The organism is Chryseobacterium sp. HNCC26DJ240 (assembly GCF_057180485.1).
On the sequence record NZ_JBXUGK010000007.1, the window covers coordinates 57,672 to 173,014 of the forward strand.

Below are 115,343 nucleotides of genomic sequence, written 5' to 3' on the forward strand. Positions count from 1 at the left end.
AAAGCGAACGTGCGATTTTGCTTTTCCAATGTTTTTCAGCCTCAGCCTGAACCTCAACCTAATTTACCTTTTGATATCTGATGTAATTGTTTTTATTAAACTCTACTGCAACATCATTTTTCAACTTCACCGTCTGCCATTCTTCAGTAGGTTTTATCCATTCGCCACTCACTTTTAAAGGAAGTTTAAAGTTTTTCACGACTTTGCTGTACTTAAATTTCAGTTCATTTCCTTTTTGAGAATATTCCAAAACCGGAACGTCTGTAGTTCTTAGATACTGATTAAAAACTGACGAAAAATCAATTCCCGATTTATCAGAAATGTATTTTTCTATTTGCTCTGTGGTGACTGTCTGGTGGTAAAAATCCTTATTTAAACCTCGTAAAATCTGTCTGAATTTCTCATCATTATCAATCACCTGACGGATCGTGTGGAGCATGCTCGCACCTTTAGGATACATATCGCCACTGCCTTCATTTCTCACTCCATATTTCCCGATAATTGGCACATCATTGCTGATCGAGCGCTGAACTCCCTGAGCATAAATCTCGGCGGATTTTTTATCCATATATTTTTCAGTAAAAAGCACTTCAGAATACATCGTAAAACCTTCATGAACCCACATGTCTGCCTGATCTTTTGCGGTGATATTGTTGGCAAACCACTCGTGACCACTTTCGTGAACAATAATGTAATCCCAGTTTAAACCGACTCCGGTTCCGGATAAATCACTTCCCAGATAGCCGTTCATATATTGGTTTCCGTACGCAATATTGCTTTGATGTTCCATTCCTAAATATGGAGAATCAACCAGTTTGTAAGAATCTTCATAGAAAGGATAGGGGCCAAACCAATATTCAAAAGCTTCAAGCATAGGTTTTACCTGCTGAAACTGTTCTTTTGCTTTATCTAAATTATAATCAATCACCCAATAATCCAAATCAAGCTTTCCTTTTTCGCCAGTAAAAGTGTCTTTAAAATTGACGTACTTCCCGATGTTTGGAATGATAGAGTAGGCGTTGATCGGGTTTTTCACCTCCCAGGTGTACGCTGTTTTGTCACCTTCTTCTTTTTTGCTGATCAGTCTTCCGTTTCCAATCCCCACAAGATCTTTTGGAGTAATAATTTTCATAGAAATTCCCTGATCAGGCTCATCGCTCCAGACATCTTTAGTCGGAAGCCATACGGAGGCGCCAATTCCTTCATCGGCAACGCTCATCCACGGATTTCCTTTCTCGTCTTTTGTGAAAACCCAGCCTCCGTCCCACGGAGCACGTTTTGCAATCGTCGGTTTTCCTGAATAGGTTACATCAATAGTAAATTTTTCACCTTTTTTAAAATTCTTTTTGGCAGAAATAAAAATGAAATCACCGTCCTGCTTAAAACCGTCTACAGTTGGGAAGCTGCATTCAACCTTATCGGCTTTCATCGGCTTTTGCAAATCGATCTGAAAAACAGGGTTTGAAATATCTTTTGTGATTTCAAAACTGATTTTATTGTTGCCTTTAATGCTTTTTGAAGCAAAATCGGGTTCCACAGAAAGATCATATCTTTTTACGTCCCAAAAATTCCTGAATTTAGTGTCTGAACCTTTTAAAGTGTCTTCTTTGGTAAAAGTTTTACCATGCTCAAAAAACTGCCCGAAAGCCAGTGATGAAGCGAAAAGCAGCGAGAAAGTGATTTTTTTCATAGGTTATGTATATTTCAAAAATAGAGAATTAATTTTTCTTTTAGTCGTAAAAGTTTTGTGAATGTAACAGGATTTTTAAAAATAAAAAAAGCACTTCCTAAAAGAAAGTGCTTGTCATCTGTTATTTTAAATTTTTTAATTCTTTGCTAAATCTGCATTTGCTTTCTGTACCTTTTTATAAGTATAGCCCGAAGCCAAGATACTGAATTCATACAATGCCAGCAACGGTAAAGCTGCCATCATCATACTCAAAACATCTGCCGGAGTAATAATCGCTGCAACCACCATAATTAAAACAATGGCGTGACGGCGATACGTTCTCATAAACATCGGCGTTAAAATTCCGATGGATGTAAGGAAGTAAATCAAAATAGGGAATAAAAATACAACACCCATTCCCAATACAACCTGTAAAAACAATGTCGTGTAATCGCTCAGGTCATAAAGTGGAATAATAATGTTTGAAATCTTAAAAATTACCCCAAAATTCACCGCAAATGGTAAAATTAAATAGTAACCGCAAAGAACGCCCGCTAAAAACAGTATCCAAACCGAATTGATAATAAAAATAGAATTTTTTCTCTCTCTCGGATGCAAGGCCGGACTGATAAACCTCCACAATTCCCAGACAATGTACGGAAATGCCAGAACAATACCACCAAAAATGGAGACCGCCATCATTACATTAAACTGCTGATACAGCCTTTGTACACGCACAGGGAAATCCTTTGGAAGCGTGATGCTGTCTTCACCCAAAATCATTCTTGAGAAGTGATTGGCAATTCTGAAAGTCGGAAAATCATTACGGGTAGGACCAAAAAACACATGATCCATAATCCATTCTATATTATATCCGATAATAAATGCTGCGATGATAATCGCTATAATTGCGCGGATGAGATGTCCTCTCAGCTCGCCAATATGTCCCCAGAAAGACATGTCTTTACCTTCGCTCACAAAATATTTTTTAAGTTTTTCAAATTTAGGAAAAAAAGCGGGTGTTAAGCGCAGGATTAATTGAAATTCGGGATTTAAAATTTAAAATTTAAGATTCAAAATTTAAGATTAAAAACCTGTGTTACTTATTTAGGTTTAGCTTAACCTTAGCCTAAATCTCAACCTCACCTAATTAATCCCCTCATCCAAGAGTTTATGTAAATCTATGATACCGAAATATTTTCCGTTTTCGGTTACGACAAGCTGACCGATGTTGTTGTCTTTCAGGATTTTCATAGCGTCTTTTGCCAGGGAATTTCTTTCGACCGTCTTGGGATTCAGAGACATAATGTCTTTTGCTGATACTTCAGAAATATTAATTTCATTCATCAGCATTCTTCGAAGATCGCCGTCGGTAATCACACCAATAATATTTTCATTATCTGTAACGACCGTAATTCCGTGTCTGGAACTGCTTATTGAAATGATGACATCTTTCACACTGTCATTTTCAGAAACCTGAGGCTTCTGTGAAGAAAGAAAATCATCAACTTTTGAAATCAGGTTTTTACCCAGACTTCCGCCTGGATGAAATTTAGCAAAATCATTAGCCTTAAAATCATTCAGTTCCATTAAACTCACTGCCAAAGCATCTCCCAAAGCCATCTGAACGGTTGTTGAGCTTGTCGGAGCAAGTTTGATTGGGCATGCTTCCACGTCAACGTGTGTATCAAGAATAATATCTGAAAACTCAGCTAGTTTACTGCTTTTATTTCCAGTCATACCTATTAAAGAAGAAGAATAATCTTTTAAATAAGGAACAAGGCTCACAATCTCAGGAGAATTTCCCGAATTTGAGATGCATAAAACCACATCCTGCTTCTGAATTACACCCAAATCTCCGTGAATGGCTTCCGATGCGTGCAGAAACTGAGAAGGCGTTCCTGTAGAATTCAGCGTTGCAACCATTTTATTGGCTACGTGGGCAGATTTTCCGATGCCTACAACAATGAGTTTTCCCGTGGCAGCATGAATGGTTTCCACCGCTTTTTCAAAATCGCCGTCAATTCTGTTTTTCAGTTTTTCGAGTTCGGCAATTTCTATTTCAAGTGTTTTTTTTGCGTTGGAAATAATGTCGTTTGTATACATTTTTGTCGTATATTACAATTGAAAAAATAGACACAGAATCTATTTATATTTACTATAAATTTTATTTTTATAAATTCGTTCGCTTTTATTTTAAGCAAAATTTTTATAACTTTGGAATAGATGCAAATTTAGCAATACAAAATTAGATGAGCGCAAAAAAAGCCAATATATCAGGCGAATTAAAAAAATACTTTGGATTTTCTACCTTCAAAGGTCAGCAGGAGCAAATCATAGATGATTTACTGAACGGAAAGGATGTTTTTGTCCTTATGCCTACAGGTGGAGGTAAGTCTCTCTGTTACCAGCTTCCTGCACTGATTTCTGAAGGGACTGCCATCGTGGTTTCACCGCTTATTGCTCTGATGAAAAATCAGGTGGACGCAGTAAACGGACTCTCATCAGATGAAGGTGTAGCCCATGTTTTGAATTCATCACTTAACAAAACTCAGACCAAAAAGGTTTTTGACGATATTAAAGCAGGAAAAACCAAACTGCTTTACGTTGCTCCGGAATCGCTGATAAAAGAAGATTATCTCGAATTTTTCAAAGAGGTAAAAATATCATTTGTAGCCATTGATGAGGCGCACTGTATCTCAGAATGGGGTCACGATTTCAGACCTGAATACCGAAATTTAAAATCAATTATAGATAAAATTGCCGATGTTCCGGTGATTGCTTTAACGGCTACTGCTACTCCAAAAGTGCAGGATGATATCCAGAAAACTTTGGGGATGACTTCAGCAGTGGTCTACAAGGAAAGTTTCAACAGGCCTAACCTTTATTACGAAGTAAGACCGAAAGTAAACGTTGACAAGGAAATCGTAAAATTTATCAATCAGCACAAAGGAAAGTCGGGAATTGTTTACTGTTTAAGCCGTAGAAAAGTAGAGGAATTTGCGCAGCTTCTTCAGGTGAACGGGATCAACGCCCTCCCTTATCATGCTGGTCTTGACCAAAAAATTAGAGTCGCAAATCAGGATAAATTTTTGATGGAGGAAGCCGATGTAATCGTTGCCACAATCGCTTTTGGGATGGGAATCGATAAACCGGATGTGCGTTTCGTCATTCATTACGACTTTCCAAAATCTCTTGAAAGCTATTATCAGGAAACCGGAAGAGCAGGAAGAGACGGCGGCGAAGGTCATTGTCTCGCATTCTACGATCCTAAAGATATTGAGAAATTAGAAAAGTTTTTAGCTCAAAAAGCCGTTTCCGAAAGAGAAATTGGTTTGCAGCTATTGAATGAAGTTGTAGGCTACGCTGAAACCTGCATGAGCAGACGGCAGTATATTCTGTACTACTTTGGAGAAAGTTTCGATCCTGAAAACGGAGACGGAGCGAAGATGTGTGATAATGCATCAAATCCTCCCAAACTGAAAGATGCTACGGAAGATTTTAAAAAAGTAATGCATCTCATCAATGATACAGGAGAAAAATTTAAATCTAAGGATTTGATATCAACGATCGTCGGAAAAGAAAATGCGGTTACGAAATCCTATAAATTAGAGCAAACGCCGCACTTTGGGTTTGGTAAAGACGAAAAAGAAAATTACTGGAAAACCATTTTAAGACAGGCGACTGTACAGAATTTTCTTCAAAAAGATATTGAAACCTATGGTGTTTTAAAAATTTCAGAAAAAGGAAGGCAGGCACTCAAGGGCGAATTGGAAAGTTCATTTATGATTGCAGAGGATCGTGAGTTTGACCTTTCACAGACCAAGGCAGAAAGTGATCAGGTGCAGCAACAGTCGGGTGGAGGTTTAGACCAAAACTTGTTTGCACTTTTAAAGGAGCTTAGAAAAAAAGTTGCCAAAAAACACAGTATCCCGCCTTATACGGTTTTTATGGATCCGAGTCTGGAAGATATGACCGTTCAGTATCCGATCACGGTTGAAGAAATTGCCAAAATCTACGGAGTAGGAGAAGGAAAAGCCAAGAAATACGGTAAAGAATTTGCGGATTTTATTTCAAAATACGTTGAAGACAACAATATAGAGCGTACTCAGGACATGGTGTTGAAAAATGTGGCGAATAAATCCAGTCACAAAGTTTTCATCATCCAAAATACAGATAAAAAAATTGACCTTGAAGATATCGCAAGAGCCAAAAATCTTTCGATGAATGATCTTTTGAAAGAGATGGAACGTATTGTTTATCAGGGTACTAAATTGAATATTGATTATTACATCGAAGAAAATTTTGATGAAGATACTGTAGACGAGTTCATGGAATTTATGAATGAATCTGAAAGTGACAGCATGAAAGTTTTGCTGGATGAGTTTGGTGACGAATTGTCTGACGAAGAAGTGAGAATGTTGAGAATTAAATTTATAAGCGACGTTGCCAATTGATTTTTAAATAAAATTAAAATGGAAAATCCCATTCTACAATCAAAAAGAGAGTTAATTCATTGGATAAACACGCTGGATGATCTCGAGGTAATTGCAGAATTACTTGAATTAAAAGAAAAAAGGGCAACCGCAGAAACTTTTTCGGAACCTCAAACTGAATATTTGGTAAAAGATGATTTCGATGAGCGTTTTGCAAAAGGTCTGAATTCAGCAGAATCGAGGAAAAGAACGAGAGAATTTATTTCAAAATTGCCTTGGGGGAAATGATTGTCTATTCGGATGAATTTCATGAGTCTATAGAAAATCTGATTAGGATTTTATATGTAAAAGAATATTTTGGCTTTGAAATAGACTGCCAATTATATGCTGAGAAAATTTATGATTTTGTAGATTATAATATTCATAAACCAATCGGCAGAAATACACCGGAAGCACTTCAGAAATTTGGTAAAAAATTCATTAAATACAAAGCCAATCACCGGACTTTCTGGTTTATCTTTTATGACCAAAAAGACAATCAGTTTTTGATTAATCATATTATCAACAATCATTCTTAGGAATTTCCCGAGCTGATGTAATTTAAAAAAAGCTAATATCGTTAGCTTTTTGAAGAGAAAAAATACTTTAAACAGAAGATTTTTTTCAAACAAAATTTACAATGAACAAGAAAATTTCTGTCATATTTATTCTGCCGGATCTTGAGACCGGAGGTGCAGAAAGAATCGTTACCACCATTGCAAATCATCTCTCCAGAGATCGTTTTGAACCGAAGATTTTGCTTTTACGCAAAGAAGGCGGCTACCTGAATTTTCTGAAAAAAGATGTCGAAATTATCGATATCAATACCGAAAGGATTCGTCACTCTTTAAAGCCAATCCTAAAGGAAATCTACCGCCGAAAACCAGATATTGTTTTTTCCGGATATGGAGAAGTGAATGCGTATCTGTCGATGTTTATCAAACTTTTCCCCAAAACGAAATTCATTGCGAGAGAAACCAATGTTGTCTCGCAACATGTAACCAAGAAGGAAATTAAATTTTTCTACCACTTTTACAATAATTACCAGCAGATTATCGCGCAGAGTGACGATATGATGCACGATCTTGTAAGAAATTTTAAAGTCAACCGGTCGAAAATTGTCAAGATCAATAATCCTGTCGATTTTGAGTTTATTGACGAAAAGTTAGCAATCTCCCGCAAACCTGAGAGTTTTAAATACAATTATAAAAATGTTGTTGCCATCGGCAATCTGTCTGCCAGAAAAGGTTTTGATAATTTGCTGAAAGTTTTTTCAAGATTAAAAAATGAAAAAATTTTGTTACACATTTTAGGTGATGGAAAAGACCGTGAAATCCTTCATCAGATGAAAGACTTTTTAGGACTGAAAAATGTTTCTTTTCACGGTAAGCAGGAGAATCCTTATGAGTTTTTGAAGTATGCTGATCTGTTTATTCTGTCGTCACGGTACGAAGGTTTTCCCAATGTTTTACTCGAAGCAGGAGCCTGCGGAACGTATTCTTTAGCCAACAACTGTCCTGGCGGAATCAATGAAATCATTCAGCACGAAACGAACGGCGAAATTTCTGATATTGAAAATCACGAAGATTTTTCACAAAAAATTATGCAGATTCTGCATCGGTCTTACGATCATGATGCCATAAAAAATTCTATAAAATCGAGGTTTTCAAAGGAAATTATTTTGGATAATTATGAAAAGGTTTTGCTGGATTTGATGAAAAAATAAGCAGTTAAAATGACAAAAATTCTTTATTGCTTTTTAATACTTATTTTATTCTCCTGTGATCAGAAGTCAAAAACGACTGTAATAAAAAAGCAAGATTCTGTTATAACTGAAGTCGTACATTGGCAGGATGGCTTTAAATTAACTCATAATATTAATATTGATTCAATTTGGGGAAAACCTGTGCGATATTACGTTACAAATAAAAACTGTGATTCAAAAGCTTTAGCCTTTTATTTAGGAACTTACAGACCTAATGATGAGCCAGAAACTGCAAGGTTATTATCATTGGTTACAACTGATAGTGATTCTTTAAGACCGTTTTACCGGTGGATTTTAAACAAAACTATACTTATTCAAGATGGTGCCTTAGCTGAATATACTGGATTTCCTGCAAGAAAATATGCGGAGAAATTTCCAAAAGAATTTTTTGAATATATGGATTTTGATAAATCTGGTGAAAAATATTCAGATTGGACGAATGCAATTGCATATAGTGGATTCGAGGACTCTGATATTCACAAAAAACAAGATGAAATTGCTGATAATCTGGCAAGTAAAATGATTTCAAATTGTTTGGAATGTGAAACAAAAACGAGAGAGAAAATTGAAAAATTTGCAAAAGATTGTTTTTCAGAAATGAATAAGGTGGAGAAATAATTCTAACATTTGATTAATTTTGAACTTCTAAAGTTTAAATCAAAAAAAATCATTTATGAAAAAACTTCCAAAATTAGGTTGTGCCTGCGAAAAGCACAACCTGATTGAATCCGAATACAGAACTTCAATCGTAGGAAAAGATTTGACAGAAGACAGGAATGCCGAAGTTAGCATTATTCAATGCAGACTTTGCCAAAGAATCTGGCTGAAGTATACTGTTGAATCTGAAAATTCTTCCAATTTGAACAGATGGTTTAAGGGAATTATCGCCAAAAGAGAAGTGGCAGAAATGAAACCTGAAAATGCTGTAGAATATTTAGAAAATCTTCCCTGGTACATTTGCGGAGATGAGTTTTTTGGAAATAAAGAAGAATTTGGAGAAGGGAAATTAAATTTGGAATTAGAAAAATAGCTGGAAGACAAAAATTGAATGTGTGAAGATCTAAAACAAAAATATTCTCAATCATTTAAACATCCCGCACCCAGCATCCCGCATCCCGCACAAAAAAACTTGACAAAACTCACTTTGTTCCTTCTAAATTAATCAGTAAATTTGTAAGAATTAATCATCAGATAATAAATAAATTAAAATATAAAATGAGTCAATTCGATGTTACCGTAATAGGTTCCGGTCCCGGAGGTTATGTAGCTGCAATCCGCGCTGCACAATTAGGTTTCAAAGTAGCAATTATTGAAAAGTATTCAACTTTAGGCGGAACCTGTCTTAACGTTGGATGTATTCCTTCAAAAGCGCTTTTGGACAGCTCTGAGCATTTCGAAAATGCAAAACACAATTTCGAAAACCACGGAATTATCATTAATGAGCCAAAAGCCGATATCGCAAGAATGATTGCGAGAAAAAATGAAGTGGTAGAGCAGACTACAAAAGGAATCAATTTCCTGATGGACAAAAATAAAATCACTGTTTTTGAAGGTCTTGGAAGCTTTGAATCTGCAACTCAGGTTAAAGTGACGAAAAACGACGGTTCATCTGAAACTATCGAATCAAAATATACCATCATCGCAACGGGTTCTAAACCTTCATCGCTGCCTTTCATCACGTTAGATAAAGAAAGAGTGATCACTTCTACTGAAGCTTTAAATTTAAAAGAAATTCCTAAGCATTTGGTTGTAATCGGTGGTGGAGTTATCGGTCTTGAATTAGGTTCAGTTTACTTAAGACTTGGCGCTCAGGTTACTGTAGTTGAATTTATGGATAAAATTATTCCTACAATGGATGGAGCTTTAAGCAAGGAATTGACTAAAGTTCTGAAAAAACAGGGAATGAAATTTATGCTTTCTACAGCAGTTTCTGCAGTTGAAAGAAACGGAGATTCTGTAAAGATCACGGCAAAAGATAAAAAAGGAGAGGAAGTTTCTGTTGAAGGAGATTACTGTCTGGTTTCTGTAGGAAGAAGACCTTTCACAGACGGACTTGGTTTGGAAAAAGCAGGTGTTGAGCTTGACGAAAGAGGAAGAATTAAAACCAACGATCATTTACAGACAAACGTGGCAAATATTTACGCCATTGGAGATGTAATTAAAGGAGCAATGTTGGCTCATAAAGCTGAAGAAGAAGGTGTTTTTGTTGCTGAAACTTTGGCTGGACAAAAACCTCACATCAATTATAACTTAATTCCTGGAGTTGTTTACACATGGCCGGAAGTTGCCGGAGTTGGTAAAACTGAAGAGCAGTTGAAGGAAGAAGGTGTTGCTTACAAAATCGGAACTTTCCCAATGAGAGCTTTAGGAAGAAGCCGTGCAAGTGGTGACATCGATGGTTTGGTGAAAATCATCGCTGATGAAAAAACAGATGAGGTTCTTGGTTTTCACATGATTGGAGCGAGAGCTGCCGATTTGGTTGCTGAAGGTGTTATCGCAATGGAATTCCGTGCAAGTGCTGAAGATATCGCAAGAAGTTCTCACGCACACCCAACGTATGCTGAAGCTGTAAAAGAAGCTGCTCTGGATGCTACAGGGAAGAGAGCTCTTCACATGTAAGAGACAAGTAAAAAGTTTAAAGAGCCAAGTTTGGCGAAAATATAAAGAGAAGTTTCGGCTTCTCTTTTTTTGTTCGAATTTCGCTTTGATTTAATATTTTTAATAAGGTTAAACTGATAAAAATTATATTTTATTTTAAGTAAAATTATGTTTTTGTGGCATGAAAGTAGAGGTCGGATTCAATATAAAAATGAGATCATTATGAAATCGCTATGATGACTAAAAACAAACAATGATGAAGATAGCGATCCCATAACTCGTCCCGACTGTTCGGGATGACCAATAAAAAACAATAAAAAACTGCATATGAAAAGAATATTTACAATTTGTGCAATTTTATCCGGTCTTTTAGTTTTTGCACAGGAGGCAGGAAAAGCTGGAGAACTTTTGAAAAACGAAGCTTCAAAAAGAGAAATGGAAATACCGAGTACTAATAGACAAGGCTCGAGAAATAACAGTTCGGGAAATTCTACAGGATTTAGAAATTCAAATAATTCAGGCAGAAGACCGAATACTCCAAGCTATCAATGGAATCAAAATTATGGTTATGCGGAAGTTTTTCTGAGAATTCCTGAGCCGGGATATTTCAGTGTGGAGCTCGCAGATCAAATGATTTCAAACAGTTCCGGAAAATATAGATTTTTTGATTTGCCGTCTGGAAGAATTCCTATTTCAATCTATGATAATGGATATTTAATTTACAAATCTTATTTAAATACCAGAAATAATACAAGATTGGTTCTTGATTTTTTCACCAATGAAGGTTTGTATTTGCTTGAAAATTATCCGCTTCAAAATGGATATTATGGTTTTAATGATTGGAATGACCTTTGGAATAATCCGTATGGAAATTCGGGAAATAATGGCAATGTAAATTATCCGAACGTGATGGATAATCAGACTTTTCAGCAATTTATGTCAGCCATGAAAAAAGATGCCTGGTTTGATGACAAGAAAATTGCATTTATCAATCAGCGAGGCCGTCATGCGATGTTTACTTCACAGCAGATCGGTGTTTTGGTCAAGGATTTAACATTTGATAAGAACAGAGTTATATTAGCTAAAAATTTATTTTCAAAATGTGTAGACAAACAAAAATATTTTGTGGTTGGAGATGCATTTGATTTTGACAGCAGCAGAAGAGATTTGATGGATTTTATTTCTAAAAATTAATTAAGAGTCTGTTTAAACTTCATCAAAATTAATTTCCCCGATCCTATAGGGTGTAATTTTGCTGAAATTTTAGACGCTTTTTTCCTCCCTTCAGGGTTGGGAAAAGAAAAAGCTTCGAAAATTTGTTTTTTAATAATTTTAGACAGGCTGTTAGAATCTGAATATTTATCCAACTCATTAACTCTAAAAAACCCTCCAAATCTCTAACCCAAAAAATCTCCGACTTATTTTCATTACCTTTGCCAACTAAATTATCATCAATGCAACTCGGAAAAACCCAGACTTTAAAAATTTCAGAAAAAAATCATTCAGGATGGATGCTTGAATCAGAATCCGGCAAAACGGCTTTTATGTCTAAAGTTTTTATCCGTGAAGAAAAAGAAATTGGTGATGAGGTTGAAGTTTTTGTTTTTCAGGATGATCATAAGCTAAAGGCAACAACAGAAATTCCGTTGGCTGAAGTTGGGGAATTTGCCGTGATGAGTTGCGTTGAAAGCCTTCCAACAGGCGCGTTTATGGATTGGGGAATCATCAAAGATCTTTTTATCCCTTACAAACAACAGAAGACAAAAATTCTTGAAGCAAAAAGGTACTTGGTCTATCTCTACGTTGATGAAGATCTGGATTTAATTACCGGAACTACAAAATTTAAAAGAAATCCTCAGTACGAAAATCTTCCTTTCCAAAAAGGAGACAGAGTAGATTTAATTATGATGAATGAAAGCGAACTGGGCTGGAACGTGGTTATCAATAAAAAATACATCGGGCTGATTTACGCTTCTGATGTTTTCAAAAAATTATATCCTTTATCCGAAGAAAGCGGTTTCATCAAAGACATACGTGAAGATGGTAAGATTGATGTTTCATTACAACCTCAGGGCTTTGAAAATATCGACGAGTTTAAACAGAAAATTTTGGATAAGCTGGAAGAAAATTACGGTCTGCTTCATCTTTCAGACAAGTCTACGCCGGAAGAGATTAAAGAAGAGCTTCAAATGAGCAAAAAGAACTTTAAAAAAGCTTTAGGTGGTTTGTACAAAGATAAAATCGTCGAAATAATGGATGATAAAATAAAGTTGGTTTAAAAAATTTATATAAAATAAAAACGGGCGGTTTCAATTAAGAAACCGCCCGCTTTGTTTAGAATGTAAATTTAATTTCTGTTTTTAATTAAAAGCCAACCACTATAATTTCTGCCGTCCGAAACTTTGATTGTGTACCAGTAATTTCCTGTAAGAACTGGTGCTCCGTTAATCTTTCCATTCCAATCCAAAGGTGTTTTGTTGATAATCTGTCTGAAAACCAAGGCTCCTTTTCTGTCATAAACGCTCACTTCTGAGCCTTTGTAATTTTGAAGTCCTGCGATTTTCCAACTATCATTTACATTATCGCCATTTGGACTGATCGCATTTGGAATATTAAAAATGGAAAAAGGTTTCTGGCCAATAAAACAGCCATCTTTCGTTCTCACATAGACAATGTATTCGCCCATTTCCAGCTGAGTGAAAATATTGGAATCCTGCCATGAAATATTATCTAAAGAGTACTCATAATTTCCTGACGTAGAAACTACTACTGTTGCAGTATTACCTGTAATATTTACAGCTGTAATCTGTGCAAGAGTAGAATAACTCAACACAATGCTGTCGGTATTTTCACATCCAAAACTGTTGGTCACTTTCACAGAGTAAGTTCCCGCCGCAGAAACGGTAATGGTTTGAGTAGTTGCTCCAGTATTCCAAAGGTAGCTTGTAAAACCGCTGCCGGCATCCAGAATAGCAGATTTTCCTTCGCAGAAATCAAAATCTTCGGGAAGTGTGACGGAAGGTTTCGGATTTAAAACCAATTCAAGAATTACATTTTTAAAACAGCCATCAGCTGTCGCTACTTTTACGTTGATAATATTTGAGCCAGCATTTAAAATATAATTTGCAGGATTTGAAATTAGGTTTCCTGTCTGATTGGTGTAAGTGAAAATATAGTTCGCAGGATTCGCAATCAGATTAGATTGGTATGAATTGAGGTTGACTATCATTGTATTGGCAGTCGTAACATTACAAAAGGTTTCTCTGTAATTGTTTGCAGGAACGTTATTCTGAGAAAGTGTAACCGTAATTGCAAGCTTATCTGATTTACATGCATTAAGTGTCTGACTTACATAATAAATCTGACCGTTAACAAGTGGAGTAGTAAGAGGTAACACATTCCCGGCAGCATCATAAAAAATTAAAGATGTTCCGTTGACGATAAGATTTGCCAAAGTCGGATTTGCAGAAGAGCAGAAATCCTGCGTTGAATTTGCGGTTGGAGGAGGTGTATTGTTTACGGTAACCTGAATCGAAATTGTATTACTTTGACATCCATTAATAGTAGAATAGGCATAGTATGTTTCTCCGTTTACAAGAGGAGGATTATTTGCAATGATCAAAGTTCCGGCAGCATTTGTCCAGACTACATTTTGTCCGCTAATCTGAACATCAGATAACATGGGTTGATCGCTTGCACAGAAAACCTGCTGTGTATTGATTGTAGTAGGAGCTGCAGGCAAACTAACAGTTACATTTTGATTTTGAGTTGAGATATTTCCGTTTCCGTCGTTGTATGACCAATGTATAGTATATGTTCCCGGCGTATAATAAGACAAAGGATCTGTTGTGGTTGCTGAAATTGTTCCTGCGCAGTTGTCTGTAGCAGTAGGGAAAATGGAAATTGTAGTGTTGCAATCTCCTGTGATCGCAGGTAATGTGGCCTGGTTTGGAACTGGGGCAATGTTGTCTCCAACAACGACGTTTACTGTAAAACTTCCGTCACAAGATCCCGAACCCGAAATTGCACAAGTATAAACTCCAGCGTTTGCAGAGGTAGCATTTGGGATTGAAGGGTTTTGTAAGTTTGAGATAAATCCGTTTGGACCTGTCCAAATGTAGGATGTTCCGCCGGAAGCTGTGAGGTTTAGGATTGAGTTTGTACAGATGGGTGAGTTTGATGACACCATTCCTGACGATGTGCAGTCTTGGAATTTTGCAATGAATGCATCGTGATTTCCTGTTCCGCCATATTGCTGATGAAATGTTCCAGGTGTAGCAATTCCCGTTGTATTAAGACCTGAAAAGCCTGTTAAATAAATTGATCCTTCATTGTCTTTTGTTACTTCGCCGCTTTGAGTTGCTCCATTCCCAGAGTAATAGGTTCCCCATTCTTTTACATCATTTTGATTGTATTTAACTAAAAAAGTTGCGTTGTATAACGGAGGTAGTCCCATATATGCTCCTGGTGTAGAAACGTCTTGCTGACCACTGGATTGGGAACCCGTAAAAAAAGCATTACCAGAGGAATCTGCATAACCCAGCAGTTGACTGTTTCCGCTAAAATTAAAATAACTTCTAGTAATGGTGTGATTCAAGAGATTAATTCTCCATATTCCTGGTTGCCCTGTAGGAGCAGAAGGCGTTGAATAAAGACCTGGAAGTATAAGTGTATTATTTACAATTGCACCTCTATAAATAAACTCTTGCCCAACATTGCCGTAATAACTGGATTTTAAAATGTTATTTCCTGATTTTGAAAGTCTGATATATATTCCATCTGAACTACCTCCCTTTACAGGTTGAAAAGCATTGACCATCGGAATTGTAGAAGATTGTGATGCTCCTATAATTTCCAAAGCATCATTAGAGGATATAATTTGATAAAAGCCACTTGAGCCATCTGGTTGTCCGAAATAAGTTGCCCAATCTACGGTACCGCTGTTAGCATTAATAGAACCAATTATACCATCTGTAAATCCTAATGGGGTTGCTTTCGCAGGTTGCATAGCATTTACGGTAGGGAAATTTAGACTTGTTACATTCCCAACAAAATAGATGTGATTTTGGTTATAGGATAAACTCTGTAGAACATCGATCCTGCTTGCAACAAATTCTCTCTCGAATAAAAGACTACCATTACTGCTGAATTTGGTAACGACAATATTTTCATTATTGAAGCCGCGAGTAATTTTGCCACCTCCGTAGACATTAAAGTTTTCGTCAAAGTCTACATCAGCAAAATAGTCTTCCTGATTATAGCCATAGTATGTTCCCCATATTTTCTGTCCATTTTTTGTGATTTTCATGATAAAAGCATCGAGATTTCCAACAACAGTTTGCTGATATGTACCTGCGGTAGCAAAATTGGTAGTACTTGATGTAGCTCCAAAAACATACAATGTACTCTGTGAATCTGTTTTAGCTAATCCATAGTCATTTCCAAAGCCTGCGATGTAACTTCCCCAAATTCTTGTAGGTACAGGATCGATAACAATTGTTTTGTCAGAGGTATTCACAGGCGAATTAAAACCAAATGTCTGATTACCTAAATCTTTAAATGAAACTTGAATATTTTCTCTGCTCTTTCCTTCGATCCAGCTCTGTGGGATATTTTCCTGCATCTTTCCAAAACGGAGAACCATATCTAATTTGTTGTCTTGGATCTTCGTTTCAGCACCATTAAATTTCATCCTGATATCAGATACTTTTCCTCCGGGATGAATCATAAAGTTGTATTCAATTGGTTTCAGCGTATCTTTAGGCTTAAAGAATACGAGATCTACATTTTTGTAAATATTTTTATAGATTACCTTTTGATATTTGTGAACATTGGTCACACCTTTCGGATTGTGGCTGAGATTAAAATAATTATCGTAGTCTTTCGATTTGTTTTCTGCTACAATTTTTGCGTCGGGATTTGAATTGATTAGTTCGATATCAATCCTATGGTAAATATTTTCATACCTAAATTCATCAAAATTGAAATCAGGCTTCTGCGGGAGATCATTCTTTGCTGCTTTGCGATAATGATGGTTCGGCGTCTTTTTTACCTCATAAACATCATACGAAAAACCTCCTTTTCGCAGCTGAACATTTAATCCATTCGAATGAAATAAATATTTTACAGCATTGTTCGGTTTTCCATCCTGATCAACAATCTGGCCTTTATTTTCATAAAAATGATATTCAGAGTTCTGCTGGAAATTTTTCTGTCCAAAAATTAAAATACCAGATATAATTGAGAGAAGTAATAATATTTTCTTCATCGTTAAATAGTTTTCGCAAATATAATTAAACAAAGGCTATAAAGAAATTAATAAATCATTAATACGTGATTCTGATACATTAAATGATTATTATCATATTAATTATTTTGTTTAACAATTTTGTCAAAACAAATGATTGATATATATTTGCACAAAATTGTTTAACAAAAATGTCAAAACAAGAAAAAAAAGACCAAACCCAAGAGCTAATTAAAGAAACCACCAAAAATTTATTTTTTGTGCAAGGTAAATTTGATGCTACAACTCAGGAAATTGCGGATGAAGCCGGAGTTAACAGAACGTTGATTAATTATTATTTCCGATCAAGAGATAATCTGGTACAGATTGTATTTGATGAAGCGCATAAAGTTGAAAAAGAAAAGTCTGAAATCATTATGAGGTCCGATCTTGCTTTCAAGGAAAAAATATCACAATTTATTGATGGTAGTTTATCAACAAGCCTTCAGTATCCTTATCTGGAAACCTACATTGTTTCACAAATTAATAAAGGAAGTTGCCACAAAAGAGATGTTGAAGAAGATGATCTTAAAACATTTTTAATGGACATAGAAAAAGAGATGGAATTAGGAACTATCGAAAAAATGGAGCCTATTCAGTTTATTTTTAATATGATTTCACTCTTAATATTTCCAAGTGCAATCAGACCATTATTTATGGAAAATATGATGATTGATGACAAGGAATTTGATAGGTTGATTGCAGATAGAAAAGAGATTATCCTTAATATACTTTTCAAGAATTAATTAAAATAATTTAAAACTGTTAAAGTATTTTAAAATTTGAATCGTCCTTTAGGAATAAAGATTTTAACAAAGAAAACAAAAAAAATAAACGAAGTATAAATTATGAACAGAAAACGTATAATTGCTAAAAAGCTCAACATTGGTGTGGCTGCAGCATTTATGTTGTTTGCCTCTTCATCAGCTTTTGCACAACAGCAGATTTCTCTGCAGGAAGCCATCAAACAGGCTTTGCAAAATAAAGCTGAGGCAAAAAAAGCAGCTTTGCAGATCAAAAAAGCTGAATACAAAATTTCTGAAGCCAGAGCAGGTGCTTTACCTCAAATCAGCATTACCTCTGGGCTTACCTACAATCCGGTAATTCAGGAATCTTTATTGGAATTTGGTGGAGAAAGAATTATTGCAAAACTGGGACAGCCATGGCAAACCACTTCAACCGCACAGGTGCAGCAGGCTATTTTTGACCAGAGAGTTTTTACAGGTCTTAAAGCTGCGAAATCTACAAGAGAATTTTATATTCTTAATGCTCAGCTGACGAACGAGCAATTGATTGAAAACGTTGCAACAGCTTACTATCAGGTTTTTGTACAGGAAGAAAATCTTGAAACAGTGAACCAAAGCTATGCTAACACCGAAAAAGTAAGAAACGTAATCAAGAGTTTAGTAGATAATGGTTTGGCTAAAAAAATCGATTTAGACAGAACGAATGTTCAGTTAACCAACATCGGTTCAAACAAACAGACGTTGATCAACAGTGTGGAGCTTTCAAAAAATTCATTGAAATTCTACATGGGAATTCCTATTGAAACTGAAATTTCGCTTGAAGAGGAAACGATTGAGCCAAGACCTGAATTGTTAGCTTCAAATGTAGATTTGACAAGCCGTTCAGAAGTGAAAGTTCTTCAGAAAAACAGAGAACTTTTGGTTTTCAATAAAAAAGCGACTGAAGCATATCTTTATCCAACAGTGAATTTGGTTGCCAACTACGGTTGGGGTGCGACGGGTGCGAAGTTCCCTTTAACAAACGGTTTGCAGAACGGTGTACTTTGGAGTGATTTCTCAGCAATTGGTTTAAATATCAACATCCCAATCTTCACGGGAGGAGCTACGAAGTCTAAAATTGCTCAGGCTCAGATTGATATTGATGATTTAGATTTAGATATTGAAAATACAGAGCTTCAGTTAAGTCTTGATCATAAAAATGCGATTACCAATATGGAAAATTCATTGATCAACATCGAAAGCATGAAGAATAACGTTGGTCTTGCCGAGAAAGTTCAAAAAGATACGCAGGCAAACTATCAGTACGGTTTAGCAACTCTGACGGAAGTTCTGGATACTGAAAATGCATTAACGCAGGCAAAACAGAACTATGCAAACGCTTTATTAGATTACAAACAGGCTGAAATTAAATTAATCAAAGCGAAAGGCGAACTTAATACTTTACAAAACCCATAATAAACTAAAGTGAAGTCTTTAATTAAAAAAGAAGATTCTTTACATTAAAAAATAATCATTATTCAAATGAAAAAAACTTTAATATATATCGTCGTTGCAGCCGTACTGATAGGTTTGGCAGCTTGGAAAATTACCGACAACAAAAAGAAGGTGGAAACTGAAGTAAAAGAAGTGGCAAAACAGGTTGAAAAAATCAACGTGAACGTCATCACAGCTTCAAGATCCAATATCAATACAGACTATTCTGCCAACGGAACTTTTATTCCGAAGCAGGAGTCTAACCAATCTTCTGAAATCTCAGGTCGTATTGTAAATGTTTTGGTAAAAGAAGGTTCCAGAGTAGGAGCAGGGCAGGTTTTGGCAACGATTAAAAGAGATGCGATTGAAGTTGATGTTACACAGGCTCAGAACAATTTGCAGAACGCAATTGCAGATAACCAACGTTATGAAAATGCTTTCAAAACGGGAGGCGTTACCAAACAACAGTTAGATAATTCAAGATTGCAGTTGAAAAATATGCAGGCTGCCGTAAGAGCTCAAGGCGTAAAAGTAAATGACACGAGTATCCGCGCAGGAATTAGTGGAATTATCAACAAAAAAATGGTAGAGCCGGGAATGGTGGTTGCACCCGGAACAGCTTTATTTGAAATCGTAAATATCAACAGCTTAAAACTATCAGTTTTGGTAGACGAAAGCCAGATTGGAAGAATTCAGTTGGGTCAGGAAGTTTCAATTAATGTCAATGTTTTGCCTGAAGAATCTTTCAGCGGAAGAATTACATTTATCGCTCCAAAAAGTGACGCTTCTTTAAATTTCCCTGTAGAAATTGAAGTTCAAAACAGAGGAAACCTAAAAGCAGGTATGTACGCCACAGCTTTGTTTAAAACAAACAACGGTGCTGAAACTCAAAATATGTTAACGATTCCTGCACAGGCTTTTGCGAATGGTGTAAGCTCAGGTCAGATCTTTATTGTGAGCAATGGTACTGCTAAAATGATTACCGTGAAAACCGGAAAAGTATACGGTGACAAAGTACAGATCATCAGTGGATTAAACGGTGGCGAACAAGTGATTACCAGTGGACAGATCAACCTTGATAACGGTTCGAAAATCAATATTATTAAGTAGTAGAAGATGAAGTTAGCAGAAATATCCATTAAAAGACCGTCGCTGGTTATCGTATTATTTACGATACTTACGCTGGGTGGTTTATTGAGTTACTCCATGATGGGGTACGAGTTGATTCCGAAGTTTGAAACCAATATGGTAACCATTTCTACGGTGTATCCGGGAGCTTCGCCATCTGAGGTGGAAACTTCGGTGACCAGAAAAATTGAAGATGCTGTAGGTTCTTTGGAAAATGTGAAGAAAGTAGAATCTTCATCTTACGAAAGTTTATCGGTAATTATGGTTCAGCTGAATACTGGTGCCGATGTAAACTATGCTTTGAATGATGCTCAGAGAAAAGTAAACGCTATTTTGGCAGACCTTCCGGAAGATGCAGATCCGCCGTCACTGCAAAAATTCTCACTGGATGATTTACCAATCATGACTTTGAGTATTACCAGTGATAAAATGAACAACAAAGATCTTTATGATCTTTTAGATAAAAAAGTTGAGCCTATTTTTTCCCGTGTAAACGGTGTGGCTCAGGTTGACCTTGTTGGTGGACAGGAAAGAGAGATTCAGGTAAATTTAGATGAGAAGAAAATGCAGGGTTACGGCATTGCAATCGCTGATGTACAGCAGGCAATTCTTTCATCTAACTTAGATTTCCCTACAGGAGCTTTGAAGACAAGGACTTCAAGATCTACCATCAGACTTTCCGGGAAATATAAGAGTGTAGCAGAAATGAACAGCCTTGTAGTTTCAAACAAAAATGGAGTACAGGTACGTCTTTCAGATATAGCAACAGTTTTTGATACACAGAAAGATGTTGAAAAAGTAGCAAGATATAATCAGAACCCTACGATTTTGCTACAGGTGAAAAAGCAGTCTGATGCCAATGCAGTATCTGTTTCAGAATTGGTTCAGAAAACAATTGCTCAGGTTCAGGAAAACTATAAAGTTCAGGGTCTGAAAGTAACGATTGTAGATGACAGTACAGACTTTACCCTTGAAGCGGCAGACCACGTAATCTTCGATTTGTTCTTAGCGATTATATTGGTAGCTATAGTAATGTTGTTATTCCTTCACAACATCAGAAATGCATTTATCGTAATGGTTTCTATTCCGGTATCGTTGATAGCAACGGTGATTGGAATGTATTTGATGGGATATACCTTAAACCTGATGAGTTTATTAGGACTTTCATTGGTTGTAGGTATCCTTGTGGATGATGCGATTGTAGTTTTGGAGAACGTTTACCGTCACATGGAGATGGGAAAAAGCAGAATCCGTGCAGCGTACGACGGAGCTTCAGAGATTGGATTTACCGTTACAGCAATTACCTTGGTAATCGTTGTGGTATTCTTACCAATTGCGATGAGTTCTGGTTTGGTATCTGATATTTTGGCGCAGTTTTGTGTCACTGTAGTCATCGCAACATTGCTTTCATTATTGGCTTCATTTACTATTATTCCTTGGTTATCTTCAAGATATGGTAAATTGGTTCACCTTTCAGGAAAAAATCCTTTTGAGAAATTTATCCTTTGGTTTGAAAAACAGTTAGAGAAATTCACAGCTTGGATTACAGGAATTTTAGAGTGGGTTTTAAAAACCGGTTTAAGAAGAGTAGTAACTGTTGTCTTAACTTTCGTAGTTCTTATTGTAACAACAATGGGATTAATGGGAGGTGGATTTATCGGTGGAGAATTCTTCCCGAAAATGGACAGAGGCCAGTTCCTTGTACAAATGGAATTACCTAAAGATGCTTCCGTTGAAAAAACAAACCAATTGACTTTACAGGTTGAAAAATACCTGAGAGATGATAAAGATGTAGTTGATATGATCACAACTGTTGGTCAGCAGTCATCTGGTTTTGGTGGAGCTCAGGCTACTTTGTATCAATCAGAAATTCAGGTAATCTTAGTTGATAAAGCTGAACGTAACGAAAGCACCGACATTAAAGCTGCTAAAATCAAAAGAGCTTTAGAAGAAAAATTCACTGGAGTTGAGTTCAAAACAGCGCCAATCGGTTTAATGGGAGCAGATGCTGCACCAATCGAAATGGTAGTTACGGCTCAGGACAACGCAACAGCGAACAAAGAAGCAAACAGAATTTTAGAATTGCTTAAAAAAGTTCCCGGAGCTGTAGATGCAGAGTTATCTTCCGACTCAGGGAATCCTGAAGTTCAGGTGAATATCGACAGAGATAAAATGTCATCTTTAGGTTTAAATCTTTCTGGTGTAGGTCAAACGATGCAGACTGCATTCAGTGGAAATACAGACGGAAAATTCAGAGCAGGAGAATATGAATATGACATCAACATCCGTTTTGGTGATGCCAACAGACAGTCGATTGAAGATGTAAGAAACTTAATGTTTACCAATTCATCAGGTGAACAAATCAGACTGAGCCAGTTTGCAGATGTGAAAATGGGTTCAGGGCCAAGTTTGCTTGAGCGTAGAGATAAAACGGCTTCTGTAAAAGTGAAATCTAAGGTAGTTGGTAAAACTGTTGGTGATGTTGCAGATGCATGGTCTAAACAGTTCATGGATAACGAAAAAACCAAACCGGCCGGAGTAAACTACATCTGGAGTGGTGATATGGAAAACCAGACTGAAGGTATGGGTACTTTAGGTATTGCTTTAATGGCTGCTATCGTATTGGTTTACTTAGTAATGGTTTCGCTGTATGATTCATTTGTATATCCGTTTGTGGTATTGTTCTCAATTCCGTTGGCACTGATTGGGGTAATGGTAATTCTTGCCCTTACAGGAAACTCTATCAACATCTTTACTATGCTTGGTATGATTATGCTAATTGGATTGGTGGCGAAAAACGCAATTATGATTGTCGATTTTGCCAACATGAGAAAAGCAGCCGGTGCAAATACTCACGACGCTTTGATTCAGGCAAACCACGCACGTCTCCGTCCAATCTTGATGACGACGATTGCGATGATCTTCGGTATGATTCCTATTGCGATTGCAAAAGGAGCAGGAGCTGAGATGAACAACGGTTTGGCTTGGGTAATCATCGGTGGTTTGACATCATCATTGTTTCTTACTTTGATTATTGTACCAGTGGTTTATTCATTATTCGATTCATTATTAAGAAGAATGGGTAAACACGAAACAGTAGATTATGACGCTGAAATGAAAGCAGACTATGAGCACAGAGAACTAAGTGAAGACGGGTTTACCCCGAAACACGTAGACTAATTATAATAAACCTTTTTTTTAATCTTGTAAACCGTATCAATTCGTTGATGCGGTTTTTTTGTTTTAAGAGGGAAGATGGGAGATGGAAGATGGAAGATGGGAGATGGGAGATGGGAGATGGGAGATGGGAGATGGAGGTCAGAAGCCAGCAGCTGGTAGTCAACAGTCATCAGCCAATTTAATTTTTGTTTAAAACATAGATTGTGTTAGAATTTTTCCACCCTTTACAGACGGGGCAAAGAAAATTCAACAATGCATTTCATAAAAATGTTGCTGATTTCGGGCTAACAAAAATAATCAGCATGTTTGTCATCCCGTAGGGAACCCGGCTCGAATCATTTATCTCAGCATTTCACACTAAAGTTGCTAATTTCCGGCTAATAAAAAATGAGAGGTTTGTTTGTCTTCCTGTAGGGATTTAAGCTAGAATCATTCAATAAAGAATTTCACAAACATTGTTTAGATCCCTACGGGATGACAAAACGGATGAAAATGTTCAGCTGAATACGGTATAAATTATTCAAAAAAAAAGACTTCCAGAAATCTGAAAGTCTTACTAATATTTTTAAAACAGAAAATTAGTCCTGCATCACTTCACCTGCTTTTCTATAGACAAATTTTCCGTAGATATGTCTTCTTGCAAAACGGCTTGGCGAATCAGAATTCACCATTTTAATGTATGTGTTTTTCAGAACGCCGATGTACTCGTAACTCACACCATTCAAATGCTGAACAGTCAAAATAGATTTCTCCAGATAAAAATCCTGAATGTTAGATTTCGTAATGGTTTCTGTGTATTCTTCTTTATATTTTTCCTGCGTTTCAGGATTAATGCTTACAAGAAAATGATAAGCTTCAATCACAGACTTACTTTTCTCCTCCGCAGCCAGTTTTCCCTCTTCATCATTGATGAATTTATCGGGATGCGTATCTTTCATCACATTTCTGTAGATGGTTTTCAATTCTTTCAGTGTTACATTTTTATCAACCTCCAAAAGATTTCTGTAATCCCCAATTTTTTTCATAACTCTTATCCTTATTTTCGCGGTGCAAAAGTAGTGTTTTTTATTTTAGGAATTGTAAGTTTTTGATTATTAATTTATTTGAGTGGAAAAAGATATAATTAAATTAAGTTTCGAAGAGGATTAGTAATGCTAAGTTAATCTTTGAATAATTTTTCGTTGACAATTCTAATAATTTTTCCGGTACCAATTAATTGTAAACTTTCATACAATTTAAAACCCATTCCTACCTTTAATTTTTCATTAAAATACTCTTGAGATAGTATGTCGATTTCTGCATTCACCATATCTCCCGGAAAAGCAAAATCTGTCCCAATATAAATTTGACGGGCAGAAGTTTGGTAATCATCAAAGTTGAAAACCAATTGACATCGGTAATCACTTTTTACATAATGATTTCTTCCCCCCTCATTTTCTTTCTTAAAATGAATTTGAGCTATAAAATCACATTTTGAATTTTCAGTTTCTAATTTATATTCATGAAAATATTCGTATGCATAACCTTCCAAATCTCCACCTTTAGATATTAAATTATCTTCTCCATCATAAATTTTAAAAGGTTCTTGTGTATCTCCAATACTTGCCGAACCGTCCAAACCAAGCAAAATTGTATAAAAGGTATCATCTAAAAGATAAGAAATGATCTTTTTGAATTTTTCAGTTTCAATCTCATTTAAATTTAATTCTTCAATTTTAGTTGAAACAAGACTTCTATATTCTGATTGAGTATCAAAACTGGAATTGAGAATATTTTGTTTTTTTAGATAGAAATTTTTTACGAATTCTTCGGTGGTCATTTTTATTTCACTTGATTTTCTAATTGATATGTATTATAACACTTTTTCACATCCTCATAAAATATTTTTTCAAAAGGAGAACCATTAAATTTAAATTTACAAAATATATGTGGGCAAGCATCATATTCATCTCCTCTAATATCGTAATCTAATATTTCTGAATAATTTAAACGTGCAACAGTGTAAACGCGAACTTTTTCTAATTCTTTATCATTTTCATAATTTGAGAATCGCCATAATTTGTTTGGGAGTAAAATAATAGTTTTTACTCCAACTATGAATTCTAAACCATTATGAAAGGGTTGATGAAATTCTGCCTTACACCAATTATAGGTATTAAATTCATTAGGTAAATTATTATGTGGATAATTAGAGTCATCAAATCTCCTTATCATCATTTGGGAATTCAATTCTCTGTTTTTTAGGGAATAGTTTATCCAAGGACTGAAATCTCTTTGAATTCTTTTTTTTAGACTTTGAATCTCATGGAATTGTTGTTCAGGATCACTTATTTTAATGATAAAATTTGGATAGTATTTATTTAAAAGAATTTTAAAATCTAATATTTTATCTTGAATAGTTTCCCATCCCCAATGAATAATTTCAAAATTACATTCATATTTTGTTTTTATTTCTTCACATATTTCATCAATATCTGGATGGTCCGAAATAGTAGAAGTTATAATGAGCATTGTGATATTTATTTTTAAGTCTTGTGACATAATTTTCTCTACATCTTTTTCTATATCGTTACACAATTCTCTTCTGATTATACTTTCTTTTCTCGTTAAATCCTTTTTTTTGCATTGAACTGCGATATCATGTTCAACTGAAAAAATATCGATTCCTTTTTGATTATGTCCTTGCTTTCCAAATTTCTTAAATGAAATTGTCTTATACTCATTGTTTAATAAGTCGCATATTAAATTTTCAAATATTGTCGCATTGTCAATTTTTACAAGTTGATGCATCATAGTATCTAATTTATTATAAAATTAGATTTATTTTAATGAATAAACAAAAAAGCAGAAGCCTAAACCCCTGCTCTTAAAATCAAATTCAAAAGAACTTATAAAGCTTTTTCCTTTTCAAAAATCTCACTCATCTCCCTCGAAGCTTCCACCATCGCTATCAACGCCTTTTCCGTTTCATCCCAATGACGGGTTTTCAGGCCACAATCAGGATTTACCCAAAGTTGCTGTGCCGGAATGACGGCTTTAGCTTTTTTCAACAGTTCTACCATTTCCTCTTTGGACGGAACTCTTGGCGAGTGAATATCATAAACTCCCGTTCCAATTTCGTTTGGATATTTGAAATCCGCAAAAGCTTTCAGCAACTCCATCTGACTTCTGGAGCATTCAATTGTAATCACATCGGCATCCATATCAGCGATATTTTGGATGATGTCATTAAATTCAGAATAACACATATGCGTATGAATTTGCGTCGCATCTTCCACACCGCTTGCCGAAATTCTAAATGCTTCAACTGCCCATTTTAGGTAATTCTGCCAGTCAGATTTTCTTAACGGAAGGCCTTCACGAATTGCTGGTTCATCAATCTGGATAATTCTGATCCCCGCTTTTTCCAAATCATTCACTTCATCACGAATCGCCAGTGCAATCTGTTTGCAAGTCGTTGAACGAGGTTGATCGTCACGCACAAAAGACCATTGAAGAATGGTCACAGGTCCCGTCAACATTCCTTTTACCCATTTTTGAGTTAAAGATTGAGCATATTCCGACCAATAAACCGTCATTGGATTCGGTCTGTGAACATCTCCGAAAATAATGGGAGGTTTCACGCAACGGCTTCCATAACTTTGAACCCAGCCGTTTTGTGTAAACGCAAATCCGGCCAATTGTTCTCCGAAATATTCTACCATATCGTTTCGCTCAAATTCTCCGTGAACCAATACATCAATCCCAATTTCCTCCTGCCAACGGATGGTTCTTTCGGTTTCCTGTTTCAATAAAGTATCGTATTGTTCGGCATTCAATTCACCTTCTTTGAATTTTGCTCTCCAGTTTCTCACTTCTTGTGTCTGCGGAAACGAACCGATCGTTGTTGTCGGAAACAAAGGAAGATTCAAAACTTTTTGCTGAGCCTCCTTCCTTACATTGAACGGCGAATTTCTCTGCGCATCTTCTTCAGTCGACACATCAACACGGTTTTTCACGTCCTGATTATGAATTAATGTTGAAATTTTACGGTTTTCAATCGCTTTTTTATTTTCCGCTAAAGCCTGTAAAGCATTATAATCCGGATTTTCTGAAGCCAATTTTTTTAAATTAACAATTTCAGTCACTTTCTGTTTTGCAAAAGCCAGCCATTGCTTGATTTCAGGAGATAAATTTTCTTCATTTTTCTCGGAATCAAGGTCAAAAGGAGAGTGCAGCAATGAGCAAGATGGTGCAATGAAGATTCTTTCTGAACCAATTTTTTCAACGGCTGTTTTAATAATATTTAATGAATTTTGAAAATCATTTTTCCAGATATTTCTTCCGTCCACGATTCCTAAAGAAAGACTTAATGTTTCAGGGATTGTATTTAAAACTTCATCCAATTCTTCAGGAGAACGAACTAAATCAATATGCAAAACATCGATTGGAAGCGAAGTTGCCAATGAAAGATTGTCTTTTAATCCTTCAAAATAAGTCGCAACAATTAACTTCAATTTCGGGAATTGTTTTCTGATTTCAGCATATATAAACTGATACGTTTCTTTCGCTTTTTCATTTAAATCTAAAGCTAAAAACGGCTCATCAAACTGAATATATTCCGCACCGTGATTTTCAAGTTCTTTTAAAATCTGAATGTAAACCTGAACTAAGTTTTGCGCTAAATCCAATTTATCAAAACCTTCTTCTTTCTCCTTTCCTAATAATAAATACGTCAGCAAACCGATAATCACAGGTTTTGCATTGATTCCTGACTGTTTTGCAGCAATAAATTCCTGAATAATTTTGTTGGAGAATAATTTAAACTCCTGATTTTTCTGGAATTCAGGAACGATGTAGTGGTAATTAGTATCAAACCATTTGGTCATTTCCATTGCGGTAATATCCAGACCGTCTTTCTGGAAACCTCTTGCCATTGCAAAATAAACATCCAGTTCAGACTTTTTCAAAGCAATTTCCTGATAACGTTCAGGGATTGCTCCAACCGTCAACGTCATATCCAAAACCTGATCATAATACGAAAAATCGTTGCACGGAATAAGGTCAATTCCCGCTTCCTTCTGCAGTTTCCAGTTGTTTTCTCTGATGGTTTTTCCGACTTCTAATAATTCTTCTGATGTGATTTTGCCCGCCCAATACTGTTCGTTGGCTTTTTTAAGCTCTCTTTTGGCTCCAATACGCGGGTAGCCGAGAAGGTGTGTCTTCATTTTTTTAATTTTAATTAAAGATTTTGGATTAAAAAATATCTTTAAAATCTGTTTTTTCCAGAAGAGGCAGGTCTCCTGGCTTGTAACAATTTTTATCATCCTTCCCATTTTCACAGTGGATATGTTTTCAATAAAAATTTTTGGGATATTATTTACAGTTGCGCGACAGCTCGTGATTTTCACACGATTCCCTTTTCATTTACTTTACGTAAAACCCTTTCCTTTTTAAAAATTTATTTTAAAGATTAATTGTTCTGTAAAAGTAGTTATTGAAGTGTTTTGTTTTGGTAAATGGTTTAAATAAAGGAAATAAAGCTTTATTAATATATATTTTCAGAATAAATTACTTTAAATTTGAATTTTAAACCTTGAAAAAGAAAATTATCCTGTGGAAAAGCTAGATGAAAAGGATGTGCAGCTCTTGAGAATCCTTCAAAAGAATGCAAAGCTGACCGTGAAAGAACTCGCTGCTGAAATTAATCTTTCAACATCACCTGTTTTTGAACGTGTAAAAAGACTGGAAAATGAAGGTTATATCAAACATTATTCTGCAGTTTTGGAAGCCGAAAAACTGAATCGGGGTTTCACCGTTTTTTGTCAAATCAAACTGAAAATTCATGACCGTTCGGTGGGAAACCGCTTTGTAGAAGATATTCTGAATATCGATGAAGTTGCTGAATGCTATAATATTTCCGGCGATTTTGATTTTCTCTTAAAAGTTCAGGTAAGAGATATGAAACATTATCAGGATTTTGTTTTCAATAAATTGGGAAGCGTAGATTCTATCGGCAGTACGCACAGCACTTTTGTGATGGCGGAGGTGAAGAATACGCATGGTTTGAGTATTTAATGTGAAGCTTTTATTTGATAGAGAATGGCGACTTTTTACATAGCATTATCTTTTCAAAGTAAGTCGAGAGTTTTTGTATATATATCTTACGTTGTTGTTGGGTATCATAATATCTTCGCTTCCAGGTTTTAATAATAAAGAATCAGATTTAAAACTAAAGATAATGTCACTGCTTGCTTCTTCGATATTAATAATATCAGTTAAAGATTTATCCATATCATCCGATTCAATATCTAAATTTCCGATGTACTGAATTTTATTGTTTTTGAGTAAAAAAGCTTCGCCGCCGAAGAAATATTCAAAAGCCATTTGACAAATGATTAAGACCTTATTGTTCGAATTGTTCTTGTAAAATTTTGGCTGATATAAATAGGTGTCGCCGGAACCTCGACCTTTAAATATAATTTCATTTTTGTTATTCAAAACCAATAGCCGTTGTCCGTAATCAGTTTCCGAATCTGGATTGACGATTTTTCCGTCTACAGGTGTAAAATATCCCGTAACAAATTTATTTCCTTGATAGGAAAATGAACTAATCACATCAAATCCTTTGAGATTTACATTCGATATAGAATCTGGTTTAAACTCAAAATATTGAATGTCTTCATTTGATGTATGATTTTCCGTAGTTTTCTTTTCAAATTTAACGTGAGTTGTTATCTGTTCCTGTGTTTCTTTTTTACAATGTATCAGATTTAAAGAAACCAAAAAGATAAGCAGTATTTTCTTCATTCAGTTATGCACTTAATTGAGGAAATTTTTTACGTACAAATTCATAAATATCTAAAACTTCCTGATGGGTGAGTTCCCGAGGAGTAATTGTTTCATTTTCAAAAGTAAATTGCAGAAATTTCTTCTTTATCGTAACAGATTTTATTTGCTTCAGTGGAAAGGTTTTTAAATAAGCTGAAGGGTTCAATGCATACCCTTTGTAATCGGAAGATTTCGTCGAAATACATTTAATAAAGTGTGAATTGATTTCAAAAATGTCATCGTTTTTTTTTACCCTAAGTTTCTTTATTAACCAAATAAAAAAATATACACATGATAAGAGTAAACAGTTTGCTATACACATCATTGTAGAAAAATCAAATATAAAACTTGTTAAAACAATGAATATTAATGTGGTAATGATGTTTAGTATAAATTTTTTGAAAAATAATTTATTTAAAACGAAAAATAAAGCGGCGAAAATCACAGCCGGAATTCCGGATTGCCATTCAATAATTGACATGGATATGGCAATACCAGAAAGACTACCAAGCATGATTGCTCCGACAATATTTCCTTTTCCATCTAAATTTTCCCTCTGTATTTTTAGATTATTCATTCACTATTCCGTGCCATTATAAATTTTCTTTTACTAAATCATTTTACTCGTACCACTCCTGCTCAAAAAACGTCAGTTTTGCACCATTCACAAAATCTTCCAGACTTGTTTGGGCGGTGGCTTTATCATTGGTAAGTTCAAAAAAATAGGTAACAGAATTGGGAAGATTGCTGTTTTTTGAAATGACTTTAAATCTTTTTACACGCTCATTACCTTTAAAATAAGTTAATTCCTGAAGCTGGCTCAACTTTAAACTTTTAATATCAAAAGCGGCTTTCCAGTCTTTCTGGATTTTCATAAAACGCTTCTGGGTGCGGTCTGTAGTTTCTTCTTTGTATTTTTCTGCCTGATAATCTGAGATGAGTTGTGGATAAATCAAACCGTTTTTCAGAATGATTTGAATATTTTTTTCAGTAGGATCAAAGGTTACCGTTTTCTTATCAAAACTCACAGAATTATTGTTAACCGTAATAGTTCCGCCAAATTTTTTTAAGTTTTGCTTTTTATAATTTTTCTCAAAATATTCGATGATTTTTTTGTCCTTAGGGCTTAAGGTTTGACTCTTCTGAGCAAATACCATCGCCGAAAAACTTAAACAAAATATCATCAAAAAACGAATTTTCATAATGGGTGATTTTAATAAATTTAAATTAAATTTTTAAGACGCAAATGCTGAAGCAGCATAATTGTCTTTGCATCTTTTATCTCTCCTGAATCAATCATTTCAAGAGATTTTTCAATATTAATTTCCAGAACTTCAATGTTTTCGCCCTCTTCTTCAAGTCCGCCACCATCGTTTATTTTCATGTCATCAGCATATTCGGCGATAAAAAAATGCAGAATTTCCGTCACAGATCCTGGCGACATGTAGGCTTCAAATATTTTTTCAACTTTAGAAATTTTATATCCGGTTTCTTCCTCTGTCTCTCTTTTTATGCAGTCTTCAGGATTATCGTTGTCCAAAAGTCCGGCACATGCTTCAATCAGCATTCCTGTTGAGTTACCGTTGATGTAAGTGGGAAGACGGAATTGTCTCGTTAAAATTACATTTTTAGAATTGATATTATACAGCAAAATGACGGCTCCGTTGCCTCTGTCATAGGCTTCACGACTGTGTGTTTCGGTTTGTCCGTTTTCTTTTTTGATGTTGAAAGTTACTTTTTTCAAAGTGTACCAATTATCAGATAAAATTTCTGTTTTTTCAATGTTTATTGTAGGTTGTAGCATTTTTATTTTAAAGCTTCTTATTTTTAAACAAATTTCTCAATGCATTTTCCAGATCCGGAAATTTAAATTCAAATCCGGATTTTTGTATCTTTTCTGAAGACGCCCGTGAACCTTCCAAAAGTGCAACCGAAAGTTCGCCAAACAAAAGTTTTAAAACAAAGGCTGGAACATTGGGCATAAATAAAGGTTTTTTTAAAACTTCCGCAATTTTTTTCGTGAAATACTGATTCGTTGCGTGCTCCGGAGCTACTGCGTTGAAAGCCCCTTCAACAGATTTATTTTTTAAGGCAAACTCATAAATTCTGCAAATATCATCAATGTGAATCCACGGCATGTATTGTTTTCCCGTTCCGATGGGTGATCCTATGCCCATTTTTATTGGTGTTGACATTTTCGGGAGTGCGCCTTCGTTTTCGGTCAATACAACTGCAGTTCTTACTTTTACAACTCTTTCAGCAACATTATTTTCTTTAAACTGATCGGCTGATTTTTCCCATAAAACCACAACTTTACTCAAAAAATCATTTCCGGCAGAATCGTTTTCATTAAAAATATGTTCTGTAGTTTCCGTTCCGTAATAGTTGATTCCCGAAGCTGAAATAAAAGATTTTAATATGATATTTTTCCTTTGTAAAGCGTTTAAAAGCAGTTGTGCAGAATCTGTCCGGCTCTGTATGATTTCCTGTTTTCTTTCGGGAGTCCATCTTTTTTCGGCGATATTGGCTCCCGCAAGATGAATGATGTGCGAAACATTATCCAAAGCTTTTTCGTCAATGGTTTTGTTTTTCAAATCCCATTCAAAATCATTTGGATTTTTCTTTTTTCGGGTAAGAAAACGGATTTCAAAATCTGATTGCAATCTTTCAGCGAGTTTTCGGGCAATGCTTCCGCCGGCTCCGGTGATGAGGACTGTTTCTTTCATTTAATCAAGAGTTTTTTACAATCAGAACAAAATCTTCTTCCAGCATTTTGTAACCGTGATCGTAAATAAATTTGTATTCTGAACCGTTTTTATAAACCTTCAGATTTGTAAAATAATTGAAATCAAATCCCAAGCCATCGAGTTTTGCTTTGGCGATTTTCGTTTTGCCTTCGATGTTAATTTCGCTCAGAATCCTGTAATTTCTGCGGAGTTTATTGTTCACATTCCGCATCAGATTGCTTGAATCTTTATTCTGTTTATTGTTAAAAGCGTTTCTACAGGCATCATTACAGAATTTTTTGTCGGATCTGCCGATGATTTTTTCGCCGCATTCTATACATTCCATGATAATTAATTTTTCAATGTGTGTTTGTGTTTTTTATCTAAAAGTCTCTTCCATTTTTTGCTGTTCGGATAGTTTCTGTTTTTAGTTAAATTATTAAAAACTAATGCAACAAAAAGCAAAATAAGACAGCCCGAAAGTACAGGTGAAAGAACGTACCAAAATCCAAGCTCAGGAATTTTACCCGTTGAGCTCACTGCAATCAAAGCTGTTGCTCCGCCCGGTGGATGAAGCGTTTTGGTATATTGCATCGCTACAATTGAAAGCGCAACCGCCAAAGGTGCGGAAATCCAGATTATATCTGGAACTATTTTAAAAACTGCAACACCGATAATCGCAGAAATCACATGACCTCCAATCAAATTTCTGGGTTGGGCCAGCGGACTTTGAATCGCACCGTAAATTAAAACAGAAGAAGCTCCAAAAGAGCCAATAAGAAAGATATTTTCCTGCTCAAATAAATATTTTGACTGTAGAAAAGCGATAATTCCAATTCCGAAAAACGCACCGAGAAATGACCAGAAATGCTCTTTGTAATCAACAAGTGTTTCTTTATAGATTACATATTTTGATACACGGTAGGTTCTTTTGAGCGTCTTCTTCACAGGAATTTTATTGGAAACTGAAAGATACAAAAATTATCCGTTTGTAAACGGCTAGTGAAGAAAAATAAAAGAGGGATAAAGTTTTTAACGCAATGAGCGCAAAGTTAATTTAAATGAATTGAAAACATTTTCCGCAAAGGCACTTCGTTCAGCAATGACATATTGTCTTCATAGCTGAGTGAAACGCCTTAGCGAACGGAAAATATTCTCAAACATAAAAGAATCTTAGTGTCCGTTGCGTTAAAAATATTTTGGACAATCAAAATTTAAAATTTTTTATTTCCAAAAAAAAATCTCACATTTGCCCAATCAATGGGGTGCTGCACGATTGCGGCTGAGATGATACCCGGGAAATTTTTCCACACCTGATTCGGATAATGCCGACGTAGGGATTTTTTTGATTTATCATCTCATCATTTAATTTATATAAGTTAATTTGATGCAGGAAATTTTACAACAAACCACTTGGCAGGAATGGCTGGGTGTCTGTTTTTCGGTTTGCCAGGTTTTATTGGCGAAAAAAAACAATTCAAACAATTATCTTTTCGGGATTGCCGGAATTTCACTTTCACTTTATGTGATGTTTTTTGCCAAACTTTATGCAGAATTTACGCTCAATCTCTACTATCTCGTGATGAGCATTTATGGGTGGCTGTATTGGAAATTCGGTAAAAAACACAAAGAAACTGAGATTTCAGAAACTACAAATCAGGAAAAACTGATTACTGTGGGAATTGTGGTTGCCACTTTCAGTTTGTTTTGGTATTTCCTAACTCATTTTACAGATTCAGATGTTCCTGTTTTAGATTCATTAGTCAGTGCATTTGCCTGGGCAGGAATGTGGTTGATGGCTCGCCGAAAAATCGAAAACTGGATTTTACTGAACATGAGCAACATTATAGCAATCCCTTTATTGATTCACAAAGGATTGTTTTTGTATGCAGGTTTAACGGCTTTTCTGTTCACCGTTGCCATTTTTGGTTATTTAGAATGGAGGAAAATTATTAAAACTAAAGTTAATGTTGTCGGCTAAACAGATAAGAGAAGCAATGCTCGGAAATTCAGAAGTTCCAGCCGAAGTTATTGATCAGATTCATCATGAAAGACTTCTTCAAATCTGGGTTCCCAAAATCTATGGCGGACTCGGATTGCGTTTAAATCAAGGTTTGCAAATTCTTTTTGATTGGTCTAAAATAGACGGAAGTTTGGGTTGGATGTTGACCTTATGTTCGGGAGCTAATTTTTTCTCGAGAAATTTAAAACCACACATTGCAAAAGAACTTTTTTCAAACCCCAAAACCTGTTTCGGAGGAAGTGGAATGATTGGCGGAACTGCCGAAAAGCAAAGCGACGGAACATTTATCATTAACGGACTTTGGCATTTTGCAACCGGAGCACCACATTTGAGTCATTTTTCTTTGAATGCAAAACTGACTGAAAACGGAAATCCTTTGTTGGATCAAAATGGTTGTGAAATCATTCGTTCGTTTGTTATTTCTAAAGATGATGTGGAAATTATTCCCAACTGGAAATCGATGGGAATGAAAGCTACGGGAACGTATTCATTCAAAGTTGAAAATGTAAACGTTTCGGAAGATTACAGTTTTGTTTATGATGAATTTTTCACGGATGATGTTTTAGATCAGATTCCGTTCAGGATTTTTGCAGATTTGACTTTACTGGTCAATTATCTTGGAATGGCGGCGCATTTTTCTGAGGAATCCATTTTGATCAGACCGAATATTGACTTAAATTCTTTCGATAAATTAGTGGAAGATATATTGAAACAAGTTTTAGATTTTTGCAATGAGGTTGAAAAAAACTTAGAATCAACACAGGAGATTTTCTCCAAAAAGCAATCTGAAATTCATCAATTTTGCGAAAACCATTTAGAGAAATTATCGCATCAGATATTGGAAATTTATTTTCAGTTGGGAGTTAGGGCAACGCATACAGATTCTGAAATTTATCAGGTTTTTTGTGACTATTTTACGGCGACGCAGCATGCGAATTTTAGGAGGGAATTTTTGTGATTTGCTTCGAATTCAAAGCAATAAATCATCTAGATATTTGAATAAAAGAAATTTAAATATGAATTATTGCTATTTTTTACAAAGTACATTTCTGTTTTTATCCCGAACTCAGGTTAATTAGTAAAAAATATATAAATGTTTTTTTAATACTTGTTTAGATTTCTGCCCACTCTTTAATTCTACTACTAAAATTTTGTGGCTTTGCGATTTTGCAACATAGCAAACCATTCAGACTCAATTTTATCAAAAACTTGTTGAATGCGAGAATTATTTTAGTCAAATTCTTCCTGATACTGATCTTTTTCACTCAACAGTTTAATTCCATTACTCCAAATTACTTTGTGCTTACTTTTATCTTCCATGTTGAGTGAATAGTCTACCACTTCATCGTTAGTTTTGTAAATATCATCTATGGTTACTAAACCCACTTTAGTAAGCTCTACTTGTTTACCATAAATACTGTTTTCATCCGGATAATTAAATTTTAAATTTTTTCGAACTGTTCCAGTCAATGTTATTTTTGATTTTGGTGTAATTTTTTCACGAAATGGAACATTGCTGTCACATCCCCGAGTATAAAAATAAATATAGTTATTGTTAATCTGAAAGTTGTGATGCCATGAACAAGTCATCAACCATACGTATATATCTCTTTGTCCGGTATTTTCAATTTCGACTGTTATGTCGTAATAATGTACAGCTACAGAGTCTGTATAAACATTTAGACCTTGTTGTCCTATTTGATCTCTTACCCAGGGATCATTTTTACTCAAGGATTTAGTATATTCCTTTTTAAGATTAAGTTTGACCTTTACTGGATTAGTATCTGTCTGCTTACATCCAAAATTTAGAGTTAAAACCAATAGCAGAAAAAATATAAAGATTGATTTCATAGGTTTAAATGTTGGAGATTTATTGTATAAAGTGTTTTGAGGCTTGAAAAAGGTGGATAGATCGAAGACGATTTTTTAACTAAAATACAAATTTCTATCAAAGCTCAGAACGTAAATTTATAAGTTTCCTATTGGCAAGACATGTTAGCAGAAGTATTATTTTTTTTCAAGTCTTTCGATGGTTTTTAGGATTATTTCTCTGTTTTTATGTGATGAAATCCATTTTGGCAATCTGCTTCCTATGCTTTTATTGCTCATATTTTCAATATTTCTTTCTCTCAATTTAGCAGAAACAAAGCCTTTAATAAAGTTTAAATGTTCATAATTATAAGCCCAAAATAAATTTTCTCCAACGTTTGTTGATAACCATAATGGTAAATGAAAATATGGGTCAATTCCTCCTCCAATTGCAACTATATTTTTGATTAAATTATTTGGATTTTTTTTGTTTGAATGTCCAATATATTCTTTTTCAGGAGTTTTATTGAACCCACAATTTGTACAAACCAATTTAACATTTTCATCATAAAATTTTTCAGATTTTACCGTTGCTTTTTTATCGCAATTTGGACAGATAACATAAACTTCCCTGGTAAAATCATAAATTAAAGTTTCATAAGAATTTTTATTGCGAATTTCATTCATCTTAATTTGTGTTTTTTTAAGGGTACAGCTTTTTTAAATATTGCAGCTAACGGTTTGGGGCTTTGAGATAGTAGGGTAATCGAAGCACAAATTTTCAATTTTTACAAAAGTTGAACCGAAGAACCGCTGTTGAACTTTGCAGATTCGCCCCACTATTGCAAAACCCTTGTTGTACGCAGTTTTTTTATTTCTTGTACATTGTTAATTCAACAAGGTTTTCATTAAAAACTAACTTTATTACTTTGTTTTCATTTTTCCATTCTTGAATTCCATTTTTATTACTTTGTTTGTCATTAAATGGTTTTCCTAATTTATTTGTCAAATAATTTGAAATCCAATTAAATTTTGATTTATATAAAAAATCGGATTTGTCTTCTTTCATTGAATCTTCAATTGCATCCACAATATTTTCAAATCTTAATTTATTTTTCCCCCATTCGAACTCAATCAATTCAACCGATTTTTCTTTTGTAGTATAATAATATGATGTATTTAATTTTACCTTCGAATTTTCTATCTTCCTATAAATTCTTGGAGTTTCTATCTCTTTTCCGTCCAGTAGATAATGAGAAATTTTACGATTTTGCGTGATGTCTGTCGCATTTTCTTTTTGTTCAATAGAATCAATGTCTTTAAGAAATAATTTATCAAAATTTGAGAAATAATAGTCAAAATTATTTTCAAACCATTGTTTCATTTTTGCTTCTCCTAGTACACTTTCCTTAAATGTATTTCTAAAAGTTGTTACCAAAATATCATTCTCGTTTATTTCTAAAATACCATATTCATTTTCCTTTTTTGTTGAAAACTGAATTGTTTGGTATTTGTTTTTTTGAATTTGATTTCTCCAATCGTAACTCCAATGATAAGAAATCATATCAGTTTGTAAATCATATACTTTAGTTAATATTTTATCATCAATTATTCCAATTTTTGTCGAAATACTGTCTTTGTAAATATGATATAATTTGTCATTTGAAATAAATGAAGTTGCAAATGAAAATTTTGGGTTGAAATAATAGTCATTTTTGTATTCATAAATAATTTCAGCACCTTTCAAAGAATTACTTCCTTGCCGAAAATAATTTTCTGTTAAAACTGCTTTTTTATAATCATAAGGTTCTTTGCTTAATTCCATTTTTTGAGGATTAGCAATTTTAAGAATTTTATTTCCTAATGTTACGAAATAAACATCCTGTAACTTATTGATAATTGGGCTTGAACCTGCAAATTCGTACTGTTTATTAGTCTTTTTATCATTAAACCAAATTACTCCTCCCCATTCTCCAAAATCTAAAGAATAAACATTGTAATTATCGTCTTCATAAAACAAATCAATTGCTTTTTTAGTTTCAATCCATTTGTTATTTTCTAAGTAGAAAGTATTTTGGTCGTAGTATTCAGTTGTAAAAATTGTGTCATTTTTCACATACAAATCATAATAAAATGTCTGTAATTTTTCGGGAACAGTAATTTTTGACTCTGTTTTGCCATTTTTGTCAAGAATATAAAAATGATGTGTTGAGCCAGAACTAAATTTATCATTATCAGTAGTAAAATAACAATAGAATTTTCCGTTATGTTTTAGCCAAGGTCCAGGACTTCCTGGAATATTTATTTCAAAATTTTCATATTTCACATTAAAATCTTGTTCTTGTGATTGACAAGATTGTGTAAATAAAAGTAAAATAATGATTTGGAATAGTGTTTTCATAAAATTGCGCACAACATCCAAATTTACGCAATACCGAAATAGAATCAAAAAAATATTATATTTATTAATTATTTGATTTTCAATAATAAAAACATTTTCAAACGACTACAAACGAATTTAAATAGTTTACAACCGAATAAATTTCCAAACCTGATGAATCTTTGCAACAGAGATTTGAGAAAATAAAGTGAACGTCTCTTATCTGAATAATTAATCAAATAAAATACAAAATTATGTCACTAAGAAATCGCGTAACATTAATCGGTTACACAGGAAAAGAAGTTGAAATCGTAAACTTCGAAAAAGGTAAAATTGCAAAAGTATCTTTGGCAACCAACGATTATTACACCAACGCAAAAGGTGAAAAAGTAGAAGAAACGCAATGGCACAATCTTGTTGCCAACGGAAAACTGGCAGACATTATGGAGAAATATGTACAAAAAGGAAAAGAGATTTCTGTGGAGGGAAAAATTGTGTACAAATCGTATGACGATAAAGACGGGAATAAAAGATTCATCACAGAAATACGAGTTGATGAACTGGTACTTTTAGGTAACAGACAAGGTTAAATCTTAAAAATATCAGCCATGCATATTAAAGTTTTTAAAGTGAGAATTGCTGAAGAATTTCTAATGGGCGATCAGCAGAAAGTAGATCATTTTCTTGTGGAGAATGAGGTTGTAAAGTTTGAAACGGCTTTCGTAACAGAAGATCAGTCGTGGTCTGTAATTCTTTATTACAGAAAGTTTCCTGAAACTGCCAATTTTGTAAAAGAAACAAAATCTCAGAAATATTCTGCCGAAGATGATGTTTTAACAGACAGCGAAATAAAAATTTTTGAAGCGCTGAAAATGTGGAGGTCAGAAAAAGCCAGAGAACAGAATCTTCCAACGTATTTTATTGCGACCAACAAAGAACTGACTTCTGTTGCCAAGTATAAACCTTCAAAAAAACAGGAACTTCTCGATATCAAAGGTTTCGGAAAGCATAAAATAGAAAATTATGGCGAAGAAATTATAGAAATTCTGGAAAGCGTGTGATTATGAAAACAAAATGATGAAAATAAATTTTCATAGAGCCACGGAAATTTTCTGTGGCTTTTTATTGATTTAAAAGTCCTTTCAATTGCTTATTTTTGCAGAGAATATCATTTATCAACCATCAATTATCATTCATAATAATGAAGCCAAGCTTAGCAAAAGGAACGAGAGATTTTACCTCACTGGAAGTTTCAAGAAGAAAATACATCATTAATATATTGCAGAAAAATTTTGAACTTTTTGGTTTTCAGCCTTTGGAAACTCCAAGTTTCGAGAATCTTTCAACTTTGACGGGGAAATATGGGGAAGAAGGTGACCGTTTGATTTTTAAGATTTTAAATTCAAGTATCAACGAAGCTAAAGGTGAGAAAAAAACTCAGATGATGAATGATTTTCAGAAAGCTTTAGATAAACCTTTTAGTGCTGAAAGCCTTACAGATAAAGCCCTTCGTTACGATTTAACGGTTCCTTTCGCAAGATTTGTTGCCATGAACCACGGGAAACTTACATTTCCTTACAAACGCTATCAGATTCAACCAGTTTGGAGAGCAGACCGTCCTCAGAAAGGAAGATTCAGAGAGTTTTATCAGTGCGACGCCGATGTGGTGGGAAGCGAAAGTCTTTGGCAGGAAGTTGATTTGGTGCAGCTGTATTTGAAATCGTTTGCAGAACTAAAAGTTTCGGTTACAATTCACATCAACAACAGAAAAATTCTTTCAGGTTTGGCAGAATATGCCGGAATTACAGATAAGTTGATTGATTTCACAGTTGCTTTAGATAAACTCGATAAAATTGGGAAAGATGGGGTAGTGAAGGAACTTTTAGAAAGAAATATTTATCAGGAATCGATTGATAAATTAGATTTTCTTTTTACTCAGTCAGATAATCCTTTGGAAAATCTTCTTCAGTTAAAAGAAAAATTTGTTGGAAACGAAATCGGGTTGAAAGGTGTTGAGGAATTGGAATTTGTCATTACTCAATCTTTAAATTTGGGTGTTGATATTCAGAATTTAGTATTTGATATTACTTTGGCGCGTGGTTTAGATTATTATACCGGAGCAATTTTCGAGGTAAAAGCTGACGAAGCTCAAATGGGTTCTATCGGTGGTGGTGGAAGATATGATAATCTGACCGAAGTTTTTGGTGTGAAAAACGTTCCAGGAATCGGGATTTCTTTTGGTTTAGACCGAATTTATCTGGTGATGGAAGAGCTTAATCTTTTCCCGGAAGACGCAACTTCAAATGTTGAATATCTGTTCGCCAATTTTGGTGGCGATGAAACAATCGAAGCTGTTAAACTCATTATTCAGTTAAGGGAAAGAGGAATTTCTGCGGAATTGTATCCTGAAAGTGCAAAAATCAACAAACAGTTTACTTATGCTGAGAAAAAAGGAATTAAAAATCTTGTTTTCCTGGGCGAGGAAGAAATAAAAAATGGAAAGGTGACCTTTAAAAATCTTGAAGCGGGGGAGCAGAAAACTGTTTCTTTGGAAGAGTTTTTAGGATAAATTTTTCACAGAATGTCTGGAACCTGTTTATTTAGAGTCATCAATAAATTTAAATCTGATGATTATGTAAAAGAAGTGAGCCTGATACAATTTTCCGGTGAAAAAGATTTTTGGGTAAGGGAAAATGGTGTTTTTGGAGTTATTCTTGATAATTTTTTAATAGATAATAGTTTGGGGGAAGTTTTAGAAAAATACGTACCTGAGCAAATTAAACTTTTCCCAACCAAAGTACATAGAAGAGCTACTGGCGAAACGTGGCATGACTATTCTGCTTTGGAATTATACAATGATTTAAATTTCGAGGATTTTACCAGGCCTGCAAAGGAGTTTGAAGGTTTAAGGATATTCTGTTTTATGGGAAGTATTTATGTTAATGCAGAGTTGAAAAATAGAATAGAAAAGAATTTTAATAAAATTACTGATTTGGATTTTGATAACAGTCATATTTTTATTGGATAAATTTATTAATCTTTACTCTAAACATCAGATCTTTTGACTGTCGTTTGATTAAGATTTAAAACCAGCGCAAAAGAAACAAAAACTATTTTTTCATTATTACAAAACATAAAAATTCCGGCCCATTGAGCCGGAATTTTTTTTCATCTGTGTTTTACCTAAAATATATGGGATGTGTTTTCAGAAATCATTTCTGATTCTTTTTGCGAAAGTATGAACACTTTTCGACAGTGTTTTATGGATTTCCGTAAAATGGTTGTTTTTCTTGAAATTTTTTTTAGAATTTTTCTCAGAGATAATTTTTACGCACCAAAATCAATTTCTTCAATCTTTTTTTTTGTAATTTAAGATTGGTAATTGCTTTTTGATTAAATTAAAAGATATTTTTATCTTAAAGAAACGACATTGAGTTTTAGAAAATGAAAGATTTCAAATTAGATTTTCACAAATTTCCTTTACATTTTTACTGTATCCCTTTTGTAAACCTAACGAAAGCACTTTCAGTAATCGTTTTTCCTTTTGTGGTAAATTTCCAGCTTCCATTTTCACGGTAAAGTTTAGCCAATACCAGAATACCTTCATTTTCTTTGCTGGAATTATGTGTCGTAATGTCGTATTCAGAGATAATACTGTTTGGTGAAGTATCCCGAAGAGATATCAGTTTTAATGAATCTACTGCTGAGAAATTGGGTGATTTGTTTTTTCTGAGATCAAAGCAGAGATAGAAATAAACATAATCAATCTCACTGCTTATTTTTTTCAAATCTACCGACATCACTTGTTTATAGAGACTGTCCATCGTAGACTCATAATCAAAGTGCTTGAATGCTTTATCTTTGGATACACTTTTCCCAAGAGGAAAATTATTTTTAATAAGCCAGCTGTTAAACTTTGATGAACAAACCAAATCTGTCATCTGATTTTGGCCGTTAAACATGATACAACTGAGACCAAGATCAATACGGTCTGTAATTTTTTTTGTTTTGAATCCTAAAAGATTGCGTCCAAATGTATTAATAGAAGCCCAGTCTACAGCTACTGAAAAATTTTCAAGTGGGGTCTCGAAATGATGAAACAGGTCGAGTGTTTCATTTTTTAATAAAAGTGAAGTCATAGAGTCTTGGTTATCAGGGTTATCAAATCAATTTATAGATATTCTTTCAATCTGATAATATTATTCGTTATTTTAGTTACAAATATTAATATTGGTGTTTTAAGGTCTTCAAAAATAGATAAAAATAAATCTATAAATTTTAATTGTAAATTAATTATTTACATATTATTAGAGGTCATTTTATCATCAAAAAATATTGGTGCTGAAAATTAATTCAATTATATGAAATATTTTTACGGGATACCATATTTTAGATGTTTTTTTTAAAGTTATTTTCACAAAAGATAAAATTAAATGGATGTTTTTAAAAATAATAGATTTTTAAGTTGATTTTATTTTATGATAAAGAGTCTTTAGAACCAAAATATTTAATGATTTCCATTAAGATAAACACTATTTTAAAATACATTCAAAGATGTCAATTGCTGGATTTGATTTTAATATTATTTATTCGTCAGAGTGATGTACATTAACCGACCTCCTTCCTCATCTGAAAGCATAATTTTTTTACCATCTGTGAGCTCAACCATAGAATTTATTGGAATCATTTTGTCTTCTGTAATGTCTTTCAATGCTGTCAGACTTTGGTTTACAAGCACCCATTTGTTTTGGTAAAAGGTAAAATATCCGACTGGTTTTTTGTCGATTGCCGTTAAACTTTCATTGCGGATTACTTTTTTAGAAACATGCCATTTGAAAAGATACTGATTGTGATACACCATTAATCTGTGATTTTCAGGTTTCCAAACGTTGTCTTTGAATTTATAATATAAATCTACAACGGGTAAAGTTCCCTTGTGAGGTGTTCCACAGAATGGGCATTTCGGTTTGGAAGTGTTATCAAAAACATACCATTTTTCGTCACAATTTGGATTGCTGCATGGCTGTATTAAATCTACAGTTTTCAATAAAGCCGTTTCCCATTCGTTGGCAATTGGGCGAAGTATAGGATTGTGAAGTCCGTCAATAAAGGCTTTTCTAAATAATTCGCTCAGGTACGGACCGGTAACCGTGTACGGAATTTTAGACGGATCACCCCAAAACTTATTCCAGACTTTTAAATGATCTGCTTTCACGCGGTTGGTGTCATCTGTAGGATGTTCCACAAACATGGCATTTTCGCCCATTGATAAAACTTCGTCTTTTTCAGATTCCAAATCCCAGATTTTTCCGCCACGCAGGGGATGTCTTCTCAACAGATACATGTAAATAAGGATGGCTAAAGCATGCAAATCTGTTTTTTGGTTAGGCAAAATTCTGCCGGGATCCTGTAATTTTAAATGTTTTGTTTTTAAAACTTCAGGAGCGATAAAATCGGCAGTACCAATCACTTCAGGTGGAAATAATCCGGGTACAACCAATCCGTCGATATCAATGATTGCAGCAGATTTTGTGACGGGATCTACCAAAACGTTGTTGTAAGATAAATCCGAATGCGCCAGACCCATCTGGTGCATTTTTTTGACGCCTCTTGAAATGTTGATGGCAATCTGGAAGTAACTCAACCAATCGCCAAGTTCAGTTTTATCTAATGACAAAGGATATTGATTGTCTCTGAAAGAAGGCGTAGTAAACCATTTGCCGACTTTTTCGCCACCTTTGATGAGTTCATTGGATTTGTATCCTTTTTTAAAGAAAAATTTGGAATTGTAGATGGGAACAATCACGCCGGTTTTACCATTAAGCTCCACCGCATCGTAGGGCCATCTGAAAATTTCATCTAAAAAATAATCTGCACTGTTTCCTTTTTTAATATTTTCGAGGTAAAGTGAAACAATTCTTTTAATTCTGTCTTTCTGATTAAAGTCAAGCGGATCGCGGAAAAATGCCACAACATATTTTCTGTCAGGCGAAAAATAAACATCTTTTACACCGCCTTTTTTCGGATTTCCATCATCCACATACTCGTATGTTTTTGTGGAATCTATGATTGATTTTACCTTTACTACACTCATATTCTTAATAAATTACGGCCAAAGTTCTGTCGTCATGATTGCCTTTGCTCCAAAAATCCATCCACGCGGACAATTGTTCTTCAATGTTTGAATCTTCATCGAAATCAACTTTTGTTTGGTCGTTATTTTCACCATTTAAATCTCTTAAAAAGTTCTTCCAGGTTTCCAGATTTTCCAGTTTGCTTTCCACGACAAATTTCGGATCGTATATACCGTCTGTCATCAGAAATAATTTTGAAAAATCTTCAAAACAGTTGATTTTAAACCGTTCAACCATGATTTCAGGTTTGCCAAAAATTTCCTGCATGGTAATAAATCGTGTAGCGCCACTGCTTTCTCCAACATCCAGAAAGTTGAGAAGTTTTACCTCTGAATTTTCCTTATCTAAAACATTGATAGGGCAGTCACCAACGCCAAAACTTAAAATCACATATCCAAAATCAAACTTTTTCACCAAAGTAAAAATCAAGGTAGTATGAAAATCTTTTAATGATGCACCCTCTTCAGTTGCCAATTGAGAAAGCCCGTTGTGAAGGTTTTTTACGTTTTGATAGAGAGAATTGATGATGAAACTTTTGTTTTTTATTTTTTCATCGCCTGCAGGATTTGAACTTAAAGAATTTTCATAATTATCTGAATCTTCGTTGATTATTTCAGTTTCATCATTTAAATTTTCCTTGGTTTCTTTAGAAAAATAAACAGTCACAGCATCTGATAATTTATTTAAAAGAGATTCATCGTCAAAACTTTTCACAATAAAATCTGTGGCAAACTGAGATCCCGCACGCGCAAATCTTGCTGAGCCAGCGCCATCTGCCACTGCAACAATTGCCCAGTCATCGGGTAAATCTTTAACCAGAAAATCATCATCTCTGAAAGTTCCCTCGTGAGCATGAGATCTCCCTCTTTTAGAAGCCACCACAATTTTTTTGTCTAAAAATGCAGATTTGAAAGTCGCCTGATCTTCTTTCGGAAATCTGCTGTCTTTCGGACTCGGTTTGTTGAGCCATAAATCTTTCGGATCTGCATTTACAATAAACGGAATCGTTTTAATGTCTTCCTGCAAATTTTCATCATTTTTATTGAAGAAAACAATCTGAATTTCTATCGTATTGGCATTGGTTGGAATACCATGAATACAACTTTTCTCTGCATCAAACTGCAATCCTACGCCATCAAGATTTTTAATTTCTTTAATGACAATCGAAGGGTGTTTTGAAAGATCAAATGTGAAATTATATTCCTTTTTTACATTGGCATTCGGAATCGTGATGTAACTTTCTCTAAATTCTTCTCTGTCTCTGTGCATCGTGAAAATTTGTAATATTTGTGACTTCAGGTCTTTGATGGTTTTCGATAATTCGTAGATTTTGGCATTATCGGTAAGCTTTTCAACAGTAATATCCACTATTTTGCTGCTGTCAATTTGATTTTCTTTTAAGACGTCCTGCAATAAACTTTTCATGTTAACCTAAAGTTCTGTTGATGTCAAACCCACCTTCTGCAGCACCGTATTGACCGGCATTTCCGCACCATGGGCATTTTGCGACGCCGTCGCCTTCGATGCAGTGAATTCCCCCACAAACGCAGGTTGCCAAAGCAAAACTGTTTCCACAAGATGGGCAGCTCGGATTTCCGTAAAGTTCTTCGCTGGAAATTTTGTTGTTGTTGGAACCGCCTTCAGAATATTCTCTGTACGAATTTTCATCAATTTTGTAGGCTCCTTCAATTTTATAAAATCTGGTGTCAAAACCGGGAACGCGAGATTCCTGTAACGATTTTTTAAATTTTAATAAATACAGTTTGTCATTAGTGGAACATTTTCCATTCAAAACCACAAAATTATTATCGGGAACAGAGTAGTTTTTGCTAAGATCTATCTTTTCAAGCAGTTCAGGATTTGATTTACTTAAATTGATTCCATCCGCATTATTGTTGTTGATATTTTCGCTGGTTGCCCTGATAGAAGCCGTTACCCATTTGAAAAACTCTTTATAGGAATTGCTGTCGGTATTGTTGAACATCAAAACCTGTTCAGACAATTTACCTAAAAGATTCACGTTGGTATTGTCGCCAATCGAAACAATAATTAAATTAGATTTCGTGCGGTAATCGGCGTTCCATCTTTCAATTGCTCTTGAAGTATCATCAGTTGGAATTCCGTCGGTGAATAAGAATATGACAGGTTTCCAATCGCCCTTTCTTTCGTAAGTAGTTTTTACAACATCTCTGTCTACGGAATTCATCAGTTCTTCCAAACCTTTAGACAAAGAAGTTCCGCTGCCAATCGGAATTTTCGGAGGATAAAAAGTGATGACATCCTGCAAAGGCGTGATGACTTTACTTTTCCCCGCAAAGCCAATAATGGAAACCCAAACCGTTTCTAATGCGTAAGGATCTGTTTTTAATTCTTTGATGATGGTGGCAATTCCTTCCTGAACTTGCTCTATGGGTTCTCCCACCATCGATTCTGAAACATCGATGAGGAAATAAATTGGTAATCTTCTCATGTTTTAGTTTTAAACAATAATATTCAATTCACTTGGCGGTGGCGGTAAAGTCATACTTTCTCCGGTTCCCTGCGTTTTGCTTCCCATTTCGATGGACGAACTGACCCATTGAAAGAAATTGGTAAGCGTGCTGGAATCTGTCGTATCAAGCTTCACGACGTTGTCTGTCAGTTCCTGAAGAAAACTTACTTCGGCTTTTGGACCTGCCGCACATCCTACAATGACTCCAAAATCTAAACTTTTGATTAAAGGAGTCATTTCTTTGTATTTCTGTAAATCTGAAGGTTTACCATCAGTGAAAATAAAAAGTAAGGGTTTCCAATCGCCTTTTCTGTCAGCTGAGCCTTTGATCACTTCCTTTTTTACGAGATTGTAAACCATTTCCAGCGCTTGCCCTGTGTGTGTAGGTCCACTTTCCGGACAGGTAATTTCTACCGGATGAAAACTGGCCAAATCAACAAGCGGAATCAAATTGGTCACCTCACGGTCATACGTAATCACGCTGAGGTGCAAAGAATCCATAGCCTGCGGATCTGATCTGAGCATGCTTACCAAACCATTGAATCCATTATTCAGGGCAGCAATCGGCTCACCTCTCATCGATCCGGAAGTGTCTAATAAAAAGTAGGCTAATAATCGTCTGTTCATAATTATGCAACGATTACCAACTCAGACGGTGGAGGAGGAAGCTGATCCAAACCGGTAACTTCTTTTCCGGATTCTTCCACTTTGGTTGAGGTGGTAGAAATAGAATCTGTTACCCATTGAAAGAACTTGCTGATGCTTTGAGAATCGGCATTATCAAGTCTGATGACAGATTCTGTAATCTGTTTTAAAATTTTATCGTCAGCGCCGCTTCCTACTGCACAACCTACGATTAACCCTTTATTTGCAGATTTTAATTTGCTAAATCCACTTTGCCAGTCATCTGTCGGGATCCCGTCTGTCATAACGAAAGTCATTGGTTTCCAGTCGCCTTTCTGCTCAAGGGTAGTTTTGGTAATTTCTGTGGTTAACTTATCCGCTAAAAGTGCTAAAGCTGCACCAAGTGATGTTGTGCCTGAAGCTTTGATGTCGACCATTTGAAACGAAGCTAAATCGGTAAGAGGAACGATCTGTTTTGCCTCACTGTCAAACGTAATGATGCTCACGTAAGCGGTTTCAATAGCCTGCGGATTCTGACGAAGTGAATGCAGCATCATCTGAACTCCATTTTTTACAGCCTCAATCGGCTCTCCGGTCATTGAACCTGAAGTGTCTAATAATAAATAAACGGGTAATCTTCTCATTTTTAATTATTTGTAAGCATATTTTGCTAATAGGTCAACGAAATTATCGGTTTGTCCGGGCTCACCCAGCGCACGGAATTTCCAGTCGCCGTTATGTCTGTAAGCTTCAGCAAAAACCATAGAGCACATTCCGTTCATCGAGGCATCACCGGAAAGACTGTATTTTGTAATTTCCTTTCCACGGGCATCAACAGCTCTGATGAAGGCATTGTCTACCATCCCGAAATGCTGATTGTTTTGTCTTCCCTGATAAATAGTGACCACAAATAATATTTTCTGATATTTCTGATCGAGTTTGTCTAACTGAACAATGATCTGCTCGTCATCTCCATCTCCAGCACCGGTTCTGTTATCACCCGTCAACCAGATATTTCCGCTTGGATGTCTCATGGAGTTGAAATAAATTACGTCGCCTCCGTACAAGGCCACGTTTCTACCGCCTACAGAAGCAGTTCTGCCGAGGTCAGCCACTTTTCCGTTGCTGTCGAGAAGAAAAGCTACAGCATCCAGATCATATTCTTCTTCTTTTCCTCCAAATATTTTCCCGAAAAAACCACTTTGTTTCTGACGGACATCCCATCCTAAACCGATAGTAACTTGTGAAAGATCATAAACACTTTCTCCACGGTCATTTTTTCTTAAATCGATGGTTTGACCTTTTTGTAAATTGATTGCCATATTTATTATTTGATAATTTGTCCGCTGTAATATTTTGATAAAAAGAAAGCTAAATCTTCTCTGTAGCCAATTCCTGAAGCTTCAAATTTCCACTGATCGTTTCTTTTGTAAAGTCTTCCGAATTCTACAGCAGTTTCAATAGAAAAATCTTCTCCTAACTCATATTTTGCCACTTCCTGACCGTTGCTGTCGTCTACGATTCTGATGTAAGAATTTCTTACCTGTCCGTAGTTTTGTTTTCTGTTGATAGCTTCGTGAATGGTTACTACAATAAGAATTTCGTTGATTCTTGGGTCAACTTTAGATAAATCAACCTCGATGCTTTCATCATCACCATCGGCACTGTTACCACCTGTTGGGTCGTCGCCGGTGTGTCTCAAAGCTCCGTCCGGAGAATCTGTGTTCCCATAAAAAATAAAAAACGGTTCGCTAGGAATCTGTCTTCTTTCATCAATCATAAATGCGGAAGCATCCAAATCAAAATTATGCGCTGTTCCTTCGCTTGGATCCCATCCCAAACCAATCGTCATTTTGCTTAAACCAATGTCAATTTTCTGACCTTTCTGTAAATTAATCATATTTATTTGCTAGTATTAAGTATCATTTTTACATTTAATTTCATCAGATATTTTTGAAAATTAAATATTTATAAATATAATTTTTTTTATCAAATAAGAGGGAAAAATGAATGAAAATTATTGTTTCAATTAAATAAATAAGTTTTTGCCAAATCTATAGTAAAAATTCTGTTACTCTTTACGGCATACAGCATTTAAGCTAATTTTCAAAAAAAAATTATATTTACGTCAAAGAAAAACTCAATGGAAAACTATTTAGACATCAACAAAAACTCATGGAATGCCAGAGTAGAACCACATCTGAAATCAGATTTTTACTTTGTAGATGAATTTTTAAAAGGAAGAAATTCTCTCAATTCAATCGAACTCGATTTGTTGGGTGATGTAAAAGGAAAAAGCATTCTGCATTTGCAGTGTCATTTCGGGCAGGATTCTATTTCACTTTCCCGAATGGGCGCAAAAGTTACAGGAATCGATTTATCTGATAAAGCAATTGTTGCTGCGAAAGATTTAGCAAAAGAAACTGGAACCGATACCGAATTTATCTGTACCGATGTATATAATCTTCCTAATATTTTAAATGAAAAATTCGACATCGTTTTTACAAGCTACGGAACGATTGGCTGGTTGCCCGATTTAAATAAATGGGCAGAAGTGGTAAGTCATTTTTTGAAACACGAAGGAGTGTTTGTCATGGCAGAATTTCATCCCGTGGTTTGGATGTACGATGACGATTTTGAAGGAGTTGCCTACAATTATTTTAATGAAAAACCAATTGTAGAAACTTCAGAAGGAACTTATGCTGATACTTCTGCAGACATTGTTCAGGATTACATTTCGTGGAATCATCCTTTGTCTGATGTACTGCAAAGTTTAATCGATAAAAATTTACTTATAGAAAATTTCAGGGAATTCGACTGGTCTCCGTATGCCTGTTTCAGACAAGTGGAAGAGTTTGAAAAAAGAAAGTGGCGAATCACAAAGTTCGGGAATAAAATTCCTTTGGTATATGCCATAAAAGCAAAGAAAAGGTAAGCTGTTAAAAACTTACCTTTTCTCCCGTATATATGAATGTTAACTAATTACTAGTTTTGATTAACTTTCTGTTCAACCGTTGATTTAGCTTCATCAAATTTGCTCTGAGCTTGTGATGCTACTTCATTCGCCTTGTCTTTTAAATCATTTCCCCACTTGTTGAGGTTGTCTTTTGCGTTGTTGATTTTATCTTTTACTGCTTGTTTTTCTTCCGGCGTAGCTTTGTTGTATCTCCAATATGCTAAAGCGCCTAAACCTACCAATGCCAATAAACCTTTTGTTTTATTTCCCATGATTTCTATTTTTTAATTTGTAATTAATTGATAGTAGGGAATATGTAAAATCTGTGCCAAAGAATTTTTATGATATTTAAAGTTTTGTTAAAATTTTAAAGATTGGTCTGATCAGAAAATCTTAATTTCGTCTACTGCTCTGAAATTTCCCCAATCATTTAAACTAAAAACTTATGTGACTTATGTTTTACCAGATTATCCGAAAACTTCAAAATTTTCTCCGTTAAAACTCGCAAAAACCATTTTAGGATAAGAATCCTGATGGAAAATATTTCCGTCTTTATCAATGGCAATCGCTCCGGCGAAACCGTCAATTGTTTTAAGTTCAGTAAAAGTTTTGTCGAAAGCTTCTTTCAAACTCATTCCATCGGTCACTCTCGTCACAATTTTTGCGGAAGTGGCGTTGCTTACGATGTCTTCGCCTACTCCTGTGCAGCTTACAGCACAAAATTCGTTGGCATAATTTCCGGCAACGGTTGCAGAATCAGAGATTCTTCCCGGGATTTCAAAACCTTTTCCTCCGGTTGAGGTTGCCACTGCCAGTTTGCCTTTTTCGTCGATGGCAACGCAACCCACAGTTCCTTTTCCTCCATTGTTGAGTTTGGCTTCGTATTCTTTTCTTCTTTGTGGAATTTCTGTTGAGAAATTTTCAAAATCATGCTCGGTTGCATAATTTTTTGCTCCATTTCCTCCCAGAACCCTGTCATCTTCCTTCATCAGTTCTTTCGCCACAAAAATCGGGTTTTTTACATCCTGAATATTGATTACACCGCTCATTTTCTGCGTTTCACCATCCATCAGAGCAGCACTCATTCTGATGATTCCGTCACTTTGAATTTGCGAACCAATTCCGGCATTATACAGTTCGTCATCTTCCAAAAGTGAAACTGCGTAAGCCACAGTATCCACCGCCGAATTGTTCGTCAAAAACTGATAAGCCTTTTCAGCAATGCTTTTCAGCGAATTTTGTTTGGCAACTTTTACTTCGTTGCTCTGATCGCTTTCAGAGAAAAAACCTCCGTGGATGATGATTTTCATAGAATATAATTGATGTTTTTGAGATGATTGATAAGTGATAAATGATGATTAATTGTTTCAAATAATGCGTTTATAAATCAATAATCATTCATCAACCATCACTTAAGTTTGCGGAATCGGATTAAACTGAGAATTCTCTATCGTCATTTCCTTTGTCGTAAGGTTGTAATGATCGTTCATAGACATCACGTGAACCGTAAGGTTTTCGATAGAAATTGGTTCTCCGAGGTTGATATTGGTTAAATTGGTATCTTTTATAAATCTTCCGTCCACCAAAATTACAAGTCCGGATCCTACGGCTGTCATTACATCGTTGTGAATGAAAAGGCCTGTGTCTTCTCCTAAACCGATTCCCAAAGTTCTCGGATTGTTTACAACTGCCTGAAAAAGCCTGCCGATTCTGCCTCGCTGAACAAAATGGGTATCAACAATGACATTGTCTATTAAACCTAAACCTTGTGTTGTTTTAATTTCGCCTTTCAATAAAGCTTCAGAACTGCTTCCCTGATAAATCATATTTTCAGAAGCCGCTGCCGCACCCGCAGAAGTTCCGGAATAGATAAAATCCTGCTCCTGATATTTCAATAAAATAGTATCATGAAATCTTGTTCCACCAAGAATAGAAGTCAGCCTCAACTGATCTCCGCCGGTAAACATCACAACGTCTGCTGCGTTTGCTCTGGCCACCAACGCATCAGAGTTCGCCTCCTCACGGTTGTGAATGTCGAGAATATTTACATTTTTAGCACCTAAATATTCGAAAGCTTTCTTGTATTCTGCACCTACGATTTGCGGAATTTGCGAAGCAGTCGTGATGACTTCAATCACAGAATCTTCTTTGTGTTTAGATTCTGTAATGATCTTCCTCAAAATTCCTCTTTCAAAAAAATTAAGATTTTTTTCTACATTCTGGTCGTACTCGGTTTCTGTGAAACTGCCTTTATTTACAGCTCCTCCGATAATAATTAATTTTCCCACAGGTTTCATAGCCTGCAAAATTAAAAAATATTTACGGGTTAATAAAATGTTAATCTATATTTAACGAATTGATTTTCATTAGAGATTGCTTATGATAATATTTAATGTATTAAGAAATATTTAAACTGATGTTGCAATCATTTAATGTTTTGCATTATCTTTGAGTATAAAACAAAAAATTGATAATTAACCCGACACCTTTTATATGAACATTGAGAAGATACAGGCACTAAGAGGGCCAAACATTTGGAGCATTAGAAGAAAGAAACTGATCCAGATGAGACTGGACCTTCAGGAAATGGAAAATTTCCCTACTAATAAAATTAATGGCTTCAGAGAGCGTATACAGCAGCTTATTCCGTCGCTTATCACACACAGATGTTCTGAAGGTGTGGAAGGTGGCTTCTTTCACAGAGTACAGGAGGGTACATGGATGGGGCACGTGATTGAGCATATTGCTCTGGAAATTCAAACCCTTGCAGGAATGGAAGTAGGTTTCGGAAGAACGCGTGAAACAAAAACACCGGGAGTTTACAATGTTGTTTTTAATTATCTTGAAGAAAACGCAGGAATTTATGCAGCAGAAGAATCTGTAAAAATAGCCGAAGCACTTATCGAAGGAAAAGACTATGATCTTGCTGCGTGTATTCAAAAACTGAAAGAAATCCGTGAAAGAGTGCGTTTGGGACCGTCAACGGGAAGTATTGTGGAGGAAGCTGTTTCCAGAAAAATTCCCTGGATCAGACTGGGAACAAATTCTTTGGTTCAGTTGGGTTATGGAGTGAATCAGCAGAGATTTCAGGCAACTATTACCGGAAATACAAGTTGTATCGGTGTGGATATCGCCTGTAATAAAGATTTAACCAAAAGAATGCTTCACGATGCGGCAATTCCTGTTCCGATTGGTGAACTGATTGTCGATGAAGAAGGCTTAGATGAGGTCGTAAGAAAAATCGGTTATCCTGTTGTAATTAAACCTTTAGATGGAAATCACGGTAAGGGCTCGTCAATCAATGTAAATGATTGGGAATCGGCTAAAATCGGTTTGCAACACGCTCAAACTTATTCAAGAAAAGTAATTGTTGAAAAATACATTACAGGTTACGATTTCAGGGTTTTGGTCATTAATAATAAGATGATTGCTGCGGCAAGAAGAGTTCCGGCTCACGTCATCGGAGATGGAGAATTGAATCTTCAGCAACTGATTGACAAAGAAAATCAGGATCCGAGAAGAGGTTACGGTCACGAAAATGTTCTTACAGAAATCAGTATTGATAAAGACACGACCGAGCTTTTAGAAAAACTTAATTACACATTAGATACGGTTCCTCAAAAAGGAGAAGTAGTTTATCTAAAATCGACTGCCAATCTTTCAACTGGCGGTACTTCTATAGACGTTACCGATATGGTGCATCCGGAAAATATCACAATGGCTGAAAGGATTTCAAAAATCATCGGTCTTGATGTTTGCGGAATCGATATTATGGCTGAAAATCTTACCCAGCCTTTAAAAGAAAGTGGTGCTGCGATTATTGAGGTGAATGCTGCTCCGGGATTCAGAATGCACCTTGCACCAAGCGAAGGATTGCCAAGAAACGTTGCTGCTCCAGTCGTTGACATGCTTTATCCACCAGGAAAGCCGTTTACCATTCCAATTATTGCGGTGACAGGTACCAACGGAAAAACGACAACGACGAGACTGATTTCCCATATTGTTAAAAACAACGGCTACAGAGTAGGATTCACCACTTCAGACGGTATTTATATCCAAAATACAATGTTGACGAAAGGGGATACTACGGGGCCGATTTCAGCTGAATTTATCTTAAAAGATCCCACTGTAGAATTTGCTGTTCTTGAAACTGCCAGAGGCGGAATTTTGAGATCAGGTTTAGGATTCTCTAATTGTGATATTGGCGTTTTAACCAATATTAAAGAAGATCATTTAGGCATCAACGATATTCACAATCTGAAAGATCTTACGAAAGTAAAACGTGTGATTCTCGACAGCGTGAAAAAGAACGGGTGGAGCGTAATGAATGCCGATGACGAATATTCAATGAGAATCATCAATGATCTCGACAGCAATATCGCACTCTTCAGCATGGATGAAAACAATCCATTCATCAAGAAATATGCTAAGGAAGGCAAAACGACCTGTGTCTACGAAGAAGGTTTTGTAACTATCAAGAAAGGCGACTGGAAAATCAGAATTGGTAAAGCAAAAGACTTCCCAATCACGATGGAAGGGAAGGCGAAGTTTATGATTGAAAATGTTTTGGCAGCTAGTTTAGCTTGTTATCTGTACGGATTTGCGATTGAAGATATTTCCAATTCACTCAGAACTTTTATTCCAAGTGCACAGCTTACTCCGGGAAGACTGAATGTCTTTAATTTTAAGAACTTTAAAGTTTTAATCGACTTTGCTCACAATCCGGCTGGGTATGAAGCGATTGAAGATTATCTTAAAAATGTGGAAGCGACCAAGAAAATTGGTATTATTTCCGGAGTTGGCGACAGGAGAGACGCAGACATCAAACTTTGCGGGAAAATTGCCGGAAGAATGTTCGACCATATCATCATCCGCAACGAAAAGCACCTTCGCGGAAGAACCGAAGAAGAAATCAATGGTTTAATTATTGAAGGTATGCAGGAATCAGGTAAAGACGTGAGCTATGAAACGATTCCTAAAGAAATTGAAGCGTTGAAACACGCAATGGGAATGGCTGAAGACGGTACTTTCATCACTGCTCTGAGCGATGTGATTTCTAATGCAATTGACTTAGTACAGGAGTATCAGGCGAGAGAATTGCTTGAAGACAATAAAGGGCTTTAATGCAAATTGAAGTTTTGTGAAGATTCGGGGCGGGCCAAAGGCCCGCCCCGAATCATTTTTTTGGCTTAAGCCAAAAAAATCGGATGAACCAACTGGCGCATCCGATTTCTATTTTATTTATTCCTCTCCAAAAAAAGCATGAGAACTGCCAATCCAAATGGCGTCTTTTTTATTGAAATCGACGTTTACCATTTCCGCTTTGGTCATTCTTACCAGGTACTGAACCAAAACCGGACGCTCCTCATTTTCCTGCCACACATACAAAAGCCGGATTTCCGCACGGGAAAATTCTCCGTTGATATCTTCAAAAACTGGTGCGTATTCTACTTTTCTCTGTAAAATATAATTTTCCTTATCTTCAATTTTATTTGTAATTTCTGTTGTCGGATGAAGGTTTACGCCGCTTCCTGCAAAAGAAAACAGAGGTTTTAAAACAAAATCATTCAGATTTTCATCGGCTGGAAATTCGTTTAGAAAATAACTTTTTGGAACAAATTCATGTTTTAATAATGGCAAAAGATATTTTGAAATTTTGAAAAACCAGTTCGGATGCGTTACCCAGGTTACATCAACCTCTTCCCTGAAGTCAAATTCAGTTTTCAGATCCGGAATTCTGTCGAGTTCGTCAAAAATTACACGGTTGTAGATTCTTCGGATCTCCGTAAGCTTTCCGTCATTGTCATAGAAAAGTTTTTTTCCGTCTTTTTTTATTTTGGTAAGACAGACGGTTTTTATGCCTAAAAAGTTTTCTGTAAGTTTAAAATCAATTGCGGTCTTCTGTTTTTCAGGATAAATTTCAAGAAGAATTACATTTTCAGGATTTTCATTTCCTACAATTAAATTTTTCATCTGAGACAGAAATTCTTCATCGCTCATTTTGCTTTTCAGATCACTCAAAAAAGGGTAAACTTCGCAGAAAGCATCTTCATATACTTTTTGAAATGCATATAGAGACGGAAAGGCCTGAAGTTCGATCAGCTGAGGTTCAACTTCGCCTTTTGCATTTTTACAGATCCCGAAATCGATGGTAAAAAAGTGAGGTTTTAAAGTATCATTCGGAACTTTACAATTGTCGGGAATGGCTTTCTGTAAAGCTTCCGGCGACATCGCAATGATTTGATCCAAAATACTTTCGCTGGCGTCTGTAAGTTTATTTTTAAAATCGTGAGTCAAAAAAACCGGACTTTCAGAAAGCCTGAATCCTGTTTGTATTTCGCTTTTTTCGGTAAGGATTGAATTTACTTTTTGGTATTTCTCATTAGAGAATTCTGAATTAAATTTTTGTCTGTATTTTGGAATCATCCCTGATGTTTTTTTTAAATTAAAAAATCGGGCGCTGTGCCCGATTTTGCTGTATTTCTAAACAGTTTCCGGCTGTAGAATTTTTTGTTTTGCATCTTCCAGAAATCGTGGGAGAATCTGTGCCTGAGTCAGTTTTATTTTATCCTCATCATCCATTCTGTCCAAAGTTTCGAGATATTTTTCGATACCGTAGTTTTCAATCATTGCCAGTTTGTTTTCTTCATCTTTGAGGTTTTCCAGCATTCCTTCAGGATTTGCTTCGGGGTGAAACTGAGTACCGAAAATTTCCTCTGAAAAACGAATCGCCATCACTGCTCTTTCAAGATTGATGTGCGGGCGGAACTTTTCCAACGCCATTATTTTCATTCCCAACTCATCAAATCTCTGCTGATCCGGCTCGATGAACTGATACGCTCTTGAATCGACAGCATAAAAAGGATCTGGTAGATTTTTAAGTAAAAAATCAGTTTCTCCTTCTTCAGATTTGTGAACAGGCATCACACCAAATGAGTATGATTTTCTTTCACAAATATTCCCGAGTTTCCAGTGTATGCTTGCAATCTGAAACGAATGACAGATCAGAAACATATATTTTTTGTTCTCTGAAACTTTGTTGTGACTAAAAATACCATCTAAAAGACCGGCGAATTTCTCTTCCCATACATGTCCTTCTCTGTGCGGATTTCCCGGTCCTCCTGATGAAATAAAGATGTCAAAATCTTCAAGTTTCGGCATCTCGTTCAGATGTCTTATATCAAAAGTGGTAATGTTAATTTCTTCTTCAGAATTTGCTTTAAAACTTTCAGAAATCTCACGGATGTTCTTAAAACCCTGATTTTTCTTGTTGTTATTCATATCCAGCAGCGCAATTCTTATCTCTTTCATAACTTCATAATTTGAACAAAGTTATAAAATTTTTATAAAGCAGCCTCGCTGTGCGTGATACCAAATTCTGTTTCAGAGATCATATAATCAACTACTTTCTTCAAGTCTCCTGTTTCATGAAGAACCTTCAGCTGGCGGTCTGCACCGGTTCCATTTTCAATGATTTGCCATGCATATTCCACTTCTTTTCGGCAACCTAATTCATCTACAACATCGTCGATAAATTCAAGTAGCTCCTTTAAAAGATCACGGTAAGGAACAGATTCCTCTTTACCAAAGTCAATTAAATGAGCATCAATTCCGTCTTTGGAAGCACGCCATTTGTTTTCATTCAATAATAATCTTCTGTAGCTTCTGAAACTTAAATTCTGCTGATGCAGTTTATAGATTTTTGCCACAAGACATTGCATAATTGCAGCAAGACAGACAGTTTCGTCTATTCTCATCGGCATATCGCAGATTCTGAACTCGATCGTCGGGTAGAAAGGATGCACACGGAGATCCCACCATATTTTCTTGGCGTTGTCGATGGTTCCGGTTTTTACCAGAAGATCAACATAGCTGTCAAATTCGGAAAGAGAATTAAAATAACTCGGAATTCCTGTTCTTGGAAATTTCACGAAAATCTCCTGTCTGTAGGATTTAAATCCGGTATTTCTTCCAATCCAGAAAGGTGAATTGGTGGATAATGCATAAACGTGGGGTAGAAAATAACGCATTACGTTCTGTATTCTCACGCCTTCCTCACGGTTGGGAATTCCTATGTGTACGTGCAGACCAAAGATGAGGTTTCCTCTTGCCACGTCGCCCATATCGTCAACAATTTTATTGTAACGCTCTCCGTTGGTAATCGTGTTGTGCTCCCAGTTGGAAAAAGGATGTGTTCCTCCTCCGGAGACACGAAGTCCCTGTTCGTGGGCTGTTGCAATAAGGTGTTTACGAAGACTCGTGAGCTCATCTCTGGCTTGCTGGATATTCTGGCAGATTCCGGTTTCCATTTCAATCATGGATTCGTGCATTTCATGTTTTAAATTTTCACTTAAAACCGCTTTACCGCCCTCAATAATTTTGGAAACGTGAGAAATAAGATCTCTGCTTTCAACGTCTATGATTTGATATTCCTCTTCAATTCCTATGGTAAATGTGTGCATACTTTGTGTTTTTGAAATTAATTATTTCGCAGAGTCCTTCACGAAAGTTCCCCATGAGATATTTGCTTTTCCAGGAACATATTCTTTGGCTTTCTCAATCGCAAATTTTGCTGCATTTTCTACGATCCATTTGAAGTTTTCTTCTCCAACAGAATTTTTATCAGCATCCGGCGCAGGGTTACAGAAGTCGATAGCATAAGGAATTCCGTCTCTTACCGCAAATTCCACAGTATTGAAATCGTATCCTAAAGCTTCATTCATTTTAATAGTGTAATCGTGAATGGTTTTCAGTAACTTTTTAAGTTTGGCACCCGAAGTCTGATGCGTCGTTGCATATCTTAAATGATGCTCATTTCTCGGCTCGTAAGGCATGATGTGAACGTGCTTTTTACCCAAGCAGTACACTCTGTAGTAATCATCAAATACAATTTCTTCCTGTACCATCATCACCAACTGTTCTGTTTCTGAAAGTTTATCCCAAAGATCTTCAGGGCTTTCCACTCTGTAAACGCTTTTCCAACCGCCACCGTCGTGAGGTTTCATGTATGCCGGAAATCCTACGTAATCGAAAATATAATCCCAGTCGTGAGGAAATTTAAGGTTTCTGAATGAAGTTTCAGATGTGTTGCTTGGTCTTTCATGTGAAGGAAGCAAAACGGTTTTAGGTAATGGAATACCAAGTTTAGACATCAATGCATTGTTGAAGAATTTTTCGTCAGCGCTCCACCAGAAAGGGTTGTTCATGACATAAGTTCCGTTCAAAGCTGCATTTTTAAGGTACGCTCTGTAAAAAGGAACATCCTGAGAAATTCTGTCGATGATAACAGCGTATCCGTAATCAACGCCCTGCTCGAGCTTATCGATCATTACGGGTTCTGCAACGATGTCTCCCTTGCCCAATTCGTTTACCTTATCGATGAATGCCCACGGAAATGTGTCTTCCATACCAAAAAGAATTCCTACTTTTTTTGCCATAATAAAAGTTTTTTAATGTGTTTAATATTGTTTAGATTTAAATAATTTTATAAGAAAAACCGACCTATAAATGTTGGGAAAACCAATCGCCAAAGTGGCCAGTCGTGGTTGATCCATTTGCGCTCATCATACCAGAAATCAATTCCTTTTGAACTTAATATTTCTGCCATTTCGATGTTTTTATCTTTGCAGATGTCTTCGTCTGAAGTGCTGAGAACGATATGCATGTGTTTGTATTTCCACGCTTCGTCTGTGCGGACAAATTCTCTCGGGCAATTGAAAAAAACGAGATCATCGCTGTATCCGTCCATAAAGTTTCTGATGCTGAACGCCCCTGAAAGACAGAAAAGGTGAGAAACCAAATCCGGAAATCTGAAAGCGAAATTGGCAGCATGATACCCTCCGAAACTTGCCCCTGCAACCGCTACACGATGGGTCTGATGCATTTTCTGAACGTATGGCACAAACTCTTTTAAAAGAAACTGTACATACAGTTCATAGTTTTTAATTCTCTGGCGTGGCGAAATGTTGTTGTCATAAAAACTCCAGGCATCAATCGTCTGAATGTTGTATAGTTTTACCTTCCCCTGCTCTATAAACCAGTTGATGCTTCCGTTAAGATGGAAATCATGGTTCTGGGTATACTGACCTTGTGAAGTAGGAAACATAATGATTGGGTAACCATAATGACCTGTTACTTCTACTTTCAGGCTCGTTCCTAATATATGCGAATAGTAATCTGTATGCGTGATTTGCGGCATAAGTTATAGTGTTTGAAATTTAAATAAAATCTAAGAAGTTGGTTTGTCTTTTGGCGGAATAATACTCAGCATTTCAGCGTTGATTTTTTCTGCCGTTTCATCAAGTCTCGTCTGAATGACTTCAGAATCTGAAGATTTGTAGACAATTCCCACGTGATAATCGATTGGTAAGAACTTAACTGTTTCTTCCGACTCGAAATATTGGTAATCAGGATGTTTTTCCTTAATTAATGCGATGATAAGTCCGGCATAGTATCCTGTAGGTTTTGAGATGGAATAATCCAGCCCCTTCAAAAGAGCATCCTCTATTTTTGCCCACTCATGCCAGATGTTGATACCGCTTGAAGCTTCCACCAAATCGGGAATATGAGCTCCGCCGACGCGTGAAGAAGTTTCCAGAAAATACCATTTTCCATCTTCCTTTCCACGGATAAATTCTGTATGTGTGGCTCCGTTTTGAAGCCCAAAATTGGTCAAAACTTTTTCATTGGCAAGTTCCAAAGCTTTGAATTCATCAGAATATCTTCCTAAAGTTCTCGTTCTGAAAACTCCGCCCTCGTGCGAAACCTGCATTGGAGGTGCGAGATATTTGGATGAAGATGTGAAAACCGTCTTGGCATTGAATGTAAGGCTGTCTACGTGATAAACATCGCCAGGCTTAAAGCTTTCCAGAAGAAAAAGATGTCTTTCGTCTCCCAGATTTTCAAGGGCTCTCCAAAGTTCTTCTTCAGATTTTAATTTTTTAATTCCGCTTGCTGAAGCTTCAGATCTGGGTTTCAACACCCATGGTGCAGGAACTTTTTGGGTGAATTCAGATACTTCGGCGTCATTAAAAATTGCCGTGAATTCCGGAACATCAATCCCTGAACTTTTTGCTTTCTGCCGCATTGCCAGTTTATCACGGAAATATCTGTGGGTGGTCTGTCCCATACCTGGAATCCTGAACGTTTCCCGTACAAGCGCTGCTTTTTCCACATCATAATCGTCGAGAGCAATTACTGCGTCGACTTTTCGTGATTTCATCAGGTGGGAAAATCCCTGAACCAAATGTTCAAGATCCCACACCGAAGGTTTAAGTTCGGGCATGTAGAAAACTTCATCTATCGCGTGCCACGGCCAGTTTTTTTCCTTGAGATTTTCTGAGGTGATGAGGATGACCTTGTTGCCAAGATTTTTCATTTCCTCCATGAAATCATAGCCTTTGTAATAGCAGGAAATGCAAACAATAGTTTTCTTCTCCATATAGTGTTTTGAGGGTTTAGGTTGGTTATTAAAAACAAAACCAAACAATTGTTTGAGACTTTTTAATAAAAATCCCTAATTGATATGATTTTAAAAATTTCTTATCAAGTATAGGGATAAATTTTCTAAAAAACTAATTTTTAGTGATAATTTTCAATTAATTCGGCTAATAATTGAACGCCGTAACCCGTTGCTGCCTTTTCTTTTGAATATCCCGTATTTCCAAATGCTACACCGGCAATATCCAGATGTGCCCAATTTGGATGTCCTTCAATAAATTCTTCCAAGAATTTTGCAGCAACAATGCAGTCTCCGATGGGTTTCATCGAAATATTTTTTACATCGGCGACATCAGATTTGAAATCGTCTTTCCAGACATCCCAGAGTGGCAGATTCCAAAGTCTTTGGTTGGTCTGATCACCGGTTTTCAGAAGCAGATCTTTTAATCTGTCATTATTTGAAAACATCGCTCCACAGGTATCGCCAAACATTCGCACGCTGCTTCCTGTGAGGGTTGCCAAATCAATCATGACATCGGTTTTATAATTTTTAGATAAATAGGTGAGCGCATCTGCCAAAATCATTCTGCCTTCTGCATCTGTATTGAGAACTTCAATCGTTTTTCCGTTGTATGCCTTGATAACATCGCTCGGTAGATAAGCGTTTTCTGAAACCGCATTGTCAGTAATCGGCAAGATGGCAATTATATTAACAGGTACCTCCTTTTCCGCTGCGTAAATCAGTGCTCCAATCACAGCTGTAGCGCCTCCCATATCAGATTTCATGTAGTGCATGTTGTCTGATGCTTTAATGGAAATTCCGCCGGTATCAAAGGTTACGCATTTGCCGACAAGACCGATGGTTTTGGCGTTTTTTATTTTCGTTTTATATTCTAAAATGGTAAAAGCTGCATCCTGCTCACTGCCTTGATTAACGGCTAAGTAAGCTCCGAGACCAAGTTCCAAACATTTTTTTCTGTTGAATGAAGTATATTTAAAATCGTATTTTTTAGAAAGATCTTTTAAAGCTGCACTCAAAACATCTGTTTTCTTAAGATTTGCAGGTTTATTGAGCCATTCCATGCAGGCAAACTGACCTTCACAGATAGCGTTTGCATTTTTCAGGATTTGATCTAATTTCTTGGGGCTGAAGTTCTCAAAATGAAGTTCGGTTTTTTCATTCCAAAGCGTATGAGATTTGTCAAAATTATATGTGTAAGTACCAAGATAAAGTCCTTTGAAGAACTCTTCAAACTGTTTCTCGGTGATGTCTTCACAGGTGATCTGCGTAGCAACAGGCTGTAACTTTTCTTTCTGAGTCTGTGAAAATTTTTGTCCAACCTGCTGAAATTCATAATTGGCAGCATTTGCTTTCCCTAAACCGATGAAAAAACAGATATTATCCTCATTGGTTTGTATATGTACCTCATTCTTCTTTCCCGAAAATACGAGTGAAATATTTTTATTGAAATTTTTTGCGCTTTCAGTCCATTTTTCTTCTGTAAAAAGTTGAAAGATCTGTGCGTATTTTTTGTTTTTTTTATTAATTAGTTTCATTCTATATTTAATTTTTTAGAATATATATATTCTTTATAATAATGCTTTTTTGAACGCAAAGTTCACAAGGTTTTGCACTAATATATTATTTAAAGGTTCACAAAGCCGTAAACTTGCAAATGCTCTCGAAGGTTTTTCAGTTATTATAAATTGTTGAGGATCATTAATTTTTAATCCTGATGTGGAGTAACTTCCACCGGATTTTCTGTATTGTTGTAAAAAAGCCATTCTATAGCCCTTGGGAACTCCTGCGACCAGTAGAATTCTTTATGTTCGCCATCTGGATTGATGTTGGTTTTAAATTCAAAATCAAAGAGGTTTTTTTTCTCCCATATTTTAAGATACTGCTCAAAAACATTAATGCGGTTAACCATTTTTGAACCTTCTTTTTCTCCTCCGTAGAGGTAAATTTTAGTTTTAAAAGGAACCCTGAAATTCATCATCGGGAAATTATTATTGGGTTCAATCCAGAGACTCGGGGAAAAGATCAAAAGTTTAGAGTAAACCTCCGGATACAGAAATCCACTGTAAATACTGATGAGGCCGCCCAGTGAGCTGCCGCCAATTCCTGTATTGTCTCGGTCTTTTTTTGTTCTGTAATGCGCGTCTACGTACGGTTTCAAAGTATCAGTAATAAATCTGATGTATTTTTTACCTTCAGATCCATTGGCAACACTGTCGTTATCGAAAATATACTCTTTTATCCGGTCTTCACTTCCGTGTTCTATCGCAATTACAATTACGTCGCCTCTTCCATATTCTGATAATACAGAAAGCTTTTTGTCTATTTCCCAGTTTCCGTAAGCACTACCTTCATTGAAAAGATTCTGGGCATCCTGAAGATAAAGCACGGGATAGCTTTTTTCCGTCGAATAGTAATCGTGTGGAAGCAAAGCCCAGATTTTACGGTGTCTGTCGAGTTGCGGGATGTAAAATTCTTCAGAAATAATCTCTGCAATAGGGTAAAGTTCTTTTTTAAAAGGTCCCCAGTTGTAACGCCATTTGGTTACGACGTCATCAGAATTTTGTCTGCTTTTTTCAATTCTCCGGTTTGGGGTAATGTTGGCGTACTCATCAAGTTCCACATTTTCCCAGCCGCCTTTCGTGAATTTGTATTCTATAATGTCGGGTAAAATATTGTCGTGAATTTCTATTAATGAATGCTGTGGCTCTTTTTTCCAAAGCCTGAATTTAGGGTCTTTAGGATTCCAGCTGTTGAAGTTACCTGTAATGTAAATCGGTCTGTCATCATTTTCCTGTGTCTTTAAATTAAATATCATGTACGTTCTGAAATATTTTTTGTTTGTTTAAATTTATAAAAACTTTTTTTAAACTGAAGAAGGTTCTGTGTTTTTTAAATATTAAAAATTTCAACAGATTTTTTTTCAGGATTAAACATTGTCAAAGGTGTTTGAATTAATTTAAATTAAAATCAATATTAAAATTTTGTTACAACTGTGTTTTGCATAATAAAATTTTATATATTTACGTAAATCCCAAAAATTAGTGGATATGGGGTATAACTCTTGCAGTAGGAGTTTTGCAACTCAATTCAGGAGAAAAACATAAACGATGAAGTCTGTACAAAACTATTCACTTTTTACCGAACATGATATTTATCTTTTTAAAGAAGGTAAACACTATAAACTGTATGATAAATTTGGCGCTCATTCCGTCACTAAAGATGGCGTTGAAGGCGTTTACTTTTCAGTTTGGGCTCCTTTTGCCACAAAAGTTTCGGTGATTGGTAATTTTAATAAATGGAACCCTTCCGAAGCTGTTCTTTCACCGAGATGGGATGAATCCGGCATCTGGGAAGGTTTTATAGCAGGTCTCACATGGGGAACTTTGTATAAATACGCCATCGAAACCAAAGAAGGCGAAATTCTTGAGAAAAGTGATCCGTATGCACTGAGCTGGGAACAGAATCTTCAGGCTGCATCGCTTATTTCCACAACTTATTACGATTGGGATGATACAGAATGGATGCAGAACCGCTGGAAAAACAACAGTCTTAATGCTCCGATCTCCGTTTATGAAATGCACATTGGTTCGTGGCTGCGTTTTGGCGACAATCCAAAACAGTTTTTAAATTACCGCGACATAGCCGGGAAGCTTGTTCCGTATATTCTGGAAATGGGTTTTACCCACGTAGAATTTATGCCCGTAATGGAGTATCCTTATGATCCAAGCTGGGGCTATCAGATTACCGGATTTTTTGCCGCAACGTCAAGATTCGGTTCTCCTCAGGATCTGATGTTTTTAATTAATGAACTCCACAAAAATAATATTGGCGTAATCCTCGACTGGGTTCCGTCTCACTTTCCGGGCGACGCCAACGGACTACACAAATTCGACGGTTCTTATCTGTACGAACATGAAGATCCAAGAAAAGGCTTTCATCCCGACTGGAAATCGTATATTTTCAATTACGGCAGAAGTGAGGTAAAATCTTTTCTGATTTCCAACGCCATGTTTTGGCTCGACCGTTATCATGTAGACGGACTGCGTGTAGATGCTGTAACATCTATGTTGCATTTAGATTATTCGAGAAACGAGGGCGAGTGGGAGCCCAATATTTTTGGAACAAATGTGAATCTTGAAGCTAAAACCTTTCTTCAGGAATTCAATACCGCAGTTTACAAGGAATTCGGCGATTCCATCATGACCATCGCAGAGGAAAGTTCGGATTTTCCAATGCTGACAAAACCTGTTCACGATGGTGGTGTAGGTTTTGGAATGAAATGGATGATGGGTTGGATGCACGACACACTGAAATATTTTAAGGAAGATCCAATCAACCGAAAGCATTTTCATCACAAGCTCACCTTTGCGTCGATGTATATGTATAATGAAAATTATATGATGCCTCTGTCCCACGACGAAGTTGTTCACGGAAAAGCAAGTTTGATTTATAAAATGTTTGGAGATGAATGGCAGAAATTTGCCAATCTCAGAGCTTTGTATGTTTATATGTTTACGCATCCGGGAGCAAAACTGCTTTTTATGGGAGATGAATTCGGGCAGACGAGCGAGTGGAATTTTAAACAGAGTTTAGACTGGCATCTATTGGAATATCCGATTCATGCAGGGTTGAGAGAAGCTGTAAAGGATTTGAATCATTTGTATAAAAACGAAACGGCACTCTATGAAAATCAGTTTAATCCTTATGGTTTTGAATGGGTGGGAGCAGATGATACCGATAACTCTGTTCTGATTTATTTGCGAAAAGGCAAAAAAGAGGATGATATTTTAATGACAATTCTTAATCTTACGCCAAGGGTTATTGATTACAAAGTTGGAGTTGATGAAAATTCAAAATGGGAACTTATCTTTAATTCTGATGATGAAAAATATGGAGGTAGCGGCGTTATTGCGAATATCTTCAGTGAAGATAAAGAAGAATGGAAAAACAAAACAAACACAATAAGCATTAATCTTCCGGCACTTTCGGGAGTGGTTTTAAGATATAAAAAACATGTAAAGGAGAAAATTATTAACAAAAAAACACAGAAAAATGATACAGTTAAGCCAACTTCTAAAAAAGGATTACGATGAGATCAAGGAGTATGTAATCTGGGAAAAAGATGATAAGGAAGAAATTGAATTATTAGCAAAAAGTGGACTTATACCTCAATTGGTAAGTGCTAAATTTACTGGAGAAATTCAATTTTATGACATCAATATACCAAAAAGTCATATTACCTTTCTGAATAATAAGGTGCATGAATTACATGTGATAGCTACAGGTCGCAGAGGCCCGCTCATTGCTCTGCAGTTGCTTATTACACAGGAATTTGATATGAAATTTTTCACAAAAGAATTTCTGCGTGATTTTCATGAGAGTTATAAAAAAGAACATGGCCAAGACCCAGATTTAAAGATTGTAAAGGATTATTTTGATGAATCCTGGTTGTTTGATCCCCGTACTTTTGAAAAGTATGATTACATCAATCTTTACAGTGAAGAAATGGATATTGATATTTACATGTTGGAAGCGATAGATAAGACTCTTTTGATGGAATTTTTTATTCGAAATGCAAATGTTGACTCAGATGTGCAGGGAAATAATTTTTTAAGTTTACAAAATTAAAAATATGAATATATATCATCTCAGTACAGAATGTTACCCTGTCGCCAAAGTTGGCGGACTTGCCGATGTCGTCGGTGCGTTACCGAAATATCAGAATAAAATAAAGGGCATCAACGCTAAAGTGGTCATGCCTTTTTACAATAAGCCTTTCGTATTCGATCACGATTTTGAAATTGTTTTTGACGGATGGATTCATCAGGGAGGAAATATGCTTCAGGTGCAGGTTTTAAAGGAAAGAACAAATGTTTTGGAGTTTGAACTCTATATGGTAAGAATTCCAGGACTTTTAGACCGGGATAATCCTTACGGTTATCAGGATGAAAGTTTTCAGTTTTTGGCTTTTCAGCATGGGTTGTTACATTGGCTGACGGCTATGCAAATTCGTCCCGATGTGCTTCATTGCCACGATTATCACACGGGATTGGTTCCTTTTATGATAGAAAACTGTCCGGAATTTGGATTTTTAAAAGGAGTGAAAACAGTTGCCACCATTCACAACGGAGAATATCAAGGCTGGATGAGCTGGGGAATGGCGAATTATTTTCCTGCTTTTGACCAATACAAATGGGGACTTTTAGACTGGAATGGCATGATCAACCCTTTGGCATCGATGATCAAATGTGCCAATGCTTTTACAACAGTTTCAGAAGGTTATCTACAAGAGCTGTTTGAAAGTTTCAAAGGTCTTGAAAATCTGGTAAGAGACGAACACTACAAAGCCCACGGCATCATCAACGGAATTGATACAGAAGTCTGGAATCCTGCAACAGACCCGATGTTGGATTTAAATTTCACGAAAAAAGATGTCTTTAAAAAGAAAAAACTGAGCAAAGAAAAACTCTGCAAAGAATATGGTTTGCATCCTGATTTACCACTTTTCGGATTTATCGGAAGATTTGCCACAGAAAAAGGAGCGGATCTTTTGCCTGATGTGGTTTGGCGAAGCATTCAGCAAAATTATGGCGGTCTCAATATCATTATTTTAGGTTCAGGAAATACAAATCTCGAAAACAGACTTGCAGAACTGAGCTACTCTTTCAGCAATTTTGCGCTGGATTTGGGTTATAAAGAATATCTTTCTCATAAAATCTATGCTTCGGCAGATTTTTTGTTGATGCCATCCAGAGTAGAGCCTTGCGGGCTTAATCAGATGTATGCCATGCGATATGGAACGATTCCTGTGGTGAGTTATACTGGCGGATTGCGTGATACTGTAAAAGATATTTCGACAGGTGGAGCAGGGATTAATTTTACTTATCCTGGAGTTGATGATATTCTTCATGCAATAAACAGGGCGGTAAGCGTATATTACAAAAAGGATGTAATGCAGAGTCTTGTAAAGGCAAATATGAGTTTTGATTTTGCATGGGAAAAATCTGCTGAGAAATATGTAGCTTTATATAATCAATAAATTTTGAAACTGATTTTATACTTTATTGCTTTCTTTTTGTTCTGTTCATGTGGGAAGAAAGAAACAGTTTTACCTGAGTATAAGTACGTGTTTCTGTCGTATGGTCTTCCGGATTTCAGAAAGCAGAATATTAGAGAAAGAGTTGATGAAAAGTGGAATATCAAACGAATAGCAGTTGCAGGATGCGTGGTTACCAATGAATTAAAAGATAGTGTTGAAATTGAAAACAATAAAACTGATCTTGCGCTTCAACATAAATATGGTAAAGGCTGGCAGGCAAAGTATGAAAAAGACTTTCAGGATTTGTTATCGAAAGAGGTTGATGTAATGGATGTTTTAATTTTAAATAAATCATTTCGTACAAATTTGAATAAATGTAAAATTCCAATTGATGAAATCGAACGAACAATACGACCAACAATGAATTCCGATGTCTATACCGTAGATGTTTTTAATTATGAAAATCCAGAAAAGATATGCTTTAGGATGGAAGTTGACATTAAAAAACGAACTATAAAAAATATAAATATAAAAAATCACAACTAATTTATGAATCAAAATGTAATATCGATTGTTTTAGGAGGTGGCAGAGGTACAAGATTGTTTCCGCTTACTTATTCAAGATCAAAGCCGGCTGTTCCTATTGCAGGGAAATACAGATTGGTAGATATTCCGATTTCAAACTGTCTGAATTCGGGGATGAACAAGATTCTTGTTTTAACCCAGTTTAATTCAGCATCGCTCAACTCACACATCAAAAATTCTTTTCACTTTGATATTTTCAGTAAAGGTTTTGTAGATATTTTGGCAGCTGAGCAGAATGTAGAAAACGAAAACTGGTATCAGGGAACCGCGGATGCCGTGAGACAGTCTATGAAGCATCTTGAGAAATATGACTACGAATATATTCTGATTTTATCGGGTGACCAGCTCTATCAGATGGATTTTCAGGAAATGCTCGATTTTCATATTGAAAAAGGCGGTGATGTTACCATTGCTACAATTCCGGTTAACGCAAAAGATGCTACGGGTTTCGGAATTTTAAGTTCTGATGACGAAGGTAATATAACTTCGTTCGTTGAGAAGCCAGGCTACGATATGCTGAACGGCTTACAGTCGGAAGTTTCAGACGAAAATAAGCAGAAAGGAAAAGAATATCTCGCATCAATGGGAATTTATATCTTTACTAAATCGATGCTGAAAAAAATGTTTGAAGATGGTGCAGGAGATGATTTCGGAAAAGATATTATTCCAAACGCTATCGGGAAATACACCACATTAAGCTATCAGTATGAAGGTTACTGGACCGATATCGGAACCATCGAATCTTTCTACGAGGCCAATTTAGATTTATGTCAGGATTTCCCTCAGTTTAATTTATTTTCAAGTTCGCCAATTTTTACAAGAGCAAGAATGCTTCCGCCATCAAAAATTAACGGATCTTACGTAAGCAAGGCTGTTTTTGGTGACGGATGCATCATCATGGCAGATAAAATCGAAAATTCTTTGATTGGGAACCGTACCAGAATTGATAAAGGAAGCACGATTGTGAATTCTTATGTGATGGGATCAGATTTCTATCAGAATACAGCAGAAATTGTGGAAAATGACAAAAACGGCTATCCAAACATGGGTATCGGAAAATACTGTTACATCGAAAAGACAATCATTGATAAAAACTGTTACATCGGAGACAACGTAAGAATTATCGGAGGAAGACACATTCCTGATGGTGACTACGGCACGCACTCCGTTCAGGATGGAATTGTAGTTGTGAAAAAAGGAGCAGTTCTGCATTCCGGAACGCACATCGGTTAAAAAGCGGGAAGTCTGATGATGGAAGATGGAAGTCTGACGATGGGAGTCAGGAAGTTTTTTTGAGTTGATTTTAAAATAAATTAGATCTAAAAATGCAAGATTAAACACCCTTCATCCAGCATCCAGCACCCCTCTAAAAAGAGTGATCAACATATTGGTCACTCTTTTTATTTATCCTATTTTTGTGCTATGCGTTTACTGAAATTTTTAGCAGTTATCATTTTACTTTTGATAGGAGCATACACTGCTTCTATGTACTTTTTTGTGGATGAAAACAAAGATTTTACCATCGAAAGACAGGTAGATTATCCATTGGAGAAAGTATATTCTCAATTTGATAATCTGCAGAGTTTTACAAGGTGGAATAATTATTTTTCAAATTCAAAAACCATCAAAATAGATTACTATTCGCCTTATGAAGGAGAGGGAAGCGCTATCAGTTACAAAGATCCCGTTAGAGACAGCGATGGTGAAATGTTTATCCGTTTTGCAAGTAAAGATAAAGGATTGAGGTATCAGCTTTTTGAAGATGATAATGAAAATCCGACTGTCATTGAGGTTAAATTTAAAAAAGTTTCAGAAAATCAGACGCATATCAAATGGGTAGTTCATACTCCGAAACTTCCCGTTTGGACACGTGTACAAAACTTCTGGACTGAAGACCGTTTTACAGAAAACATCGATAAAAGTATGGTCAACCTCAAAAATGTTTTGGGGAATAAAGTGGAAAAAGACAACCAGCTTGCAGCCATAAAGTACGACAGCATCATGGTTGAAAAAGATGAGAGTCAGATGCTTTTGGGGATTAACGTAAGTGCTTCCAATAAAAAAGATGCACTGTACAGAAATTTAACGATGAACTATAACAAAGTCTATAATTTTGTGACTATTGATTTAGGTAAAAAGGATGATGAATTTGGATTTCCTATGATGATCTCTGATCCCGATAATTTTAAAGATAAAGAAATTTCTTACTATTTGGGAATTCCTTTGAGCAAAAAAGAGGGTGTTACAGATAATAATTTCAGCTTCCGAACCGTGAATGGATCAGAGAAATATATTATTTATTACAGAGGTAGTTTTGAAGGATCTGTAAAAGCAGTTCAGCAGTTGGTTCAGAAGGCGAAGAAAGATGAATTCAGGTATGGGGATGTCTCTCATACTTTCATAGAACCTCCCGTTGAGAATCAGAACATCAATGTGAAGATTTCTTTGTCAGTTTTTAAATAAAATGTCAAATATCATATTTTTCTTTTCATTTTTTAAGGTTTTTCTAACATTTTACCTCACATTTTTTTGTTAAATTTGAAGATTAATTCGAAACATAAATTTAAATAACAGATATACTGTAATAATGGACAGATTTTCATTCCTAAACGCAGCTCATTCTCAGTTAATTGAGGATTTATACCAACAATACCTGAAATTTCCGGACTCTTTAGAACCATCATGGAAAGCCTTTTTTCAAGGCTTTGATTTTGCGTTAGAGAACTATTCTGATGAAGAAGACATCCGTGAGATTAAAAATTCGGGGAATTCTACTCCTGCAGCAGTTCAGCAGATCTCGCAGGCTGCTTCAAACGGTGAAGTTCCGGAGCACATCAAGAAGGAATTTAAGGTGGTAAATCTTATTGAGGCGTACAGAACGAGAGGTCACCTTTTCACAAAAACAAATCCTGTACGTGAAAGAAGACATCATACTCCAACTTTGGATATAGAAAATTTCGGTCTGGAAAAGTCAGATTTAAATACAAAATTCAACGTTGCTGTTGAGACAGGTATGAAAGGTCCTGCAACTTTACAGGAAATTATCACTCATCTTGAAAACATCTACTGCGACTCTATCGGAATCGAGTATATGCACATCAACAACGTTCAGGAAAAAGATTTCATCAAACAGTGGATTCAGGTAAACGAAAACCATCCAAGTCTTAATGCGAACGAAAAAACTGAAATTTTACTAAAATTAAATCAGGCAGTTGCATTTGAAAACTATCTTCACACAAAATTCGTAGGTCAGAAAAGATTCTCACTGGAAGGTGGTGAAACTTTAATTCCGGCTTTGGATCAGTTGATCTCAAGATCTTCTCAACTTGGTGTTGATGAGGTTGTTTTGGGGATGGCTCACAGAGGAAGACTGAATGTATTGACCAATATTTTTGGTAAATCTTACAAACAGATTTTCTCGGAATTTGAAGGAAAAGAATTTGAAGAAGATGTATTTTCCGGTGATGTTAAATATCACTTAGGTTCATCTAAAAAAATTAAAACTGCTTCGGGAGAAGAGGTTTCTATCAATTTAACTCCAAACCCGTCTCACTTAGAAACGGTTGCAGCTTTGGTGGAGGGCATCTGCCGTGCAAAAGTAGATGATAAGTATAAAGATTATTCTAAAGTTTTACCAATCATTATTCATGGTGATGGTGCTTTAGCTGGACAAGGTATTGCTTACGAAGTTGCTCAGATGATGACTTTGGAAGGTTACAAAACTGGCGGAACGGTTCATATCGTTGTAAATAATCAGGTTTCTTTTACAACCAACTATTTGGATGCAAGATCTTCTACTTACTGTACAGACGTTGCGAAAGTGACAGAATCTCCTGTAATGCACGTAAATGCAGACGACGCAGAAGCAGTAGTTCATGCTATTCATTTTGCTGCTGATTTCAGAGCCAAATTTGGTAAAGACGTTTACATTGATTTATTAGGATATAGAAAATATGGTCATAACGAAGGTGATGAACCAAGATTTACACAGCCTAATTTATACAAATTAATCTCAAAGCACCCGAATCCGAGAGAAATCTACAAAGATCTTCTATTGAAAGAAAATGTAGTTTCTAATGATTTGATTGCTAAAATGGAAGCGGATTTCAAAAATCTTTTAGATAAGGATTTTGATGCTTCAAAAGAAATCGAGAAAAACGTAATGGATATCTTCATGGCGGATGACTGGACTAATTTCCCAATCGGAAAAAGAGGTGCAGTACAGGAAGCTGTTGATACAAAATATGATTTAGAAAAACTGAAAGAATTGGCAATCAAAATGTCAACTCTTCCTGCAGATAAAAAGTTCTTAAACAAAATTACAAGACTTTTTGATAACAGAGTCAAAGCGATTGAAGGGAACAATTTAGATTGGGCTCTTGGAGAATGGCTAGCTTATGCTACACTTTTGGTAGAAGGTCACAACATCAGAATTTCCGGTGAAGATGTGGAGAGAGGAACATTCTCTCACAGACACGCCGTTGTTAAAACTGAAGATACTGAGGAAGAATATGTTCCTTTAAAAGAAGTTTCAGACAGCAGATTTGATGTTTTCAATTCTCACCTTTCTGAATACGGAGTTTTAGGGTTCGATTATGGTTATGCAATGGCTTCTCCTAATACACTGACGATTTGGGAAGCTCAGTTTGGAGATTTCGTAAACGGTGCTCAGATTATTGTTGATCAATATTTGGCTGCAGCAGAAGAAAAATGGAAAATTCAGGATGGTTTGGTAATGTTATTACCTCACGGTTCGGAAGGTCAGGGTGCAGAACACTCTTCAGCAAGACTTGAAAGGTTCTTAACACTTTGTGCGAACGAAAATATGGTTGTGGCGAATATCACTTCTCCAGCCAATTATTTCCACTTGTTGAGAAGACAGTTGAAATGGTCATTCAGAAAGCCGTTAATTGTGATGAGTCCAAAATCATTGTTAAGACATCCAAAAGTGGTTTCTCCATTGGAAGATTTCTCAAACAAAGGATTCCAGCCAATTTTAGATGATCCAACTGCAGATCCTGCAAAAATTGAAAAATTAGTGTTGTGTTCAGGTAAATTATACTTCGAGCTATTGGCTAAAAAAGAAGAACTAAATTGCGAAAACGTTGCATTGGTAAGATTTGAGCAGTTATATCCGCTTCAAAATGATGCTATCGAAGCTGTATTTGCTAAATATTCAAACAGAACTTCATTGGTTTGGGCTCAGGAAGAACCTGAAAACATGGGTGCATGGTCTTATATCCTGAGAAATTTCAGAGATACTGGAATTCAGGTAGTTTCTCCGGTACAAAGTGGTGCACCGGCTCCTGGAAGTCATAAAATGTTTGAGAAAAACCAAAATGCTGTAATCAACCGAGTTTTCGACAGAGACGACGCTCCAGTAAAAAGACCTGTAACAGCTTAACAATAGAAATTAATGATTAGAGGATAGAAATTAGATATAAAAATAAAAGTTTAGTCTTGTATCTGATGTCTATATTCTCTTAGTCTAAAAACTTAATATCAATTAAAAAAATAAAAAATACGATATGTCAATTTTAGAAATGAAAGTTCCTTCACCGGGAGAATCAATTACAGAAGTTGAAATTGCAACTTGGCTTGTAAAAGATGGTGATTACGTAGAAAAAGATCAACCTATCGCTGAAGTAGATTCAGACAAGGCAACATTAGAATTACCGGCAGAAGAAAGTGGTGTTATCACATTAAAAGCTGAAGAAGGTGATGTGGTACAGGTTGGTCAGGTTGTTTGTTTAATTGATAGAGACGCTGCAAAACCTTCGGGTGGTGCTGCTCCTGCTGCTGAAGCTCCAAAACAGGAAGAGGCGCCTAAAGCTGCTGAACCTGCAAAAACAGAAGCTCCAAAACCAGCTCCGGTTGCTGCTCAGTCTTACGCTGCAGGAACTCCTTCACCAGCTGCGAAGAAAATTCTTGACGAAAAAGGAATTGATGCTTCTCAGGTTTCAGGATCTGGAAGAGACGGGAGAATCTCTAAATCTGATGCTGAATTAGCTGCTAAACCTGCAATGGGTGGAAGCTCTCTTTCTGCAACAGGTGCAAGATCTACTACAACAACTAAACTTTCGGTTCTTAGAAGAAAAATCGCTCAGAGATTGGTTTCTGTAAAAAACGAAACGGCAATGTTGACGACTTTCAACGAAGTTGATATGTCTGAAATTTTCAGATTAAGAAAACAATATAAAGAAGAATTCGGTCAAAAGCACGGGGTTGGACTTGGTTTCATGTCTTTCTTCACAAAAGCAGTTACCAGAGCTTTACAATTATATCCTGATGTGAATGCTTCTATCGACGGAGACTTCAAAATTAACTACGATTTCTGCGATATTTCAATTGCAGTTTCTGGTCCTAAAGGTTTGATGGTTCCTGTATTGAGAAACGCTGAAAATATGTCTTTCGCAAACGTTGAAGGAAACATTAAAGATTTGGCAATCAAAGTAAGAGACGGTAAAATTACGGTTGACGAAATGACTGGCGGTACTTTCACCATTACAAACGGTGGTACTTTCGGATCAATGTTATCAACGCCGATCATCAACCCACCTCAATCTGCAATCTTGGGAATGCACAACATTATCCAGAGACCGGTTGCGGTTGACGGACAGGTGGTAATCAGACCAATGATGTATGTTGCAATGTCTTATGACCACAGAATTATCGACGGTAAAGAGTCTGTAGGATTCCTTGTTGCGGTAAAAGAAGGTATAGACAATCCGGTAGAAATTCTATTGGGTGGAGACGAAAGAAAAGGTCTTGGGCTTTAATTAAATCTTAATTTAAATAAAACTAAGAAACCCCGTCTTCAAAAAAGGCGGGGTTTTTGTATCTTAAAAATCAAATTATTACGATGTTTTCTAAAATTACTTCCAATATAAAAGTTTCCGTCGTCCCCGAATACGATAGCAAAAACTCGTATCCGTCTGAAAACAGATACGTTTTTAAGTACAACATCGTGATTGAGAACTGCAGCGATTTTCCCATAAAAATCATGAAACGCAAGTGGTTGATTTTTGATGTGGGATTTGGTTTCACCGAAGTGGTGGGTGATGGTGTCATAGGCCTCACTCCAGAGCTTCAGTCGGGTGAAACCTTCACGTATTTTTCAAATGTGATGCTAAGATCAGGAGTCGGAAATATGAGTGGCAAATACCTGGTGAAAAACCTTGATACAGAAGAAAATTTTGAAATTGATATTCCAAAATTTAATTTACTGACTGAAATCCTGCAAAACTAAAAGAATTTAAAGTTTTTTAATTTTAGCTTTCATTACATCAGCAATTTCATCATTGCTTGTAATGAAAAGTTTCTCAAATGCCAAAAGAGAAATTTTGGCGCATACTTCTGCATCATCGCCTGCTCTGTGATGATTAAAACTTAAATTGTGATGCTCTGCGAGAGGCTTTAAACCATATTTTGGAAGATAATTCCATGATTTTTTTGCGATTTGGATACTGCAAAGGTAGTTAAGGCTTGGAGTAAAAATTCCATAATGATTGAGGCATCCGCGAAGAACTCCGGCATCAAACGCGGCATTGTGAGCAATCATCAGCGTTCCGTACATTAAATCATTAATTTCATACCAGATTTCATCAAACGTAGGAGCATCTTTCACGTCTTCAGGATAAATTCCGTGTACATCAATGTTTCTAGGGCTAAAATAGGGATAACTTGGTGGTTTTATCAACCATGTTTTTGTCTCTACAATTTCAGAATTCTGAACAACGCAAATGCCCACCTCACAGGCTGAGCTTCGGTCGAAAGTTGCAGTTTCAAAATCTATTGCGCAGAAATCCATTATTTTGTTTAGGGTTTAGGGTTTAGGGTTTAGGGTTTAAAGTTTAAAGTTTACAAATTTACGATTTTCAGTCTGAAGCTACTGTTATAACTCACTTTTCACGCTCGAATTGTGAATCTCAAATCTCAAATCTCAAATTGCCTCGTCAATGTATCAACTTTTTTCAGAAGAGTAGGGATTCTATAATTTCCGTGCATTTTTTTAATCAAATCAAAGGCAGTTTCCATTTCAATTCCTACACTTGAAATATACAAAGGAGTTTTACTTTCGCCTCTGTTTAATTCCATCTTAAGCTTTTCAACGGTCGCAAAATTGGTTTTAGCAACGCCGATTACTGGAATTTTGCCTTCTAAACTATCAAATAAATGTTTTCCCAAACCTGCTTTAAAATTATCATCAAGATATACAAAGCCATCAATAACAATACACGAAATATTGTTAATTTTAGTTTTTATTTTATCTAAAAGGCTCAGAATACAAGGCAATTCTCTTTTATAAAATTCTCCCGGAATATATTCTGTAATTCCTTCTTTGACCTCTGAAAATTCATAATCTGCAACTTCTGCATCCCAATTTTCAAAGGCAAGACATATCGTATTGGCTTTATCTCCATCAAAATAAAAGGTATCAAAAACAAGATTCATTATTTTAAAAAATGTTTAAAAATTAACCATTTAGTCTGATAATATTTTTCTTTTTGAAACTTCTGTCTGCGTTTCAAAGTTTCTGGAAGCTGAGCGTAAAAGCCAAAATGCCCTCTTGCCACAGCCCAAAGATGGGAAAAACCGTTTTTGTAAGCGAAGTAAAATGATGCAACTCCGTCAAGACACAATCTGAAAAATATCAACCAAATCAGTTTAGGAAAAGGCAAATTTTTCAACATCATTGAAAGATTATTTCTGATATTTAAATATGTTTTCTGAGCACTTTGCTTGTTTAAAGTTCCGCCTCCAACGTGATAAACGTGAGATTTCTCTGTATAAAAAATCTTTTTTCCAGAGTTGATTAATCTCCAGCATAAATCAATTTCTTCCTGATGAGCGAAGAATCTTTCATCAAAGCCTTTCTGCGTCCAAAAATCTTCAGAACGGATAAAAAGACAACATCCTGAAGCCCAGAATATTTCGTTTTCGTCGTTGTACTGGCCATGATCTTTTTCCACATCGTCAAAAACTCTTCCACGGCAGTAAGGATAGCCTAAATTGTCTATCAAACCACCTGCAGCACCGGCAAATTCAAAATATTCTCTGTTGTTAAAAGATAAAATTTTTGGTTGAATCGCAGCGATAGAAGAATCTTTTTCAAATAAATTTAAAACCGGATCAATCCAGTTTTCGGTAACTTCCACATCAGAGTTGAGAAGACAGTAAATTTCAGCATTGATATGTTTTAAACCTTCATTGTAACCACCTGCAAAGCCATAATTTTTATCGTTTACAATTACTTTGACCGTCGGAAATTGTTGATTTAAATAAGAAACCGAATTATCATCTGAATGATTGTCGATAACAAAAATTTCGGTGTTTGGTGAAAATTTAATTACTGAAGGTAAAAATTTTTCAAGCCAGCTTTTACCGTTCCAGTTGAGAATAACTACAGCGATTTTTGACTTCATAAATTGGTTTTTACAGCATCAAAATTTTTAATTGCAGACTGATATTTCCATTTTCTGTGAGACCACAGATAATTGTCAGGATATTTATTGATGGTATTTTCCAAATGTTTATGAAATTTTCTTACTACTTCATTTTCTACAAATTTTTCTCCGTCGGGATAGATTCTGTAATAATTTACCTGATAATGTCCGCGTTTTACCTTTTTCATTTCACAGTAAATCACTGCCATATCGAGACGTGTTGCCAGTTTATCATATCCTATGAAGGCCGGAGTTCTCTGATTCAGAAATTCCAATCCATAATTCACATGAGCAACATGCGGTGTCTGATCTGCAACAAAAAGAAATACAGAATCGCCATCATTCGGCGTTCTGAAAATTTTCATAATCACTTCTTTGGCTTCCACAGCTTCGTTTCCAAAATTGTTTCGCACTTTTTTCATCTCATTTTCCCAGAAATTGCTGTTTACTTTTCTGTATACGGGATGGGTATGATTTTGAGGTGTAACTCTTGCCAAGGCATTCATCCATTCCCAGTTGAATACGTGTCCGGCCATCAAAATCACATTTTTTCCTTCAGCCTTTGTGTCGTGAAAGTGGTGTTGATTGATGTGCTGCATTCTTACCCTCGCTTCTGTCTCAGACATCGTAAAAGATTTCACGGTTTCGGCAAGATAATCGAAGAAGTTTCGGTAAAATTTCTTTCTGATTTTGGCGATTTCCTCAATACTTTTGTCAGGGAAAGATTTCACCAGATTTTCAGTAATAACTTTTTTTCTGTAACCAATAAAATAATAATTGATGTAGAAAAACAAATCTGAAAAAACATATAGTACTTTCAGAGGGAGTCTTGAAATGAGATAGAGTATTTTAATGAGAATATTCATAGAGTACACAAATATAATGATTAAAAAAATCACGGCGTTATGTTTGATAAAAGTAAACCTGAAAAATGTAAATTTCTTAGTTTTGAGAACTGTTTGCGCCCGAAAATTAATCTGAACGTAAAGAAATCTGCCGTTTTCTATTTTAAAATTTTTAGGTTTTTGGATTGAAATTGATGAAATCTTAACATAATTATTTAACTTAGCTACTGTTTTTTAATTTAATATAAATGAAACGAAATATAAAAATAATTGGAGCGCTCGTTTTTTTGCTTGCAGGAAATCTCGTTTATGCTCAGAATGAAGTTAAGGTCGAAGAAAGGGAAAATGATAAATCTTTATTGGTAAAAACGGATCATAAAGAATTGGATGCTGAAGCTAAAAAGAAAGCTGCAGCAGAAGAAAAAGCAAAGCTTCCCAAGCCTTATGATGCAAAAGCTGATGCTGAAAAAGATATTCAAACGCTGATTGCGAAAGCAAAAAAAGAAAAGAAAAATATCATGATACAAGCCGGTGGGAACTGGTGTATCTGGTGTCTGAGATTCAATCAATATGTGCAGACTACGCCGGAACTGAAGAAATTGGTTGATGATAATTATCTTTATTATCATTTGAACTGGTCTCCAGACAATAAAAATGAAAAGATTTTTGCTAAATATGGCAATCCGGGAGATAAGTTGGGATATCCGGTATTCATAGTTTTAGATCAAAACGGAAAGCAGATTCACACGCAGGACAGTGCTGTTCTGGAAGATGGAAAAGGCTACGGATTAGAAAAAGTTAAAACTTTTTTTAACAGCTGGAAACCTAAATCATAAATTAAAAACCGGAATTATTTCCGGTTTTTTTTACAGCAATTTTTTAATCCATTTTATTTTTGATTCTGAATAGGGTGGATATTTTAAGTCAGGTTCGCCCCAGGTTGCTCTGTCGAGAACTGCTTTTTGGTGTGAAAAAGTTTCAAAACCAAATTTCCCGTGATAACTTCCCATCCCTGAATTTCCGACACCTCCAAAAGGAAGATTTTCGTTGCCTAAATGCATCATCACGTCGTTGATACAGCCACCTCCGAACGAAATTATGTTGGTGAATTTTTCTTTTTCTTCTGGGTTATCTGAAAAGAGATAAGCAGCCAAGGGTTTTTCATGTTGTAAAATTTCATTTAAAGAACTGTTGAAATCATTAAACTTTACAACAGGCAAAACAGGTCCGAAAATTTCTTCCTGCATCACGTTATCATTCCAATCAATATTTTGCAGAATAGTGGGTTCAATAAATAAGTTTTCTTCTTCAAAAGTCCCTCCGAAATAGATTTTATCCTTATCAATAAGCTTTACAATTCGCTCAAAGTTTTTCTGATTGATAATTCTTGTGTACTGCTCTGAATTATTTTCATATCTAAATTTTTCGATATAAAATTGAAGCTTTTCCAACAATTGATTCTGAATTTTTTCATGAGCCAAAATATAATCGGGAGCGACACAGGTTTGTCCGGCATTGATGAATTTCCCCCATACAATTCTTTTGGCAGCCACATCTAAGTTGGCATCTTCGGTAACGATTGCAGGTGATTTTCCGCCTAATTCCAATGTGACGGGAGTAAGATTTTCTGCGGCAGCTTTGTAGACTATTTTGCCCACTTTTGTGCTTCCGGTAAAGAAGATTTTATCGAATTTTAATTTTAAAATTTCTGTGGTTTCATCAATTCCACCTTCAAAAACATGAATGTAGTTTGAATCAAAATTTTCATTGATGATTTTAGCCATTGCCTTCATTGTATTTTCGGCAACTTCGCTAGGTTTTAAAATGCAACAGTTTCCCGCGGCCAAAGCGGCGATGAGAGGGGAGAACGAGAGTTGATAAGGGTAGTTCCAGGCTCCGATGACCAAAATACATCCCAAAGGCTCAGAATAGATTTTACTTGTCCCAAATTGATTTGCAAGATTGGTTCGGACTTTCTTCGGTTTAGATAAAGAATTAAGATTTTTTAAATAATAATCGATGTCTTTTAAAACAAATGAAATTTCTGTGACGTAAGTTTCAAATCTTGATTTACCGAAATCTTTTGAAATGGCTTCGTAAAACACTTCTTCATTTTCAATAATCAGTTTTTTCAGCTTTTCAAGATTCAACTTTCTGAAATTTAAATATTTGGTCTTTTGAGTTTTAAAAAAATCTCTTTGAGCGGTCAGTATATTTTGATAATTCATTTGGAGTCGATTTGATATTGATAATTTCTGAAAAACTATGCCAATTACCATAAAAAAAACCACCTCTTTCGAAGTGGTTTGTATATTTGAGAAAATCTCTGTAAGTCTTAAGCTTCTTCAGAAGGAGTTTCTTCTACAACTTTAGCTTTTGGAGCAGCTGGTTTAGGAGCTTCTACCGGAGCGTCAGAAACGATATCAAATTCGAAGTTGTACTCAACGTTTCTGTGTAATCTTACGTTTGCAGTAACTTTACCAGTTCTCTTGATTGTATTTCCAGGAATTTTGATGTATTTCTTGTCTACCTGTACACCTGCTTTAGCAAGAGCAGCAGCAAGATCTGCATTGTTGATAGATCCGAATAATTTGTCACCAGTACCTACTTTTGCAGGGATAGTAACAGAAGTTTTCTTCAACTGATCTACGATACCGTTTGCAGTAGCGATCAATTTAGCTTCTTCTTCTTTTCTAGATTCCAAAGTAGCTTCTAAAGCAGCTTTGTTTTTAGGAGTAGCTAAAAGAGCGAAACCTTGAGGTAACAGGAAGTTTCTTGCATATCCTGGCTTTACGCTTACTGTGTCGAATTCAAGACCTAAATTTTCTACGTCTTTTTTTAAGATAATATCCATTGTTGTTGTCCGTTTAAGTGTTCAGAGTTCCGGTTTAATTCGGATTTTCTCATCACATCGTTAGAATTTAATATTAATTCAGCAACAAAAAGCCAAAAGCGAAAGCGCTAATGGCTAATTGCAATTTTTTTATTTCAATAAATCAGCTACGTAAGGTAGTAAAGATAAGTGTCTTGCTCTTTTGATAGCAGAAGAAACTTTTCTCTGATATTTCAAAGAAGTACCAGTGTATCTTCTAGGTAAGATTTTACCTTGCTCGTTTACGAACTGTAATAAGAAATCAGCGTCTTTGTAATCAACGTGCTTGATTCCGAATTTTTTGAATCTACAGTACTTTTTATCAGTTTTGGTATTGATATCAAGTGGTGTAAGGAATTTTACTTCAGATTCTCCACCAGCTGAGGCTTGTTTAGCCATATCGTCTATTGCCATGTCTTTGTCTTTTAAATAATTGGTTAATGATTAAGCTCTAGCCGCTTTTACTTTTGCTCTTCTTGTTACAGCGTACTCGATAGCATGCTTGTCTAGTTTTGTAGTAAGGTAACGGATTACTCTCTCGTCACGTTTGAATGCCAATTCTAAATCAGCAACTACAGTACCTTCTCCTTTAAATTCGATTAAAGTGTAGAATCCGTTCTTTTTCAATTGAATCGGATAAGCCAGTTTTTTTAATCCCCAATTTTCTCTAGTGACAATTTCACAGTTCTTTTCTTTCAAAAGATCTACATACTTGTTCACTGCTTCCTCCACCTGAGACTCAGATAGAACGGGAGTTAAAATGAAAACAGTTTCGTAATTGTTCATAATGTTAAATGAATTTGTTAATTATTTCGAGGTGCAAAAATATAAATTATTTATCAGTTAGACAAACATTATCCATTCAATTACAGTTTTTTGTATTTTCGCAAGCAATAAAACTATAACTAATGAAATTCTTTTTACTTCTCGGCTTATCTCTTTCAGCAACAATTCTTTCTGCGCAGGAAAAAATTATCAGGAAAAACGGAAATCAAATTGAAGTGAAAATCATTGAGGTTGCAAAATGGAAAGTTTCCTACAAAAAGAGCAATAATCCTGATGGTCCGACACATTTAATTGACAAATCAGATATTTATAAAATTGTCTACAGCAATGATAAATCAGATATTTTAGGTAAATTTTCAAATGCTGAGGAAGCGAAAGCTTTGATTGTATCTAAAATTAATGAATTTGGAATTGATCGATACAATAATTTTCAGAAACTAAAGGCTGAGTTTGACGGCAACAATTTAAAAATAAACTCAGTAAACAAAAAAGGAAAAACAGTTGATGAAGGCGATTTCTGGGATTTTGAAAACGTGATAAAATTCCATGAACTTTCTCCAAGAAAAGATGTTTATTATTTGAATATCGTAACCAAGAGATTTAAAAAATCGTCTTCGGAAGTGGATAAGCTCGTTATTAAATTTACCGATTGGCAAGCCGCGGAAGATGTACTTGTTGCTATGAAAGATCTGCAGATTATTTTGAAAAAAGATTAACCCTGCTTTTTATCTTCACTCCTTAATTCATGGAGGAAATTCATTTTCAAAACATCGTACAGAGAATGTCTGCTGACTAAAATGGAGAATAAGGAGGAAACCATTCCTGCCAGCATCAGATGGAAAATCAGAGAATGTCTGTCAGTCATTTCCAGAACGATAATTGCAGAGGTAAACGGAGCTCTCGTGATTCCTGTTAAAAAAGCGACCATTCCGGCAAGAATAACGACGTTTGTTTCATTTGGAGTTAAATGAATCACTCCTGAAATCACAGATCCGATACTTGCTCCAGCTGTCAGTGCAGGAGCGAAAATTCCGCCTGCGCCACCTGAAGTGAAGGAGAGGGCAGGGCCAAGCATTCTCAGGATGGGAACATACCAGTCTTCGTGTTTATCTTTCGTGAAAAGTACACGTTCCATAATTTCCTTGCCTGAACCTAAGATCTCACGGCTGATGAAAAATGAAATGCATGCAATAAGCAAGGCACAGCCAACAAGGAATAAAACATTCGCTCTGTCGGTTTTTAGTTTTCTCTTCTTCCAGTCACTCATTTTCAGCATGGTCACCGCAAGCTGACTTGCGAGAATTCCCGCAATTCCACCCACCAAGATGATTGGAAACATTACCATTAACGAAACGTCACCGGTTTTCGGATAACCTAAATATAAATAAGAACCTGCTAAAGTCTGAGCTGTTAAACCTGCAATAATTACAGCCGTAAAAAGGGCAGTTTTAAAGTAATTGATATGCGTTTTTGAAAGTTCCTCAACAGCGAAAACAATTCCACCGAGAGGAGTGTTGAATGCCGCTGCCAGTCCTGCTGCAGCTCCGGTCATAATCATATTTTTCTTGGAGATTTTCGGCCACCAGTCGGGAAGATATTCGTTCACCTTTCTGAAAACCGATCCCGAAATCTGAATTGTCGGACCTTCACGGCCAACAGCGCCACCACCAATCACCAAAACAACAGATGAAATAATTTTAAAAACAATAATTTTTAAACTTAAAAGACTGCGTATTTTTTTATGTTCTTTGGGGTTGGCCAGTTCTACAGCCGCCATCACCTGCGGAATTCCGCTGCCTTTGGCATTGGGAGCGAATTCTTTGACCAGCCACCATGAAAGTACAAAACCCACCGGCGCGATTAAGAAAATCATCCAGTCATGCCAGTTGAGAATGAAATGAAGCAGATTTTCACCCCACGCAAATATTTTCGCATACATCACGGCAAAAAAACCGGTAATGACCGAGCCTATCCAAAATGGAATTGCCTGAAGAAGATTATTTTTCAGTTGTTCGTTTCGGATGTTGTCAAAAGATTTTTTGAGACCCCGTCGGATGTAGACCAATATTCTACGCATAGCTCAAATCTAAGCTAATTTTTATGAATATGGAAATTTTAAATCTATTTTTGGTAATTAAATTTTAGAATTCATAAAAATTGAGATTATTAATTTAATATATCATTTAGCAGTATTTAGAATAGACAATTAAAGTCCAATTTGTCATGCTGTAAGCGTCTCTATAAAGTTTATTTAGATTCCTACGGAAAGACAAACATTGTGTATTAAATTAAAAAAAAACCTCCGAAAAAATTCCGAAGGTTATATTTAAAATCAGTATCAGGCAATTACTCATTACCCATAACTCATTACTTATATTTCCGTGTTTAGATCCCAGTTTTGCAGATAATCGTGAACGTGTTTCAACATCATTCCGCCTAAAGAACCATCAACAACTCTGTGATCGTAAGAGTGAGACATGAACATCAACTGACGGATTGCGATTACATCACCATCCTTAGTCTCAAGAACTGCAGGTTTCTTAACAATCGCTCCGATAGCCATAATCGCCACCTGAGGCTGAGGAATAATAGGAGTTCCCATTAAATTTCCAAAGCTTCCTACGTTTGAAATCGTGTATGTTGCTCCCTGAGTATCTTCCGGTCTTAATTTTTTATTTCTTGCTCTGTAAGCCAAATCATTTATGGCTTTTGCCAAACCTGAAAGGGATAACTGATCTGCATTTTTAATGACAGGAACAATTAAATTTCCGTCTGGTAAAGCAGTTGCCATACCGATATTGATGTTTTTCTTTTTAATGATGTTGTCACCGTTAATTGAAACATTGATCATCGGGAAATCCTGAATCGCTTTTACAATCGCTTTTACAAAGATTGGCATGAAAGTCAGTTTTTCACCTTCACGTTTCTCAAACATATCTTTGTTCTTCGCTCTCCATTTTACAACGTTGGTAACGTCGGTTTCGATGAAAGAGGTTACGTGTGGAGCAATCTGTTTTGCTTTCACCATGTTTTCAGCGATGATCTTTCTCATTCTGTCCATAGGAATGATCTCGTCACCTGCACCCACAGAAATTGTAGCTGCCGGAGCTGAAGTAGCAGCTGGTGGAGTAGATACTGCCTGAACCGGAGCAGCTTGTTGTGGAGCTGCCTGCTGAGGCTGGTTTCCTCTGTTGGCAACGTGTGCTAAAATATCTTCTTTGGTAATTCTTCCTTCCAAACCGCTTCCTTTGATGGTTTTCAGTTCAGATTCAGAAATATTTTCCTGTTGAGCTATTGATTTTACAAGCGGAGACAAGTAAAGATCTCCTGAAAATTCTACGTGAGAAGTAGCAGTTGGATTCAAAGGCTCTTCAATTGCTTTAATGGTTTCTGCATCCGGAGCTGAAGTTTCAGTTTTTACTTCTTCTGTAGCTGTGTTTCCGCCTTCTCCTTCAATTTCTAAAATAGCGATGGCTTCACCTACTTTTGCAACTTCGTCCTTCTGCTTCAGAATCTTTACAATTTTCCCCGAAACCGGTGTCGGAACGTCTGAATCTACCTTGTCTGTTGCAATTTCTACTACCGAATCATCTTCTTTTACAGTATCACCTTCATTGAATAACCAAGTGATAACAGTAGCTTCCATAACGCCTTCACCCATTGAAGGAAGCAATAATTTGTATTCTGCCATTTTTGAATTTTAGATTTTGACAAATATATAAAAAAAATCGGTTTTTTTACGAAATGTATAATTTTATGAAAACTGAATGAATATTTTTTCGCCCACGTTCAATCCGAAAAGACTTTTAGCACCATTCTTTTTGCTTCCTTTATAAATGGTAAGTTCCAACAGATCACTGTCATTGAAGATCGCTGCAGATTGCCCGTGATACTCTGTCTCACGCTCCCAGTCTGAAACCAGTTCAGTGTGGGTTGAAAATATTTTAGAAAGACTTAAATTTCTGAATTTAATGGTAAAATTTTCCTGTCCGCGACCAATAGTTTCAAAAAATTCTTTGTTGATATTTGAGATTATATTTCCGAAATTATCAATATAAGTCACTTCACCAACCATTATTTTTTCAGATTCATTGTAAACAGGTCTTGGGAAAGAAAGCTGTTTGGCAGAATCTATTTTTCTCCCGATTACTTCAGGAAGTCCGCCGTTGGCTAAATGCACTGCCACAGGAACGAAAACATCGGTAGACGTGAAATTTACCACATCATCAAATCTGTTGTTAAGGGTGATTTCGTAGATGGCTTCAGGTTTAATATCAAAAAAAATCAGACTCAGAACACCGTTGTCGGCAGCAATAAAGTACGATCCATCGGCTTTGTATAGGATGTTTCTCCTTGATTTATGATAAAAACTGTCGGTGGCTATAATGTGAATGCTTCCTTTTGGGAAAAATTTGTAGGCATTTCTTACAATGTGCGAAGTCTGCACCAAATTGAATGCCTGTATGCCGTGCGTAATGTCTGTAATGTTTACTTCACGGTTCAGTGAAAGAATGCTGCCTTTGATGGCTGCAACCCTGTAATCTAAAGTCCCGAAATCTGAGGTAAGTGTAATAATAGACATGAGAAATGCGTAGAAATGCGAAACGCAAAGATATTTAAAAATTAAAAAACAGATGCCCAAATTGTGGAAAAGTATTTGGATAATTTTAGAAAAAATAATTTAACTTTAAAAAATATAAAATAAACTATTTGCATGTTTGAACTGACCTATGATCTGGAAGATGTCGATGTGAAAATCTTCTATGGGGTGAATAACCAATATTTCAATTTAATAAAATCAAGTTTTCCTACTCTTAAAATTACCGGCAGAGACCACTCTGTTTTTGCTATGGGAAATCAGGAAGCTTTAGATATATTTAAACAAAAACTGGACGATATCGTCAAATTTATTTCCAATAATAATTCTATCGGTCTTAAAGATCTTGAAAGTATTCTTAATCTGAAAGACGAAAACGAAAAACAATTGGTTTTCGATCAGGATATTATCGTAAAAGGCGTTAATGGAAAAATCATTAAAGCTAAAACCACCAATCTAAAAAAACTGGTAAAGGAAACCGATAAAAAAGATATGGTCTTCGCCATCGGACCTGCCGGAACCGGTAAAACGTATACAAGTGTTGCTTTAGCTGCTAGAGCGTTAAGAAATAAAGAAGTTAAAAGAATTATTTTGACAAGACCTGCTGTAGAAGCTGGTGAAAGCCTTGGATTTTTGCCTGGTGACCTTAAAGAAAAGCTCGATCCTTACATGCAGCCACTTTATGACGCCTTACGTGATATGATTCCGCATGAGAAGCTGGAAGGTTTCATGGAAAAGAGAGTTATTGAAGTTGCGCCGCTGGCATTTATGAGAGGAAGGACTTTGGATGATGCCTTCGTGATTCTGGATGAAGCTCAGAACACAACGCGTTCCCAAATGAAAATGTTTCTCACCAGAATGGGGATGAATGCCAAGTTTATCATCACGGGCGATCCCAGTCAGGTCGATTTACCGCCAAAACAACAGTCCGGTCTACGTGAAGCGATGAGAATTCTTAAAGATGTGAAAGAGATTGGTTTTGTGCATCTTACAGAAGAAGATGTGGTAAGACATCCGGTTGTGAAAAAAATCATTCTGGCTTACAACGAGGAAGACAAAAAGCAGAGTGAACAATAATTTTGAAAAATAATTAAAAACATTTGGCAGTTCTTGAAATTGTGATATATTTGAAGTCTTAAAATTTGTTAAAAATTTATTAAAAGATGAAAAAACTATTACTTATTGCAGCCGTAGGGTTGCTGGGAACTACAAAGTTAAACGCACAGGAGTTCAGATTTGGACCAAAAGCTGGATTTGCAATGTCAACATTAAAGATTGACGAAAAGCAAGACGATTTAGGAGCTAGAAAAATGAGTCCGAAATATACTTTCTACATTGGTGGAATGGCAGAATACAAAATCAGTGATAAGTTTGGTTTTCAGGCTGAAGCTTTATATTCTCCACTCGGAGCGAAGGAAAAAATTGATGGTATTAATGCTGGGGTAGTATTTGTAGGAGAACAGACAAAAGTAGATTTTGGAACATTATTGTTTCCGGTTTCTGCGAAATATTTTATTACTGAAGGCTTTTCTGTAGCTGCAGGAGCAAACTTTGGTGTTATTCTCTCTGCAAAACAAAAGACCGTAATCGGTTCAGACTTCGCTGATATAGAAATACAAGATGAAAATGGTAATGGTGAAATAGATATCAAAGATGATATTAAATCTTTAAATATTGCTCCTTTCGTAGGTGTAGAATATATGCTGGAAAACGGATTATTCTTTGATGCAAGATACAGTTTGGGTGTTTCAAATCTTTCCAACGACGGAAGTGGGGGTAAAGTTACAAACAGTTTTGCTCAAGTTGGTATAGGTTTTAAATTTGGAGGAAACTAAGATTTAGAATAAATAATATTAAAAAGAATCGTCTTCATGGCGATTCTTTTTTGATTAGATACGATTTATAATTACTCAAATCAGACGTGATATAAATCAGATTGTAAATAATTCAAATCATTTGGCAGTTCTTTAAATTGTGATATATTTGAGCCGTAATTATTTAACTATACAAAAATGAAAAAACTATTAATTATCGCATCATTTGCGATCCTGGGAACTACAGCTGCAACTGCACAGTCGGTAAAATTTGGACCAAAAGCAGGATATTCTTACTCTATGTTGAAAGCAAAAGATGGAGATGGGGCAACATTTAATGCCAACAAATCTACATTCTATGCCGGAGGTTTTGTAGAATATAAATTCAATGATCAGTTTGGTATCATGGGAGAGGTTTTGTATTCGCCAATAGGGGGTAAAGAAGAGCAGACTGCAAGCGGAAGCGCAAACGGAGTATCTGTAAATGCAAGTGCAAAAGTAGATTACAAATTTGGAAGCGTGCAGGTGCCAGTAGGTGTTAAATTTTTCCCGTCTGAAAATTTTGCTATTGCTGCCGGGATGAATTTCGGAATTATTACAACTGCTGAAGGAGAATATTCAGTTTCTGGCTCTACAAGTGGTACAGGGATGGATACCTCAATGACTCAAAATGGAGTGCAGGATATTAAAGATCAAGTGAAAACTTTAAATCTGGCACCTTTCATCGGAGCTGAGTTTACTTTGGAAAACGGATTGTTTTTTGATGCAAGATACAACCTTGGAGTATCTAATTTAGTGAAAAATCCTGCTGATGGAGAAAGTGTGAAAAACAGTTTCGTTCAAGTAGGTATTGGTTTCAAATTTGGAGGAAACTAAAATAGATTCAATTTAAATAAAGTTAAAGCAGAGCATTTTTGTGCTCTGCTTTTTTTGTGCGGCATCGTCTTTGCAGTGTGGTAGGCACTATAAAATAATTTAAACTAAAGAGAAATGAAAAAGTTAGTATTATTAGGTGCGTTTGCCTTGTTTGGAAATTTGGCAAATGCTCAGACAGGTTTTAAATTAGGAGGTCACATCGGTGCTCCGGTGGGTGATGCTTCAGAAGTTGCAGCTTTTACTTTGGGTGTCGATGCGTCTTACATGTGGAATATTACAAAGGGTCTGGATGTAGGTATTGCTTCCGGATATTCTCATTTTTTTGGGAAAGACAGATGGGATGATTTCGGATTTATTCCCTTGGCGGCTTCGGGAAAATACAGATTTAACGGACTTCCGCTTTTTGTGGGATTAGATTTGGGTGGAGCAATTTCTACTAAAGATGGTATCGACAGCGGAATCTATGTTTATCCAAAAGTAGGTTTTCAGTTGCCTAAAGCAGAACTGTATTTAGGATACCAGAATATTGGCAGTGAGAGGGGAGATTGGGAAAGAAGAGACAGAAGAATCGATTCTAATTTCGGAGCCATCAATCTTGGTGTAAATTTCTTTCTAAAGTAAAATTGATGAAATATCAACAATATTTTTTTTCCGGTTGCAAAATCGGAATTTTTTTTTGATATGCTTGCCGATTATTGATTTATCTCATTGCAGTGCGATTTTTTGTTATAAAAACTCAATATTAACGGGTGACATCAATCATGTGAACAAATTTTAATATTGGAAATTGTCACTATACATTTGCACCAAGAAAGTATAAAATTATTCAAAATGAAAAAATTATTAGTTGCTAGTGCTGTTGCACTTTTCGGATTAGGAAATGCTCAAACAACTCCTGCTCCAATCGCTAAAGGAACTGTATATTTAACAGGTTCAGTAGGTTATTCTCAAACTGAAACTAACAGTGGAAACAACAAAGTAGAAGATTTCAACATCCTTCCAACTGCTGGATTCTTTGTTGCAGATAACTTCGCAGTAGGTTTAGGTGTTGGTTTTGCTACTTCTAAAACGACTTCAATCACTACTACACCTCTTGGAACTGCTACAAACGTTACTACTAACGAGCAAAAAACTCCTGCTTTTGTAATCGAGCCTTTCGCAAGAAAATACTGGACTTTATCTGACAAATTATATTTCTTCGGTCAATTGGCAGTGCCTATGGCTTTCGGAAAAGCTGAAAACGAAACTACTTCTGTTACTACTTCAGGAAGCACTGTAACTACAGTATCTTCTTCTTCTGAAGCTAAAGCTACTGCTGTAGGTGTAACTGTAAAACCAGGTTTAGATTATTTCTTAAACAAAAACTGGACTATCGAAGCTACAATCGGTGAATTTGGTTACAACAACTTCAAACCAAAAGGTGGTGTTGCTACAAACAACTATAACTTCGGTCTTGATTTAACTGCTGTAACAATCGGTGTTAAATATGTATTCGGTAAAGCTAACTAATTAGCAAACCTTTTATAAATTATAAATCCTGAGACTTTTTCTCAGGATTTTTTCATGGTGATTCATAAAATTTTGCTTAAAAAGGTTCTTTCAAACCTTAAATAAAAGTTTATCAACTGAAAATTTGTTTTAAATAATAGTTTCAGAAGTTTTATTCCTGATCTGACGAATCGTTTTTCAGCTTGCTTTCTTCGTATTCTTTAATCTGTCTTTTTGTCGCAAGGCCTTTCCAGCTCAGTTCCAGAACTTCAGCGATTAATTTTTGATTATTAATCCACATACAAATGTAAGGGTAGTTTTTAAAGTGGTCCGGTACATGAAAAATTTCAGGATAAGCTTCCAAATATTGTTCTCTGAGCTCAAAATCGAGTCGTATAGGGATAAATTCTCCACTGTCGTGAAGTCTGCACATCAGCTTTCCACGAACTTTTACCGAAGGTGTTTCTTCATGCGAAACGCTTTCTTCCGCACCGGGAAACGTGAGTGCGATATTTTTCACCACCTCAAAGTCGCTGTAGTTAAAGTGTTGTACTTTTGTTTTCATCTGTAACTCAATCCTGATTCTATTACTGTTTTTTAACTACGGACGTTTTCCGTTTTAGGTAGATTGATATTCCAATAGCAACGAATATTCCTCCTAATATTGAGTATATCAATAAGTTTGATGTGTCATTTTTTGCTGTGCTGACTGCTGAATGTTTTATACAATTGCACTCAAACTCATTTTCAGATTCATCTTTTTGTGTGGGACTTTTAAACTCAACAGGCTCTGTCAATTTTAAATTTTCATTCCCGCTTGCATCCATCAAACCAAACTGAACTTCATAATCCGTGTCTTCATCAAACGAAAATTCTCCGCTGCACATACCGTGTCCTAAAGAAATTTTTTGTTGCTCACTGAATATAAAATAGTCAGAATATATTTTGCTTTTTTTGTTAAAAACTTTGGCATAAACCAGAGTAGGTGAGCTGTCCTTAAATATTCCACAAAAGTTCACGTACTTTGCCGGGCCACATCCATATGATGTGTAACTTCGGCTGTTGTAAGTTGGTAAGCAGTCCCAGATAGGTTTTTCGGCGTCTTTTTTTGAACTGACTGTCCATTTTCTAATTTTATAGTCTTGTTTCTCATATTCATCCAAACCGTCTATCTGAAGTTCGTATGTTTTTCCTGTCTGAAGCTCTCTTTCCGGTTGCAAAATTGCCTGTGTAAGACCATGCTGACCTTTTAAAATCCTCAAAACTCTTAATGGAATCCTTTCTGCGTTGCTAGTCAAATAAATTCTATTTTTTTTGTTAAGCTGTAAGATTAATTCCTGAGACTGAGCATAACCTTCTACCACAAATATTGAATTTGGTGCAATGTTTTGTTGATTCGGCCATATATTAATACCTGAAAAACTACATTCGGCTTTTGCAGAAAAATTAAATGTGAGAATTATCAGAAGTAAAATCAGTTTTTTCATTTTGCTTTTTTTGTATTTAATGGTAACGTTCTGAAAGCAAATGTATTTTATTTTCTTACAATATTGTTTTCTTTCAATCCATCAGCTTTTAATAATGTTCCATTACTGTTTTTTCCGTTTATAATATAATTTTCAGCTAATCTGCAATCGTGACTACCAACGTATCCAAACATTCCGTAATGTAAATAAGCATAATGGTGAAATCCTGAAATAGTGTAGAACCGCTTACAATTTTCTTTTGTTTCAACGATGATTGTATCAGTTTTAAGAAAATTATTAAATGGAATTTCTGTCGACAAATAATGGTCTTCTAAAGTAATTTTATAATGTACCACGGTATCTTTAAAAACTTTATTATCCCTAATAATATAATATTTCAGTACATCAATTTCCGATTTGTGGAACTTACCCAACATAATAGATGGTTTTTCTGTAATTACTTTTATGGTATCACATTCTTTTGAATATTTAATTTCATCTTCTGCCGCTCTCGTATGATTTGTTTCCATCGACCACCAAAACCAAGCCGCTAAAGAGGCAAAAACGAAAAATATAATTCCGAAAATAATCAAACAGCCCTTTAAATATTTATTTGTCTTCATAATATTCGGTTTTGAAAGCATCATACTCAAAATTCGTCTCTAAGCGTTCCTAATTCATTAAATATAATAAAGAATTCCAAAACAACAGAAATTATCTTCAGTTACTTTCAGTATAGTATCAAAAAAAACTCTCAGAAAATCTGAGAGTTTGTATGATTAATCTAAAAATTTAGAACCATTCTTTCTGATTTTTGACATAGGTCATGTCAAATTCTTCGTCAGATTTTGTCAGGTAAAGAATTCCTTCAATAAATCCTACAACTCCAAAAATCCCGCAACTAACGAGACCTAAAATAAGCTGAATTACTCCGGCTTTAGTATATCCTAAATAAAATTTGTGTATTGCAAAAGTACCTAGTAAAATTCCTAAGAGACCTGCAACTAATTTCTTTTCAGACTTGTAAGGCTGGTTGTAATTTCCCTGTGTTTCCATAATTTAATATTTTTTTTAAAAGTTTGTGATTTTTTGTGGGTGCTTTATTTTCCAAACATTCCGCCCATTCCAGGCATGTTTGGCATTTTGCTCATCATCTGCATCATTTGTTTTCCCTGTGGTCCCTGCATCATCTTCATCATTTTTCCCATTTGGTCAAACTGTTTCATCAAAGCGTTCACGTCTTCAATTTTTCTGCCTGCACCTTTGGCAATTCTGTTTTTTCTCTGAGTATTGATAATAGAAGGTCTTCTTCTCTCATCCGGAGTCATAGAATGAATGATCGCTTCAATATGTTTGAAAGCATCGTCGCTGATTTCAACATCTTTAATGGCTTTTCCAACTCCCGGGATCATTCCCATCAAGTCTTTCATGTTACCCATTTTTTTGATCTGGTTGATTTGCTTTAAAAAGTCATCAAAACCAAACTCATTTTTAGCAATTTTTTTGTGAAGTTTTTTTGCTTCTTCTTCGTCAAACTGCTCCTGAGCTCTTTCTACTAAGGAAACAACGTCTCCCATTCCCAAGATTCTGTCTGCCATCCTTTCTGGGTAGAAAAGGTCTAAAGCTTCCATTTTTTCTCCGGTAGAGATGAATTTGATTGGCTTTTCTACAACCGAACGAATCGTTAAAGCAGCTCCACCACGGGTGTCACCGTCTAATTTTGTTAATACTACTCCGTCAAAATTCAAAGTGTCGTTGAAGGCTTTTGCCGTATTCACCGCATCCTGACCAGTCATTGAATCTACTACGAAAAGAGTTTCGCTAGGTTTGATGGTAGAATGTACAGATTTTATTTCCTGCATCATCTGCTCATCAATCGCCAAACGACCTGCAGTATCGACAATTACGATATCATGACCGTTTGATTTTGCAAAGTTGATAGCATTGGTAGCAATGAAAACAGGATCTACAGAACCTTCTTCAGTGAAAACCGGAACTCCGATTTGTCCACCCAAAACTTTCAACTGATCAATTGCAGCAGGACGGTAGACGTCACATGCCACCAATAAAGGTTTTTTGCTTCTTTTTGTTTTTAAATAATTGGCAAGCTTTCCTGAGAAAGTGGTTTTACCTGAACCCTGAAGACCTGCGATAAGAATTACAGATGGTTTTCCTGAAAGATTAATGCCTTCCTGAGAACCTCCCATCAATTCTACCAACTCGTCGTGAACGATTTTGGTCATCAGCTGTCCCGGAGTAAGCGATGTAAGAACGTTTTGTCCCAGCGCTTTGTCCTGAACTCTTTTGGTAAGGTCTTTGGCAACTTTATAGTTAACGTCGGCATCTACCAACGCTCTTCTGATTTCTTTTACGGTCTCTGCAACGTTGATCTCGGTGATTTTTCCTCTTCCGGAAATGTTGTGCAGTGCTTTATCTAATTTATCCTGTAAACTATTAAACATAAAAAATAATATATAAGGTTTGCAAAAATAAGCTTTTTTTTAAGAATTTAAAACATCGTTATGTCGCTGTTTTTCAATTATAATTTTATTTTTGCAAAATGTATTTTTTTGATTGTTTTGTTGTAATTCTTTTAATGCTGATTTTCAATTCTGCTGTGTACCTGATTTTTAAAAAATATATGTACAGAAAAGAAGATGCGGGGATGAAGTTTTTGGTAGTCAATATAAGTAAAGATGTGGTGTGGCTTGTGGTTTCGCTATTATTAATAGAGAAAACGAGAGGAAATTTTCTCTTTCTTGTGGTATGTTTTATAATATCATCTTTTATTATATATTTAGGCGTGATAAAACTGATTAACAAATCGTGATTTTTTTGATGATAAAAATCAATTTTTAATATTTGCAGACTGTAATAAATTCGATATATTTGCACACGATTAAAAAAGAGATATGAACAGAAAGATTTCTTCATTATTTTTCGCATTTTTATTTGTACTTGTCGGTAGTTTTGCTTCTGCACAGCACGAATCTGAAGGTGAAAAATCTGCTGAAAAAGTAGAGCACAAAGAGGGCGAAAAAGGCTTCAATGCTACAGAAATGATCATGGAGCACATCGGTGATTCAAACGAATGGCATTTATGGACTACTAAAGATGATAACGGTGTAGAGCATCACGTTTCTGTTCCTCTTCCTATTATTATTAAGGATAGCGAAGGGTTACACACTTTTCTTTCAAGTGATATCGCACACGGTCACGAGCACGACGGATATACTTTACAACATGGGAAAGTAGTTTCTACTAAAGGAATTCAGGAAGCGAAACTTTTTGCAATGATCGCAGGAAAACAGTCTTCAGCAGATTCTTATTTTGATTTTTCAATTACTAAAAATACAGCTTCAATGTTTATTTCTGTGATTTTCATGTTAGTGATTTTCATCGGAATGGCAAGAAACTATAAAAAATCTCAGTTACCGAAAGGAGCGGGAAGATTATTGGAACCTGTTATCGTATTCATCAGAGACGAAGTGGCTATTCCAAACATTGGATCTGTGAAGTATAAAAGATATATGCCTTATTTATTAACTGCATTTTTCTTTATCTGGTTCAACAACCTTTTCGGATTGATTCCTTTCTTTCCATTCGGTGCTAACCTTACAGGAAACATTGCGATCACAGCAGTATTGGCAATCATTACTTTATTAATTACATTGTTCAGTGCTAATAAAGATTACTGGAAACATATTTTCATGCCACCAGTACCTTTATTATTATACCCGATTATGGTTCCTATCGAGATCATCGGGATTTTCACAAAGCCTTTTGCATTGATGATGCGACTTTTTGCCAACGTAACGGCTGGTCACATTATGATTTTGGCGATTATCTCTTTGATCTTTATCTTCAAATCTCCTTTATTAGGATTTGCATCTGTACCATTGGCATTGTTTGTATCGGTACTTGAATTATTGGTAGCAGCACTACAGGCTTATATCTTTACTGTATTATCAGCATTATTTATTGGTATCGCAGTTCAGGATCATCACCATGAGGAGCACGCTCACTAATTAAAAAAAGAATTTAAAAATAATTTTAACTAATATAATTTATTTATTATGGATTTATCAACTGGAGCAGGATTAATTTACGTAGGTATCGGTTTAGCAGTATTAGGCGTAGGTCTAGGTATCGGTAAAATTGGTGGTCACGCTATGGATGCTATCGCTAGACAGCCAGAGCAAGCTGGTAAGATTCAAGGAGCAATGCTTATTGCTGCAGGTCTTATCGAAGGAGCTGGTCTTATCGCGATTATCTTTGGTGCTTTCATCAAGTAATCTATCCTCAAAAAAATATTCTTAGCAGTAATGCGGTTGGCAGCTGCTAAGAATTTTAAAATGATCCATAAAATAACATTTAAAAAGAACTTACAGATATGGGAATTATAGAACCTGGAATTGGCCTTTTGTTTTGGATGACGCTTACTTTTGTGATCCTATTATTTCTTCTTGGGAAATTTGCATGGAAACCAATTGTAAATGCAGTAAACGACAGAGAAACTTCTATTGTTGATGCATTGAATCAGGCGAAACTGGCTAAAAAAGAAATGGAAGATTTGAAATCTGACAACGAAAGAATTCTTCGTGAGGCTAAAATCGAAAGAGACGGTATCTTGAAAGAAGCCAGAGAAATTAAAGAAAGAATTGTTACTGAAGCTAAAGATATTGCTAAAGCTGAAGGTGATAAAATCATTGAAGCTGCTAAACAAACAATTACTGCTGAGAAAAATGCTGCTATGGCAGATATCAAATCTCAAATCGGTACATTGTCTGTAAACATCGCAGAATCTATCCTTAAACAAAAACTGGATAACAGCGAAGCGCAAAACGAGCTTGTTCAGAATTATTTAAACAAATCAAACCTTAACTAAGAATGCTTACATCTAAAGTAGCTAAAAGATACGCACAGGGATTGCTCGAGTTCACCAACGAATCCGGGCAGACAGCTACTGTATTTTCTGAAATGAAAGATGTGAAGAAACTGATGTCTGAATCTGAAGATTTGAACAAATTTTTCAAAACACCTTACATCGATGCAAAAAAGAAAGTAGAGGTAGCAAAAGAAATATTTAAAGGTTTATCGCCGGTTTCCCAGAATTTAATTACTTTGGTGATCAAGCACGGCAGAGAAAATCAGTTGAAAAATATCGCTCAGGAATTTATCAATAAAGTAGAAGATATCAACGGGGTACAGAGAGTTACTCTTACAACAGCGACTCAGCTTACCAATGATAATCTGAATGAGATTTTGAAATCATCAAACCTGGTGAAACCAAACTCAAACTTTGATATCAATGTAATCGTAAAACCTGAAATTTTAGGAGGTTACATTTTAAGAGTAGGAGATCAGCAGGTAGATGCCTCTGTGAAATCTAAACTTAATAATATCAAGAAGGATTTTCATTTAAATTAATTTACACAAATTTAAAGTGAAGAAGGTTTTATTTAGTTCGTTGCTTATTATTTCTTGTTTAGCTTTTGGACAAAAAGTGAAGTTCAAAAAGGGACAGGTTTTAGTTGATGATAAAGAGTGGCTGTTATATGAAAATGAAAATGGCTATGGAACAGTTTCATTGTTTGATAAGTCAAAGAAAGAACTTGTTTTCATGAAATATATTCAGCAAAATTATAGTAGACAAATTTTTTCACAGGGAATTCCTAATTATTATATTATCAAATTCATTGGAACAGATAAAACAGTCGAAATTAGAGATACTCCATGGGATATATCAAAAATGATTTATAAGGCTAATATAATAAATGATGATTCAACTTTGAATCTGGAAAATTTAGATGTTTTTGTAATGAAGTATGGAAATGATTTTTCAAAATCAAGCATTAATTCAACAAAGACAGTTATTATCCAGGAATCAAGACCTAAAAACGGTGTAAATATCAGTATCGGACGATAAAAAATTATTTAAAAAAGAAAAAACAACCATACAATGGCAGAAATAAATCCAGCAGAAGTATCTGCGATCTTAAAACAGCAATTGGCCAACTTCGATACTCAATCTAACGTTGAGGAAGTAGGTACAGTTCTTACCATCGGTGATGGTATCGCTCGTGTTTACGGGTTAGAAAATGTACAATACGGAGAGTTGGTAAAATTTGCTAGCGATGTAGAAGGTATTGTACTTAACTTAGAAGAAGACAACGTAGGTGTTGCTCTTTTAGGTGAAAGTAAATTGGTAAAAGAAGGAGACACTGTAAGAAGAACAAACAGAATCTCTTCTATCAAAGTAGGAGAAGGGATGTTGGGTAGAGTAGTTGATACTCTTGGTAACCCTATCGACGGTAAAGGACCTATCACAGGTGAATTGTATGAAATGCCTTTGGAAAGAAAAGCTCCAGGTGTTATCTACAGACAACCGGTAACCGAGCCTTTACAGACAGGTATCGTTGCAATCGACTCTATGATCCCTGTAGGAAGAGGTCAGAGAGAGTTGATCATTGGTGACAGACAGACAGGTAAAACTACTGTTGCTATTGACACCATCATCAACCAGAGAGAATTTTTTGATGCAGGAAATCCTGTATATTGTATATATGTTGCTATCGGGCAAAAAGCTTCTACAGTAGCTCAAATCGTAAAAACGTTATCAGATAAAGGTGCTTTGGCTTACACGGTTATCGTTGCAGCTAACGCTTCAGATCCGGTTCCTATGCAGGTGTATTCTGCAATGGCTGGTGCTTCTATCGGTGAATTCTTCAGAGATTCTGGTAGACCGGCATTGATCATTTATGATGATTTATCTAAACAGGCTGTTGCTTACCGTGAGCTTTCCCTTTTGTTGAGAAGACCACCGGGCCGTGAAGCTTATCCTGGAGACGTTTTCTATCTTCACTCAAGATTATTGGAAAGAGCTGCAAAAGTAATCGCTGATGATACAATTGCTAGCCAGATGAATGATTTACCTGAGTCTCTAAGACCAATCGTAAAGGGTGGTGGATCTTTAACTGCACTTCCAATTATCGAAACTCAGGCGGGTGACGTTTCTGCATATATTCCAACGAACGTAATCTCTATTACTGACGGACAGATCTTCTTGGAGTCTGACTTATTCAACTCAGGGGTGCGTCCTGCGATCAACGTAGGTATCTCTGTATCGAGAGTAGGAGGTAACGCTCAGATCAAATCAATGAAAAAAGTTTCTGGTACGCTTAAATTAGACCAGGCTCAGTATAAAGAATTGGAAGCGTTTGCTAAATTCGGTTCAGACCTTGATGCATCTACTTTAGCAGTTATTTCTAAAGGAGAAAGAAACGTGGAATTGTTGAAACAGCCGGTAAACTCTCCACTTCCTGTTGATAGCCAGGTTGCAATGATTTACGCAGGTACTGAGAACTTAATGAGAAACGTTCCTATCAAAAAAGTGAAAGAATTCCAGGTAGAATATATCGCTTTCCTAAGATCTAAGCATCCTGAAACTATGGCTGCTTTGAAAGCCGGAAAAATCGATAACGATATCACTGCAGTTCTTAAGCAGGCAGCTAATGATTTAGCTTCAAAATATAACTAAAATCAATTCAAAATTCCGAATTCAAAGTTGAGTAAATTTTGAATTCGGAATATTAAATCTTGAATCCGTAGAATGGCAAACTTAAAAGAAATACGAGGCAGAATTACGTCAATCTCATCTACAATGCAGATTACCCGTGCAATGAAAATGGTTTCGGCAGCGAAATTAAAGAAAGCACAGGACGCAATTGTAATGCTGAGACCGTATTCTGAAAAACTTCAGGAGATTATTCAGAATGTAAATGCAAGTTCTGATCCTGATCAGGTTTCTGTTTACGCTCAAAAAAGAGAAGTGAAAAAAGTGCTTTACATCGCTGTTACTTCAAACAGAGGTTTGGCAGGTGCTTTCAACTCATCTATTGTAAAGGAACTGAATACTCAGTTTCAGAATAATGCTCACCACGAAATCGAAGTGCTTACTATTGGTAAAAAAGCTTTCGATGCCGTAAGAAGAAGCCGTAAAGTATATTCCAACGACAGTGCTGTTTTCGACAACCTGAATTTTGACGCTGTTGCCAACGTTACAGAAGGTGTGATGAAAAGCTTCAGAGAAGGTACTTTTGACGAAGTATATGTGATCTACAATAAATTTGTAAACGCTGCCACTCAGGAAGTAACTACTGAGCAACTGTTGCCTATCTCAATGCCGGAAAATGAAGAAGCTCCTGCAGAAACAGACTACATCTTCGAACCAAACAGAGCTGAGATTTTAGATAATTTAATTCCTAAATCTATCAAAACTCAATTGTTCAAGGCGGTTTTAGATTCTGTAGCATCTGAGCACGGAGCGAGAATGACAGCAATGCACAAAGCAACTGACAATGCACAGGAGTTGAAAAATGACCTGGTTATTTTCTACAACAAAGCAAGACAGGCAGCCATCACCAACGAAATCTTAGAGATCGTTTCAGGTGCAGAAGCCTTGAAAAATTCATAAGAAGTTTTCCTTACAATATTTTAAAAGCATCGGTTTTTCCGGTGCTTTTTGTATTAATGAAGATGGATGATGGGAAATGAGCATTGAAATTTGAGTCTTGAATATTAAATGTTGCCGACCTTTTTTTTTAAAAATCCTGTTAAATAATACGAATCGTACATCCCGCACACAGCACCCCGCATCCCAAAATCATTTTTAATCGTATTCATATTTTACCTATCTTTGTAAGATAAATTATAATTTCTAAATGGACTCGGACATAGTCAGGCTTTTGCTGGCCTTATTTCTTGTATTACTCAATGGCTTTTTCGTAGCCGCAGAATTTTCAATTGTTAAAGTTCGTTATTCTCAAATCCAACTAAAAGCTGCTGAAGGAGACTCAATGGCAAAGCAGGCAGAGCATATTATCAAGCATCTTGACGAATATCTTTCTGCAACACAGCTTGGTATCACTTTAGCATCTCTTGCGCTAGGTTGGGTAGGAGAAAGTGCAATGCACCACGTGATAGACAACTTATTTCACTCTTTAAATATTAATCTTGCTGAATCTACTGTGACAACCATTTCTGTGGTTATCAGTTTCCTGATTATCACGGTGATGCATATTGTTTTCGGAGAATTAATTCCGAAATCTATTGCAATAAGAAAATCAGAAGCGACGACGATGGCTACTGCAGTTCCGTTGAGAGTTTTTTATACGGTTTTCAAACCATTTATCTGGTTGATGAACTTAATGTCCAACGGATTTTTAAGATTAATAAAAATTCATCCTGCTTCTGAACAGGAAATTCACTCTACAGAAGAACTTCAGCTTTTGGTAAAACAATCTGCCGACAGCGGTGAAATTGAAGAAGAAAACTACGAAATCATTAAAAATGCATTTGATTTTACTGATCATTCTGCAAAACAAATCATGGTTCCGAGACAGAATATTACTTCAATTAATTTCAGTGATGAAGTCAATTCCATTATTAACGAAATTATGGATAGCGGATATTCCCGTATTCCTGTTTACGAAAATTCTATAGACAATATCATCGGAATCCTTTATACCAAAGAAATTATCAGAGAATTCGTCAAGCGAAAAGGAGTTTTAAGTCATGAGGATTTAAGAGAATTGATGCGGGATTCGTTTTTTGTGGTGGGAAGCAAGAAAATTTCAGATTTGCTGAAGATTTTTCAGCAGAAAAAGCAGCATTTAGCCATTGTAATTGATGAATTTGGTGGAACGGAAGGAATAATTACATTAGAAGATATTCTGGAAGAATTGGTAGGCGAAATTCAGGATGAAGAGGATGATGAAGAAAAACTGGTCGATAAAGTAGGTGAAAATACTTATTGGGTAAAAGCTACACAGCCATTGGATGAAATTAATGATTCTTTACCAAAAAAATTACCACTTTCTGAAGAAAGCGAGTACAATACTTTGGCAGGATTTATTTTGCATGCTTTGGAAGATATTCCGGAGGAAAATCAGGAGTTTGATTTGGAAAATTATCATTTTAAAATTTTAAAAATGAATAATAAGAGCGTCGAAATGGTAGAATTAGAATACAATGAACCCAGCAATAGCAATATTGTCGACGATATTTTAGATAAATTAGATGTTTAAACAGTATAGAAATGATTTTTTATAACAACATAAAAGATTATGAAAATCCAAAAAGGCAGTATGAAGAAGAAGTATTGGTTTTGGATGAAACAGATGAAGTGTATAAACTGATCCTGCACAACGACGATATTCATACTTTTGATGATGTAATCGAAGCACTGATTCAGATTTGCAAACATGATCCGATACAGGCAGAGCAATGCACAATGTTGGTTCATTTCAAGGGTAAATGTACGGTAAAAACCGGCTCAATGGATCTTTTGAAACCCATGCACGAAAAACTGATTTCAAGAAGCTTAACCAGCGAAATCGTTTAAAATAAATGAAACTCCGGCAAATGTGTCGGAGTTTTTTGTATTTGATGTTGATTTCAAATCTCAAACCTCAAATTTCAAATTTTTCCGAAATCAAACTTACAACTTCCACTTCCATCTTTCAGCTTTCAAAAAAATACTATCTTTGTGAAAACTATAAAGAAAAATGCTTGTAATAGGAATTGCGGGAGGTACAGGGTCCGGCAAAACTACAGTTGTGGACAAGATCATCCAGCAACTTGATATTGATGGGATGAATATGTTGTCTCAGGACAATTATTATAATGATAATCATAATCTTACGCTTACTGAAAGAGAAGCTTTAAACTATGATCATCCGAAATCTATAGACTTTGACTTGCTGTTAAAGCACGTAAAAGCTCTGAAAAATAATGAAGCAATCGAACAGCCGATTTACAGCTTCGTAACCCACGGAAGAACTGGTGATCACGTGACTGTAGAACCAAAAAACGTTTTGGTTGTAGAAGGGATTTTGGTTTTAACCAACAAGGAATTACTGAAAGAATTTGATTTAAAAGTATTCGTTCATGCAGATTCTGACGAAAGATTAATCAGAAGAATTAAGAGAGATACACAGGAAAGAGGAAGAGATCTGAATGAGGTTTTACACCGTTATCAGACCACTTTGAAGCCTATGCATCAGGAGTTTATAGAGCCCTCAAAAAATGAAGCGGATTTAATTATTCCAAATATGAGACAGAATTCTGTAGCCATTGATTTCTTAACTACAGTAATTAAAAACTCTCTTAAAAAACATTAAAAAATCTTCTCATGAAAGAAAACAAACTGATTAAGGAAATACAACCACAGTCTGATGCCGTAAAATTCATCAGGAAATATGTGTTGAATAAATACACTCTTACCATCGGTCTTTTCCTTGTCTGGATGATTTTCTTTGATAAAACTTCATTCCTCGTAATTAACGAAATCAACGGGGAAATCGATAAATACGAGGAGCAACTCATCTATTATAAATCGGAGTACGAAAAGAATGACAAATTCTACAAAAAACTGATGAATAATAAAGATGAGAAAGAAAAATATGCCCGCGAAAATTATTTTATGAAAAAACCCAACGAAGAGATCTTTATCCTCGTTGCAGACAGCTCCAATGTGGCTAAAAAATGATTTACTGTGAATTGTGAATAGTCAAATGACTTCGCCGTCAATTTTAAAATAATTCTGCGAAAATTATTACTAATTACCCATTACTCAATACCTATGTCAAATACTGAAACCTTCTCCAATTGGGAAAATCTAGTTAAAAAACAACTTAAAACTGATGATATTGAATCTGTTTTAAGAAAAGAAAATTTAGAAGGAATTGAGGTAAAAGCTTTTTACACAGATGTTCAGAAACCTTTGGTAAATCTTCCAAAAATTGAGGAGAGCACTCACTTGGTGGCTAATTACCATGAAAGTCTGGATGAAGATGTTTTTGCTTTTCTGCTCGATGAGAATGTTGAAAATCTGGTTGAAAAAACCATTTTTATCAATAACAAAGACTTGGCAGAGCACATCAGTCCGGCAGATGAAGATCAGTATTTTTCATTGATTGATGTTTTTGATGAGAAAACAGCCGAAATTAATGATCAGCTCGTAAAAGAACTTTTGGCAAAACAGTTCAAAAGAAATATTGGGGTAGATATTTCTCTTCATCAGAATGCCGGAGCATCAATCTACCAGCAATTAGGGATTGCTTTGGCGAAAACAAAAGAGTTAACCGAAATGTACGGTGCAGAAATTTTAGATAAACTGGTATTTAAAATTGCTGTCGGAGGAAATTACTTCTTCGAAATGGCAAAAATCCGTGCTTTCAAATTGGTTTTCAATCAGTTTTCAAAAGAATTTGATTTAAATTTAATTCCATACATTTTTGCAGAAACTTCGTTGAGAAATAAATCGGTTTCAGACAGTGAAAATAATTTGATTAGATCTACTTTAGAGCTGGCATCTGCGATGATTGGGGGTGCCGATGCCGTTTACAGCAACAATTATCAGATTGGAAACAGTACTGAAAATTCTGAAGAAATTTCATTTAAACAACAGATCGTTTTAGCTTACGAAAGCATTATCAATGTCTTCGAAGATGCATCAAACGGCAGTTATTATGTTGAAGACATTACTCAGCAAATCGCTGAGAAATCCTGGCAGTTTTTCCTTGAAATTGAAGAAGCAGGTGGATATTTGGAATCTTTAAAACAAGGAATTATTCAGAAAAAAATCTATGATCAGGCTGTAGAAGAGCAAAAGTGGGTTGAAGAAGGCAAAATAAAACTCATTGGCGTGAATTTATATCCGAAATTAGACGTAAAAAAATCAATTTCCGACTTATACAATCCAGCTGAAATAAAAGCAGTTCGTTGGGCTGAAATGTTTGAGTGATCAGGTTCTGCCACGAATGCACGAATTTTTTTGGATTCAAATTGATGAAGAGATAAAGTATGGATATTATTTACAAAGAAGAGTCATATAAGATAATTGGGATTTGCATGGAAGTCCATAATTTTTTCGGACATGGATTTTCTGAAATTGTTTATAAAGATGCTTTAGAAATAGAATTCAGAAAAGCTGGAATTTTTTACGAAAGAGAAAAGGAGTACGAGGTAGTATACAAAGGAATTGTTCTTCCTCATCGGTTTTATGCTGATTTTGTAATCGATGATAAAATTGTTTTAGAGGTAAAAGGCAAAAAAGAAATTGCAGACGCAGATATCGCTCAGGCAATCAATTATTTAAAGGTGTCTGAAAATAAATTATGACTAATTGTTGATTTTGGCGAATCAAAATTAAACTACAAAAGAATTATTTTGTAATCCGCAAATATTTAAAAATAGAAAATTCGTGCATTCGTGGCATTCAAATAAAGATATTCAACGATTCATCAATGCAAATCTCAATTCAGATCTGCATTCATTGCTATTAAAAAAATCCACTTTTCCTGAAGTTTCTATGCAGGAAATCGTTCAGCAAATTAAAGGAAAACAGGTCGCACAGAGAAAGTTTCCTTTTTTGTTAAAAGATGGAATAGTTTTCCCACCACAGCTTAATTTGGAGCAGTCTTCTTCTGAAAAAACGGCACTTTACAAATCACAGATTTTAAAAGGCAAGAAGTTCATTGATTTGACGAGCGGTTTTGGGATTGATGCTTATTATTTATCTAAAAATTTTGAGGAAGTTACATTGGTTGAACAAAACACGGAACTTTTAGAAATTGTGAAACACAATTGGACGGTTTTAGATAGAAAAGCAGAATTTGTCAATCAGAAATTAGAAGATTTTCTTACTGAAAATACAGAAAACTTTGACACAATTTATCTTGATCCCGCAAGAAGAGATCAGAATAAGAACAAAGTTTTCCTTCTTGAAGATTTATCACCAAATATTCTTGAAATTCAGGATCAACTGCTTGAAATTTCAGAAGAAGTAATTATAAAACTATCTCCTTTAATTGATTTAAAATATCTGATTTCAGTTTTAAAAAATGTTTCCAAGATTGAAATTATTGCCGTGAGAAATGATGTTAAAGAGATTGTGGTTTTTCTTTCTAAAAATTATTCAGGAGAAGTGATCTGCAATTGCGTAAACCTGGAAAGCGGTGAAAAAGATTTCAGTTTTGAGATAAATGCTGAAAAAAACACTGCCGCAACCTATTCTGAGCCTCAGAGATTTATTTATATTCCCAATAATACAATCCTGAAAGCAGGAATTTTTAATTTAATTTCTGAACATTTTAACTTAAATAAACTTCATCCGAATACCCATTTGTACACATCGGATGTTAAAATAAAAGATTTTCCCGGACGAATTTTAGAAATGGAAGTAATTGATTCAAAGCAAATTAAAAAGAAAGAACAGTTTAATCTGATTTCAAAAAACTATCCCTTAAAACCAGAAGATATTAAGAAAAAATACCAGCTAAAAGACGGCGGAGGTAGGTATCTTATTTTTACACAATCCAAAAAAGGAAAAATAATATTAAAATCAGTATAAAAATGTTGCCGAAAAATGCAAGATTTCTTACTTTTGGGCTGTAAAAAAATTATTGAATGAGCTTTTCATATTTTTTGAATGATGAAGTTCTTCAAAATACATTTTAAAATATAAATCTGTATATGAAAAAATTAATGTTAGGTTTGGCACTTGCAACTGCTGTAGTAAGCTGTAAAAAAATTCAGGCCGGAGGAAATAAAAATACTCTTAAACTTGAAGAAGGTGTTGAAAGATATTCTGATGATCATCAGGGAGGTGCAGAGGGTCACGGTCATGCTGCAGCACCTGCTCATCACGAAGCTGATACTGCAAAACACCACGCTGCTGAAGCCCCGAAAAAAGACAGTGCTACTGCTCCTAAGCCAGCAGAAACTCACGCACCAGCTGCTTCTCACTAATTTTAAGTAAGAAAACATATTTCAATATCCTGCAAAATGCAGGATATTTTTGTTGTATTAAACTGAAAAATTGTGGAATTTTTTTGTTCTTACGTTTCAATTTTCTACTTTTAGCAAAATAAAAATTTACAATGCAAGAGACTTTAAAATACATCAACGAAAACAAACTTCGTTACGTAGATGAGTTATTTGAATTACTTAGAATTCCCTCAATATCAGCAGACCCCGCTTACAAAGATGATGTTTTGAAATGCGCAGAAGTAGTAGCTTCTTTCCTCAAAACTGCAGGAGCAGATCAGGTGGAAATTTGTGAAACTACTGGCTATCCTATTGTTTATGGTGAAAAAATCATCAATGCAGACCTTCCAACGGTACTTGTTTACGGTCATTACGACGTGCAGCCAGCCGATCCGATTGAATTGTGGAGAAGACCTCCTTTCGATCCATATATTGAGAAGACAGACCTTCATCCCGACGGAGCGATTTTCGCAAGAGGTTCAGCCGATGATAAAGGACAGTTTTTTATGCATTTAAAAGCATTTGAAGCAATGATGCAAACAAATTCACTGCCTTGTAATGTGAAATTTATTTTGGAAGGTGAAGAAGAAATTGGTTCTGTAAGTTTAGGAACTTGGGTAAACGAAAACAAAGAAAAACTGTCTTGTGACTGTATTTTGATTTCAGATACACACATTTACAGTAACGAACAACCTACGGTTACCACAGGTTTGAGAGGATTGAGTTATGTAGAAGTAGAAGTGGAAGGTCCAAACAGAGATCTGCACTCCGGACTTTACGGTGGTGCAGTTCCAAACCCGATTCATGTGCTTTCAAGAATGATTGCTAAGTTAATTGATGATGACGGAAGAATTACCATCGATGGTTTTTATGATAACGTAGAAGCAGTTTCTGATGAAGAAAGAGCAGATATGAATAAGTTGAAAGACAATCCTGAGGAATTTAAAAAATCAATTGGTTTAAGCGGTGTTGAAGGTGAAAAAAGCTATACAACGTTAGAGAGAACTTCTATCCGTCCAACTTTAGATTGCAACGGAATTTGGGGCGGCTACACAGGTGAAGGCGCAAAAACTGTGATTCCTTCTAAAGCTTCTGCTAAAATATCTATGCGTCTGGTGCCTTATCAGACTCCGGAAGAGATTACTGAAAAGTTCACAAAATATTTCGAAAAAATTGCTCCTGATAATGTAAAAGTTAAAATAACACCTCACCACGGAGGAATGCCTTACGTCTTACCAACTGATACAAAAGAGTTTTCTGCAGCAAAATCTGCTATGGAAACAGCATTCGGTAAAGAAGTTTTACCATACAGAGGTGGCGGTAGTATCCCTATTACTGCAATGTTTGAGCAGGTTTTGGGTGCTAAATCTGTATTGATGGGCTTCGGTTTAGATTCTGATGCAATACATTCTCCAAACGAACATTACGGATTATTTAATTTCTATAAAGGAATCGAAAGTATACCATTGTTCTTTGAAAATTATGTGAAATAAGCACTGTTTTCTCTTTACAAAATTCAATCCTCGAGAAATTTCTTGAGGATTTTTTAAATTTTAACATAAATAATTTTTCTTTATAAAGTGATATTCATATATTTACGGGAATAAAAAAATTAGGTTTTATGAAAAAAGTTTTACTGACTGGATTTTTATCCACTTTTGCACTGGGTAGTGCGCAAATGAATTACAGTTTTGAGACTGCACAGGGTTTTACAGTAGGTCCTATCGCCGGGCAGGCTGGTTGGGGTGGTACTGCAGCCGCATATAATGGAGCAGTTACAGCTGAGCAAGCAAATCCTGGAACTCAGTCATTGAAGATTACTGGTAATAATGGAACGGTGCATTCTTCAGCAGGAGCTATTAGTCCAACAGTATCAACTACTGGTTCGATTGTGACGGTTTTGTTTAATGCATATTTTACTACATCTGCCACTGCTGGAGATGAGTGTGATTTCTATTTCTCACCCCAGTCTCCCACCCAGCAAACAATTAATGCGAGAATGAATTTTGATTTCCAGGGAAATATTAATGTTATTGATGCAGATCCTCTTGATCCATTGTCTATAGTATATGTAGATACAAATGCTAATTTCACCAGAGGTAACTGGAATACCTATAAAATTGAATTGGATTTTGTTAACAATGAAGCAAAATACTATCAAAATGGCACATTAATTCATACAGGTATTGTGGTTGGAGGTACTATGGTTGGTAATTTAGCTATAACAAATGACAATTATAATAGTGCTGCCTATTTCGATGGTATCCAAGTGTTAAGCGGAGTTTTGGGAACATCAGAAGCTGATGCAAAGAAAATTTCTTATAAATTATACCCAAATCCAACATCTGATTTTGCAATTATTGAATCAACAGATAAGATAAATTCTATTGAAGTTTTTGATTTTTCAGGTAAAAAGTTAGATGTCAAAGTAAATGAAAACAAAGTTGATTTACGTAATTTGGCAGCGGGAGTGTATTTGATTAATGTCACTACTCCAAAAGGAAGAATTTCTGATAGAATTATCAAAAAGTAACTACTGATAAATATTAGTGTCAATAAAACGCTCCATTCGGGGCGTTTTTCTTATTTTAGAGAAATTAAAAATTTTAAATAATGATTCAAAATAAAGTAGCTTACATCACAGGTGGAACCAAAGGAATTGGTTTGGGAATAGCTGAAATATTATTGAAAAATGGAGTTTCCGTAGCATTTTCTGGACGAAAAAAAGAAGATGTGGATAAAGCGGAGGAAGATTTAAAGAAAATATCAGACAACGTTTTGGGAATTGTTTCAAATGTGAGAAGTTTGAATGATGAAAATCAAGCTGTAAATTTAATTGTTGAGAAATTTGGCCAGCTGGATTTTGTAATTGCCAATGCAGGTCTGGGTGTTTTTAAACCCGTTGATGAATTAAGTTCAGAAGAATGGAATGCTATGATTGAAACCAATCTGACCGGAGTTTTTCATACTTTAAAAGCATCAGTTGCTGAATTAAAAAAGACAGAAGGATATTACATCACCATCTCAAGTTTGGCCGGAGCCAATTTCTTTGAAAAAGGAACGGGCTACAACGCTTCGAAGTTCGGGGTTGTTGGATTTACACAAGCTGCCATGATTGATTTAAGGAAATACAATATCAAATCTACAGTCATTATGCCGGGTTCTGTAGCGACAAATTTCAACGGAAACGTTCCTTCAGAGAAAGATGAATGGAAAATTCAACCGGAAGATATGGGCAATTTAGTACTCGATGTTTTAAAAATGAATCCAAGAGTTTTGCCGAGCAAGATAGAGTTTAGGGCATCAAAACCAAAGAGTTAAAAACTTATAATGCGTTGAATAATAATTAAATAAGTATTATGCATGCATAATATATTTTTTATTTATATTTACAACACTTAACAAACAAAATTGCTGATCTGATTTTTATTAGCTAAGCAAAAAGAAAAATATATTATAAATATGAAAATATTAGTTTGTATTAGTAGTGTTCCTGACACTACTTCTAAAATTAACTTTACAGCAGACAAATCTGCATTCGACAAAAACGGAATTCAGTGGGTAATCAACCCGTTGGATGAATTTGCTTTAACAAAAGCAATCAAATTACAGGAATCTCAGGGAGCAACTGTTACAGTGATCAACGTAGGTGATGCAGCAACAGAAGCAGTGATCAGAAAAGCTTTGGCTATTGGTGCAAACGATGGTGTAAGAGTAAATCTTGATCCAAAAGACAGTTATTCTACAGCTAAAGAAATCGCTTCTGTAGCTCAGAATGGTGGTTACGATTTAGTACTTTGCGGTAAAGAATCTATCGACTATAACGGTGGTTCTGTTCCGGGAATGGTAGCTCAGCTATTGAATCAACCTTTCGTAAATGCTTCAGTTGGTTTAGATGTAAACGGAAGCGAAGCAACTGCTGTAAGAGAAATTGAAGGTGGTAAAGAAACTATTTCTGTGAAATTACCTGCAGTAATCGCAGGTCAGAAAGGTTTGGTAGATGAAAAAGATTTGATCATTCCAAACATGAGAGGAATTATGTCAGCAAGAACAAAACCTTTGCAGGTAGTAGAGCCAACTTCTTCTGAGGTAAAAGTTCAGGGCGTTTCTTATGACTCAGTTCCGCCAAGAGCCGCTGTGAAAATCGTTTCTCCGGATAATTTAGATGAATTGGTAAGACTTCTTCACGAAGAAGCGAAAGTGATCTAATAAAGAGCCAAGTAAAAAGTAAAAAACTTCAAGTGAGAAAGAGTAAATATTTCGGTATTAATAAATATCAAATTTCAAACCTCAAATCTCAAATTTGAACACAAAACCTTAAACTTTAAACAAAATTAAAATGTCAGTATTCGTATACGCAGAAAATATAAACGGAGTTTACAAAAAAGCGGCTTTTGAGGCAGTTTCTTACGCAAAAGCAGTGGCTGATCAGGCAGGAACTACCGTGACGGCAATCTCTGTAAACCCAACAGATTCTTCAGATTTATTATATAAATATGGAGCAACAAACGTCATCAACATCAAAGACGAAGGTCTTAAAAATTTCTCAGCAAAAGCTTATGCTCAGGCAGTAAGTGAAGTTGCTGACGGAAATATCCTTGTTTTCCCTCACACAACAGATGCTTCTTCAGTGGCGCCAATGTTGGCTGTAATGAAAGATTATTCTTTAATTACCAACGTTTTGGAAGCTCCTGAAAGTCAGTCTCCGTTCCAGGTGAAGAGAAAAGCATTCTCAGGAAAAGGTTTCATGCATGCAAAAGCTGAAGGAGAAGGAGTTATTTTAACAGTTTCTCAAAACGCTTTTGGTGTTAAAGAAAATGCAGTTTCTGGTTCTGAAGAAGTGAAAAACCTTTCAGTTGTCAATGAAGATACGAAAGTGATTTCTCACGAACAAAGTTCAGGAAAATTAGACTTAAAAGAAGCTGAAATCGTGGTTTCTGCTGGTAGAGGACTAAAAGGGCCAGAAAACTGGGGGATGGTAGAAGATTTAGCTAATGTTTTAGGTGCTGCAACAGCCTGTTCAAAACCGGTTTCAGACATCGGATGGAGAGGTCACAACGAACACGTTGGGCAGACAGGTAAAGCTATTTCTCCGAATTTATACATTGCCATTGGTATTTCAGGAGCAATTCAGCATTTGGCTGGTGTAAACTCTTCTAAAACAATCGTTGTAATCAACAGTGATGCGGAGGCTCCGTTCTTCAAATCAGCTGATTATGGTGTTGTGGGAGATGCTTTCCAGATTATTCCTGCATTAACAGAGAAAATCAAAGCAATCAAAGGATAAGAAAGTGAATTGTGAATGGTTAATTCGCTTTGCTCGTCAATTTTTTAATTTTGATAATTCACTTGCTTAGCTAAATTCACAATTGATCATTCACTATTTTACATAAATACTATAAAAGCTCGGCTTCCGGGCTTTTATTTTTGTCTAAAAAGTAAAACCTACAATAAAAATTTAATTTATATTTGTAGCCATGGATTATAAACAGCTAATCATACGCGGAATATCGTACAGCCAGACTCAATCTGGAGCGTACGCTTTGTTATTGGAACATGAAGAGACAAACGTGAAACTGCCCGTTGTTATTGGGAATTTCGAAGCACAATCCATTTCTTTAGGCTTAGAAAAAGACATTCATCCTCCACGTCCGCTTACCCACGATTTATTCACAAAATTTATTGTTTCTACGAATTATAAACTGGTTTCTGTAATCATTTATCAGATCGTAGACGGTGTATTTTTTTCAAATATAAATTTTAAAAATTCAGAAACTGAAGAGGAATTGATTCTGGATGCAAGAACTTCAGATGCCGTTGCGATGGCTGTAAGATTTGACGCACCCATTTTCACAACGCAACAGGTTCTAAACGAAGCCGGAATTTTGCTTGAACTGGAAGAAGTTGCCAAAGAAGATGAAGTTTTTTCTGAAACCGGAGCTTCCGAAGACAGTTTAACATCA

112 protein-coding genes and 1 riboswitch (1 of these 113 only partly in view) are annotated in these 115,343 nt (G+C 35.6%); of the genes, 59 read left to right on the forward strand and 53 right to left on the reverse strand.

Going from position 1 to position 115,343, the window contains the following annotated elements:
• Positions 1–58: 58 nt before the first annotated feature.
• The 3 genes from AC2A1G_RS14530 to AC2A1G_RS14540 all read right to left on the reverse strand — a co-directional run bounded on the left by AC2A1G_RS14530 (position 59) and on the right by AC2A1G_RS14540 (position 3,775).
• Positions 59–1,690: a M1 family metallopeptidase gene (locus AC2A1G_RS14530; RefSeq protein ID WP_484047635.1), complete on the reverse strand. Its 1,632-nt coding sequence runs from the start codon at positions 1,688–1,690 to the stop codon at positions 59–61.
• A gap of 135 nt (positions 1,691–1,825) precedes the next feature.
• Positions 1,826–2,647 (reverse strand): twin-arginine translocase subunit TatC, encoded by an 822-nt coding sequence (tatC, locus tag AC2A1G_RS14535; RefSeq protein ID WP_484047636.1) that lies wholly within the window; start codon positions 2,645–2,647, stop codon positions 1,826–1,828.
• Between the two features lie 168 nt (positions 2,648–2,815).
• The gene (locus tag AC2A1G_RS14540; protein WP_484047637.1) at positions 2,816–3,775 is read right to left on the reverse strand and encodes a KpsF/GutQ family sugar-phosphate isomerase; all 960 of its coding nucleotides are present in this window, start codon (positions 3,773–3,775) and stop codon (positions 2,816–2,818) included.
• Positions 3,776–3,921: 146 nt separating this feature from the next.
• Here AC2A1G_RS14540 and recQ point away from each other — a divergent pair, with 146 nt between their 5' ends.
• The 9 genes from recQ to AC2A1G_RS14585 all read left to right on the forward strand — a co-directional run bounded on the left by recQ (position 3,922) and on the right by AC2A1G_RS14585 (position 12,786).
• The gene (gene recQ / locus AC2A1G_RS14545) at positions 3,922–6,126 is read left to right on the forward strand and encodes a DNA helicase RecQ (protein ID WP_484047638.1); all 2,205 of its coding nucleotides are present in this window, start codon (positions 3,922–3,924) and stop codon (positions 6,124–6,126) included.
• A gap of 18 nt (positions 6,127–6,144) precedes the next feature.
• A complete protein-coding gene (locus AC2A1G_RS14550; protein WP_484047639.1) occupies positions 6,145–6,393 on the forward strand; it encodes a hypothetical protein in 249 nt (82 codons plus the stop codon).
• Positions 6,390–6,683 (forward strand): hypothetical protein, encoded by a 294-nt coding sequence (locus AC2A1G_RS14555; protein WP_484047640.1) that lies wholly within the window; start codon positions 6,390–6,392, stop codon positions 6,681–6,683. Before AC2A1G_RS14550 ends, AC2A1G_RS14555 begins: the two co-directional genes overlap by 4 nt.
• A 101-nt stretch (positions 6,684–6,784) precedes the next feature.
• Entirely contained in the window at positions 6,785–7,870 is a 1,086-nt protein-coding gene (locus tag AC2A1G_RS14560; RefSeq protein ID WP_484047641.1) for a glycosyltransferase, read from the forward strand.
• Between the two features lie 9 nt (positions 7,871–7,879).
• Positions 7,880–8,527, forward strand: a complete 648-nt coding sequence (locus AC2A1G_RS14565) for a hypothetical protein (RefSeq protein WP_484047642.1) — start codon at positions 7,880–7,882, stop codon at positions 8,525–8,527.
• A 55-nt stretch (positions 8,528–8,582) separates the two neighbouring features.
• Positions 8,583–8,939: a hypothetical protein gene (locus AC2A1G_RS14570; RefSeq protein WP_484047643.1), complete on the forward strand. Its 357-nt coding sequence runs from the start codon at positions 8,583–8,585 to the stop codon at positions 8,937–8,939.
• Positions 8,940–9,124: 185 nt separating this feature from the next.
• Positions 9,125–10,528: a dihydrolipoyl dehydrogenase gene (gene lpdA, locus AC2A1G_RS14575; protein ID WP_484047644.1), complete on the forward strand. Its 1,404-nt coding sequence runs from the start codon at positions 9,125–9,127 to the stop codon at positions 10,526–10,528.
• Positions 10,529–10,834: 306 nt separating this feature from the next.
• Entirely contained in the window at positions 10,835–11,701 is an 867-nt protein-coding gene (locus AC2A1G_RS14580; protein ID WP_484047645.1) for a proline and serine-rich protein 1 family protein, read from the forward strand.
• Positions 11,702–11,961: 260 nt separating this feature from the next.
• Positions 11,962–12,786, forward strand: a complete 825-nt coding sequence (locus AC2A1G_RS14585; RefSeq protein WP_484047646.1) for a CvfB family protein — start codon at positions 11,962–11,964, stop codon at positions 12,784–12,786.
• A 68-nt stretch (positions 12,787–12,854) separates the two neighbouring features.
• Here AC2A1G_RS14585 and AC2A1G_RS14590 read toward each other — a convergent pair whose 3' ends face one another.
• Positions 12,855–16,775, reverse strand: coding sequence for a DUF7948 domain-containing protein (locus AC2A1G_RS14590; protein WP_484047647.1), 3,921 nt, complete (start codon positions 16,773–16,775; stop codon positions 12,855–12,857).
• 170 nt (positions 16,776–16,945) lie between these two features.
• On the opposite strand from AC2A1G_RS14590, the gene AC2A1G_RS14595 reads away from it, so the two are divergent.
• From AC2A1G_RS14595 to AC2A1G_RS14610, 4 genes are all read left to right on the forward strand, one after another.
• Positions 16,946–17,539, forward strand: a complete 594-nt coding sequence (locus tag AC2A1G_RS14595; RefSeq protein WP_484047648.1) for a TetR/AcrR family transcriptional regulator — start codon at positions 16,946–16,948, stop codon at positions 17,537–17,539.
• A 102-nt stretch (positions 17,540–17,641) separates the two neighbouring features.
• Positions 17,642–18,994: a TolC family protein gene (locus tag AC2A1G_RS14600; protein ID WP_484047649.1), complete on the forward strand. Its 1,353-nt coding sequence runs from the start codon at positions 17,642–17,644 to the stop codon at positions 18,992–18,994.
• Between the two features lie 66 nt (positions 18,995–19,060).
• Positions 19,061–20,122, forward strand: a complete 1,062-nt coding sequence (locus AC2A1G_RS14605) for an efflux RND transporter periplasmic adaptor subunit (protein WP_484047650.1) — start codon at positions 19,061–19,063, stop codon at positions 20,120–20,122.
• Between the two features lie 6 nt (positions 20,123–20,128).
• Positions 20,129–23,320, forward strand: a complete 3,192-nt coding sequence (locus AC2A1G_RS14610) for an efflux RND transporter permease subunit (protein ID WP_484047651.1) — start codon at positions 20,129–20,131, stop codon at positions 23,318–23,320.
• Between the two features lie 578 nt (positions 23,321–23,898).
• Here the strand turns inward: AC2A1G_RS14610 and AC2A1G_RS14615 are convergent.
• From AC2A1G_RS14615 to metE, 4 genes are all read right to left on the reverse strand, one after another.
• Positions 23,899–24,345 carry a KTSC domain-containing protein gene (locus tag AC2A1G_RS14615; protein ID WP_484047652.1) on the reverse strand — a complete coding sequence of 149 codons (447 nt, stop codon included), beginning with the start codon at positions 24,343–24,345 and terminating at the stop codon, positions 23,899–23,901.
• Positions 24,346–24,479: 134 nt separating this feature from the next.
• Entirely contained in the window at positions 24,480–25,139 is a 660-nt protein-coding gene (locus AC2A1G_RS14620) for a hypothetical protein (RefSeq protein WP_484047653.1), read from the reverse strand.
• Positions 25,140–25,141: 2 nt separating this feature from the next.
• The gene (locus AC2A1G_RS14625; protein WP_484047654.1) at positions 25,142–26,113 is read right to left on the reverse strand and encodes a hypothetical protein; all 972 of its coding nucleotides are present in this window, start codon (positions 26,111–26,113) and stop codon (positions 25,142–25,144) included.
• Positions 26,114–26,208: 95 nt separating this feature from the next.
• Positions 26,209–28,527: a 5-methyltetrahydropteroyltriglutamate--homocysteine S-methyltransferase gene (gene metE, locus AC2A1G_RS14630; protein ID WP_484047655.1), complete on the reverse strand. Its 2,319-nt coding sequence runs from the start codon at positions 28,525–28,527 to the stop codon at positions 26,209–26,211.
• Positions 28,528–28,575: 48 nt separating this feature from the next.
• Positions 28,576–28,761: riboswitch (cobalamin riboswitch) on the reverse strand.
• 154 nt (positions 28,762–28,915) lie between these two features.
• On the opposite strand from metE, the gene AC2A1G_RS14635 reads away from it, so the two are divergent.
• The gene (locus AC2A1G_RS14635; protein WP_484047656.1) at positions 28,916–29,377 is read left to right on the forward strand and encodes an Lrp/AsnC family transcriptional regulator; all 462 of its coding nucleotides are present in this window, start codon (positions 28,916–28,918) and stop codon (positions 29,375–29,377) included.
• A 45-nt stretch (positions 29,378–29,422) separates the two neighbouring features.
• Here AC2A1G_RS14635 and AC2A1G_RS14640 read toward each other — a convergent pair whose 3' ends face one another.
• Genes AC2A1G_RS14640 through AC2A1G_RS14670 form a run of 7 tightly spaced genes read right to left on the reverse strand, consistent with a single transcriptional unit; the run spans position 29,423 to position 33,804 of the window.
• Positions 29,423–30,109, reverse strand: a complete 687-nt coding sequence (locus AC2A1G_RS14640) for a hypothetical protein (RefSeq protein ID WP_484047657.1) — start codon at positions 30,107–30,109, stop codon at positions 29,423–29,425.
• Between the two features lie 4 nt (positions 30,110–30,113).
• Positions 30,114–30,707: a hypothetical protein gene (locus AC2A1G_RS14645; RefSeq protein ID WP_484047658.1), complete on the reverse strand. Its 594-nt coding sequence runs from the start codon at positions 30,705–30,707 to the stop codon at positions 30,114–30,116.
• Between the two features lie 43 nt (positions 30,708–30,750).
• Positions 30,751–31,332, reverse strand: a complete 582-nt coding sequence (locus AC2A1G_RS14650) for a hypothetical protein (RefSeq protein ID WP_484047659.1) — start codon at positions 31,330–31,332, stop codon at positions 30,751–30,753.
• 20 nt (positions 31,333–31,352) lie between these two features.
• Positions 31,353–31,934 carry a GDP-mannose pyrophosphatase NudK gene (nudK, locus tag AC2A1G_RS14655; RefSeq protein WP_484047660.1) on the reverse strand — a complete coding sequence of 194 codons (582 nt, stop codon included), beginning with the start codon at positions 31,932–31,934 and terminating at the stop codon, positions 31,353–31,355.
• Between the two features lie 7 nt (positions 31,935–31,941).
• Positions 31,942–32,856, reverse strand: coding sequence for a TIGR01777 family oxidoreductase (locus AC2A1G_RS14660; protein ID WP_484047661.1), 915 nt, complete (start codon positions 32,854–32,856; stop codon positions 31,942–31,944).
• A 4-nt stretch (positions 32,857–32,860) separates the two neighbouring features.
• Complete coding sequence (locus AC2A1G_RS14665; protein WP_484047662.1) at positions 32,861–33,202, reverse strand: hypothetical protein; 342 nt, start codon at positions 33,200–33,202, stop codon at positions 32,861–32,863.
• Between the two features lie 5 nt (positions 33,203–33,207).
• Positions 33,208–33,804, reverse strand: a complete 597-nt coding sequence (locus AC2A1G_RS14670) for an HPP family protein (RefSeq protein ID WP_484047663.1) — start codon at positions 33,802–33,804, stop codon at positions 33,208–33,210.
• Between the two features lie 436 nt (positions 33,805–34,240).
• Between AC2A1G_RS14670 and pnuC the strand changes: the two genes are divergently transcribed.
• Both pnuC and AC2A1G_RS14680 read left to right on the forward strand, forming a co-directional pair.
• Positions 34,241–34,837, forward strand: a complete 597-nt coding sequence (gene pnuC / locus AC2A1G_RS14675) for a nicotinamide riboside transporter PnuC (RefSeq protein ID WP_484047664.1) — start codon at positions 34,241–34,243, stop codon at positions 34,835–34,837.
• Positions 34,824–35,837: an acyl-CoA dehydrogenase family protein gene (locus AC2A1G_RS14680; RefSeq protein WP_484047665.1), complete on the forward strand. Its 1,014-nt coding sequence runs from the start codon at positions 34,824–34,826 to the stop codon at positions 35,835–35,837. Before pnuC ends, AC2A1G_RS14680 begins: the two co-directional genes overlap by 14 nt.
• Before the next feature lie 272 nt (positions 35,838–36,109).
• Here AC2A1G_RS14680 and AC2A1G_RS14685 read toward each other — a convergent pair whose 3' ends face one another.
• The 3 genes from AC2A1G_RS14685 to AC2A1G_RS14695 all read right to left on the reverse strand — a co-directional run bounded on the left by AC2A1G_RS14685 (position 36,110) and on the right by AC2A1G_RS14695 (position 39,089).
• The gene (locus tag AC2A1G_RS14685; protein WP_484047666.1) at positions 36,110–36,730 is read right to left on the reverse strand and encodes a hypothetical protein; all 621 of its coding nucleotides are present in this window, start codon (positions 36,728–36,730) and stop codon (positions 36,110–36,112) included.
• Positions 36,731–36,886: 156 nt separating this feature from the next.
• Entirely contained in the window at positions 36,887–37,375 is a 489-nt protein-coding gene (locus AC2A1G_RS14690; RefSeq protein ID WP_484047667.1) for a zinc ribbon domain-containing protein, read from the reverse strand.
• A 184-nt stretch (positions 37,376–37,559) separates the two neighbouring features.
• Positions 37,560–39,089, reverse strand: coding sequence for a hypothetical protein (locus AC2A1G_RS14695; RefSeq protein ID WP_484047668.1), 1,530 nt, complete (start codon positions 39,087–39,089; stop codon positions 37,560–37,562).
• A 233-nt stretch (positions 39,090–39,322) separates the two neighbouring features.
• On the opposite strand from AC2A1G_RS14695, the gene AC2A1G_RS14700 reads away from it, so the two are divergent.
• The 4 genes from AC2A1G_RS14700 to AC2A1G_RS14715 all read left to right on the forward strand — a co-directional run bounded on the left by AC2A1G_RS14700 (position 39,323) and on the right by AC2A1G_RS14715 (position 42,096).
• Positions 39,323–39,658, forward strand: coding sequence for a single-stranded DNA-binding protein (locus AC2A1G_RS14700; RefSeq protein WP_056082386.1), 336 nt, complete (start codon positions 39,323–39,325; stop codon positions 39,656–39,658).
• Positions 39,659–39,676: 18 nt separating this feature from the next.
• Positions 39,677–40,129: an HRDC domain-containing protein gene (locus AC2A1G_RS14705; protein ID WP_484047669.1), complete on the forward strand. Its 453-nt coding sequence runs from the start codon at positions 39,677–39,679 to the stop codon at positions 40,127–40,129.
• A gap of 140 nt (positions 40,130–40,269) precedes the next feature.
• Entirely contained in the window at positions 40,270–41,637 is a 1,368-nt protein-coding gene (hisS, locus tag AC2A1G_RS14710) for a histidine--tRNA ligase (protein WP_484047670.1), read from the forward strand.
• A 12-nt stretch (positions 41,638–41,649) separates the two neighbouring features.
• Positions 41,650–42,096 carry a hypothetical protein gene (locus AC2A1G_RS14715; protein WP_484047671.1) on the forward strand — a complete coding sequence of 149 codons (447 nt, stop codon included), beginning with the start codon at positions 41,650–41,652 and terminating at the stop codon, positions 42,094–42,096.
• 460 nt (positions 42,097–42,556) lie between these two features.
• On the opposite strand, the gene AC2A1G_RS14720 is transcribed toward AC2A1G_RS14715, so the two are convergent.
• The 8 genes from AC2A1G_RS14720 to AC2A1G_RS14755 form a co-directional block, all read right to left on the reverse strand.
• Positions 42,557–43,207 carry a TerD family protein gene (locus AC2A1G_RS14720; protein WP_484047672.1) on the reverse strand — a complete coding sequence of 217 codons (651 nt, stop codon included), beginning with the start codon at positions 43,205–43,207 and terminating at the stop codon, positions 42,557–42,559.
• A gap of 443 nt (positions 43,208–43,650) precedes the next feature.
• Entirely contained in the window at positions 43,651–45,162 is a 1,512-nt protein-coding gene (locus AC2A1G_RS14725) for a protein kinase domain-containing protein (RefSeq protein WP_484047673.1), read from the reverse strand.
• Positions 45,163–45,166: 4 nt separating this feature from the next.
• Complete coding sequence (locus AC2A1G_RS14730) at positions 45,167–46,627, reverse strand: PP2C family serine/threonine-protein phosphatase (protein ID WP_484047674.1); 1,461 nt, start codon at positions 46,625–46,627, stop codon at positions 45,167–45,169.
• A gap of 1 nt (position 46,628) precedes the next feature.
• The gene (locus AC2A1G_RS14735; protein WP_484047675.1) at positions 46,629–47,672 is read right to left on the reverse strand and encodes a TerY-C metal binding domain-containing protein; all 1,044 of its coding nucleotides are present in this window, start codon (positions 47,670–47,672) and stop codon (positions 46,629–46,631) included.
• A 9-nt stretch (positions 47,673–47,681) separates the two neighbouring features.
• Positions 47,682–48,320, reverse strand: a complete 639-nt coding sequence (locus tag AC2A1G_RS14740) for a vWA domain-containing protein (protein ID WP_262147978.1) — start codon at positions 48,318–48,320, stop codon at positions 47,682–47,684.
• 2 nt (positions 48,321–48,322) lie between these two features.
• The gene (locus AC2A1G_RS14745; protein ID WP_484047676.1) at positions 48,323–48,961 is read right to left on the reverse strand and encodes a vWA domain-containing protein; all 639 of its coding nucleotides are present in this window, start codon (positions 48,959–48,961) and stop codon (positions 48,323–48,325) included.
• A gap of 6 nt (positions 48,962–48,967) precedes the next feature.
• Positions 48,968–49,639 (reverse strand): TerD family protein, encoded by a 672-nt coding sequence (locus AC2A1G_RS14750; RefSeq protein ID WP_484047677.1) that lies wholly within the window; start codon positions 49,637–49,639, stop codon positions 48,968–48,970.
• A 5-nt stretch (positions 49,640–49,644) separates the two neighbouring features.
• Complete coding sequence (locus tag AC2A1G_RS14755) at positions 49,645–50,217, reverse strand: TerD family protein (protein ID WP_484047678.1); 573 nt, start codon at positions 50,215–50,217, stop codon at positions 49,645–49,647.
• A gap of 243 nt (positions 50,218–50,460) precedes the next feature.
• On the opposite strand from AC2A1G_RS14755, the gene AC2A1G_RS14760 reads away from it, so the two are divergent.
• Positions 50,461–51,252, forward strand: coding sequence for a class I SAM-dependent methyltransferase (locus AC2A1G_RS14760; protein ID WP_484047679.1), 792 nt, complete (start codon positions 50,461–50,463; stop codon positions 51,250–51,252).
• Positions 51,253–51,302: 50 nt separating this feature from the next.
• Here the strand turns inward: AC2A1G_RS14760 and AC2A1G_RS14765 are convergent, their stop codons facing one another.
• The 3 genes from AC2A1G_RS14765 to AC2A1G_RS14775 all read right to left on the reverse strand — a co-directional run bounded on the left by AC2A1G_RS14765 (position 51,303) and on the right by AC2A1G_RS14775 (position 53,570).
• Positions 51,303–51,545: a YtxH domain-containing protein gene (locus AC2A1G_RS14765; RefSeq protein WP_484047680.1), complete on the reverse strand. Its 243-nt coding sequence runs from the start codon at positions 51,543–51,545 to the stop codon at positions 51,303–51,305.
• Positions 51,546–51,740: 195 nt separating this feature from the next.
• Positions 51,741–52,583, reverse strand: a complete 843-nt coding sequence (locus tag AC2A1G_RS14770) for an isoaspartyl peptidase/L-asparaginase (RefSeq protein ID WP_484047681.1) — start codon at positions 52,581–52,583, stop codon at positions 51,741–51,743.
• A gap of 102 nt (positions 52,584–52,685) precedes the next feature.
• The gene (locus tag AC2A1G_RS14775; protein ID WP_484047682.1) at positions 52,686–53,570 is read right to left on the reverse strand and encodes a cyanophycinase; all 885 of its coding nucleotides are present in this window, start codon (positions 53,568–53,570) and stop codon (positions 52,686–52,688) included.
• A 196-nt stretch (positions 53,571–53,766) separates the two neighbouring features.
• On the opposite strand from AC2A1G_RS14775, the gene cphA reads away from it, so the two are divergent.
• Complete coding sequence (gene cphA / locus AC2A1G_RS14780; protein WP_484047683.1) at positions 53,767–56,397, forward strand: cyanophycin synthetase; 2,631 nt, start codon at positions 53,767–53,769, stop codon at positions 56,395–56,397.
• A gap of 117 nt (positions 56,398–56,514) precedes the next feature.
• Here the strand turns inward: cphA and AC2A1G_RS14785 are convergent, their stop codons facing one another.
• The 8 genes from AC2A1G_RS14785 to AC2A1G_RS14820 form a co-directional block, all read right to left on the reverse strand.
• Positions 56,515–57,699 carry an ATP-grasp domain-containing protein gene (locus AC2A1G_RS14785; RefSeq protein WP_484047684.1) on the reverse strand — a complete coding sequence of 395 codons (1,185 nt, stop codon included), beginning with the start codon at positions 57,697–57,699 and terminating at the stop codon, positions 56,515–56,517.
• 57 nt (positions 57,700–57,756) lie between these two features.
• Positions 57,757–58,584, reverse strand: coding sequence for a type 1 glutamine amidotransferase (locus AC2A1G_RS14790; RefSeq protein ID WP_484047685.1), 828 nt, complete (start codon positions 58,582–58,584; stop codon positions 57,757–57,759).
• A 32-nt stretch (positions 58,585–58,616) separates the two neighbouring features.
• Positions 58,617–59,735, reverse strand: a complete 1,119-nt coding sequence (locus AC2A1G_RS14795; protein WP_484047686.1) for a carboxylate-amine ligase — start codon at positions 59,733–59,735, stop codon at positions 58,617–58,619.
• A gap of 21 nt (positions 59,736–59,756) precedes the next feature.
• Positions 59,757–60,710 (reverse strand): ATP-grasp domain-containing protein, encoded by a 954-nt coding sequence (locus AC2A1G_RS14800; RefSeq protein WP_056080660.1) that lies wholly within the window; start codon positions 60,708–60,710, stop codon positions 59,757–59,759.
• Positions 60,711–60,757: 47 nt separating this feature from the next.
• A complete protein-coding gene (locus tag AC2A1G_RS14805) occupies positions 60,758–61,471 on the reverse strand; it encodes an alpha/beta hydrolase-fold protein (protein WP_484047687.1) in 714 nt (237 codons plus the stop codon).
• A gap of 30 nt (positions 61,472–61,501) precedes the next feature.
• On the reverse strand, positions 61,502–62,713 hold the full coding sequence (locus AC2A1G_RS14810) for an ATP-grasp domain-containing protein (protein WP_484047688.1): 1,212 nt from the start codon (positions 62,711–62,713) through the stop codon (positions 61,502–61,504).
• Between the two features lie 140 nt (positions 62,714–62,853).
• On the reverse strand, positions 62,854–64,269 hold the full coding sequence (locus AC2A1G_RS14815; RefSeq protein ID WP_484047689.1) for a leucyl aminopeptidase family protein: 1,416 nt from the start codon (positions 64,267–64,269) through the stop codon (positions 62,854–62,856).
• Positions 64,270–64,439: 170 nt separating this feature from the next.
• Positions 64,440–65,549: an alpha/beta hydrolase gene (locus tag AC2A1G_RS14820; RefSeq protein ID WP_484047690.1), complete on the reverse strand. Its 1,110-nt coding sequence runs from the start codon at positions 65,547–65,549 to the stop codon at positions 64,440–64,442.
• 292 nt (positions 65,550–65,841) lie between these two features.
• Here AC2A1G_RS14820 and glgB point away from each other — a divergent pair, with 292 nt between their 5' ends.
• The 9 genes from glgB (at position 65,842) to apaG (ending at position 77,607) form a co-directional block, all read left to right on the forward strand.
• Positions 65,842–67,827, forward strand: a complete 1,986-nt coding sequence (gene glgB, locus AC2A1G_RS14825; protein ID WP_484047691.1) for a 1,4-alpha-glucan branching protein GlgB — start codon at positions 65,842–65,844, stop codon at positions 67,825–67,827.
• Complete coding sequence (locus AC2A1G_RS14830) at positions 67,787–68,362, forward strand: hypothetical protein (RefSeq protein WP_484047692.1); 576 nt, start codon at positions 67,787–67,789, stop codon at positions 68,360–68,362. The genes glgB and AC2A1G_RS14830 overlap by 41 nt, the downstream gene beginning before the upstream one ends.
• Positions 68,363–68,366: 4 nt before the next feature.
• Complete coding sequence (locus AC2A1G_RS14835; protein ID WP_484047693.1) at positions 68,367–69,773, forward strand: glycogen synthase; 1,407 nt, start codon at positions 68,367–68,369, stop codon at positions 69,771–69,773.
• Between the two features lie 3 nt (positions 69,774–69,776).
• Entirely contained in the window at positions 69,777–70,319 is a 543-nt protein-coding gene (locus AC2A1G_RS14840) for an FEKKY domain-containing protein (RefSeq protein WP_484047694.1), read from the forward strand.
• Positions 70,320–70,322: 3 nt separating this feature from the next.
• Positions 70,323–71,591, forward strand: a complete 1,269-nt coding sequence (locus AC2A1G_RS14845; RefSeq protein ID WP_484047695.1) for a glucose-1-phosphate adenylyltransferase — start codon at positions 70,323–70,325, stop codon at positions 71,589–71,591.
• Positions 71,592–71,780: 189 nt separating this feature from the next.
• Positions 71,781–72,821, forward strand: coding sequence for an SRPBCC family protein (locus tag AC2A1G_RS14850; protein WP_484047696.1), 1,041 nt, complete (start codon positions 71,781–71,783; stop codon positions 72,819–72,821).
• A gap of 124 nt (positions 72,822–72,945) precedes the next feature.
• Positions 72,946–75,762, forward strand: a complete 2,817-nt coding sequence (locus AC2A1G_RS14855) for a 2-oxoglutarate dehydrogenase E1 component (protein ID WP_484047697.1) — start codon at positions 72,946–72,948, stop codon at positions 75,760–75,762.
• A gap of 124 nt (positions 75,763–75,886) precedes the next feature.
• Complete coding sequence (gene odhB / locus AC2A1G_RS14860; RefSeq protein WP_484047698.1) at positions 75,887–77,137, forward strand: 2-oxoglutarate dehydrogenase complex dihydrolipoyllysine-residue succinyltransferase; 1,251 nt, start codon at positions 75,887–75,889, stop codon at positions 77,135–77,137.
• Between the two features lie 83 nt (positions 77,138–77,220).
• Entirely contained in the window at positions 77,221–77,607 is a 387-nt protein-coding gene (gene apaG, locus AC2A1G_RS14865) for a Co2+/Mg2+ efflux protein ApaG (RefSeq protein ID WP_484047699.1), read from the forward strand.
• A gap of 6 nt (positions 77,608–77,613) precedes the next feature.
• Here the strand turns inward: apaG and AC2A1G_RS14870 are convergent, their stop codons facing one another.
• The 4 genes from AC2A1G_RS14870 to AC2A1G_RS14885 form a co-directional block, all read right to left on the reverse strand.
• On the reverse strand, positions 77,614–78,168 hold the full coding sequence (locus AC2A1G_RS14870) for a 3'-5' exonuclease (protein ID WP_484047700.1): 555 nt from the start codon (positions 78,166–78,168) through the stop codon (positions 77,614–77,616).
• Positions 78,169–78,293: 125 nt separating this feature from the next.
• Positions 78,294–78,812 carry an endonuclease V gene (locus AC2A1G_RS14875; protein WP_484047701.1) on the reverse strand — a complete coding sequence of 173 codons (519 nt, stop codon included), beginning with the start codon at positions 78,810–78,812 and terminating at the stop codon, positions 78,294–78,296.
• A complete protein-coding gene (locus AC2A1G_RS14880; RefSeq protein WP_484047702.1) occupies positions 78,812–79,783 on the reverse strand; it encodes a glycosyltransferase family 2 protein in 972 nt (323 codons plus the stop codon). Before AC2A1G_RS14880 ends, AC2A1G_RS14875 begins: the two co-directional genes overlap by 1 nt.
• Complete coding sequence (locus AC2A1G_RS14885) at positions 79,780–80,670, reverse strand: lysophospholipid acyltransferase family protein (RefSeq protein ID WP_484047703.1); 891 nt, start codon at positions 80,668–80,670, stop codon at positions 79,780–79,782. The genes AC2A1G_RS14880 and AC2A1G_RS14885 overlap by 4 nt, the downstream gene beginning before the upstream one ends.
• Before the next feature lie 227 nt (positions 80,671–80,897).
• On the opposite strand from AC2A1G_RS14885, the gene AC2A1G_RS14890 reads away from it, so the two are divergent.
• Positions 80,898–81,485 (forward strand): thioredoxin family protein, encoded by a 588-nt coding sequence (locus AC2A1G_RS14890; RefSeq protein WP_484047704.1) that lies wholly within the window; start codon positions 80,898–80,900, stop codon positions 81,483–81,485.
• 30 nt (positions 81,486–81,515) lie between these two features.
• Here the strand turns inward: AC2A1G_RS14890 and AC2A1G_RS14895 are convergent, their stop codons facing one another.
• The 4 genes from AC2A1G_RS14895 to rpsF all read right to left on the reverse strand — a co-directional run bounded on the left by AC2A1G_RS14895 (position 81,516) and on the right by rpsF (position 84,307).
• Positions 81,516–82,877, reverse strand: a complete 1,362-nt coding sequence (locus tag AC2A1G_RS14895; RefSeq protein ID WP_484047705.1) for an aldehyde dehydrogenase — start codon at positions 82,875–82,877, stop codon at positions 81,516–81,518.
• Between the two features lie 107 nt (positions 82,878–82,984).
• A complete protein-coding gene (gene rplI / locus AC2A1G_RS14900) occupies positions 82,985–83,503 on the reverse strand; it encodes a 50S ribosomal protein L9 (protein ID WP_056031602.1) in 519 nt (172 codons plus the stop codon).
• A gap of 129 nt (positions 83,504–83,632) precedes the next feature.
• On the reverse strand, positions 83,633–83,935 hold the full coding sequence (gene rpsR, locus AC2A1G_RS14905; RefSeq protein ID WP_056031600.1) for a 30S ribosomal protein S18: 303 nt from the start codon (positions 83,933–83,935) through the stop codon (positions 83,633–83,635).
• 30 nt (positions 83,936–83,965) lie between these two features.
• Positions 83,966–84,307, reverse strand: a complete 342-nt coding sequence (gene rpsF, locus AC2A1G_RS14910; RefSeq protein ID WP_056031598.1) for a 30S ribosomal protein S6 — start codon at positions 84,305–84,307, stop codon at positions 83,966–83,968.
• Between the two features lie 122 nt (positions 84,308–84,429).
• Between rpsF and AC2A1G_RS14915 the strand changes: the two genes are divergently transcribed.
• Complete coding sequence (locus tag AC2A1G_RS14915) at positions 84,430–85,023, forward strand: hypothetical protein (protein WP_484047706.1); 594 nt, start codon at positions 84,430–84,432, stop codon at positions 85,021–85,023.
• Here AC2A1G_RS14915 and AC2A1G_RS14920 read toward each other — a convergent pair.
• The 3 genes from AC2A1G_RS14920 to AC2A1G_RS14930 form a co-directional block, all read right to left on the reverse strand.
• Positions 85,020–86,384: a chloride channel protein gene (locus AC2A1G_RS14920; RefSeq protein ID WP_484047707.1), complete on the reverse strand. Its 1,365-nt coding sequence runs from the start codon at positions 86,382–86,384 to the stop codon at positions 85,020–85,022. The genes AC2A1G_RS14915 and AC2A1G_RS14920 overlap by 4 nt on opposite strands.
• A 294-nt stretch (positions 86,385–86,678) precedes the next feature.
• On the reverse strand, positions 86,679–87,998 hold the full coding sequence (locus AC2A1G_RS14925; RefSeq protein ID WP_484047708.1) for a dihydrolipoamide acetyltransferase family protein: 1,320 nt from the start codon (positions 87,996–87,998) through the stop codon (positions 86,679–86,681).
• 63 nt (positions 87,999–88,061) lie between these two features.
• Entirely contained in the window at positions 88,062–88,889 is an 828-nt protein-coding gene (locus tag AC2A1G_RS14930) for an SAM hydrolase/SAM-dependent halogenase family protein (protein ID WP_484047709.1), read from the reverse strand.
• Positions 88,890–89,021: 132 nt separating this feature from the next.
• Here AC2A1G_RS14930 and AC2A1G_RS14935 point away from each other — a divergent pair, with 132 nt between their 5' ends.
• From AC2A1G_RS14935 to AC2A1G_RS14955, 5 genes are all read left to right on the forward strand, one after another.
• Positions 89,022–89,981, forward strand: coding sequence for a PhoH family protein (locus AC2A1G_RS14935; RefSeq protein WP_056080585.1), 960 nt, complete (start codon positions 89,022–89,024; stop codon positions 89,979–89,981).
• An 86-nt stretch (positions 89,982–90,067) separates the two neighbouring features.
• Positions 90,068–90,739: a porin family protein gene (locus tag AC2A1G_RS14940; RefSeq protein WP_484047710.1), complete on the forward strand. Its 672-nt coding sequence runs from the start codon at positions 90,068–90,070 to the stop codon at positions 90,737–90,739.
• A 177-nt stretch (positions 90,740–90,916) separates the two neighbouring features.
• Positions 90,917–91,594, forward strand: a complete 678-nt coding sequence (locus AC2A1G_RS14945) for a porin family protein (RefSeq protein WP_484047711.1) — start codon at positions 90,917–90,919, stop codon at positions 91,592–91,594.
• Positions 91,595–91,708: 114 nt separating this feature from the next.
• Positions 91,709–92,215 carry a hypothetical protein gene (locus AC2A1G_RS14950; RefSeq protein WP_484047712.1) on the forward strand — a complete coding sequence of 169 codons (507 nt, stop codon included), beginning with the start codon at positions 91,709–91,711 and terminating at the stop codon, positions 92,213–92,215.
• Positions 92,216–92,425: 210 nt separating this feature from the next.
• Positions 92,426–93,103 (forward strand): outer membrane beta-barrel protein, encoded by a 678-nt coding sequence (locus AC2A1G_RS14955; RefSeq protein WP_484047713.1) that lies wholly within the window; start codon positions 92,426–92,428, stop codon positions 93,101–93,103.
• 151 nt (positions 93,104–93,254) lie between these two features.
• Here AC2A1G_RS14955 and AC2A1G_RS14960 read toward each other — a convergent pair whose 3' ends face one another.
• The 5 genes from AC2A1G_RS14960 to ffh form a co-directional block, all read right to left on the reverse strand.
• On the reverse strand, positions 93,255–93,647 hold the full coding sequence (locus AC2A1G_RS14960; RefSeq protein ID WP_484047714.1) for an MmcQ/YjbR family DNA-binding protein: 393 nt from the start codon (positions 93,645–93,647) through the stop codon (positions 93,255–93,257).
• 22 nt (positions 93,648–93,669) lie between these two features.
• Positions 93,670–94,569: a hypothetical protein gene (locus AC2A1G_RS14965; RefSeq protein ID WP_484047715.1), complete on the reverse strand. Its 900-nt coding sequence runs from the start codon at positions 94,567–94,569 to the stop codon at positions 93,670–93,672.
• Between the two features lie 47 nt (positions 94,570–94,616).
• On the reverse strand, positions 94,617–95,171 hold the full coding sequence (locus AC2A1G_RS14970; RefSeq protein ID WP_484047716.1) for a hypothetical protein: 555 nt from the start codon (positions 95,169–95,171) through the stop codon (positions 94,617–94,619).
• Positions 95,172–95,340: 169 nt separating this feature from the next.
• Positions 95,341–95,604, reverse strand: coding sequence for a TM2 domain-containing protein (locus tag AC2A1G_RS14975; RefSeq protein ID WP_484047717.1), 264 nt, complete (start codon positions 95,602–95,604; stop codon positions 95,341–95,343).
• Between the two features lie 44 nt (positions 95,605–95,648).
• On the reverse strand, positions 95,649–97,010 hold the full coding sequence (gene ffh / locus AC2A1G_RS14980) for a signal recognition particle protein (RefSeq protein WP_484047718.1): 1,362 nt from the start codon (positions 97,008–97,010) through the stop codon (positions 95,649–95,651).
• 450 nt (positions 97,011–97,460) lie between these two features.
• On the opposite strand from ffh, the gene atpB reads away from it, so the two are divergent.
• The 21 genes from atpB to AC2A1G_RS15085 form a co-directional block, all read left to right on the forward strand.
• On the forward strand, positions 97,461–98,576 hold the full coding sequence (gene atpB, locus AC2A1G_RS14985; protein ID WP_484047719.1) for a F0F1 ATP synthase subunit A: 1,116 nt from the start codon (positions 97,461–97,463) through the stop codon (positions 98,574–98,576).
• A gap of 48 nt (positions 98,577–98,624) precedes the next feature.
• A complete protein-coding gene (locus tag AC2A1G_RS14990; RefSeq protein WP_007844726.1) occupies positions 98,625–98,843 on the forward strand; it encodes an ATP synthase F0 subunit C in 219 nt (72 codons plus the stop codon).
• 98 nt (positions 98,844–98,941) lie between these two features.
• Entirely contained in the window at positions 98,942–99,436 is a 495-nt protein-coding gene (locus AC2A1G_RS14995) for a F0F1 ATP synthase subunit B (protein ID WP_484047720.1), read from the forward strand.
• A gap of 2 nt (positions 99,437–99,438) precedes the next feature.
• A complete protein-coding gene (gene atpH / locus AC2A1G_RS15000) occupies positions 99,439–99,978 on the forward strand; it encodes an ATP synthase F1 subunit delta (RefSeq protein WP_484047721.1) in 540 nt (179 codons plus the stop codon).
• Positions 99,979–99,994: 16 nt separating this feature from the next.
• The gene (locus AC2A1G_RS15005; protein ID WP_484047722.1) at positions 99,995–100,477 is read left to right on the forward strand and encodes a hypothetical protein; all 483 of its coding nucleotides are present in this window, start codon (positions 99,995–99,997) and stop codon (positions 100,475–100,477) included.
• A 33-nt stretch (positions 100,478–100,510) separates the two neighbouring features.
• Positions 100,511–102,088 carry a F0F1 ATP synthase subunit alpha gene (gene atpA / locus AC2A1G_RS15010; RefSeq protein ID WP_484047723.1) on the forward strand — a complete coding sequence of 526 codons (1,578 nt, stop codon included), beginning with the start codon at positions 100,511–100,513 and terminating at the stop codon, positions 102,086–102,088.
• Between the two features lie 72 nt (positions 102,089–102,160).
• The gene (gene atpG / locus AC2A1G_RS15015; RefSeq protein WP_262147876.1) at positions 102,161–103,024 is read left to right on the forward strand and encodes an ATP synthase F1 subunit gamma; all 864 of its coding nucleotides are present in this window, start codon (positions 102,161–102,163) and stop codon (positions 103,022–103,024) included.
• 247 nt (positions 103,025–103,271) lie between these two features.
• Positions 103,272–104,636: a hemolysin family protein gene (locus AC2A1G_RS15020; RefSeq protein ID WP_484047724.1), complete on the forward strand. Its 1,365-nt coding sequence runs from the start codon at positions 103,272–103,274 to the stop codon at positions 104,634–104,636.
• Between the two features lie 11 nt (positions 104,637–104,647).
• Entirely contained in the window at positions 104,648–104,953 is a 306-nt protein-coding gene (locus AC2A1G_RS15025; protein ID WP_484047725.1) for an ATP-dependent Clp protease adaptor ClpS, read from the forward strand.
• Positions 104,954–105,116: 163 nt separating this feature from the next.
• The gene (udk, locus tag AC2A1G_RS15030; protein WP_484047726.1) at positions 105,117–105,731 is read left to right on the forward strand and encodes a uridine kinase; all 615 of its coding nucleotides are present in this window, start codon (positions 105,117–105,119) and stop codon (positions 105,729–105,731) included.
• Between the two features lie 11 nt (positions 105,732–105,742).
• Positions 105,743–106,099 carry an FtsB family cell division protein gene (locus tag AC2A1G_RS15035; protein WP_484047727.1) on the forward strand — a complete coding sequence of 119 codons (357 nt, stop codon included), beginning with the start codon at positions 105,743–105,745 and terminating at the stop codon, positions 106,097–106,099.
• A 93-nt stretch (positions 106,100–106,192) separates the two neighbouring features.
• Entirely contained in the window at positions 106,193–107,356 is a 1,164-nt protein-coding gene (locus AC2A1G_RS15040; protein ID WP_484047728.1) for a methylmalonyl-CoA mutase family protein, read from the forward strand.
• A 59-nt stretch (positions 107,357–107,415) separates the two neighbouring features.
• Positions 107,416–107,733, forward strand: coding sequence for a GxxExxY protein (locus tag AC2A1G_RS15045; protein ID WP_484047729.1), 318 nt, complete (start codon positions 107,416–107,418; stop codon positions 107,731–107,733).
• Positions 107,734–107,887: 154 nt separating this feature from the next.
• Complete coding sequence (locus AC2A1G_RS15050; RefSeq protein WP_484047730.1) at positions 107,888–108,964, forward strand: class I SAM-dependent methyltransferase; 1,077 nt, start codon at positions 107,888–107,890, stop codon at positions 108,962–108,964.
• A 122-nt stretch (positions 108,965–109,086) separates the two neighbouring features.
• Positions 109,087–109,362 (forward strand): hypothetical protein, encoded by a 276-nt coding sequence (locus tag AC2A1G_RS15055; RefSeq protein WP_484047731.1) that lies wholly within the window; start codon positions 109,087–109,089, stop codon positions 109,360–109,362.
• Positions 109,363–109,493: 131 nt separating this feature from the next.
• Positions 109,494–110,873 (forward strand): dipeptidase, encoded by a 1,380-nt coding sequence (locus tag AC2A1G_RS15060; protein ID WP_484047732.1) that lies wholly within the window; start codon positions 109,494–109,496, stop codon positions 110,871–110,873.
• Positions 110,874–111,001: 128 nt separating this feature from the next.
• Entirely contained in the window at positions 111,002–111,913 is a 912-nt protein-coding gene (locus AC2A1G_RS15065) for a T9SS type A sorting domain-containing protein (protein ID WP_484047733.1), read from the forward strand.
• 80 nt (positions 111,914–111,993) lie between these two features.
• Positions 111,994–112,701, forward strand: coding sequence for an SDR family oxidoreductase (locus tag AC2A1G_RS15070; protein WP_484047734.1), 708 nt, complete (start codon positions 111,994–111,996; stop codon positions 112,699–112,701).
• Positions 112,702–112,842: 141 nt separating this feature from the next.
• A complete protein-coding gene (locus AC2A1G_RS15075; protein ID WP_484047735.1) occupies positions 112,843–113,589 on the forward strand; it encodes an electron transfer flavoprotein subunit beta/FixA family protein in 747 nt (248 codons plus the stop codon).
• A gap of 130 nt (positions 113,590–113,719) precedes the next feature.
• Positions 113,720–114,667 carry an electron transfer flavoprotein subunit alpha/FixB family protein gene (locus tag AC2A1G_RS15080; RefSeq protein ID WP_484047736.1) on the forward strand — a complete coding sequence of 316 codons (948 nt, stop codon included), beginning with the start codon at positions 113,720–113,722 and terminating at the stop codon, positions 114,665–114,667.
• Positions 114,668–114,857: 190 nt separating this feature from the next.
• Positions 114,858–115,343 carry the 5' portion of a bifunctional nuclease family protein gene (locus AC2A1G_RS15085; RefSeq protein ID WP_484047737.1) on the forward strand. The gene runs 114 nt beyond the window's last position, so only the first 486 of its 600 coding nucleotides appear in the window; its start codon is at positions 114,858–114,860; its stop codon lies beyond the right edge, outside the window.

Excerpts from the sequence above, each read along its gene's own strand:
- AC2A1G_RS14875 (WP_484047701.1), bottom strand. The coding sequence starts at position 78,812 with ATGAATCTTGTTTTTGATACCTTTTATTTTGATGGAGATAAAGCCAAT.
- AC2A1G_RS14765 (WP_484047680.1), bottom strand. The coding sequence starts at position 51,545 with ATGGGAAATAAAACAAAAGGTTTATTGGCATTGGTAGGTTTAGGCGCT.
- AC2A1G_RS14570 (WP_484047643.1), top strand. The coding sequence starts at position 8,583 with ATGAAAAAACTTCCAAAATTAGGTTGTGCCTGCGAAAAGCACAACCTG.
- AC2A1G_RS14600 (WP_484047649.1), top strand. The coding sequence starts at position 17,642 with ATGAACAGAAAACGTATAATTGCTAAAAAGCTCAACATTGGTGTGGCT.
- AC2A1G_RS14595 (WP_484047648.1), top strand. The coding sequence starts at position 16,946 with ATGTCAAAACAAGAAAAAAAAGACCAAACCCAAGAGCTAATTAAAGAA.
- AC2A1G_RS14925 (WP_484047708.1), bottom strand. The coding sequence starts at position 87,998 with ATGGCAGAATACAAATTATTGCTTCCTTCAATGGGTGAAGGCGTTATG.
- AC2A1G_RS14560 (WP_484047641.1), top strand. The coding sequence starts at position 6,785 with ATGAACAAGAAAATTTCTGTCATATTTATTCTGCCGGATCTTGAGACC.
- AC2A1G_RS14695 (WP_484047668.1), bottom strand. The coding sequence starts at position 39,089 with ATGAAAACACTATTCCAAATCATTATTTTACTTTTATTTACACAATCT.
- AC2A1G_RS14890 (WP_484047704.1), top strand. The coding sequence starts at position 80,898 with ATGAAACGAAATATAAAAATAATTGGAGCGCTCGTTTTTTTGCTTGCA.
- AC2A1G_RS14650 (WP_484047659.1), bottom strand. The coding sequence starts at position 31,332 with ATGAAAATTCGTTTTTTGATGATATTTTGTTTAAGTTTTTCGGCGATG.
- AC2A1G_RS15055 (WP_484047731.1), top strand. The coding sequence starts at position 109,087 with ATGAAAAAATTAATGTTAGGTTTGGCACTTGCAACTGCTGTAGTAAGC.
- AC2A1G_RS14790 (WP_484047685.1), bottom strand. The coding sequence starts at position 58,584 with ATGAAAGAGATAAGAATTGCGCTGCTGGATATGAATAACAACAAGAAA.
- AC2A1G_RS14830 (WP_484047692.1), top strand. The coding sequence starts at position 67,787 with ATGATACAGTTAAGCCAACTTCTAAAAAAGGATTACGATGAGATCAAG.
- AC2A1G_RS14565 (WP_484047642.1), top strand. The coding sequence starts at position 7,880 with ATGACAAAAATTCTTTATTGCTTTTTAATACTTATTTTATTCTCCTGT.
- AC2A1G_RS14915 (WP_484047706.1), top strand. The coding sequence starts at position 84,430 with ATGAAATTCTTTTTACTTCTCGGCTTATCTCTTTCAGCAACAATTCTT.
- AC2A1G_RS14590 (WP_484047647.1), bottom strand. The coding sequence starts at position 16,775 with ATGAAGAAAATATTATTACTTCTCTCAATTATATCTGGTATTTTAATT.
- AC2A1G_RS14770 (WP_484047681.1), bottom strand. The coding sequence starts at position 52,583 with ATGAAAATCATCATCCACGGAGGTTTTTTCTCTGAAAGCGATCAGAGC.
- AC2A1G_RS14580 (WP_484047645.1), top strand. The coding sequence starts at position 10,835 with ATGAAAAGAATATTTACAATTTGTGCAATTTTATCCGGTCTTTTAGTT.
- AC2A1G_RS14725 (WP_484047673.1), bottom strand. The coding sequence starts at position 45,162 with ATGAGTGTAGTAAAGGTAAAATCAATCATAGATTCCACAAAAACATAC.
- AC2A1G_RS14845 (WP_484047695.1), top strand. The coding sequence starts at position 70,323 with ATGAATCAAAATGTAATATCGATTGTTTTAGGAGGTGGCAGAGGTACA.
- AC2A1G_RS14805 (WP_484047687.1), bottom strand. The coding sequence starts at position 61,471 with ATGCCGCAAATCACGCATACAGATTACTATTCGCATATATTAGGAACG.
- AC2A1G_RS14680 (WP_484047665.1), top strand. The coding sequence starts at position 34,824 with ATGTTGTCGGCTAAACAGATAAGAGAAGCAATGCTCGGAAATTCAGAA.
- AC2A1G_RS14730 (WP_484047674.1), bottom strand. The coding sequence starts at position 46,627 with ATGAAAAGTTTATTGCAGGACGTCTTAAAAGAAAATCAAATTGACAGC.
- AC2A1G_RS14690 (WP_484047667.1), bottom strand. The coding sequence starts at position 37,375 with ATGAATGAAATTCGCAATAAAAATTCTTATGAAACTTTAATTTATGAT.
- AC2A1G_RS14920 (WP_484047707.1), bottom strand. The coding sequence starts at position 86,384 with ATGCGTAGAATATTGGTCTACATCCGACGGGGTCTCAAAAAATCTTTT.
- AC2A1G_RS14940 (WP_484047710.1), top strand. The coding sequence starts at position 90,068 with ATGAAAAAACTATTACTTATTGCAGCCGTAGGGTTGCTGGGAACTACA.
- AC2A1G_RS14550 (WP_484047639.1), top strand. The coding sequence starts at position 6,145 with ATGGAAAATCCCATTCTACAATCAAAAAGAGAGTTAATTCATTGGATA.
- AC2A1G_RS14995 (WP_484047720.1), top strand. The coding sequence starts at position 98,942 with ATGGGAATTATAGAACCTGGAATTGGCCTTTTGTTTTGGATGACGCTT.
- hisS (WP_484047670.1), top strand. The coding sequence starts at position 40,270 with ATGAAGCCAAGCTTAGCAAAAGGAACGAGAGATTTTACCTCACTGGAA.
- AC2A1G_RS14895 (WP_484047705.1), bottom strand. The coding sequence starts at position 82,877 with ATGAATTATCAAAATATACTGACCGCTCAAAGAGATTTTTTTAAAACT.
- AC2A1G_RS14640 (WP_484047657.1), bottom strand. The coding sequence starts at position 30,109 with ATGAAGAAAATACTGCTTATCTTTTTGGTTTCTTTAAATCTGATACAT.
- apaG (WP_484047699.1), top strand. The coding sequence starts at position 77,221 with ATGTTTTCTAAAATTACTTCCAATATAAAAGTTTCCGTCGTCCCCGAA.
- AC2A1G_RS14615 (WP_484047652.1), bottom strand. The coding sequence starts at position 24,345 with ATGAAAAAAATTGGGGATTACAGAAATCTTTTGGAGGTTGATAAAAAT.
- AC2A1G_RS14785 (WP_484047684.1), bottom strand. The coding sequence starts at position 57,699 with ATGATTCCAAAATACAGACAAAAATTTAATTCAGAATTCTCTAATGAG.
- AC2A1G_RS15065 (WP_484047733.1), top strand. The coding sequence starts at position 111,002 with ATGAAAAAAGTTTTACTGACTGGATTTTTATCCACTTTTGCACTGGGT.
- AC2A1G_RS14820 (WP_484047690.1), bottom strand. The coding sequence starts at position 65,549 with ATGATATTTAATTTAAAGACACAGGAAAATGATGACAGACCGATTTAC.
- AC2A1G_RS15040 (WP_484047728.1), top strand. The coding sequence starts at position 106,193 with ATGTCAAATACTGAAACCTTCTCCAATTGGGAAAATCTAGTTAAAAAA.
- AC2A1G_RS14810 (WP_484047688.1), bottom strand. The coding sequence starts at position 62,713 with ATGGAGAAGAAAACTATTGTTTGCATTTCCTGCTATTACAAAGGCTAT.
- glgB (WP_484047691.1), top strand. The coding sequence starts at position 65,842 with ATGAAGTCTGTACAAAACTATTCACTTTTTACCGAACATGATATTTAT.
- AC2A1G_RS14735 (WP_484047675.1), bottom strand. The coding sequence starts at position 47,672 with ATGAGAAGATTACCAATTTATTTCCTCATCGATGTTTCAGAATCGATG.
- AC2A1G_RS15070 (WP_484047734.1), top strand. The coding sequence starts at position 111,994 with ATGATTCAAAATAAAGTAGCTTACATCACAGGTGGAACCAAAGGAATT.
- AC2A1G_RS14605 (WP_484047650.1), top strand. The coding sequence starts at position 19,061 with ATGAAAAAAACTTTAATATATATCGTCGTTGCAGCCGTACTGATAGGT.
- AC2A1G_RS15035 (WP_484047727.1), top strand. The coding sequence starts at position 105,743 with ATGAAAGAAAACAAACTGATTAAGGAAATACAACCACAGTCTGATGCC.
- AC2A1G_RS14715 (WP_484047671.1), top strand. The coding sequence starts at position 41,650 with ATGTCTGGAACCTGTTTATTTAGAGTCATCAATAAATTTAAATCTGAT.
- AC2A1G_RS14775 (WP_484047682.1), bottom strand. The coding sequence starts at position 53,570 with ATGAAACCTGTGGGAAAATTAATTATTATCGGAGGAGCTGTAAATAAA.
- AC2A1G_RS14955 (WP_484047713.1), top strand. The coding sequence starts at position 92,426 with ATGAAAAAATTATTAGTTGCTAGTGCTGTTGCACTTTTCGGATTAGGA.
- metE (WP_484047655.1), bottom strand. The coding sequence starts at position 28,527 with ATGAAGACACACCTTCTCGGCTACCCGCGTATTGGAGCCAAAAGAGAG.
- AC2A1G_RS14970 (WP_484047716.1), bottom strand. The coding sequence starts at position 95,171 with ATGAAGACAAATAAATATTTAAAGGGCTGTTTGATTATTTTCGGAATT.
- AC2A1G_RS14795 (WP_484047686.1), bottom strand. The coding sequence starts at position 59,735 with ATGCACACATTTACCATAGGAATTGAAGAGGAATATCAAATCATAGAC.
- AC2A1G_RS14540 (WP_484047637.1), bottom strand. The coding sequence starts at position 3,775 with ATGTATACAAACGACATTATTTCCAACGCAAAAAAAACACTTGAAATA.
- AC2A1G_RS14625 (WP_484047654.1), bottom strand. The coding sequence starts at position 26,113 with ATGATGCATCAACTTGTAAAAATTGACAATGCGACAATATTTGAAAAT.
- AC2A1G_RS15020 (WP_484047724.1), top strand. The coding sequence starts at position 103,272 with ATGGACTCGGACATAGTCAGGCTTTTGCTGGCCTTATTTCTTGTATTA.
- AC2A1G_RS14990 (WP_007844726.1), top strand. The coding sequence starts at position 98,625 with ATGGATTTATCAACTGGAGCAGGATTAATTTACGTAGGTATCGGTTTA.
- atpA (WP_484047723.1), top strand. The coding sequence starts at position 100,511 with ATGGCAGAAATAAATCCAGCAGAAGTATCTGCGATCTTAAAACAGCAA.
- recQ (WP_484047638.1), top strand. The coding sequence starts at position 3,922 with ATGAGCGCAAAAAAAGCCAATATATCAGGCGAATTAAAAAAATACTTT.
- AC2A1G_RS15045 (WP_484047729.1), top strand. The coding sequence starts at position 107,416 with ATGGATATTATTTACAAAGAAGAGTCATATAAGATAATTGGGATTTGC.
- AC2A1G_RS14885 (WP_484047703.1), bottom strand. The coding sequence starts at position 80,670 with ATGAATATTCTCATTAAAATACTCTATCTCATTTCAAGACTCCCTCTG.
- rpsR (WP_056031600.1), bottom strand. The coding sequence starts at position 83,935 with ATGGCAATAGACGATATGGCTAAACAAGCCTCAGCTGGTGGAGAATCT.
- AC2A1G_RS14555 (WP_484047640.1), top strand. The coding sequence starts at position 6,390 with ATGATTGTCTATTCGGATGAATTTCATGAGTCTATAGAAAATCTGATT.
- AC2A1G_RS14530 (WP_484047635.1), bottom strand. The coding sequence starts at position 1,690 with ATGAAAAAAATCACTTTCTCGCTGCTTTTCGCTTCATCACTGGCTTTC.
- AC2A1G_RS14950 (WP_484047712.1), top strand. The coding sequence starts at position 91,709 with ATGAAAAAGTTAGTATTATTAGGTGCGTTTGCCTTGTTTGGAAATTTG.
- AC2A1G_RS14750 (WP_484047677.1), bottom strand. The coding sequence starts at position 49,639 with ATGGCAATCAATTTACAAAAAGGTCAAACCATCGATTTAAGAAAAAAT.
- rpsF (WP_056031598.1), bottom strand. The coding sequence starts at position 84,307 with ATGAACAATTACGAAACTGTTTTCATTTTAACTCCCGTTCTATCTGAG.
- odhB (WP_484047698.1), top strand. The coding sequence starts at position 75,887 with ATGTCAATTTTAGAAATGAAAGTTCCTTCACCGGGAGAATCAATTACA.
- AC2A1G_RS14870 (WP_484047700.1), bottom strand. The coding sequence starts at position 78,168 with ATGGATTTCTGCGCAATAGATTTTGAAACTGCAACTTTCGACCGAAGC.
- AC2A1G_RS14660 (WP_484047661.1), bottom strand. The coding sequence starts at position 32,856 with ATGAAAGAAACAGTCCTCATCACCGGAGCCGGCGGAAGCATTGCCCGA.
- AC2A1G_RS14585 (WP_484047646.1), top strand. The coding sequence starts at position 11,962 with ATGCAACTCGGAAAAACCCAGACTTTAAAAATTTCAGAAAAAAATCAT.
- AC2A1G_RS14945 (WP_484047711.1), top strand. The coding sequence starts at position 90,917 with ATGAAAAAACTATTAATTATCGCATCATTTGCGATCCTGGGAACTACA.
- AC2A1G_RS14935 (WP_056080585.1), top strand. The coding sequence starts at position 89,022 with ATGTTTGAACTGACCTATGATCTGGAAGATGTCGATGTGAAAATCTTC.
- AC2A1G_RS14960 (WP_484047714.1), bottom strand. The coding sequence starts at position 93,647 with ATGAAAACAAAAGTACAACACTTTAACTACAGCGACTTTGAGGTGGTG.
- AC2A1G_RS14745 (WP_484047676.1), bottom strand. The coding sequence starts at position 48,961 with ATGAGAAGATTACCCGTTTATTTATTATTAGACACTTCAGGTTCAATG.
- AC2A1G_RS15025 (WP_484047725.1), top strand. The coding sequence starts at position 104,648 with ATGATTTTTTATAACAACATAAAAGATTATGAAAATCCAAAAAGGCAG.
- AC2A1G_RS14975 (WP_484047717.1), bottom strand. The coding sequence starts at position 95,604 with ATGGAAACACAGGGAAATTACAACCAGCCTTACAAGTCTGAAAAGAAA.
- AC2A1G_RS14645 (WP_484047658.1), bottom strand. The coding sequence starts at position 30,707 with ATGAATAATCTAAAAATACAGAGGGAAAATTTAGATGGAAAAGGAAAT.
- AC2A1G_RS14740 (WP_262147978.1), bottom strand. The coding sequence starts at position 48,320 with ATGAACAGACGATTATTAGCCTACTTTTTATTAGACACTTCCGGATCG.
- AC2A1G_RS14880 (WP_484047702.1), bottom strand. The coding sequence starts at position 79,783 with ATGAAGTCAAAAATCGCTGTAGTTATTCTCAACTGGAACGGTAAAAGC.
- rplI (WP_056031602.1), bottom strand. The coding sequence starts at position 83,503 with ATGGATATTATCTTAAAAAAAGACGTAGAAAATTTAGGTCTTGAATTC.
- AC2A1G_RS15075 (WP_484047735.1), top strand. The coding sequence starts at position 112,843 with ATGAAAATATTAGTTTGTATTAGTAGTGTTCCTGACACTACTTCTAAA.
- AC2A1G_RS14965 (WP_484047715.1), bottom strand. The coding sequence starts at position 94,569 with ATGAAAAAACTGATTTTACTTCTGATAATTCTCACATTTAATTTTTCT.
- AC2A1G_RS14685 (WP_484047666.1), bottom strand. The coding sequence starts at position 36,730 with ATGAAATCAATCTTTATATTTTTTCTGCTATTGGTTTTAACTCTAAAT.
- nudK (WP_484047660.1), bottom strand. The coding sequence starts at position 31,934 with ATGCTACAACCTACAATAAACATTGAAAAAACAGAAATTTTATCTGAT.
- AC2A1G_RS14760 (WP_484047679.1), top strand. The coding sequence starts at position 50,461 with ATGGAAAACTATTTAGACATCAACAAAAACTCATGGAATGCCAGAGTA.
- AC2A1G_RS14720 (WP_484047672.1), bottom strand. The coding sequence starts at position 43,207 with ATGACTTCACTTTTATTAAAAAATGAAACACTCGACCTGTTTCATCAT.
- AC2A1G_RS14850 (WP_484047696.1), top strand. The coding sequence starts at position 71,781 with ATGCGTTTACTGAAATTTTTAGCAGTTATCATTTTACTTTTGATAGGA.
- AC2A1G_RS14610 (WP_484047651.1), top strand. The coding sequence starts at position 20,129 with ATGAAGTTAGCAGAAATATCCATTAAAAGACCGTCGCTGGTTATCGTA.
- AC2A1G_RS14855 (WP_484047697.1), top strand. The coding sequence starts at position 72,946 with ATGGACAGATTTTCATTCCTAAACGCAGCTCATTCTCAGTTAATTGAG.
- cphA (WP_484047683.1), top strand. The coding sequence starts at position 53,767 with ATGAACATTGAGAAGATACAGGCACTAAGAGGGCCAAACATTTGGAGC.
- AC2A1G_RS14835 (WP_484047693.1), top strand. The coding sequence starts at position 68,367 with ATGAATATATATCATCTCAGTACAGAATGTTACCCTGTCGCCAAAGTT.
- AC2A1G_RS14755 (WP_484047678.1), bottom strand. The coding sequence starts at position 50,217 with ATGATTAATTTACAGAAAGGTCAGAAAATTGACATTGGTTTAAGCAAA.
- atpH (WP_484047721.1), top strand. The coding sequence starts at position 99,439 with ATGCTTACATCTAAAGTAGCTAAAAGATACGCACAGGGATTGCTCGAG.
- AC2A1G_RS15060 (WP_484047732.1), top strand. The coding sequence starts at position 109,494 with ATGCAAGAGACTTTAAAATACATCAACGAAAACAAACTTCGTTACGTA.
- atpB (WP_484047719.1), top strand. The coding sequence starts at position 97,461 with ATGAACAGAAAGATTTCTTCATTATTTTTCGCATTTTTATTTGTACTT.
- AC2A1G_RS14665 (WP_484047662.1), bottom strand. The coding sequence starts at position 33,202 with ATGGAATGTATAGAATGCGGCGAAAAAATCATCGGCAGATCCGACAAA.
- AC2A1G_RS14700 (WP_056082386.1), top strand. The coding sequence starts at position 39,323 with ATGTCACTAAGAAATCGCGTAACATTAATCGGTTACACAGGAAAAGAA.
- udk (WP_484047726.1), top strand. The coding sequence starts at position 105,117 with ATGCTTGTAATAGGAATTGCGGGAGGTACAGGGTCCGGCAAAACTACA.
- lpdA (WP_484047644.1), top strand. The coding sequence starts at position 9,125 with ATGAGTCAATTCGATGTTACCGTAATAGGTTCCGGTCCCGGAGGTTAT.
- AC2A1G_RS14705 (WP_484047669.1), top strand. The coding sequence starts at position 39,677 with ATGCATATTAAAGTTTTTAAAGTGAGAATTGCTGAAGAATTTCTAATG.
- AC2A1G_RS14800 (WP_056080660.1), bottom strand. The coding sequence starts at position 60,710 with ATGGCAAAAAAAGTAGGAATTCTTTTTGGTATGGAAGACACATTTCCG.
- ffh (WP_484047718.1), bottom strand. The coding sequence starts at position 97,010 with ATGTTTAATAGTTTACAGGATAAATTAGATAAAGCACTGCACAACATT.
- AC2A1G_RS14620 (WP_484047653.1), bottom strand. The coding sequence starts at position 25,139 with ATGACCACCGAAGAATTCGTAAAAAATTTCTATCTAAAAAAACAAAAT.
- atpG (WP_262147876.1), top strand. The coding sequence starts at position 102,161 with ATGGCAAACTTAAAAGAAATACGAGGCAGAATTACGTCAATCTCATCT.
- AC2A1G_RS15080 (WP_484047736.1), top strand. The coding sequence starts at position 113,720 with ATGTCAGTATTCGTATACGCAGAAAATATAAACGGAGTTTACAAAAAA.
- AC2A1G_RS14815 (WP_484047689.1), bottom strand. The coding sequence starts at position 64,269 with ATGAAACTAATTAATAAAAAAAACAAAAAATACGCACAGATCTTTCAA.
- AC2A1G_RS14930 (WP_484047709.1), bottom strand. The coding sequence starts at position 88,889 with ATGTCTATTATTACACTTACCTCAGATTTCGGGACTTTAGATTACAGG.